The 115,343-nt window shown below is 53.8% G+C and carries 98 protein-coding genes (2 of these 98 running past the window's edge); 59 read left to right on the forward strand and 39 right to left on the reverse strand.

Going from position 1 to position 115,343, the window contains the following annotated elements; translation table 11 throughout:
- Positions 1-786 carry the 3' portion of a serine hydrolase gene (locus ACXIZX_RS05885; protein ID WP_071531640.1) on the forward strand. The gene continues 420 nt to the left of window position 1, outside the view, so 786 of the gene's 1,206 nt are visible here — the last part of the coding sequence; the start codon falls outside the window, past its left edge; its stop codon occupies positions 784-786.
- A 63-nt stretch (positions 787-849) separates the two neighbouring features.
- Here the strand turns inward: ACXIZX_RS05885 and ybjG are convergent, their stop codons facing one another.
- Both ybjG and ACXIZX_RS05895 read right to left on the reverse strand, forming a co-directional pair.
- Positions 850-1,455 carry an undecaprenyl-diphosphate phosphatase gene (ybjG, locus tag ACXIZX_RS05890; RefSeq protein WP_061717185.1) on the reverse strand — a complete coding sequence of 202 codons (606 nt, stop codon included), beginning with the start codon at positions 1,453-1,455 and terminating at the stop codon, positions 850-852.
- Between the two features lie 352 nt (positions 1,456-1,807).
- Positions 1,808-3,496: an aspartate:alanine antiporter gene (locus tag ACXIZX_RS05895; RefSeq protein ID WP_061717183.1), complete on the reverse strand. Its 1,689-nt coding sequence runs from the start codon at positions 3,494-3,496 to the stop codon at positions 1,808-1,810.
- Between the two features lie 254 nt (positions 3,497-3,750).
- Between ACXIZX_RS05895 and ybjM the strand changes: the two genes are divergently transcribed.
- Complete coding sequence (gene ybjM, locus ACXIZX_RS05900) at positions 3,751-4,122, forward strand: inner membrane protein YbjM (RefSeq protein WP_479403769.1); 372 nt, start codon at positions 3,751-3,753, stop codon at positions 4,120-4,122.
- 33 nt (positions 4,123-4,155) lie between these two features.
- On the opposite strand, the gene ACXIZX_RS05905 is transcribed toward ybjM, so the two are convergent.
- Complete coding sequence (locus ACXIZX_RS05905; RefSeq protein ID WP_007887673.1) at positions 4,156-4,419, reverse strand: GrxA family glutaredoxin; 264 nt, start codon at positions 4,417-4,419, stop codon at positions 4,156-4,158.
- Positions 4,420-4,588: 169 nt separating this feature from the next.
- On the opposite strand from ACXIZX_RS05905, the gene ACXIZX_RS05910 reads away from it, so the two are divergent.
- The 11 genes from ACXIZX_RS05910 (at position 4,589) to rlmC (ending at position 14,641) form a co-directional block, all read left to right on the forward strand.
- Positions 4,589-4,840, forward strand: coding sequence for a DUF1418 family protein (locus tag ACXIZX_RS05910; RefSeq protein WP_008102474.1), 252 nt, complete (start codon positions 4,589-4,591; stop codon positions 4,838-4,840).
- 16 nt (positions 4,841-4,856) lie between these two features.
- Entirely contained in the window at positions 4,857-5,579 is a 723-nt protein-coding gene (gene nfsA, locus ACXIZX_RS05915; protein WP_061717179.1) for an oxygen-insensitive NADPH nitroreductase, read from the forward strand.
- 17 nt (positions 5,580-5,596) lie between these two features.
- On the forward strand, positions 5,597-6,499 hold the full coding sequence (gene rimK / locus ACXIZX_RS05920; RefSeq protein WP_479403770.1) for a 30S ribosomal protein S6--L-glutamate ligase: 903 nt from the start codon (positions 5,597-5,599) through the stop codon (positions 6,497-6,499).
- Between the two features lie 87 nt (positions 6,500-6,586).
- Positions 6,587-7,066, forward strand: coding sequence for a type III secretion system chaperone family protein (locus ACXIZX_RS05925; RefSeq protein ID WP_008102469.1), 480 nt, complete (start codon positions 6,587-6,589; stop codon positions 7,064-7,066).
- Between the two features lie 372 nt (positions 7,067-7,438).
- A complete protein-coding gene (gene potF / locus ACXIZX_RS05930) occupies positions 7,439-8,548 on the forward strand; it encodes a spermidine/putrescine ABC transporter substrate-binding protein PotF (protein ID WP_008102467.1) in 1,110 nt (369 codons plus the stop codon).
- A gap of 114 nt (positions 8,549-8,662) precedes the next feature.
- Positions 8,663-9,796, forward strand: a complete 1,134-nt coding sequence (gene potG, locus ACXIZX_RS05935) for a putrescine ABC transporter ATP-binding subunit PotG (RefSeq protein ID WP_008102465.1) — start codon at positions 8,663-8,665, stop codon at positions 9,794-9,796.
- A gap of 9 nt (positions 9,797-9,805) precedes the next feature.
- Positions 9,806-10,762, forward strand: a complete 957-nt coding sequence (gene potH, locus ACXIZX_RS05940; RefSeq protein WP_008102463.1) for a putrescine ABC transporter permease PotH — start codon at positions 9,806-9,808, stop codon at positions 10,760-10,762.
- Positions 10,759-11,604 carry a putrescine ABC transporter permease PotI gene (gene potI, locus ACXIZX_RS05945; RefSeq protein WP_008102460.1) on the forward strand — a complete coding sequence of 282 codons (846 nt, stop codon included), beginning with the start codon at positions 10,759-10,761 and terminating at the stop codon, positions 11,602-11,604. Before potH ends, potI begins: the two co-directional genes overlap by 4 nt.
- A gap of 130 nt (positions 11,605-11,734) precedes the next feature.
- Entirely contained in the window at positions 11,735-12,922 is a 1,188-nt protein-coding gene (locus ACXIZX_RS05950; protein WP_479403451.1) for an IS4 family transposase, read from the forward strand.
- Positions 12,923-12,991: 69 nt separating this feature from the next.
- Positions 12,992-13,459, forward strand: a complete 468-nt coding sequence (locus ACXIZX_RS05955) for a YbjO family protein (RefSeq protein WP_479403771.1) — start codon at positions 12,992-12,994, stop codon at positions 13,457-13,459.
- Positions 13,460-13,507: 48 nt separating this feature from the next.
- Positions 13,508-14,641, forward strand: a complete 1,134-nt coding sequence (gene rlmC, locus ACXIZX_RS05960; protein ID WP_479403772.1) for a 23S rRNA (uracil(747)-C(5))-methyltransferase RlmC — start codon at positions 13,508-13,510, stop codon at positions 14,639-14,641.
- A gap of 62 nt (positions 14,642-14,703) precedes the next feature.
- Here the strand turns inward: rlmC and artJ (ACXIZX_RS05965) are convergent, their stop codons facing one another.
- The 6 genes from artJ (ACXIZX_RS05965) to ACXIZX_RS05990 form a co-directional block, all read right to left on the reverse strand.
- On the reverse strand, positions 14,704-15,435 hold the full coding sequence (gene artJ, locus ACXIZX_RS05965) for an arginine ABC transporter substrate-binding protein (protein ID WP_097094391.1): 732 nt from the start codon (positions 15,433-15,435) through the stop codon (positions 14,704-14,706).
- 132 nt (positions 15,436-15,567) lie between these two features.
- On the reverse strand, positions 15,568-16,236 hold the full coding sequence (gene artM, locus ACXIZX_RS05970; RefSeq protein ID WP_179451414.1) for an arginine ABC transporter permease ArtM: 669 nt from the start codon (positions 16,234-16,236) through the stop codon (positions 15,568-15,570).
- 2 nt (positions 16,237-16,238) lie between these two features.
- Positions 16,239-16,952 (reverse strand): arginine ABC transporter permease ArtQ, encoded by a 714-nt coding sequence (gene artQ, locus ACXIZX_RS05975; protein ID WP_179451412.1) that lies wholly within the window; start codon positions 16,950-16,952, stop codon positions 16,239-16,241.
- Between the two features lie 6 nt (positions 16,953-16,958).
- Positions 16,959-17,690, reverse strand: a complete 732-nt coding sequence (gene artJ, locus ACXIZX_RS05980; RefSeq protein ID WP_008102446.1) for an arginine ABC transporter substrate-binding protein — start codon at positions 17,688-17,690, stop codon at positions 16,959-16,961.
- 15 nt (positions 17,691-17,705) lie between these two features.
- The gene (gene artP, locus ACXIZX_RS05985) at positions 17,706-18,434 is read right to left on the reverse strand and encodes an arginine ABC transporter ATP-binding protein ArtP (protein WP_008102444.1); all 729 of its coding nucleotides are present in this window, start codon (positions 18,432-18,434) and stop codon (positions 17,706-17,708) included.
- A 239-nt stretch (positions 18,435-18,673) separates the two neighbouring features.
- Entirely contained in the window at positions 18,674-19,213 is a 540-nt protein-coding gene (locus tag ACXIZX_RS05990; protein WP_154153077.1) for a lipoprotein, read from the reverse strand.
- A gap of 98 nt (positions 19,214-19,311) precedes the next feature.
- On the opposite strand from ACXIZX_RS05990, the gene ACXIZX_RS05995 reads away from it, so the two are divergent.
- Both ACXIZX_RS05995 and ACXIZX_RS06000 read left to right on the forward strand, forming a co-directional pair.
- Positions 19,312-19,632 (forward strand): heavy metal-binding domain-containing protein, encoded by a 321-nt coding sequence (locus tag ACXIZX_RS05995; protein WP_007887640.1) that lies wholly within the window; start codon positions 19,312-19,314, stop codon positions 19,630-19,632.
- Positions 19,632-20,456 (forward strand): N-acetylmuramoyl-L-alanine amidase, encoded by an 825-nt coding sequence (locus tag ACXIZX_RS06000; protein ID WP_179451410.1) that lies wholly within the window; start codon positions 19,632-19,634, stop codon positions 20,454-20,456. The genes ACXIZX_RS05995 and ACXIZX_RS06000 overlap by 1 nt, the downstream gene beginning before the upstream one ends.
- 37 nt (positions 20,457-20,493) lie before the next feature.
- Here ACXIZX_RS06000 and ltaE read toward each other — a convergent pair whose 3' ends face one another.
- The 3 genes from ltaE to ACXIZX_RS06015 form a co-directional block, all read right to left on the reverse strand.
- Complete coding sequence (gene ltaE / locus ACXIZX_RS06005; RefSeq protein WP_179451408.1) at positions 20,494-21,495, reverse strand: low-specificity L-threonine aldolase; 1,002 nt, start codon at positions 21,493-21,495, stop codon at positions 20,494-20,496.
- 67 nt (positions 21,496-21,562) lie between these two features.
- Positions 21,563-23,284 carry a ubiquinone-dependent pyruvate dehydrogenase gene (gene poxB, locus ACXIZX_RS06010; RefSeq protein ID WP_479403773.1) on the reverse strand — a complete coding sequence of 574 codons (1,722 nt, stop codon included), beginning with the start codon at positions 23,282-23,284 and terminating at the stop codon, positions 21,563-21,565.
- Positions 23,285-23,387: 103 nt separating this feature from the next.
- Positions 23,388-24,284, reverse strand: coding sequence for a LysO family transporter (locus tag ACXIZX_RS06015; RefSeq protein WP_008102433.1), 897 nt, complete (start codon positions 24,282-24,284; stop codon positions 23,388-23,390).
- A 137-nt stretch (positions 24,285-24,421) separates the two neighbouring features.
- Between ACXIZX_RS06015 and ACXIZX_RS06020 the strand changes: the two genes are divergently transcribed.
- Complete coding sequence (locus tag ACXIZX_RS06020; protein WP_479404851.1) at positions 24,422-26,062, forward strand: DUF2813 domain-containing protein; 1,641 nt, start codon at positions 24,422-24,424, stop codon at positions 26,060-26,062.
- A gap of 92 nt (positions 26,063-26,154) precedes the next feature.
- Here the strand turns inward: ACXIZX_RS06020 and cspD are convergent, their stop codons facing one another.
- Positions 26,155-26,382, reverse strand: a complete 228-nt coding sequence (gene cspD, locus ACXIZX_RS06025) for a cold shock-like protein CspD (protein ID WP_007887624.1) — start codon at positions 26,380-26,382, stop codon at positions 26,155-26,157.
- Positions 26,383-26,705: 323 nt separating this feature from the next.
- Here cspD and clpS point away from each other — a divergent pair, with 323 nt between their 5' ends.
- Both clpS and clpA read left to right on the forward strand, forming a co-directional pair.
- Positions 26,706-27,026, forward strand: a complete 321-nt coding sequence (clpS, locus tag ACXIZX_RS06030) for an ATP-dependent Clp protease adapter ClpS (protein WP_007887621.1) — start codon at positions 26,706-26,708, stop codon at positions 27,024-27,026.
- A gap of 55 nt (positions 27,027-27,081) precedes the next feature.
- Entirely contained in the window at positions 27,082-29,361 is a 2,280-nt protein-coding gene (clpA, locus tag ACXIZX_RS06035) for an ATP-dependent Clp protease ATP-binding subunit ClpA (protein ID WP_008102430.1), read from the forward strand.
- A 90-nt stretch (positions 29,362-29,451) separates the two neighbouring features.
- Here the strand turns inward: clpA and infA are convergent, their stop codons facing one another.
- From infA to trxB, 5 genes are all read right to left on the reverse strand, one after another.
- Entirely contained in the window at positions 29,452-29,670 is a 219-nt protein-coding gene (gene infA, locus ACXIZX_RS06040; RefSeq protein ID WP_002211347.1) for a translation initiation factor IF-1, read from the reverse strand.
- Between the two features lie 346 nt (positions 29,671-30,016).
- Positions 30,017-30,709: a leucyl/phenylalanyl-tRNA--protein transferase gene (aat, locus tag ACXIZX_RS06045; protein ID WP_036647907.1), complete on the reverse strand. Its 693-nt coding sequence runs from the start codon at positions 30,707-30,709 to the stop codon at positions 30,017-30,019.
- 33 nt (positions 30,710-30,742) lie between these two features.
- Positions 30,743-32,473 carry a heme ABC transporter ATP-binding protein/permease CydC gene (gene cydC, locus ACXIZX_RS06050; protein WP_479403774.1) on the reverse strand — a complete coding sequence of 577 codons (1,731 nt, stop codon included), beginning with the start codon at positions 32,471-32,473 and terminating at the stop codon, positions 30,743-30,745.
- Entirely contained in the window at positions 32,473-34,242 is a 1,770-nt protein-coding gene (gene cydD, locus ACXIZX_RS06055; protein ID WP_479403775.1) for a heme ABC transporter permease/ATP-binding protein CydD, read from the reverse strand. Before cydD ends, cydC begins: the two co-directional genes overlap by 1 nt.
- A 145-nt stretch (positions 34,243-34,387) precedes the next feature.
- On the reverse strand, positions 34,388-35,353 hold the full coding sequence (gene trxB / locus ACXIZX_RS06060; RefSeq protein ID WP_061717155.1) for a thioredoxin-disulfide reductase: 966 nt from the start codon (positions 35,351-35,353) through the stop codon (positions 34,388-34,390).
- A 519-nt stretch (positions 35,354-35,872) separates the two neighbouring features.
- On the opposite strand from trxB, the gene lrp reads away from it, so the two are divergent.
- From lrp to ACXIZX_RS06095, 7 genes are all read left to right on the forward strand, one after another.
- Positions 35,873-36,367 carry a leucine-responsive transcriptional regulator Lrp gene (gene lrp, locus ACXIZX_RS06065; RefSeq protein WP_006118610.1) on the forward strand — a complete coding sequence of 165 codons (495 nt, stop codon included), beginning with the start codon at positions 35,873-35,875 and terminating at the stop codon, positions 36,365-36,367.
- A 119-nt stretch (positions 36,368-36,486) separates the two neighbouring features.
- Positions 36,487-39,879 (forward strand): DNA translocase FtsK 4TM domain-containing protein, encoded by a 3,393-nt coding sequence (locus ACXIZX_RS06070; RefSeq protein ID WP_479403776.1) that lies wholly within the window; start codon positions 36,487-36,489, stop codon positions 39,877-39,879.
- Between the two features lie 175 nt (positions 39,880-40,054).
- Entirely contained in the window at positions 40,055-40,666 is a 612-nt protein-coding gene (gene lolA / locus ACXIZX_RS06075; RefSeq protein WP_008102417.1) for an outer membrane lipoprotein periplasmic chaperone LolA, read from the forward strand.
- Positions 40,667-40,673: 7 nt separating this feature from the next.
- Positions 40,674-42,020, forward strand: a complete 1,347-nt coding sequence (locus ACXIZX_RS06080; protein ID WP_479403777.1) for a replication-associated recombination protein A — start codon at positions 40,674-40,676, stop codon at positions 42,018-42,020.
- Positions 42,021-42,119: 99 nt separating this feature from the next.
- Positions 42,120-43,412, forward strand: a complete 1,293-nt coding sequence (gene serS / locus ACXIZX_RS06085) for a serine--tRNA ligase (protein WP_061717149.1) — start codon at positions 42,120-42,122, stop codon at positions 43,410-43,412.
- Positions 43,413-43,725: 313 nt separating this feature from the next.
- Positions 43,726-44,877: an MFS transporter gene (locus tag ACXIZX_RS06090; protein ID WP_479403778.1), complete on the forward strand. Its 1,152-nt coding sequence runs from the start codon at positions 43,726-43,728 to the stop codon at positions 44,875-44,877.
- A 121-nt stretch (positions 44,878-44,998) separates the two neighbouring features.
- A complete protein-coding gene (locus ACXIZX_RS06095) occupies positions 44,999-46,327 on the forward strand; it encodes an IS4 family transposase (RefSeq protein WP_479403474.1) in 1,329 nt (442 codons plus the stop codon).
- A 40-nt stretch (positions 46,328-46,367) separates the two neighbouring features.
- On the opposite strand, the gene pflA is transcribed toward ACXIZX_RS06095, so the two are convergent.
- The 4 genes from pflA to ycaO form a co-directional block, all read right to left on the reverse strand.
- On the reverse strand, positions 46,368-47,108 hold the full coding sequence (pflA, locus tag ACXIZX_RS06100) for a pyruvate formate lyase 1-activating protein (RefSeq protein ID WP_008102409.1): 741 nt from the start codon (positions 47,106-47,108) through the stop codon (positions 46,368-46,370).
- 164 nt (positions 47,109-47,272) lie between these two features.
- Positions 47,273-49,555, reverse strand: a complete 2,283-nt coding sequence (gene pflB / locus ACXIZX_RS06105) for a formate C-acetyltransferase (protein WP_479403779.1) — start codon at positions 49,553-49,555, stop codon at positions 47,273-47,275.
- Positions 49,556-49,624: 69 nt separating this feature from the next.
- Positions 49,625-50,485, reverse strand: a complete 861-nt coding sequence (focA, locus tag ACXIZX_RS06110) for a formate transporter FocA (protein ID WP_179451387.1) — start codon at positions 50,483-50,485, stop codon at positions 49,625-49,627.
- A gap of 356 nt (positions 50,486-50,841) precedes the next feature.
- Complete coding sequence (gene ycaO, locus ACXIZX_RS06115; RefSeq protein WP_479403780.1) at positions 50,842-52,605, reverse strand: 30S ribosomal protein S12 methylthiotransferase accessory factor YcaO; 1,764 nt, start codon at positions 52,603-52,605, stop codon at positions 50,842-50,844.
- A gap of 309 nt (positions 52,606-52,914) precedes the next feature.
- On the opposite strand from ycaO, the gene serC reads away from it, so the two are divergent.
- From serC to ACXIZX_RS06175, 12 genes are all read left to right on the forward strand, one after another.
- On the forward strand, positions 52,915-54,000 hold the full coding sequence (gene serC, locus ACXIZX_RS06120; protein WP_479403781.1) for a 3-phosphoserine/phosphohydroxythreonine transaminase: 1,086 nt from the start codon (positions 52,915-52,917) through the stop codon (positions 53,998-54,000).
- An 81-nt stretch (positions 54,001-54,081) separates the two neighbouring features.
- Positions 54,082-55,368, forward strand: coding sequence for a 3-phosphoshikimate 1-carboxyvinyltransferase (gene aroA / locus ACXIZX_RS06125; protein ID WP_479403782.1), 1,287 nt, complete (start codon positions 54,082-54,084; stop codon positions 55,366-55,368).
- Between the two features lie 198 nt (positions 55,369-55,566).
- Positions 55,567-56,247 (forward strand): (d)CMP kinase, encoded by a 681-nt coding sequence (cmk, locus tag ACXIZX_RS06130; RefSeq protein WP_154192108.1) that lies wholly within the window; start codon positions 55,567-55,569, stop codon positions 56,245-56,247.
- A gap of 121 nt (positions 56,248-56,368) precedes the next feature.
- The gene (gene rpsA, locus ACXIZX_RS06135; RefSeq protein WP_052025984.1) at positions 56,369-58,045 is read left to right on the forward strand and encodes a 30S ribosomal protein S1; all 1,677 of its coding nucleotides are present in this window, start codon (positions 56,369-56,371) and stop codon (positions 58,043-58,045) included.
- 86 nt (positions 58,046-58,131) lie between these two features.
- Positions 58,132-58,416 carry an integration host factor subunit beta gene (gene ihfB / locus ACXIZX_RS06140; protein ID WP_003849360.1) on the forward strand — a complete coding sequence of 95 codons (285 nt, stop codon included), beginning with the start codon at positions 58,132-58,134 and terminating at the stop codon, positions 58,414-58,416.
- Between the two features lie 206 nt (positions 58,417-58,622).
- The gene (locus ACXIZX_RS06145; protein ID WP_479403783.1) at positions 58,623-60,881 is read left to right on the forward strand and encodes a DNA internalization-related competence protein ComEC/Rec2; all 2,259 of its coding nucleotides are present in this window, start codon (positions 58,623-58,625) and stop codon (positions 60,879-60,881) included.
- A gap of 34 nt (positions 60,882-60,915) precedes the next feature.
- Positions 60,916-62,664 (forward strand): lipid A ABC transporter ATP-binding protein/permease MsbA, encoded by a 1,749-nt coding sequence (msbA, locus tag ACXIZX_RS06150; RefSeq protein WP_008102390.1) that lies wholly within the window; start codon positions 60,916-60,918, stop codon positions 62,662-62,664.
- Positions 62,661-63,662 (forward strand): tetraacyldisaccharide 4'-kinase, encoded by a 1,002-nt coding sequence (gene lpxK / locus ACXIZX_RS06155; protein ID WP_479403784.1) that lies wholly within the window; start codon positions 62,661-62,663, stop codon positions 63,660-63,662. Before msbA ends, lpxK begins: the two co-directional genes overlap by 4 nt.
- Positions 63,663-63,684: 22 nt before the next feature.
- Positions 63,685-64,902: a winged helix-turn-helix domain-containing protein gene (locus tag ACXIZX_RS06160; protein WP_479403785.1), complete on the forward strand. Its 1,218-nt coding sequence runs from the start codon at positions 63,685-63,687 to the stop codon at positions 64,900-64,902.
- A gap of 90 nt (positions 64,903-64,992) precedes the next feature.
- Positions 64,993-65,175: a Trm112 family protein gene (locus tag ACXIZX_RS06165; RefSeq protein WP_007887424.1), complete on the forward strand. Its 183-nt coding sequence runs from the start codon at positions 64,993-64,995 to the stop codon at positions 65,173-65,175.
- Complete coding sequence (gene kdsB / locus ACXIZX_RS06170) at positions 65,172-65,921, forward strand: 3-deoxy-manno-octulosonate cytidylyltransferase (protein WP_154153026.1); 750 nt, start codon at positions 65,172-65,174, stop codon at positions 65,919-65,921. Before ACXIZX_RS06165 ends, kdsB begins: the two co-directional genes overlap by 4 nt.
- Positions 65,922-66,031: 110 nt before the next feature.
- Entirely contained in the window at positions 66,032-66,925 is an 894-nt protein-coding gene (locus tag ACXIZX_RS06175; protein ID WP_479403786.1) for a YcbJ family phosphotransferase, read from the forward strand.
- Here the strand turns inward: ACXIZX_RS06175 and elyC are convergent.
- Positions 66,905-67,690 (reverse strand): envelope biogenesis factor ElyC, encoded by a 786-nt coding sequence (elyC, locus tag ACXIZX_RS06180; protein WP_479403787.1) that lies wholly within the window; start codon positions 67,688-67,690, stop codon positions 66,905-66,907. The genes ACXIZX_RS06175 and elyC overlap by 21 nt on opposite strands.
- 124 nt (positions 67,691-67,814) lie before the next feature.
- Here elyC and cmoM point away from each other — a divergent pair, with 124 nt between their 5' ends.
- The 7 genes from cmoM (at position 67,815) to ACXIZX_RS06215 (ending at position 78,491) form a co-directional block, all read left to right on the forward strand.
- Complete coding sequence (gene cmoM / locus ACXIZX_RS06185) at positions 67,815-68,585, forward strand: tRNA uridine 5-oxyacetic acid(34) methyltransferase CmoM (protein ID WP_179451366.1); 771 nt, start codon at positions 67,815-67,817, stop codon at positions 68,583-68,585.
- Positions 68,586-68,596: 11 nt separating this feature from the next.
- On the forward strand, positions 68,597-69,919 hold the full coding sequence (gene mukF / locus ACXIZX_RS06190; RefSeq protein WP_007887410.1) for a chromosome partition protein MukF: 1,323 nt from the start codon (positions 68,597-68,599) through the stop codon (positions 69,917-69,919).
- Positions 69,900-70,634, forward strand: a complete 735-nt coding sequence (gene mukE / locus ACXIZX_RS06195) for a chromosome partition protein MukE (protein ID WP_097094359.1) — start codon at positions 69,900-69,902, stop codon at positions 70,632-70,634. The genes mukF and mukE overlap by 20 nt, the downstream gene beginning before the upstream one ends.
- On the forward strand, positions 70,631-75,097 hold the full coding sequence (gene mukB / locus ACXIZX_RS06200; RefSeq protein ID WP_479403788.1) for a chromosome partition protein MukB: 4,467 nt from the start codon (positions 70,631-70,633) through the stop codon (positions 75,095-75,097). Before mukE ends, mukB begins: the two co-directional genes overlap by 4 nt.
- Before the next feature lie 156 nt (positions 75,098-75,253).
- A complete protein-coding gene (gene ldtD / locus ACXIZX_RS06205) occupies positions 75,254-77,083 on the forward strand; it encodes a L,D-transpeptidase (RefSeq protein ID WP_479403789.1) in 1,830 nt (609 codons plus the stop codon).
- Between the two features lie 187 nt (positions 77,084-77,270).
- On the forward strand, positions 77,271-77,822 hold the full coding sequence (gene mepK, locus ACXIZX_RS06210) for a peptidoglycan L,D-endopeptidase MepK (RefSeq protein ID WP_008102370.1): 552 nt from the start codon (positions 77,271-77,273) through the stop codon (positions 77,820-77,822).
- A gap of 36 nt (positions 77,823-77,858) precedes the next feature.
- Positions 77,859-78,491, forward strand: coding sequence for an MBL fold metallo-hydrolase (locus ACXIZX_RS06215; protein WP_179451360.1), 633 nt, complete (start codon positions 77,859-77,861; stop codon positions 78,489-78,491).
- Positions 78,492-78,535: 44 nt separating this feature from the next.
- On the opposite strand, the gene ACXIZX_RS06220 is transcribed toward ACXIZX_RS06215, so the two are convergent.
- The 4 genes from ACXIZX_RS06220 to pncB all read right to left on the reverse strand — a co-directional run bounded on the left by ACXIZX_RS06220 (position 78,536) and on the right by pncB (position 84,093).
- On the reverse strand, positions 78,536-79,726 hold the full coding sequence (locus tag ACXIZX_RS06220) for an amino acid aminotransferase (RefSeq protein ID WP_479403790.1): 1,191 nt from the start codon (positions 79,724-79,726) through the stop codon (positions 78,536-78,538).
- A gap of 199 nt (positions 79,727-79,925) precedes the next feature.
- Positions 79,926-81,035: a porin OmpF gene (ompF, locus tag ACXIZX_RS06225; protein ID WP_008102365.1), complete on the reverse strand. Its 1,110-nt coding sequence runs from the start codon at positions 81,033-81,035 to the stop codon at positions 79,926-79,928.
- A 299-nt stretch (positions 81,036-81,334) separates the two neighbouring features.
- A complete protein-coding gene (asnS, locus tag ACXIZX_RS06230) occupies positions 81,335-82,735 on the reverse strand; it encodes an asparagine--tRNA ligase (protein ID WP_008102363.1) in 1,401 nt (466 codons plus the stop codon).
- Between the two features lie 152 nt (positions 82,736-82,887).
- The gene (gene pncB / locus ACXIZX_RS06235) at positions 82,888-84,093 is read right to left on the reverse strand and encodes a nicotinate phosphoribosyltransferase (protein WP_312180888.1); all 1,206 of its coding nucleotides are present in this window, start codon (positions 84,091-84,093) and stop codon (positions 82,888-82,890) included.
- 253 nt (positions 84,094-84,346) lie between these two features.
- Here pncB and pepN point away from each other — a divergent pair, with 253 nt between their 5' ends.
- Positions 84,347-86,962: an aminopeptidase N gene (pepN, locus tag ACXIZX_RS06240; protein WP_479403791.1), complete on the forward strand. Its 2,616-nt coding sequence runs from the start codon at positions 84,347-84,349 to the stop codon at positions 86,960-86,962.
- Positions 86,963-87,001: 39 nt separating this feature from the next.
- On the opposite strand, the gene ssuB is transcribed toward pepN, so the two are convergent.
- The 5 genes from ssuB to ssuE are packed head-to-tail and all read right to left on the reverse strand — an operon-like array spanning position 87,002 to position 91,268.
- Positions 87,002-87,793, reverse strand: coding sequence for an aliphatic sulfonates ABC transporter ATP-binding protein (ssuB, locus tag ACXIZX_RS06245; RefSeq protein WP_479403792.1), 792 nt, complete (start codon positions 87,791-87,793; stop codon positions 87,002-87,004).
- A complete protein-coding gene (gene ssuC, locus ACXIZX_RS06250; RefSeq protein ID WP_479403793.1) occupies positions 87,790-88,578 on the reverse strand; it encodes an aliphatic sulfonate ABC transporter permease SsuC in 789 nt (262 codons plus the stop codon). The genes ssuB and ssuC overlap by 4 nt, the downstream gene beginning before the upstream one ends.
- Before the next feature lie 11 nt (positions 88,579-88,589).
- Positions 88,590-89,735, reverse strand: a complete 1,146-nt coding sequence (gene ssuD, locus ACXIZX_RS06255) for an FMNH2-dependent alkanesulfonate monooxygenase (protein ID WP_008102354.1) — start codon at positions 89,733-89,735, stop codon at positions 88,590-88,592.
- 2 nt (positions 89,736-89,737) lie between these two features.
- Positions 89,738-90,706 carry an aliphatic sulfonate ABC transporter substrate-binding protein gene (locus ACXIZX_RS06260; RefSeq protein ID WP_479403794.1) on the reverse strand — a complete coding sequence of 323 codons (969 nt, stop codon included), beginning with the start codon at positions 90,704-90,706 and terminating at the stop codon, positions 89,738-89,740.
- 10 nt (positions 90,707-90,716) lie between these two features.
- On the reverse strand, positions 90,717-91,268 hold the full coding sequence (ssuE, locus tag ACXIZX_RS06265; protein WP_008102350.1) for an NADPH-dependent FMN reductase: 552 nt from the start codon (positions 91,266-91,268) through the stop codon (positions 90,717-90,719).
- Between the two features lie 755 nt (positions 91,269-92,023).
- Here ssuE and ACXIZX_RS06270 point away from each other — a divergent pair.
- From ACXIZX_RS06270 to ACXIZX_RS06290, 5 genes are all read left to right on the forward strand, one after another.
- Entirely contained in the window at positions 92,024-92,851 is an 828-nt protein-coding gene (locus tag ACXIZX_RS06270) for a hypothetical protein (RefSeq protein WP_479403795.1), read from the forward strand.
- 97 nt (positions 92,852-92,948) lie between these two features.
- Positions 92,949-94,466, forward strand: a complete 1,518-nt coding sequence (locus ACXIZX_RS06275; RefSeq protein WP_479403796.1) for a lipopolysaccharide biosynthesis protein — start codon at positions 92,949-92,951, stop codon at positions 94,464-94,466.
- A 2-nt stretch (positions 94,467-94,468) separates the two neighbouring features.
- Positions 94,469-95,470, forward strand: a complete 1,002-nt coding sequence (locus tag ACXIZX_RS06280) for a glycosyltransferase family 2 protein (protein WP_479403797.1) — start codon at positions 94,469-94,471, stop codon at positions 95,468-95,470.
- A gap of 119 nt (positions 95,471-95,589) precedes the next feature.
- Positions 95,590-96,600 (forward strand): quinone-dependent dihydroorotate dehydrogenase, encoded by a 1,011-nt coding sequence (pyrD, locus tag ACXIZX_RS06285; RefSeq protein WP_061717105.1) that lies wholly within the window; start codon positions 95,590-95,592, stop codon positions 96,598-96,600.
- Between the two features lie 148 nt (positions 96,601-96,748).
- A complete protein-coding gene (locus tag ACXIZX_RS06290; RefSeq protein ID WP_154192143.1) occupies positions 96,749-97,291 on the forward strand; it encodes a cell division protein ZapC in 543 nt (180 codons plus the stop codon).
- Between the two features lie 5 nt (positions 97,292-97,296).
- Here the strand turns inward: ACXIZX_RS06290 and ACXIZX_RS06295 are convergent, their stop codons facing one another.
- Complete coding sequence (locus tag ACXIZX_RS06295; protein WP_479403798.1) at positions 97,297-98,406, reverse strand: YcbX family protein; 1,110 nt, start codon at positions 98,404-98,406, stop codon at positions 97,297-97,299.
- 108 nt (positions 98,407-98,514) lie between these two features.
- Here ACXIZX_RS06295 and rlmKL point away from each other — a divergent pair, with 108 nt between their 5' ends.
- The 6 genes from rlmKL to rmf all read left to right on the forward strand — a co-directional run bounded on the left by rlmKL (position 98,515) and on the right by rmf (position 106,464).
- Positions 98,515-100,632 (forward strand): bifunctional 23S rRNA (guanine(2069)-N(7))-methyltransferase RlmK/23S rRNA (guanine(2445)-N(2))-methyltransferase RlmL, encoded by a 2,118-nt coding sequence (gene rlmKL / locus ACXIZX_RS06300; RefSeq protein WP_479403799.1) that lies wholly within the window; start codon positions 98,515-98,517, stop codon positions 100,630-100,632.
- A 5-nt stretch (positions 100,633-100,637) separates the two neighbouring features.
- Entirely contained in the window at positions 100,638-102,548 is a 1,911-nt protein-coding gene (locus ACXIZX_RS06305) for an ABC transporter ATP-binding protein (protein ID WP_479403800.1), read from the forward strand.
- Positions 102,549-102,563: 15 nt separating this feature from the next.
- A complete protein-coding gene (pqiA, locus tag ACXIZX_RS06310; RefSeq protein ID WP_008101452.1) occupies positions 102,564-103,847 on the forward strand; it encodes a membrane integrity-associated transporter subunit PqiA in 1,284 nt (427 codons plus the stop codon).
- Entirely contained in the window at positions 103,819-105,462 is a 1,644-nt protein-coding gene (gene pqiB / locus ACXIZX_RS06315) for an intermembrane transport protein PqiB (RefSeq protein WP_008101450.1), read from the forward strand. The genes pqiA and pqiB overlap by 29 nt, the downstream gene beginning before the upstream one ends.
- Positions 105,459-106,025, forward strand: coding sequence for a membrane integrity-associated transporter subunit PqiC (gene pqiC, locus ACXIZX_RS06320; protein ID WP_179451346.1), 567 nt, complete (start codon positions 105,459-105,461; stop codon positions 106,023-106,025). Before pqiB ends, pqiC begins: the two co-directional genes overlap by 4 nt.
- A 271-nt stretch (positions 106,026-106,296) precedes the next feature.
- Positions 106,297-106,464, forward strand: a complete 168-nt coding sequence (gene rmf / locus ACXIZX_RS06325) for a ribosome modulation factor (protein WP_071531634.1) — start codon at positions 106,297-106,299, stop codon at positions 106,462-106,464.
- A 66-nt stretch (positions 106,465-106,530) separates the two neighbouring features.
- On the opposite strand, the gene fabA is transcribed toward rmf, so the two are convergent.
- Together fabA and ACXIZX_RS06335 are read right to left on the reverse strand one after the other, a co-directional pair.
- On the reverse strand, positions 106,531-107,049 hold the full coding sequence (gene fabA / locus ACXIZX_RS06330) for a bifunctional 3-hydroxydecanoyl-ACP dehydratase/trans-2-decenoyl-ACP isomerase (protein WP_007887361.1): 519 nt from the start codon (positions 107,047-107,049) through the stop codon (positions 106,531-106,533).
- Between the two features lie 67 nt (positions 107,050-107,116).
- Positions 107,117-108,979: an AAA family ATPase gene (locus ACXIZX_RS06335; protein ID WP_052025978.1), complete on the reverse strand. Its 1,863-nt coding sequence runs from the start codon at positions 108,977-108,979 to the stop codon at positions 107,117-107,119.
- Positions 108,980-109,032: 53 nt separating this feature from the next.
- On the opposite strand from ACXIZX_RS06335, the gene matP reads away from it, so the two are divergent.
- Positions 109,033-109,500, forward strand: coding sequence for a macrodomain Ter protein MatP (matP, locus tag ACXIZX_RS06340; RefSeq protein WP_008101445.1), 468 nt, complete (start codon positions 109,033-109,035; stop codon positions 109,498-109,500).
- 73 nt (positions 109,501-109,573) lie between these two features.
- On the opposite strand, the gene ompA is transcribed toward matP, so the two are convergent.
- On the reverse strand, positions 109,574-110,641 hold the full coding sequence (ompA, locus tag ACXIZX_RS06345) for a porin OmpA (protein WP_479403801.1): 1,068 nt from the start codon (positions 110,639-110,641) through the stop codon (positions 109,574-109,576).
- A gap of 350 nt (positions 110,642-110,991) precedes the next feature.
- Complete coding sequence (gene sulA, locus ACXIZX_RS06350) at positions 110,992-111,483, reverse strand: SOS-induced cell division inhibitor SulA (protein ID WP_479403802.1); 492 nt, start codon at positions 111,481-111,483, stop codon at positions 110,992-110,994.
- Between the two features lie 222 nt (positions 111,484-111,705).
- Between sulA and ACXIZX_RS06355 the strand changes: the two genes are divergently transcribed.
- The gene (locus tag ACXIZX_RS06355) at positions 111,706-112,332 is read left to right on the forward strand and encodes a TfoX/Sxy family DNA transformation protein (RefSeq protein WP_061717085.1); all 627 of its coding nucleotides are present in this window, start codon (positions 111,706-111,708) and stop codon (positions 112,330-112,332) included.
- On the opposite strand, the gene yccS is transcribed toward ACXIZX_RS06355, so the two are convergent.
- Together yccS and ACXIZX_RS06365 are read right to left on the reverse strand one after the other, a co-directional pair.
- The gene (yccS, locus tag ACXIZX_RS06360; protein WP_479403803.1) at positions 112,329-114,467 is read right to left on the reverse strand and encodes a YccS family putative transporter; all 2,139 of its coding nucleotides are present in this window, start codon (positions 114,465-114,467) and stop codon (positions 112,329-112,331) included. The genes ACXIZX_RS06355 and yccS overlap by 4 nt on opposite strands.
- A gap of 9 nt (positions 114,468-114,476) precedes the next feature.
- The gene (locus ACXIZX_RS06365; protein WP_008101434.1) at positions 114,477-114,920 is read right to left on the reverse strand and encodes a YccF domain-containing protein; all 444 of its coding nucleotides are present in this window, start codon (positions 114,918-114,920) and stop codon (positions 114,477-114,479) included.
- Positions 114,921-115,043: 123 nt separating this feature from the next.
- Between ACXIZX_RS06365 and helD the strand changes: the two genes are divergently transcribed.
- Positions 115,044-115,343 carry the 5' portion of a DNA helicase IV gene (gene helD / locus ACXIZX_RS06370; protein WP_479403804.1) on the forward strand. The gene runs 1,755 nt beyond the window's last position, so 300 of the gene's 2,055 nt are visible here — the first part of the coding sequence; the start codon lies at positions 115,044-115,046; its stop codon lies beyond the right edge, outside the window.

Consider the following 115,343-nt stretch of genomic DNA (forward strand, 5'->3'; position numbering starts at 1 on the left):
TTGGCTGATTATGTCGCGGGCAGCCAGGATTCGTTTATCGGGTTGATGAACAACTACGTCAAAGCCTTTGGCCTGCAAAACACCCACTTTATGACGGTGCACGGCCTGGACGCCGAAGGGCAATACAGCACCGCGCGTGATATGGCGATTATCGGCCAGCGCCTGATCAGCGATGTGCCGGAAGAGTATGCGATCAACAGCGAAAAAGAGTTCACCTTTAATAAGATCAAGCAGATGAACCGTAACCGTCTGCTGTGGAGCACTAATCTGAAGGTGGATGGTATTAAAACCGGTCACACCTCCGGCGCGGGCAACAATCTGGTGGCCTCGGCAACCGAAGGTGATATGCGCCTGATTTCCGTGGTGCTCGGCGCGGCAACCGATGCCACGCGTTTCCGTGAAAGCGAGAAGCTGCTGACGTGGGGCTTCCGTTTCTATGAAACCGTGACGCCGATTAAGGCCGACAAGCCGTTTGCGCAGCAGCGCGTATGGTTTGGCGATCATAGCCAGGTGAATCTCGGTGTAGCAAAAGATGCTGCGATCACTGTGCCGAAAGGGCAGATGAAAAACCTCAAGGCCAGCTTTACCCTGAACTCACCGCAGCTGGAAGCGCCGCTGGAGAAGAATCAGGTGGTGGGAACCATTGATTTCCAACTGGATGGTAAAACCATTGAACAACGCCCGCTGGTGGCGATGGAAGCGGTGCCGGAAGGTGGCTTTATTGGCCGGATTTGGGATTTCATTATGATGAAATTCCACGGCTGGTTCGGTAAGTGGTTTAGTTAATAAAAAACGGTGCGCATCAAGCGCACCGTTTAGTAGGGTCGCCATTCATGGCGACCTCATCCCTCACTCACGTATCCACCCTTTCTTTATCGGCATAGCAAACAGTGCGCGATACACCTGATGGGTAAATGCCAGCATCCGCTCGCCATACAGTTGCCACGCCATGTGCGACGCCAGACACGCCAGCAAACCAACCAAAAAGCCGCCCAGCATATCCATTGGCCAGTGCACGCCAAGGTAGACGCGTGACCACGCAATGGCGCTGCCGATCACCAGCAACAGCACGCCCGACCACAAGCGATGCCAGAAGATAAATGCCAGTGCAAAGGTAAAAATGGTGGTGCCGTGATCGCTCGGATAAGAGTCATCTGCGGCGTGAGATAAGAACTGATGTCCGAAGCCAATGGCAAACGGACGTGGATGCGGCAACAGCTGGCCGACGCACCATGAGATACTCAGCGCGTACAGCAGCGCCATGCCGGTTTTCAACACCAGCGCACGTTGCGATTGCACATGTTCGCGCGGTCCCCACAGCCACAGCGCCACAATCAGCAGCGGCACGATGGCAATCACATCTTTGGCAATAAAGGTCGCCAGACTAATCAGCCACTGCGGCGAATCCTGTGTGGCGTTGATCCATAAAAAAAGCGTGTGGTTCAGAGCTTCCATCACGATTCCTTGTCCTCGTCTTGTTTACCCGAAAAACAGCAGCGCAAATATGGCTGCAAAATAAGTTTGATAGCCTAAAAGCGGACCAGCTATGAGTACATAGTCGCGCTCTTAAACTTATTGCGGGTTGTTGGAGTGTTTAACTTTGATGAAAGTTGCAAGAAGGTTTAATTAAAACAGGGCGAAGCAAGAGGATGACGAAGGGGATTTTGGCAATCTGGCGAAAAAGCCATAAAAAAACCCGCAAGTCAGTGACCGGCGGGCTCCACAATTTGGGGATTTCAAAGAAAAGCAGTGGCACTTATTCAGACTGCGCCCCCCAAAGAAAGTTCTGGACAGCGCGAAAATATTTTTATAATGGCAAAAGCGGCCAGATTATCACGATCAAGGTGCCGGCCAACGTCAGCAAAACGTTAGCAATCGCATAAGTTCCTGCATAGCCCAAGGCTGGAATGCTGCTGCGCGCGGTATCGCTGATGATCTCCATTGCCGGCGCACAGGTGCGCGCGCCCATGATGGCACCAAACAGCAAGGCGCGGTTCATGCGCAGCACATAAGCGCCGAACAGATAGCAAATCACCACCGGCAGCAAACTTACCAGTAAGCCACTCACCAGCATCAACGCACCGGCGCTGCCAAAACCGTGCTGCAAACCGCTGCCCGCGCTTAGGCCAACGCCCGCCATAAATACCATCAAACCAAACTCTTTCACCATCGTCAGCGCACCCTGCGGGATATAGCCAAAGGTCGGATGGTTGGCGCGCATAAAGCCGAGCATGATGCCCGCGAACAACAATCCGGCGGCGTTACCGATGCCAAAGCTGAAGTTGCTGAACTGGAAGGTGATCATGCCGATCATCAGGCCGACGATAAAGAAGGCGCAGAAGGCGAGCAAATCGGTGATTTGGCTGTGAATGGCGATAAAACCAATGCGATCGGCAAGGCTCTTGACGCGGCGTGCTTCGCCGCTTACCTGCAGCACATCGCCTTTGTTGAGCATAATGCTGTCATCGATCGGCATCTCGATCTGGCTGCGAATCACGCGGTTGAGGAAGCAGCCGTGATCGGTCAGCTTGAGATGGCTCAGGCGCTTATTCACCGCGTTGTGGTTTTTCACCACGATCTCTTCGGTGACGATGCGCATATCCAGCAGGTCGCGATCGAACACCTCTTTGCCGTTACGGAAGCTGGGATCAAGGCGCGCGTGCGCATCGGGATAGCCCACCAGCGAGATATCGTCGCCCAGCTGCAGCATCGCGTCACCGTCCGGGCTGGCGAGAATGCCGTTGCGGCGCAGACGCTCGATGTAGCAGCCGGTCTGGCGATGAATGCCCAGCTCGCGCAGGTTTTTGCCGCCGCTCCACTCCACCAGTTCCGGACCGACGCGATAGGCGCGAATCACCGGCAGAAACACTTTGCGCTGGCTGTCGGCGTCGAGGCCGCGCTCACGCGCGATTTGCTGCGCACAGGTCGGTAGATCCTGATGTTGCAGGCGCGGCAGATAGCGTGCGCCAAAAATCAGGCTGACTAAACCTACCAGATAGGTGAGGGCATAACCGAGGCTGAGATTATCCTGCATCAACGTGAGCTGATGGCTGTCGCTGATGCTTTGCCGCAGCGTATCGCCAGCGCCCACCAGCACCGGCGTCGAGGTCATCGAACCGGCTAACATGCCTGCGGTTAAACCAATATCCCAGCCGAATACTTTGCCAAGCGTCAGGGCGATTAACAGCGCGCTGACCACCATGACAATCGCCAGGAAGAAGTAGTTTTTACCGTCGCGGAAAAATATCGAGAAAAAGTTAGGTCCGGCTTCCACGCCGACACAAAAAATAAACAACATAAAGCCAAGACTTAATGCGTCAGTATTAATGGCGAAATGCTGTTGACCTAAAATCAACGAAACAACCAGCACACCAATGGAATTACCGAGTTGGACCGAGCCGAGGCGTAATTTACCTAAGCAGAGTCCGAGTGCTAAAACGACAAATAATAACAGAACGTCATTTCCGCTTAACAATTCTGCGACGTTAATGTTCACGGTTTAACTTCTTCTTAACCTGTAACCAGTTGATGAGATGACCTTTTTTCGCTATCTTGTGCCGAACGTTAAGGTTCCTGCAACAAAAGCGTTCAAGCCGAAATCTAAAGCGGCGTCATTCTAATCATAATTAACACCCTCAGCTATCGGCAGTTTTCATTCCTTTCGCCTCCAGCTGTTTCTTTTTATTTCCAGTCGTGCGCATCAGGGCAGAAAAAGTTTCATAATTGTTAACGTCAAAGTTGAGGATAATTATGTTGCAGCGCAATAATCGCTGGCCAGCATCCATTCTGGGCGTGATGCTTTATACGCTGGTGTTTATTTATGCACATCATTTCTGGGCCGCCGCCAGTGAACAAGCCGTGCGCGGACAACCAGAATTACTGCTGTTTTTACTGCCAGGATGCTTGATGGCGCTACTGCAGCCGGAAAGTCCGCTGATCAGCACCTTGTGGGTTGCGCTGGGCGGTACGCTGCTGGGCATGATGTGGTTGATGCTGGCAGTGCCAATGACGTATAGCGGCTTGTTGATTGTGGCCTGGAGTTTGAGTGCGCTGTTCTGGGCGGGGTGCGGTGCGCTGCTGGTGCGCCTGCTGCGGATTATGCTGGCGATGCGTGCCGAATAGCACCAATAAAAACGGGCCCGCAGGCCCGTTCTCTTATGCTTCGATACCCAGGTTTTCTTTGGTCCAGGCAGCGAATTCGGTGTAACCACCAATGTGCTGATCGTCGAGGAAAATCTGCGGCACGGTTGTTACCGGCTTGCCGGCACGGGCTTCCAGATCGGCTTTAGTAATGCCGGTAGCCTGAATATCAACGTACTGATAGTTAAAATCGTCGCGCTCGCTGGTCAGCTTGGCGGCCAACTCTTTCGCACGTACGCAGTAAGGGCAGCTAGAACGGCCAAAAATCACTGCAATCATTGCTTCTCTCCTTCCGCTGCTGTTTTGTGACTAGAATCACATCACAGCGTGAATAATGCGTAACATCATGCCCGCCCATCCTGCTTAATGAAAGAAGAAGTTACCTGTTATTCTGATACCTGCTGCCTATGCAGACGCTAAAACTGATTGAACGCCAAGGAACCCTCGCATGCGTGATCTCGCCACATTACCGAAACCCGTGTTACTGCTCGAAGTGCTCGGCGTGCTTGCCGTGATTGGCGCATTGTTGCTCACCAACGATTGGGTGAGTGCGCCTGACTTCATCGCGAAAAAGCCGCTGGCGACGCTGCTGTTTTTTCTCGGCATCGCGCTGATGCTGCCTGCCGCGTGGATGATGATGTGGCGCACGGCGAAGGCGATGGCTCCACAATTGTTCAATCATTCCAACAAAAAGAAGTAACCACCGGAGAGGATTTATGACGCCGACTATCGATTTACTGTGCAGCCACCGTTCCATTCGCGCTTTTACCGAACAGGGCATTGATGAGGCGCAACGCAGCGCCATTATTGCAGCGGCACAAGCGGCTTCGACCTCCAGCTTTTTACAGTGCTCATCAATTATTCGTATCACCGATCCCGCAAAACGCGAGCAGTTGGTACAGCTGACTGGCGGCCAACCGTGGGTCAGCGCGGCGGCAGAGTTTTGGGTGTTCTGCGCGGATTTCAATCGTCACCAGCAGATCTGCCCAGACGCGCAACTCGGGCGCGCTGAACAGCTGCTGCTCGGCTGTGTTGATACCGCACTGATGGCGCAAAATGCCATGGTGGCGGCGGAATCGCTGGGCCTTGGCGGCGTATTCATTGGCGGGATTCGTAATAGCATCGCTGAAGTTACCGAGCTGCTGGAGCTGCCGAAGTTTGTGTTGCCGCTGTTCGGCTTCTGCGTCGGTCATCCAGCTGATGCGCCAGACGTCAAGCCACGCATGCCGCAAGCGATGCTGGTGCATGAAAATCGTTATCAGCCCGTCGATAAAAAGGTGCTGGCACAGTACGATGAGCAAATTACTGCCTATTATCAGCAACGTGATAGCAACCAGCGTTCCGAAACCTGGAGCCAGCTGATTCAGCGCCTGATTATTAAAGAAACGCGTCCCTTCATACTGGATTACCTGCATCAGCAGGGTTGGGCGACGCGCTAAGCACAAGGAACTCTGCAATGAAAATGGCCATTCTCACCCGCGATGGATCGATCTATTCGTGTAAGCGTCTAAGCGACGCCGCGGAGGAGCGTGGTCATCAGGTGCAGATCATCGATCCGCTCTCCTGCTACATGAACATCAATTCCGATTCACCGGCGGTGCATTATCGCGGCGAGACGCTGGGGCATTTTGATGCAGTAATCCCGCGCATCGGTACCGCCACCACCTTTTACGGCACCGCCGTGCTGCGCCAGTTTGAGGTGCGTGGCAGCTATCCCCTCAATGAATCAGTCGCCATTACCCGCGCGCGTGACAAACTGCGTTCGCTGCAGTTGTTGGCGCGTGAAGGCATTGATATGCCGATCACCGGTTTTGCCTCCTCGCCGGATGATACCGATGATTTGATTGCGATGGTGGGCGGTGCGCCGCTGGTGGTGAAACTGGTGGAAGGCACGCAAGGCATCGGCGTGGTGCTGGCGGAAACGCGCCAGGCGGCGGAGAGCGTCATTGACGCTTTTCGTGGCCTCAATGCGCATATTCTGGTGCAGGAGTTCATCAAGGAAGCGCAAGGGCGCGATATTCGCTGCCTGGTGATTGGCAATGAAGTGGTGGCGGCGATTGAGCGTGAGGCGAAAGAGGGCGATTTTCGTTCTAATCTGCATCGCGGCGGTAAAGCGCGCGCCGTGCACATCACCGATCAGGAGCGGGATATCGCGGTAAAAGCCGCCAGCACGCTGGGGCTCGAAGTAGCTGGCGTGGATATCCTGCGCGCCCATCGTGGACCGCTGGTTATGGAGGTGAACGCCTCGCCTGGACTGGAAGGAATTGAGGGCATTACCGGTTTAGATATCGCCACCATGATGATCACGTGGATTGAGCAGCACGCTTGCCCCGGCTATCGTCCTAAAACCGGCGGCTAACCCGCGCTTTTCAGCGGTTTTCGTGGCATCCAGATCGGTTTTTCCGTAAGCTAAGGCGCTCATTTCTTCACCCCACAGGATATTACGATGGATTCACTGGTCGTTCCGGACATTGACGTGCTGCGTCGCTGGCTGGATCAACAAAATATCACCTGGTTCGAATGCGATGCCTGTCAGGCACTGCATCTGCCGCATATGCAGAATTTTGACGGGGTGTTTGATGCAAAAATTGACCTGGTGGATAACGTTATCCTCTTCTCCGCGCTGGCAGAAGTAAAACCGACGGCGCTGATTCCGCTGGTGGGCGATTTATCGCAGATCAACGCCAGCTCGCTGACCATTAAAGCCTTTGTTGATATTCAGGACGACAATCTGCCGAAGCTGATTGTCTGCCAGTCGATCAGTACCAGTGCCGGATTAACCTTCGGTCAGTTCTCCCACTTTATGAAGCAAAGTGAAGAGGGCGTTTCCATGGTGATCATGGAAGCCTTTGCTAACCACTTGCTGGTGGTAGAAGAAGAAGAGGAGCGACAACCCAGCTCCAGCAGCCACGCGATGCTGCACTGAGTTCCCCGCCTCGCTAACTGCCGCTTTTTGCGGCAGTTTTCATTTTTGCCCCACCACTTTTTATTCTGCACTTTGCCCTTTATTGCCAGATATTAGTCGTGCTTTATGCCACTAACGCCAAACCCCATAGCAGAAACATGCATAACTTATCGCGAAAAGGCGTTTTTTAAGCTGGGATCTGGTGCAGGTGGTGCGGGGGGGCTATTCTTGCGGGGCTGCTTGAGACGTGCAACCTCAGCGCAGGTATAGGTTTTTGCTATTAAACTCCCGCTGAATATTGATTCATTGTGTGCCTGTGATTTAACAGAAAACGCAACGTCCGGATCGCCGTGTATGCAGCGTTGTGATGACCCGCTCAGGAGGAAGTAAAACATGTTCAACCAACGTAAAAAATGGTTGTCAGGTGTGGTTGCTGGTGCATTGATGGCTGCGGCCGGCGGTGCGCAGGCCGAAGGTAGTACGGTTCATGTGTATAACTGGTCCGATTATATCGCGGCGGATACCGTGCCGAACTTCGAAAAGCAGACCGGCGATAAAGTGGTTTATGACGTCTTTGACTCCAACGAAGTGTTGGAAGGCAAACTGATGGCCGGTAGCACCGGTTATGACGTGGTGGTGCCGTCGTCGAGCTTCCTCGCGCGTCAGCTGCAATCGGGCGTGTTCCAGGAGCTGGATAAGAGCAAGCTGCCGAACTACAAAAATCTTGATCCCGATCTGATGGCGAAAGTGGCCCAGCACGATCCGGGTAACAAATACGCAATTCCTTATCTGTGGGGCACCACTGGCATCGGCTACAACGTCGATAAAGTGAAAGCCGCACTGGGCAAAGATGTACCGCTGGATAGCTGGGATCTGGTGCTGAAACCAGAAAACCTGGAAAAACTGAAAGGCTGTGGCGTCTCCTTCCTTGATGCACCGGAAGAGATCTTCGCCACCGTGCTGAACTACCTCGGCAAAGATCCAAACAGCTCTGATGCGAAAGATTACTCTGGCGCAGCGACCGATTTGCTGCTGAAACTGCGTCCAAACATCCGTTACTTCCACTCGTCGCAGTACATCAACGACCTGGCGAACGGCAACATCTGCGTGGCGATTGGCTGGTCGGGCGATATCCTGCAGGCGAAAGATCGTGCGGATAAAGCCAACAACGGCGTGCATCTGGGCTACATCGTGCCGAAGCAGGGCGCACTGGCGTTCTTCGACATGTTTGCGATTCCTAAAGACGCGAAAAATGTGGAAGGAGCCTACCAGTTCCTTAACTACATGATGGATCCAAAAGTCATTGCTGACGTTTCCAACAACATGAACTACGCCAACGGTAATAAAGCCTCGCTGCCGCTGATCAATGCGGACGTGCGTAACAATCCGGGCATCTTCCCAACGCCGGATGCCATGGCCAAACTGTTTGTGCTCAAGGTCCAGGATCCGAAACTGGATCGTGTGCGTACCCGTGCATGGACTAAAGTAAAAAGTGGTAAGTAATTCGTTCTGAACGATTATTGCCTGAAGACGACAGCAGAGGCGCAGTGATGGCCTCTGTTGTGCCATTTTTAGCGGCTGGCTGTGCCGCGCGATTTTAGCGCCGGAGAAATGTTAGTGAACGACGCGATTCCCCGCCCCCCAAATAAAACGGCTAAGGCGATGACGCCGCTGCTGGAAATTCGCAACCTGACCAAATCTTTTGACGGCCAGCACGCCGTGGATGATGTCAGTCTGACCATTTACAAAGGTGAGATTTTTGCGCTGCTGGGCGCATCCGGCTGTGGCAAATCGACCTTGCTGCGCATGCTGGCGGGATTCGAACCGCCAACCAGCGGCCAGATTGTGCTGGATGGCCAGGATCTCTCCCATGTTCCGCCGTATCAGCGCCCAATCAATATGATGTTTCAGTCCTACGCACTGTTCCCACACATGACGGTGGAGCAGAACATTGCCTTCGGCCTGAAGCAGGACAAACTGCCGAAAGGCGAAATCACTAGCCGCGTCGAAGAGATGCTGTCGCTGGTGCACATGCAGGAGTTCGCCAAGCGTAAGCCGCATCAGCTCTCTGGCGGTCAGCGTCAGCGTGTGGCGCTGGCGCGTAGCCTGGCGAAACGCCCTAAGCTGCTGCTGCTCGACGAACCGATGGGCGCGCTGGATAAAAAACTGCGTGACCGCATGCAGCATGAAGTGGTCGATATTCTCGAGCGTGTCGGCGCTACCTGCGTGATGGTGACGCACGATCAGGAAGAGGCCATGACCATGGCGGGCCGTATCGCCATCATGAACCGTGGCAAATTCGTGCAGATTGGCGAGCCGGAAGAGATCTACGAGCATCCAACCAGCCGCTACAGCGCTGAGTTCATCGGTTCAGTGAATGTGTTTGAAGGCTTGCTGCGCGAACGCGGCGAAGACGCGCTGATTATTGATGCGCCGGGCTTAGTGCATCCGCTGAAAGTGCAGACCGATGTCTCCGTGGTGGATAACGTGCCGGTCCACGTGGCGCTGCGTCCGGAAAAAGTGATGCTGTGCGAAGAAGTCCCAGCCGATGGCTGTAATTTTGCCGTGGGTGAAGTGGTTCACATCGCCTATCTCGGCGACCTGTCGATTTATCACGTGCGTCTGCGCAGCGGCCAGATGATCAGCGCACAGTTGCAAAACGCCCATCGCTACCGCAAAGGCGCGCCAACGTGGGGCGATGAAGTGCGTCTCTGCTGGGACGCCGACAGCTGTGTGGTTCTGACGGTTTAAGGGGGCGATATGAGCCAGATTTCTCAACGCAGCGAGCCCGAAGTGGTGGGCACGCCGCTGCAGCGCTGGGCCACGCGCATTAAGATGCAGCACGGCCGCAAGCTGGTGATTGCCTTGCCATATCTGTGGCTGATCCTGCTGTTCCTGCTACCGTTCCTGATCGTGCTGAAGATCAGTTTCGCCGATATTGCGCGCGCCATTCCGCCGTACACCGATTTGGTCACCTGGGCCGATGGCGAGCTCAATCTGGTGCTTAACCTCGGTAACTACTTCACGCTGACCGACGATCCGCTGTATGCCGACGCATATCTGACGTCGCTGAAAGTGGCGGGCATCTCCACCATTATCTGCCTGATGATTGGTTATCCGCTGGCGTGGGCGGTGGCGCATAGCAAGCCGTCAATGCGCACTATTCTGTTGCTGCTGGTGATCCTGCCGTCGTGGACCTCGTTCCTGGTGCGCGTATACGCGTGGATGGGCCTGCTCAACAACAACGGCATTCTTAACCGCTTCCTGATGTGGCTCGGCGTGATCGATCATCCGCTGGTGATCCTCTACACCAACACGGCGGTGTATATCGGTATCGTTTACTGCTATCTGCCGTTTATGGTGCTGCCAATTTATACCGCGCTGACGCGTATTGATTATTCGCTGGTGGAAGCCTCGCTGGATCTCGGTGCACGTCCGTTGAAAACCTTCTTCAGCGTGATTGTGCCGCTGACCAAAGGCGGAATTATCGCTGGCTCAATGCTGGTGTTTATTCCGGCGGTCGGTGAGTACGTGATCCCGGAACTGCTCGGCGGCCCGGACAGCATCATGATTGGCCGTATTTTGTGGCAGGAATTCTTTAACAACCGCGATTGGCCGGTAGCGTCCGCGCTGGCGGTGATCATCCTGTTGATTCTGATATTGCCGATTATCTGGTTCCACAAGCACCAGAACCGTGAAGTGGGAGAGAAAGAATGAGCCAGTTACCGACCATTCGCTCTCCGTGGCGCACCGTGATTCTGGTGCTGTGCTTTATGTTCCTGTACGCGCCGATGCTGCTGCTGGTGGTTTACTCCTTCAACAGTTCGCCGCTGGTCACGGTGTGGGAGAACTTCTCATTCCACTGGTACAAAGTGCTGTTCCAGGATCAGGCGATGCTGGATGCGGTGGGTCTCAGCCTGACCATCGCCGCGCTCTCAGCCACCATGGCGGTGGTGCTCGGCACTATGGCGGCGGTGGTGATTGTGCGCTTTGGTCGCTTCCGTGGGCATAACGGTTTCGCCTTTATGCTGACGGCGCCGCTGGTAATGCCTGATGTGATCACCGGTTTATCCTTGCTGCTGCTGTTCGTGGCGATGGGCAACACCTTTGGCTGGCCGAGCGATCGCGGCATGCTGACTATCTGGCTGGCGCACGTGACCTTCTGTACCGCTTACGTGGCGGTGGTGATCAACTCGCGTCTGCGCGAGCTGGATCGCTCGATTGAAGAGGCGGCGATGGATCTCGGCGCAACGCCGGTGAAAGTGTTCTTCGTCATCACCGTGCCGATGATCGCGCCCGCTATCGTTACCGGCTGGCTGCTGGCGTTTACCCTATCGCTGGATGATCTGGTGATTGCCAGCTTCGTGACCGGCCCAGGCGCGACCACTTTGCCGATGGCGATTTTCGCTACCGTGCGTCGTGGTGTGAACCCGGAGATCAACGCCTTAGCCTCGCTGATTCTGTTTGTCGTCGGATTAGTCGGTTTTATCGCCTGGCGCTTTATGGCGCACGAAGAAAAGCAGCGTTTACGCGATATTCAGAAAGCAAAACGTGGCTGAACGCCGTAACATTAAGGTCGCCATTAATGGCGACCCTACGTCGTAGGGCTGATGAATCCCCACAAAAACGAAGCAGGCACAGTGGAAAAATGATCTAATTATTGCGCCAACAAAAAATAAGATCGCCACTATGCCTGCTTCCGCATTTTGCCATAAATTTTTACGGGAATCTTTAGCCAGCACCCATCAGTATCGTCGTAACGCCCTCACTGATATGACGATTTCCCTGACCCGCGGTGCTTCCCTCAATCTGACCAGCATTGGTCGCTCTCTTGCGGGCGATGCCCGCGTTAAGCACAAAATCAAACGCGTTGACCGCCTTATGGGGAATGCTGCCCTCCACCGGGAGGTGCCCGCGCTGTCACGCGACATTATCTGCTGGCTTATCCGGGACATGAAGGAGTGCGTCATTGCCGTGGACTGGAGCGCCTGGCCGACTCAGTCCTTCAGCCTTTTGCGTGCCAGCCTGCTGGCGGACGGACGCGCTATCCCGCTGCTGAGCCTCATCGCAGAAGGCGATAAGCTGGGAAATCCCGACCTTCAGAACCGCTTTCTGGACGAACTGGCCGGGTGTATGGGAGACAGGAAAGTGACCATCGTCACCGATGCCGGGTTCCGCCGCGAGTGGTTTAACCGCGTTCAGTCGCACGGATGGCACTTCATCGGCCGGCTCAGGGGCAACGGCGTTCTGAAGCTGGCCGGAACGGATGAGTGGGTAACGCCGGGTCAGCTAAAAGCCGGCACAACGCCGCGCTGTGCTGGTGCGGCCCGGCTGACGCGATATAAAAAATCACCGGCTTACGGCTTCGTGCACGTTCATAAGAGAGCGCCCAAAAATCGTCACGGAAAGAAAAGCCGGGATCGTTTTTTTTACACGCGCGAAGAGGCAAACCAGAGTCGCCTGGCCCGTGAGCCGTGGGTGCTGTTTACCAGCGATGCGGAGCTGAAGCCACGGACGGTAATGAAGCTTTACAGCCGGAGAATGCAGATAGAACAGAACTTCCGGGATGAAAAGAGTGAACGTTACGGTATGGGGCTGAGAAGCAGCTTCAGCCGGAGTGTGGAAAGGATGTCAGTGCTGAACCTGCTGTCGACGCTGTGCAGCATCTTACTGTGGCTGATGGGCTACGCGCTTGAAAGCAAAGGCGAGCACCGGTTTTATCAGGCGAACACGGTGCAACACCGGCGAGTACTGTCATACCTTACGCTGGCAAGAAATGCGATAAGGCACAACCCGGCAGGGATCAGTCAGCTGGATATAGAAACGGTGCGAGCCGAACTATCAGCGAGTTACAGGAATATCGTATATGTGTATTAACGATATTCCTGGGGATCCCTCAGGTCGTAGGGTGCGCATTTATGCGCACCTCAGTTACGGAGCAATACCATGTCGGAAACCCTGAAACACGGTTCAATGATTAACGCTACGCCGGTGCCGGTAATGGTCGCAGGCTGCGCCATCATCATTACGCGCTGCCTCAGCGTGTTGATGCTGGCCAACGAACTGGGTTACGACGAACTTGCCAATTTCGTGCATCGCAGCGCGCAAGCCTGGGATTCCACCCTGATCTTTATCGCCAGCCAGCTGATTTTCCTGTTTGAACTGCGCTGCGCCTTTACCCTGATGCGCGGCAATAATCGTGGGCGCTGGGGCTATGTCGTGACGCAAATCATTGTGTTGATCTACATGTTGATGGCATCGGTGGGCTGGATTTACCCGGAAATTTTCAGCATTCCCGGCGAAAGTAATGCACAGATTATTCATCACACGCTGCTGCAAAAACTGCCGGATGTGCTGGTGTTAGCGCTGTTGTTTGTGCCGGCCAGCAGCCGCGCTTTTTTCCGGCACCGGTGATACAATCGCCCCCCATTTTTTCTCCCGATTCTGAATACAGGCATTTGCATGCATTGCGCGCTTTATGATGCCGGTCGCTGTCGTTCATGCCAGTGGCTGGAAAAACCCTATCCGCAACAGCTCAACGACAAGCAGTCGCTGCTGGAACAACTGCTGGCTGAGAGGCCGGTAGGCGAATGGTTGCCGCCGGTGGAATCCGCGCAGCAAGGGTTTCGTAATAAAGCCAAAATGGTGGTGAGCGGTAGCGTGGAGCGGCCGATTTTCGGCATGGTGGCGCGCGACGGTGAACCGGTCGATCTCTGCGCTTGTCCGCTCTATCCCGACAGCTTCAGCGCGGTGTTCACGCTACTCAAACCCTTTATCGCCCGCGCCGGTTTAACGCCGTATAACGTGGCGCGCAAACGCGGTGAACTGAAATTCCTGTTGCTGACGGAGAGTACGCAGGGCGGCATGATGCTGCGTTTTGTGCTGCGTTCCACCAGCAAGCTGCAGCAGCTGCGCGCTGCCTTGCCGTGGCTGCAACAGCAGCTGCCGCAGCTGAAGGTGATCTCCGCTAATATTCAGCCGGTGCATATGGCGATTCTTGAAGGTGATGAAGAAATTGCGCTGACGCCGGATCAGGCGCTGGCGGAGCGCTTTAATCAGGTGCCACTGTATATTCGTCCGCAAAGCTTCTTCCAGACCAATCCACAGGTTGCCGCCGATCTCTACGCCACCGCGCGTGATTGGGTTGCGCAGTTGCCGGTTAGCAGCATGTGGGATCTGTTTTGTGGCGTCGGGGGATTTGGTCTGCACTGCGCAACGCCGGAGATGCAGCTGACCGGCATCGAAATCAATGCTGAAGCCATCGCCTGTGCGCAGCAGTCGGCGCAGCAGCTGGGATTAGAGAAAGTGAGTTTTGCCGCGCTGGATTCCACTCAGTTCGCCACTTCGCGTGAAGCGGTGCCGCAGCTGGTGCTGGTGAATCCGCCGCGTCGTGGTATCGGCGCAGAGTTGTGTGCTTATCTCAGCGAGATGGCACCCGATTACATTCTCTATTCCAGTTGCAATCCCACCAGCATGGCGCAGGATATCGCGCGTCTGGCGGAGTATGACGTGATCCGCGTGCAGCTGTTCGACATGTTCCCGCATACTGCGCATTTTGAAGTGCTGTGCTTGCTTAAGAAGGGCGGAACAGCGTAGCGTTCACCGGAACGGAGGACGTGCAGAACCTGTCTGGCGCCCGCCACGCTATCCCATAATGCTTATTCCGGGAACCACTTCTGATTGATCTGCTGCCAGGTGCCGTTGGCTTTCAACGCCACTAACGCGCTGTTCAGCTCGTTGAGCAGCGGCTCATTGCCTTTGCGTACTGCAATGCCTAAACCGGTGCCGAAGAAGTCGGTATCGGTGATGTGCTCGCCGACAGCGCTGAGATCATCATTGGCCTTCAGCCACTGATTTACCACCGCCGTATCACCAAACACGCCGTTCAGCCGACCGTTTTTCAGATCGAGAATCGCGTTCTGATAGCTGTCATACGCCACCGCAATCACCTCCGGATGTTTCTCCAGCAGGTATTTTTGATGCGTGGTGCCGTTCTCAACGCCAACGCGTTTGCCTTTCAGCTGGCTGAAATCGGTGAACTGGCCTTTATGCGCAATCACAATCGCCGAGTTAGCGTAGTAAGGCTGGGTGAAATCGACCTGCTTACTGCGATCGGCGGTGATGTCCATGCCGGAAATCACCGCGTCATAGCGACGGAATTTCAGCGATGGAATCAGGCTATCGAAGGCGTTATTGGTGAAGGTGCAATCCGCTTTCATCTGCTGACACAGTGCTTTTGCCAGATCGATATCAAAGCCAACGATTTGGTTGTCGTGATCAAGGGATTCGAACGGGGGATAAGTTGCGGAAGAGGCGAAGCGGATTTTTTCAGCCGCATAAGCATTCATTGCCAGAGTTGCCAGTGCAGCAGCAACGATCCATTTTTTCATTATGTAACTCCTGTAAACCATGCCAGAGACGGAACGGGTTACACGATGCCAGTTAATGAATTTATATGCAATATTTTTGCTTAATAATTTAAATTAAATCAGGCGCCGTTTCGGGCGCCTGTTGTGGTGACATCAGTTACGGTGCTCGAATGCCAGCGCACGCTTCTCAACCAAACGCATCATCAGCGTCAGCAAGCCGTTAACCACCAGATAGATCAGGCCAGCGGCAGCGTACACCGAGATATCGTAAGTGCGGCCATACAGCAGCTGCCCGTGGCCCATCACTTCCATCAGCGTAATGGTGTAAGCCAGCGAGGTACTTTTGAATACCAGCACCACTTCATTGGAGTAGGACGACAGGGCGCGCTTGAAGGCGTACGGCAGCAGAATGCGCAGCGTATCTTTGCGGTTCATGCCGAGCGCCGCGCAGGACTGCCATTGACCGGACGGAATCGCGCGCACCGCACCGTAAAACAGCTGAGTGGTGTAAGCCGCACTGTTGAGTGACAGCGCCAGCAGCGCACACAGCCACGGCTGCGACAGCAGATGCCACAGCCACGGAATGTTCTGGATGCTGGGGAATTGGCCGGGACCGTAATAGATCAGGAAGATCTGCACCAGCAGCGGCGTGCCGGTAAACAGGGTGATATAGCCTTTCACCAGCCAATTCAGCACTGGCACTTTGAGCGCCAGCACGATGGTGCAGAGCACAGAGAGCACCAAAGCCGCAATCAGCGAAGCCACGGTCAGCGTCAGGCTGGTGTGTAACCCTTTCAGCAGCTCGGGTAAGTAATCCAGCATGCTTAAGCCCCTCGCTCAAAACGCGTGGTGCGCAATTCAATGCGGCGCAGCACGAACTGACTGAACAGCGTAATAATCAGATAGATCGCCGCGGCCACCAGATACCAGGTAAAAGGCTCTTGGGTGCGCGTGGCAATGCTTTTGGTTTGCAGCATCAGATCGTTGACGCTGATCAGCGAGACCAGCGCAGTATCCTTCAGCAAAACCAGCCATTGGTTACCCAAACCGGGCAGCGCGTGACGCCACATCTGCGGCATGATCAGGCGCAGAAAAATCGCCGACTTCTTCATACCCAGCGCCTGGCCCGATTCCCATTGACCCACCGGTACCGCTTTCAGCGCGCCGCGCAGGGTTTGTGACGCATAGGCGGAATAGAGCATCGCCAGCGCAATCACACCACACAGGAAAGGACTGACGTCGAAGTTTTCAATCTGCACCTGCACCGGAATGTTGAACAGGCCGAGATTGATGTGGAAGCCATCGGAGAGCGTCAGCAGCAGCTGAGAAGCGCCGAAATAGATAAACAGCACCACCAGAATTTCCGGCAGGCCGCGAATCAGCGTGACCAGCGCGGTACCGAGCCACGCCAACGGTTTCCAGCGTACCGATTCCCAGCCAGCAAAAATCATCGCCAGCACAAGGCCGGCGATCAGTGCACAAACGGCAAGGCCGACGGTCATACCGGCGGCGCTTGCGAGTGGAATCATTTCATTCATCAGAAATTACTGCTGGAACCATTTGCTGTAGATGGTTTTGTAGGTGCCGTCAGCTTTGATCTTCTCCAGCGCAGCGTTGAATTTGCCCTGCAGCTCGCTGTTGCCCTGACGCACGGCAATACCTAAACCGGTACCGAAGTAATCTTTGTCCGTCACTTTCTCACCCAGCGGCGCGAGGTTGGCGTTCTGCTTCAGCCACTCGTTCACCACGGCGGTGTCACCGAATACGGCATCGATGCGACCGTTTTTCAGATCCAGCACCGCGTTCTGGTAGCTGTCGTAAGGCACAACGGTGATGTCGCTGTGCTTGTCAGAGAGATATTTCTGATGCGTGGTGCCGTTCTGCACGCCAACACGCTTGCCTTTCAGCGCGGCCACGTCAGCCATTTTGCCTTTCTGCGCAATGAAGATGGCAGAGTTGTCGTAGTACGGCTTGGAGAACAGCACTTGCTTCTCACGATCTGGCGTGATGTCCATGCCCGCCATCACCGCGTCAAAACGACGGAATTTCAGGCTGGGGATCAGGCTATCGAACGCCTGATTGGTGAAGGTGCAGGTCGCATCCATCTCTTTACACAGCGCGTTAGCCAGATCGACATCAAAGCCCTGAATTTTGTTATCAGAGTCGACGAATTCAAACGGAGGATAAGAAGCCTCGGTAGCAAAACGCAATGTCTGTGCCGCTGAAGCGCTGAGGCTCAGGCCAGCAAGGAGGGCAGCAATTACAACTTTTTTCATTAGAAGCATCCTGACTTAATGCGAAAGATAATTAGCAAACGCGTCGGTTTGCGGCTGTGTAAAGTGGCTGGCATCGCCTTGCTCAACAATGTGACCGTTTTCCATATACACCACGCGGCTGGCGGTTTTACGCGCCACTTCCACTTCGTGCGTGACGATCACTTGTGTGATGTTGGTCTGTGCCAGCTCACGAATAATGCTGACGATCTGGGCGGTGATTTCGGGATCAAGCGCGGCGGTCGGTTCATCAAACAGCAGCACCTGCGGCTCCATCATCAGCGCACGGGCAATCGCGACGCGCTGCTGCTGGCCGCCGGAAAGATGCAGCGGGAAGCGATCGGCGTACGGCGTCAGGCGCAGACGATCCAGCAGCTTTTCCGCACGCGCACGCGCGGCATCTTTGCTGAGACCGAGCACGCGGCACGGCGCTTCAATCAGGTTTTGCACCACGCTAAGGTGCGGCCACAGATTGTATTGCTGGAATACCATGCCCACGTTCTGCCGCAGCTCGCGAATCGCGCTGTCGGAAGGGGCTTTGGTGAAATCAAACTGGTTGCCGGCAATCTGCAGGCTGCCGGAACGCGGTTGCTCCAGCAAGTTGAGAACGCGCAGGAGCGAACTTTTACCCGCGCCACTCGGGCCGAGCAACACCAGCGTTTCACCCTGCGGACAAGCCAGGTTGATATCGAACAGTGCCTGATGGGCACCGTAAAAACAGTTTATGGCGTTTAGTTGAATACTCATGCGCTAAAAATGAATAGTAATTAGTGTCGCGGATTTTAACGTCACCAGAATAGTTATGCAATTGTGGTGGGTTAATATTTATTAAAGAGCAGTGAAACCTCCAAAGCGTAGCACAATATCGCGCAACTCAAGGTGGATGAGGGCTGGCGAGCCCTATTTAGTTCACAAAATATCAACAAAAAGCGCCGCAAGGATGCGGCGCGCTAATCAATGGTGTTAACTGCGGGAAAAGTGAACGGTTACTTTTTCGCTTCCAGCAGCTGCGTCAGCGAACCGCCACCGACGTGTGGCACCTGGCCGACATAACGCACATCATCAACTACCCAGCAAGTGCCTTCGTGGATCATCAGCACTTCATCTTTCCAGGTTTTGTTATCGCGGCTCAGCTCAACGCGCAGCGGGATATTGCGCGCGTCGCGATTAGGAATGGTGGATGCGCTGGCAACCTCTGCCGACGTTGGGCCTTGCGCCAGGCTGGAGAAGAGATCGCCGCTGGTCCAGGCCGCCGGTTTTGGATTCTGGCTGCTGGCACTCAGCAGTTTCTGATACAGGTGATCGCTGAGGTAAGGGCGATATTTCGCCAGCGTGTTGCTGTCTGGCAAACCTTGTGTCGGCTGACTGACGCGTAAATCGTAGAACTGTTGTGCCACGCTGTCCGGACCACCTTCAACACAGGCAGCGGTGCGCGGGCCATTATCCTTAATGACCGGCTCAACGGTGGTACAAGCACTCAGCAGCAACGCTGCAGGAATAAGCAGCGCAAAGGCATTGTTTCTCATCTCGATTTCCTTATTGTTCACTGGCAAAGCGCCATTTTTAGCATAGAGTATAGCCTTGCTTTTAAGCGCTACGAGCTGATTCAGAAAAGGAGAACATCATGAAATTTTCTACAACGCCCACGCTGGAAGGACACAGCATCAGTGAATATTGCGGCGTGGTCGCCGGTGAAGCGATTCTCGGCGCCAATATTTTCCGCGATTTCTTCGCCGGCATTCGCGATATCGTCGGTGGCCGCTCTGGCGCCTACGAAAAAGAGTTACGTAAAGCACGCCAGATCGCCTTCAAAGAGCTGGAGGAGCAGGCCAAAGCGCTTGGCGCCAACGCGGTAGTAGGCATCGATATCGACTACGAAACCGTGGGTAAAGAGGGCAGCATGTTGATGGTGAGCGTCACCGGCACCGCCGTGATTATTCGCTAATGCGCGTGGTGGTTCTGTTGGCGATGGCGTTGTTACTGAGCGCTTGTCAGTCATCAATTGAAGCGCGCCACGGTTATTGGGTCGATACCGCGCATCCGGCGCAGGGCGCGCGACCGCGCATTAAGGTGGTGGTGATTCACTACACCGCCGAGGATTTCTCCAGTTCGCTGGCGACACTGACCGATCGGGACGTTAGCGCGCACTATCTGATTCCGCAGCATCCGCCGCAGAAAAACGGCAAGGGCGTGTTGTGGCAGCTGGTGCCGGAAAGTCAGCTCGCGTGGCATGCGGGCCCGAGTTTTTGGCGCGGCGCAACGCGCATCAATGACACCTCGATTGGCATTGAAATCGTCAACAGCGGCTATCGCCGCACTTTGACGGGTTTGCAGTGGCAGCCTTTTACGCCGCAGCAAATCAGCGCGCTGATGGCGCTGGTAGAGGACATCACACAGCGCTACGGTATCGCGCCGGAAAATGTGGTCGGACACAGCGATATCGCGCCGCAGCGTAAGCAGGATCCCGGACCGCTGTTTCCGTGGCAGCAACTGGCAGAGCAGGGTTTAGGCGCGTGGCCAGAGCAGGCAACGGTGCAGCGCTATCTTAACGGACGCGAGGCGGAGGAGGGCGTGGATCAGGCTGAATTGCTGGATGCGCTGCAGCGCTATGGCTACGATGTCCCGGCGGCAACCACGCCGCAGATGCAGCGCAAGCTGATTGCGGCGTTTCAGATGCATTTCCGACCGCGTGATTATCGCGGCATCGCCGATGCGGAAACCCTGGCGATTGCGCGTGCGTTATTAGCGAAGTACGGTGCGGCGCAGTGATGCGCCGCATCGGTCGTCATAAATGGCGACGGTTTGTTTACTGCTGCAGAAACGCCTGCCAGTGTGCCACCAGCCGTTGCAGATCCTGACGGCTGACATCCAGATGCGTGACAATACGCGTCACGGGCCCGACGCTGATTAACACATCGCCTGACTGCATCCAGCTTTTCAGCGCTTCAACTTTTTCGGTTGGCACCTTCACAAACAGCATGTTGGTGTGCTGATTGAGCACTTCAACGCCGATGGCACTCAGCTGCTCGCCTAACCATGCTGCGTTGTCATGGTCGTCTTTGAGACGCGCGACATTGTGCTTTAACGCATACAGGCCCGCAGCGGCCAGAATGCCCGACTGGCGCATGCCGCCGCCGGTCATTTTGCGCCAGCGACGCGCTTGCTCAATGTAGGCTTCATCGCCACATAACAGCGAACCAATCGGCGTGCCGAGCCCTTTTGACAGACAGATGGTTAAGGTGTCGCAGTAACGTGCAATCGCTTCCAGTTCAACGTTCTGTTCCACCACAGCGTTAAAAATACGCGCGCCATCAATGTGCAGCGCCAGCTTGCGCTCGCGGGTGAATGTCCAGGCTTGCTCCAGATAGCTGAGCGGCAGCACTTTACCGTGATGGGTATTTTCCAGGCTCAACAGACGCGTGCGGGCGAAGTGGAAATCGTCGGGTTTGATGGCGGCAGCTACATCCGCCAGCGGCAGGGAACCATCTTCGGCGTGCAAAATCGGCTGCGGCTGAATGCTGCCGAGCACCGCTGCACCACCGGCTTCATATTTATAGTTGTGCGCCTGCTGACCCACGATATATTCATCGCCGCGCTGGCAGTGACACAGCAGCGCCACCAGATTGGCCTGCGTGCCGGTAGGGAAGAACAGGGCAGCGGCTTTGCCGCTCAAGCGTGCGGCTTCGACTTCCAGTGCGTGTACGGTGGGGTCATCGCGGTAGACATCATCGCCAGTTTCGGCTGCCATCATGGCATCGAGCATGGCAGCACTCGGGCGGGTTACGGTATCACTGCGTAAATCGATCACGTCGCTCTCCTGAAATAAAAAAGCGGGCAGAGCGCCCGCGTTATCATCATGTTTGGCCTGAATTGTTTTACCTCAGCCAGTTGGTTTTCGCCAGCTCCACGATCTCATCACCACGTCCATTCAGAATGGCGCGCATCATATAGAGGCTGAAACCTTTGGCCTGCTCGGCTTTGATCTGCGGCGGCATCGACAACTCTTCCTTGGCGGTAATCACATCAAGCAGCACCGGACCATCATGTGCAAAGGCTTCCTGCAGCGCGCCGTTGAGATCGGAGGCTTTCTCGACGCGAATGCCTTTGATGCCGCAGGCGGCGGCAATGGCGGCGAAATCAGGGTTTTCGAGATCGGTGCCATCGGTTAGATAGCCGCCAGCTTTCATCTCCATCGCCACAAAGCCCAGCACGCTGTTATTGAAGATCACCAGTTTCACCGGCAGTTTCAGCTGCGCCACCGAAATGAAATCGCCCAGTAGCATGCTAAAACCGCCGTCGCCACACAGCGCAACCACCTGACGCTGCTTGTCCAGCGACTGCGCGCCCAACGCCTGCGGCATGGCGTTGGCCATCGAACCGTGATTGAACGAGCCGATTAAACGACGTTTGCCGTTCATCTTCAGATAGCGCGCCGCCCACACGGTTGGCGTGCCAACGTCGCAGGTAAAGATGGCGTCATCATCAGCGTATTCACTGATTTGCTGAGCCAGATATTGCGGGTGAATTGCCAACTTATCGTTGGCGGTGGCCAACTCATCCAGCCCTTTACGCGCATCGACATAATGCTCCAACGCTTTGTCCAGATGCTGACGATCGGTTTTGCTGGTGAGCTGCGGCTGCAGCGCATGCAAGGTGGTTTTGATGTCACCGACCAGCGCCATATCGACGTGGCTGTGCGATCCGAGGCTGCCGGGATTGATATCGATCTGGATGATTTTGGCATCGGCAGGATAGAAGGCGCGATAGGGGAACTGCGTCCCCAGCAGTACTAAGGTATCGGCGTTCATCATGGCGTGGAAACCGGAGGAGAAGCCAATCAATCCGGTCATGCCGACATCGTAAGGGTTATCGTATTCGATATGCTCTTTACCGCGCATCGCATGCACGATCGGCGCTTTCAGCGTTTCTGCCAGCTTCACCACTTCGGCGTGCGCGCCAGCGCAACCGCTGCCGCACAGCAGAGTGATATTTTCCGCTGCGTTCAGCGTTTCGGCTAATGCGGACACTTCGCGGGCGTTAGGCACCACATGTGGCAACTGCGGCGGATACCATTCGCTGCGTGCGCTTTCCGGCGCCGGCTGCAACGCCACGTCGCCGGGGATCACAATTACCGATACGCCACGATTGAGAATCGCTTTACGCATTGCAATGCCCAGCACCTGTGGCAACTGCTCTGGATTGGATACCAGCTCGCAATAATGGCTGCATTCGCGGAACAATTCTTGCGGATGGGTTTCCTGGAAGTAGCCGCTGCCGATTTCGCTGGAAGGGATGTGGGCGGCGATCGCCAATACCGGAACGTGGTTGCGGTGGCAATCAAACAAGCCGTTGATGAGATGCAGGTTGCCCGGTCCACAGGAACCGGCGCATACCGCCAGCTCGCCGCTGATTTGGGCTTCGGCGCCGGCCGCGAACGCCGCCACTTCTTCATGGCGCGTTGGCATCCATTCAATGGTGCCCATGCGATTCAGGCTGTCGCTCAGCCCGTTAAGTGAGTCACCGGTGACGCCCCAAATGCGTTTCACGCCGGCGTTTTCGAGGGTTTTTGCCAGCATTGCTGCCACAGTTTGCTTCATCGTTATGCTCCTTTCTGGTGTTGAGCCATCCATGCCGATGGCGAAAACGTGTCAGTCAGAAAGCGTAGACGATGAAGCTGGCGTGCAGCCGTGAAAAAATGCGTTATGCCGAGAACAGTGCGATCAGGATAGGCGCCAGCAAACTCATAATAAAACCGTGCACAATGGCGGCGGGCACGATTTCCATGCCGCCGGTGCGTTGCAGGATCGGCAGGGTGAAATCCATCGAGGTCGCGCCGCTCAAACCTAGCGTCATGCTGCGTTGACGCGTTATCAGCAGCGGAATCAGCATAATGGTAATCAGCTCACGCAGCAGGTCGTTGAAGAAGGCGGCGCTGCCTATCACCGGGCCGAAAGATTCGCTCATCAGAATGCCGGAGAGTGAATACCAGCCGAAGCCGCTGGCTAACGCCAGACCGGTTTTGATCGGCAGATCTAATAGCAGCGCGGCAATCATGCCGCCCACCAGTGCACTGCACAGCGATACCAGCGCCACCAGCATGCCGCGCCGATTGATGGTTATTTGACGCAGCGTCATGCCGCTGCTGCGCAGTTGAATACCGACCAGTAATAGCATCAGCATCAAGGCGTATTCACTGATGGTCGAGGCATGGCGCAGCGGCGCCCACTGACTCAAACCAAGCAGAAAGCCCGCCAGCACCGAACCGCACAACTTGAGCGACTCCAGCGCCATATGCAGCCTTGACGGCAGCGCTTGAGGTTTGTGCTGATGACGCCACGGCCAGCGTCGCTCCAGCAGCCACAGCGCCAGCAGCGAGCAGGCAAGAATGCTCAGCATGCTCACCAGCGCGATGTGGAAAATGGCCAGCAGATTGCTGCTCAGGTTATCGAGAAACGCCAGGCTGGTGCCCATAAAGAACAGAATGATGTAGACCAGCGCGCTCAACGTGCGGCCAACCGCCTGTAAAAGCGTGGTGTGCCGCAGCGGCAGCAGATAGCCAAGAATTAGCGGCAAAAGGATGATAATCAATCCATACATGTGGGTTTTCTATCCATGATTGGCGGGCTGCCACGCTAGCGAAAAACGGTTGAAGTGTAAACCTTTTCCCCCGTCTCTGACTTGACCAACGCAACGTGGCGGACCATGCTCAGGCAAAGCTTCGGATGGAATGTATGATGATTCTGGAACATATCGATATTCACGGTTTTCGCGGCATTAATCGGCTGTCATTGCCGTTGACCAACACCAATTTGCTGATTGGGGAAAATGCCTGGGGTAAATCGAGCTTGCTTGATGCCTTAACGCTGTTGCTGGCACCCGCCGCCGAACCCTATCAATTCACTGAACACGACTTCCACTTTCCTCCCGGCGATATTGATGCCCGCATGCGTCAGTTGCAGCTGATATTTCGTTTTCGCGCTCAGAGCGATGATGAAAGCGCGTTGTTTCAGCCCTTCTGGCAGCACGATGAGCTCGGTCGCTATATTCGCTTTAGCACTCGCGCTAAGCGTCAGGATCAGGGCGTAAAAACCAGCTGGCGGTTCATCGATCAGCATAACGATGTGTTGCCGCTGGCGGGCACCGACGCGGCGCTGGCACATCTGCGCGCTTATTATCCGGTATTGCGTTTACGCGATGCGCGTTTCGGCCGTCGTAACCGCCATGCGGACAGCGATGTGGAACGCCGCGCGACGACGCTGACGGCACTGGCACAGGAAGTGGAAAATCTGACGCGCGATTTGGTGGTGCGGCCACAAACGCTAAGCGACGAGCTGTTGCGTCAGGGATTGCACACCATGCAGCAACTGCTGGAACACTATTTTCTGGTGCAGCAATCAGGCAGTAGCGCGCCGCGCGTGGCACCGGAAGTTCGCGATGGCAGCGAAGGCTGGCGATCGCTGGATAAACTAAACCACCTGATTGCCGGTACGGAATCGCGCAGTCGTCAGGTGATTTTGCTGCGTATGTTCTCGCTGTTGATTCAGGCGCACGGCAACGAACCGCTGCCGGCGGGCGCGCATCCGCTGCTGCTGGTGGAAGATCCAGAAACGCGGCTGCATCCCATTATGCTGTCGGTGGCGTGGAATTTACTGGAGCTGATGCCGCTGCAAAAAATCGCCACCACCAACTCGGGCGAACTGCTATCGCAGGTGCCGCTGGAGAATATCTGTCGTCTGGTGCGCGAACCCGCGCGCGTGGCGGCATGGCGCATTGGACCCGAAGGTTTAAGTGCTGAAGAGAGCCGCCGTATCGGTTTCCACATCCGTGTGAATCGTCCTTCGGCGCTTTTTGCCCGCTGCTGGCTGCTGGTGGAAGGCGAGACCGAAGTGTGGATCATCAATGAGCTGGCGCGACAGCGTGGCTATCACTTCGCTGCGGAAGGGGTGAAAGTAATTGAGTTTGCGCAATCGGGTTTGAAACCGCTGCTGAAGTTTGCTCAACGCATGGGCATCGCCTGGCATGTGCTGACCGATGGCGACCAGGCGGGCAGCAAATATGCAGCTACCGCCCGCAGTCAGCTGCCATCGGCGGCGCGGGAGAGCGATCATCTCACTCAGTTTCCAGCACCGGATATCGAACATTTTCTCTATAAACAGGGCTTCAGCGATGTTTATCACCAGACGGCGCACCTGCCGTTAAACGCGCCGATGAATACGCGGCGTATTATTAGTAAAGCCATTCAGCACAGCTCGAAACCTGAGCTGGCGATTGCCGTCGCGATGGCTGCGGCTGAACGCGGGCCACAGGCGATTCCGCCGTTGCTGGATCAACTGTTTGCGCACGTGATGTGGTTGGCGCGCGGTCGGGCGGATTAATGAAAGGGTGAGATGCGCCAAATAAAAATGCCAGCGTCTGCGGCTGGCATTTTTTTTCGGGAGTGGTCAGAATATGTGAAACAGCATGCGCGTTAAGCGACCGCAGCTTGCGTAGCTTCACAGGGCACGATCAGGCTGGCATGATTGCCTTTTGGTCCTTCATGGACATCAAACTGAACCTGCTGGCCAGCTTTCAGCGTTCTGTATCCCTCCATCTGAATCGTGGAGTAGTGTGCGAAGATATCGTCGCCGCCGCTAATCGGACAGATAAACCCGAAGCCTTTGGCGTTGTTGAACCATTTTACTGTACCCGTCTCCATGCTTTTACTTCCCTCGCAAGACATTTTGATAAGTAGGTGAGGTCATTGAAGCTGTGAGTCGAGTTTGTTTAAAACTCAATCAGCTTGTGTTAGTAGAATGTAGAGAAACGGACCTTATCGTCAAGCAAACGGCCCTGGCGGACGGGGATAAATTCATCAAAATTTGAGGCAGTTAACGCTATTGCAAATTTTGTGATACAGGTCGCGCATGTGCTTTTAGGGCCAGTTTTTATCATCTTAAAACCGGCTTGACAGGCATGTTAAACTTTAGGAATGGGCGCAGAGATGTGCACAACCGTAACGCAGAATTTCGACGGAACATTATGGCAAACACAAACGACTGGCTTAATTTTGAACATCTAGCCGAAGATAAAGTACGCGAAGGGTTAAAGCCGCCTTCAATGTATAAAGTCATTCTCAACAATGACGATTATACACCTATGGAATTTGTTATTGACGTTCTGCAAAAGTTCTTTTCTTATGATATTGAACGTGCAACGCAGCTGATGTTGAAAGTTCACTACCATGGAAAAGCAATCTGTGGTGTATTCACTGCAGAAGTGGCGGAGACCAAAGTAGCCCAGGTGAACAATTACGCACGAGATAATGAACATCCGTTGCTGTGTACGCTAGAAAAAGCCTGAAGCCATCTCCATATAGGAGATAGGTTGTCAGAGCGATAATTGGGGGAGGTGCCAAATGCTCAATCAAGAACTGGAACTCAGTTTAAATATGGCTTTCGCCAGAGCGCGCGAGCACCGTCATGAGTTTATGACCGTCGAGCATCTGTTGCTGGCATTGCTCAGTAACCCGTCGGCCAGAGAGGCACTGGAAGCTTGCTCGGTGGATATCGTGGCTCTGCGTCAGGAACTCGAAGCCTTCATCGAACAAACCACGCCGGTGCTGCCTGCCAGTGAAGAGGAGCGCGATACCCAACCTACGCTCAGCTTCCAGCGCGTGTTGCAGCGCGCGGTATTCCATGTCCAGTCTTCCGGTCGCAGCGAAGTCGCAGGCGCGAACGTGCTGGTCGCGATTTTCAGCGAGCAGGAGTCGCAAGCGGCTTATCTGTTGCGCAAACACGAAGTGAGCCGCCTCGATGTGGTGAACTTCATCTCCCATGGTACGCGTAAAGACGAACCCGGCCAGCCGCAGAACAACGCGGAGAATCCGGTTAACGAAGAGCAAGCAGGCGGGGAGGATCGTATGGAAAACTTCACCACCAATCTTAATCAGCTTGCTCGTGTCGGCGGTATCGATCCGCTGATCGGCCGCGATAAAGAGCTGGAACGTACTGTTCAGGTGTTATGCCGTCGTCGTAAGAATAACCCGCTGCTGGTGGGTGAATCGGGTGTGGGTAAAACCGCGATTGCTGAAGGACTTGCCTGGCGCATTGTGCAGGGCGACGTACCGGAAGTGATGAAAGAGTGCACCATCTATTCACTCGACATCGGTTCGCTGCTGGCGGGTACCAAATACCGTGGTGATTTTGAAAAACGTTTCAAAGCGCTGCTAAAACAGCTGGAACAGGATAGTAACAGCATCCTGTTTATTGATGAAATTCATACCATTATCGGTGCTGGTGCAGCATCGGGTGGCCAGGTTGATGCGGCAAACCTGATCAAACCATTGCTCTCCAGCGGTAAAATCCGCGTGATGGGTTCAACCACTTATCAGGAATTCAGCAATATCTTTGAGAAGGATCGTGCGCTGGCGCGTCGTTTCCAGAAGATCGATATTACCGAGCCTTCTGTGGAAGAGACCGTGCAGATCCTTAACGGTCTGAAGCCGAAGTACGAAGCGCACCATGATGTGCGTTATACCGCGAAAGCGGTGCGTGCGGCGGTGGAACTGGCGGTGAAATACATCAACGATCGTCATCTGCCGGATAAAGCTATTGACGTGATCGACGAAGCCGGTGCGCGTGCGCGCCTGGTGCCGGTCAGCAAGCGTAAGAAAACCGTCAACGTTTCGGATATCGAAACGGTGGTGGCGCGCATTGCGCGTATTCCTGAGCAGAGCGTGTCAGCGACCGATCGTGATACGCTGAAAAATCTCGGCGATCGTCTGAAGATGCTGGTATTTGGTCAGGATAATGCGATTGAAGCACTGACTGAAGCAATCAAGATGAGCCGTGCAGGTTTGGGTCAGGATCGTAAACCGGTTGGTTCCTTCCTGTTTGCGGGGCCAACCGGTGTCGGTAAAACAGAAGTTACTGTCCAGCTAGCTAAAGCGCTGGGTATCGAGCTGCTGCGTTTTGATATGTCTGAGTATATGGAACGTCATACCGTAAGCCGTTTGATTGGTGCGCCTCCGGGCTATGTTGGCTTCGATCAGGGCGGTTTGCTGACAGATGCGGTAATTAAACATCCGCACGCTGTGGTGCTGCTGGATGAAATCGAGAAAGCGCACCCGGATGTCTTCAACCTGCTGCTGCAGGTGATGGACAACGGTATGCTGACCGATAACAACGGCCGTAAAGCAGACTTCCGCAATGTGGTGCTGGTGATGACCACCAACGCCGGTGTACGCGAGACTGAACGTAAGTCGATTGGTCTGATTCATCAGGACAACAGTACTGACGCGATGGAAGAGATCAAAAAGATCTTTACGCCAGAGTTCCGTAACCGTCTCGACAACATTATCTGGTTCCGTCACCTGTCTCAGGAAGTGATTCATCAGGTAGTGGATAAATTCATCGTCGAGTTGCAGGCTCAGCTGGATGCGAAGGGCGTATCGCTGGAAGTTAGCGATGATGCGCGCGATTGGCTGGCTGATAAAGGTTACGACAAAGCGATGGGTGCGCGTCCGATGGCACGTGCCGTACAGGAAAATCTGAAGAAACCGTTGGCGAATGAACTGCTGTTTGGTTCGCTGGTTGATGGTGGATCGGTATCAGTAGCGCTGGATAAAGATAAAAACCAGCTTACTTACCACTTCCTGAGTGCCGAGAAACGTAAAACCGAAGGTACGGTGCACTAAGCGAAATGCAGATATGAAAAAGGCCGGATGCGAATCCGGCCTTTTTTTCGCGCTATGTAAATATAACCATCGCGAGATGTGAATATTTACTTAGCGACTACGGAAGACAATGCGGCCTTTGCTCAGGTCGTACGGGGTCAACTCGACAGTCACTTTGTCGCCCGTCAGGATGCGGATGTAGTTTTTGCGCATTTTACCGGAGATATGAGCGGTAACCACGTGCCCGTTTTCAAGCTCTACGCGGAACATGGTGTTCGGTAACGTATCCAGTACGGTACCTTGCATTTCAATATTGTCTTCTTTGGCCATCGAATCCTCTGGGTGTACTACCAAACTGTTGAACCGGCAAGATAATGCCGAATTCCATGATTTATGTAAAGAACCGTTGATGATTTTGCCAACGCTTCGCCGTGCGTCGCGCCGTTGCGCGTGCAGTACGGATAAATTAGGGTGTTTTTTGACGTCTGCGGGGGATTAGCGGGCTAAGAATCTGTAGCAATCGGCATCAGTTGCACAATCAAAACAGCTTCGGGAAATGTGTGAGATTCCCAACCTGGCAATTCCGGCTCGCCACAGCGAAGCGCGGACGACATACCAAACTCGCTTATTGTATCACTTTTGTCGGGAATTGTGTGCAAAACATCGGTGACCGATGTCAAAAAAGGGTTTGTGTTTGCCAGCAACTCTCGGAAACCGGTTGCCACGCCAGCGTTTGCACGTACTGTAGATAATCGACGCGGGGAATTTCAACCGCACCAAGGGAAGCGGTATGCGGGTTCAGTACCTGACAATCAATCAGTCGGCCCTGATGCGCGAGAAAATGTTGCGCGAATACCCAGAGTGCGGTTTTCGAAGCATTTTCCTGACGGCTAAACATCGATTCACCGCAAAAAATTTGCCCCAGCGCCAGGCCATACATCCCGCCAACCAGTTGCTGATCGCACCAGACTTCGATCGAATGTGCATGGCCCAGTTCGTACAACCGTAGCCACGCACGTTTCACTTCAAATGTAATCCACGTACCTTCCTGTCGACCGCTGGCGCAGCCTTCCAGCACCTGTGGAAATGCATGATTCATGGTAACCCGATACGGTGAGCGCTTATGGAAGCGCGCCATACTGCGGCTGAGATGGAAAGATTCTGGCAGCATTACCGCGCGGGGATCCGGCGACCACCAAAGAATCGGATCTCCCGGAGAAAACCACGGGAAAATGCCACGCTGATAAGCATTCATCAGGCGAGCAGGGGAGAGATCGCCGCCCATCGCCAGTAATCCATTGGGCTCGCGCAGCGCCATTTCCGGTGGTGGGAAATTTAATGAATCTCGTGAAAGCTGTATCAGTCTCATTGCGTCAATCACACTCAGGGCTGTTGGCTAAGACTATAGCGTAAAGCGCTGATGGAAACGCCAGTAGCGGCCTGCTTTTGAGATTAATTCGGCGTGTGAACCGGATTCGATAATCTGTCCCTGATCCATAACGCAAATACGGTCCATGGCATCTAAACCGCTTAAGCGATGCGTCACCATAATCAGCGTTTTACCGCGGGTGACGTGCTGCAATAGCGTCAGAATCTGCTGCTCGGTGCTGGCATCAAGACCTTCAGTGGGTTCATCCAGCAGCCACAAATCGCCATCGTGCAGCAGAGCGCGCGCAATTGCCAGACGACGCAGTTCACCGCCAGATAACGGTCGACCGCCATCGCCCATCCATGCGTTCAATCCTTCGTTGTGTTCGGCCAAATGAGCCAGATCGACCTTGTTTAATGCATCAACCAGTTGCACATCACTGGCATCAGGTTTTGCCAGCAACAAATTGTCGCGTAGCGTTTGGCTAAACAGATGCACGCGCTGTGTTACCACGCTAATGCGGCTGCGCAGCGAAGCTTCATCCCATAAAGCGATATCGTTGTCGTTCAGGCTAATCGAACCTCGTTGCGCTTCCCAACCTCGGGTAATCAGCGCCAGCAGGCTGGATTTGCCGCAGCCGGTTGGACCGAGCAGCGCCAGATGTTCGCCTGCATTTAGCGATAGAGAGAAATGCTGCAACACCGGTTCAGGACGCTGCGGATAGCTGAAACTGATGTTTTCCATTTTCAGGTTAATACCTGAAGCACTACTGATTTTAGCGTAGGGAAAATGTATCGCAGCGGGCTGTTCAATGATTTCCTGTACCCGCTTAGCGGCGCTGGTCACCTGCGAAAGCGGCAGAAACGCTCCGGCAACTGGGGCCAGCGCTTCGAATGCCGCCAGTCCGCAGAACACAAACAGCGCGATAAATGCGCCCGGTGCACTGTTTCCCCCTACGCCATTGGCGGAGATCCATAACAACAGCGTCACCGTTGCGCCGCTGATGACCAGTAGCAGACTTTGCGCCAGCGCCTGCAGGCGATGCTGTCTGCGTTGCGCCTGTTGCCAGTTGAGTTCTTCGCGATCAAACTGGGCGCGCCACAGATGTGCAGCGCCATAAATTTTCAGCTCGGACAGACCAGTAATCCAGTGCGTCAACTGCATGCGCCAGATGGCCTGATGCTGGGCAATCTGGTGTCCGGCTGAAGTGCCAAGCCGCCAGAATAGCGGCGGCATAAGCAATAGCGTCAAAAGCATGATGCCGCCGAGCAGCAAAGCTAACGGCACGTCCAGTAGCGCCAAACCGCAGGTGACCACCACAATCACCACGGCTGCACCTATTAGCGGCGAGATTACACGCAGATAGAGATGGTCGAGTGTATCGACGTCGCTGACAAAACGGTTGAGTAACTCGCCCTGACGAAAACGAGCCAGCTGTTCTGGCGCGAGGGCGATGAGTTTGCCAAAGGTAAATACGCGCAAATGTTGCAGCACACGGAAGGTGGCATCGTGGCTCACCAGGCGCTCAAAATAACGCGCAGCTGTTCGCGTGATCGCCGCGCCACGTACACCAGCTGCGGGCAACATATAGTTGAACGTGTAAAGTCCCGCTACGCCCGCCAGTGAAGAGGCGGCGAGGAACCAGCCGGATAACGTAAGCAGTCCAATACTGGCAAGCAAGGTGATGATGGCAAGAACAACGCCAAGTCCTAAACGCCATGGATGACGGCTAAACAGACGCAGGAAAGGCAATAAATCGTTCATTATGCGATCTCCTTTTGACGATGCTGCGCCATTTCACGCAGTGGTCCATCTTGTTCAATCAGCTCCTGCCAATGACCTTGTTGCACCAGTTGCCCCGCCTGCATCACCCACACTTCATCCCAACTCGCGAGCTCGTAAAGTTGGTGTGTGATCATCAACGTGGTTTGCTGAGTGGCTGCTTGTTGCAAGGCATTGATGACATGCTGCTCGCTCTGGCTATCCAGTCCGGAACCGGGCTCATCAAGCAGCAGCAATTGCGCTGGTTTAAGCAATGCACGCGCTACGGCAATACGCTGCGCCTGACCGACGGAAAGACCCACGCCGCCATCGCCTAAAACGGTATCTAATCCTTGTGGCAGACGATCTAAAAATTCATTAACACCCGCGCGCCGTAGAACCGTCATGAGCGTAGCGTCATCAATGCGGCTATTGAGCAGCAGATTTTCGCGCAGCGTTTGCGCGGGTAAATGGGGATTTTGGCCAACCCACGCGATATGTTTTTGCCAGCTATCGCGGCTGATATCGCGCAGCTCCTGTCCATTGATCTGCAGCGAACCTTGATAAGGCAGGAAACCCAGCAAGACGTTCATCAGCGCGGTTTTCCCTGCGCCGCTTTGTCCTACTAACGCCACGCGCTTACCGGCGTCGAGAGTAAAATTCAGCGATTGAGACAGCGCTTCACCGCTGGCGGTTATCACCACCAAATTCTGCGCTTGGATATGTAGCGGTGCAGAGAGGGAAAGCTCACGAGAACCATGCTCTATGGCTGGATCGGGACTTTCACGTAGAAATTGGTCCAGCGCATCAGCTCCGCCAATCGCTTGCGCTTTGGCGTGATAAAAGGTGCCTAAGTCCCGCAACGGCTGGAAAAATTCAGGTGCCAGAATTAAGGCCAGGAAACCGGCAAACAGGGTTACGCCGGTGCTGTAATGACCAAAATTCAGTTCGCCAAGGTAAGAGAAACCGAAATAGACCGCGACGACAGCAATCGCCAGTGAGGCAAAAAACTCCAGCACGGCGGAAGAGAGAAACGCCAGGCGCAACACTTCCATGGTGCGTTGACGGAAATCGGTGGTGCTGGCGGCAATCGCTTCTTGCTCTGCCGCGCCGCGATAGAACAAGCGCAGCGTTTCACGTCCACGCAGACGATCGTAAAAATCACCGCTAAGACGGGCGAGAGCAACAAAGTTGCGGCGGTTAGCATCAGCCGCGCCCATACCAACCATCGCCATAAACAGGGGAATAAGTGGCGCGGTCACCAGCAGAATCAATCCTGCCGCCCAGTTAATCGGGAAAATGGCGATCAAAATAGCTAATGGAATAAAGACTGCCAGCGACATTTGTGGCAGATAGCGCGCGTAGTATTCCTGCATCTCTTCGATTTGTTCGAGCAGCAGCGTAGCCCAGCTGCCTGCGGGTTTACCCTGAATCCAGGCGGGACCGAGCACATTGAGGCGATCCAGAACCTGCTGACGCAGCGCACGGCGAATGGCGACGCCAGCGCGATGTCCTGCCATTTCGCGGGCGTAATGCAATCCAGCACGTAAGACAAAGCACAGCAGCAACAATAGAAAATCGATGAGCAGCGAGGCGCGCGGCTGTTGTGCCACAAGCAGATTTTGCAACAGTGAAGCCAGTAACCAGGCTTGGGCGATAATCACCAATGCGCCAGCAAAACCCAACAGCGAAGCCACACGCAAGTTGCGCGCACCGTGATGACGTTGCTGACGGAGCCAGCGGAGAAGTTCTTGTTGCCGTGATTTGTTCATGCGATGCCGTTTGGTAACTCAAAAGAGATGTGAATCCCGGATGAAAACTCAGCAATGTCGGGCGCGTGAACTGTAGCACGCAGGTAACAAAAAAGGCGACCAAAACTGGCCGCCTTCTGGCGATTATGATCAGGTTATTAACAACTTACTTATCGTTTTTAACCAGTCCATCGAGGAAGCGTTCCGCATCCAACGCAGCCATACAGCCGGTACCGGCAGAGGTAATGGCCTGGCGATAAATATGATCCATCACATCGCCGGCAGCGAACACGCCTGGGATGCTGGTTTGAGTGGCGTTACCATGCAAACCAGACTGCACTTTGATGTAGCCATTTTCTAAATCCAGCTGACCATCAAAGATTGCGGTATTTGGACTGTGGCCGATAGCGACAAACAGACCAGCGACATCGAGTGATTCCGCCGCTTCACCTTTGGTAGAAAGCAGTTTCAAGCCTGTCACGCCCATTTGATCGCCGACCACTTCGTCCAACGTGCGATCGGTGTGCAGCACGATGTTGCCATTACGCACTTTTTCCATCAGACGGTCGATGAGGATTTTCTCCGCGCGGAAGCTGTCGCGACGGTGAATCAGATGCACTTCAGCGGCAATGTTAGCCAGGTAAAGTGCTTCCTCAACGGCGGTGTTGCCTCCACCAATCACGGCAACTTTCTGGTTGCGGTAGAAGAAACCGTCACAGGTCGCGCAAGCAGATACGCCTTTGCCCTTGAACGCTTCTTCTGATGGCAGACCGAGGTAGCGCGCTGAGGCGCCAGTTGCGATGATCAAGGCATCAGCAGTGTATTCACCGCTGTCGCCGACCAGACGGAACGGACGGTTCTGCAAATCGACGGTATGAATGTGGTCAAAAATGATCTCGGTGTTGAATTTCTCAGCATGCTCTTGCATGCGTTCCATCAACGCTGGACCGGTCAGATCGTTTGCATCGCCTGGCCAGTTCTCCACCTCGGTGGTGGTGGTGAGCTGACCCCCTTTTTCCAGCCCGGTGATTAATACCGGATTCAGGTTAGCGCGCGCTGCATATACCGCAGCAGTGTAACCGGCAGGGCCGGAGCCCAGAATGAGCAGCTTACTGTGTTTGGCCGTACTCATGCGTTCCTCAATTTTTCTGACAACATAGTTTTTGATTGTAGGGAAATTAACGTCGCAAAAAAAGGCTTCAGCAATTTTGTTAACAATCACTGCGAGCGGCGTAGACGATGAGTGTAAATTTTGCACGCGCGTTGCGCCAAAAGGGGGCAATGCTCGGCAATTAGTGGTGCAGCAGCATAAAAATTCTCATTTAAAAACAGCAACCCAGAACTCTATCTGGCATCTTGTACTGAATTTGGATGTTTTACTTTGACAATCGCCTGCGCTTTTGCGAAAACATTGGGAGAAGCAGAGAATATTTAGCGATTCAAAACAGAATTTCATTTCTGTTTTGGCCTTTTTAGCCGAATAAACTCAGCCTGACATTGGTAGTGACGCATGATGTGGACAGACAACATGCGTCATACGGATGGACGCGTTACTGCACAGGCTTATGGTCTTCACTTCAGTAAGGCCCTGAACAATGAGCGTTTTCAGGGTGTGGCAGGTAAAGGGAAGGAATTAAGAGAGACAATAATAATGGTAGACAATAAGAAACGCCCCGGAAAAGATTTAGATCGTATCGACAGAAATATTCTGAATGAACTGCAGAAAGACGGTCGAATTTCCAATGTCGAGCTTTCCAAACGTGTTGGATTATCGCCAACTCCTTGTCTTGAGCGCGTACGTCGCCTCGAGCGTCAAGGCTTCATTCTGGGCTACACTGCGCAGCTCAATCCCCATTATCTGGATGCTTCACTGCTGGTTTTCGTTGAGATTACTCTGAATCGTGGTGCGCCAGATGTGTTTGAACAATTTAACGCCGCTGTGCAAAAACTTGAGGAAACTCAAGAATGTCACCTCGTTTCCGGTGACTTTGACTACCTGCTGAAAACCCGCGTACCAGATATGTCCGCTTATCGTAAACTGCTGGGTGAAACCTTGCTGCGTCTGCCGGGCGTAAACGACACCCGTACTTACGTGGTGATGGAAGAGGTCAAACAGAGCAATCGTCTGGTGATCAAAACCCGGTAGTGCAGGGCAGGTGCAAAGCTTGCAGGATTTCGGTACACTCCTGTGAATTCATACAGGACCAGCGTCGGGCATGCCCGACGTTGTTGCCTTCTTAATTTACAGGCACCTGGAGAGTTCTCTTGAGCCAGGAATATACAGAAGATAAAGATGTTTCGTTACAACCGCTGAGCAGTGGACGTCGTCTGCTGGAAGCGTTGCTCATTCTTGTGGCCTTGTTCGCCATCTATTTGATGGTGTCACTGGTTAGTTTTAACCCTTCAGATCCAAGCTGGTCACAAACCGCATGGCACGAACCTATCCATAATTTGGGTGGTAGCGTCGGCGCATGGCTGGCCGATACGCTATTGTTCATTTTTGGCGTGATGGCTTACGCCATTCCTCCCGTCATTATTGGTCTGTGTTGGATCACTTTCCGCCAACGCGATCGCCAGGATTACATCGACTACTTTGCCGTGGGTTTACGTCTGATTGGCGTACTGGCCCTGGTGGTAACCACCTGTGGTCTTGCGGCGCTCAACGTTGATGATATCTGGTACTTTGCTTCCGGCGGCGTCATTGGCAGCCTGGTCAGTAATGCGATGGCGCCGTGGTTCAGTTCCGCTGGCGGCACTTTAACGCTGCTTTGCGTCTGGGCTGCCGGGATCACCCTTTATACCGGTTGGTCATGGCTGACGATTGCCGAGAAGATCGGCGGCGTTGTAATGGGTGTTCTGACCTTTGCCAGCAACCGTTCACGGCATGACGAACCCTGGCAGGAAGAAGAATACGACGACGAAGAGCACGCTGATGAGGTGTCACCTTCAATGCCTGCTTTACAGCCTGCAAATGAAGAAGACGATGTCTTGTTAGCCAAACCGCGCAAGATGAGCGAACCCGTTGTTGCAGAGTTGGGCGACGATCCACTGCTGGCGAAGGCCTGTGCGGCAACTGCCGCTGCAATTGCGGTTACCACGCAAGCCGCACAGCAAACCCCTGCAACTACGCAGCCTGCGGCAAGTGCGTCTGCAGAACCTGCCGCAATGCCGCGCGTTGCTGAACCTGGTGCCCAGCCAACTTCGGTTCCACAGCCTGTCGCTGCGGCGCCCGAACCGATCGCGCAACCTTCTATGCCGCTCTATCGTTTCGAGATGCCAAATGAACCGGCACCGACACCTTCGCCGTTTTCGCCGGCTGATGACGATGAGGGCCCGAGCATGGGCAACTGGCAGGATACTGCTCCATCTTCAGCGCCTTTAAACAGTCTCGCCGCCGCTTCACTGGCTGCAGGAGCAGTTAAAGCAGCGTCTTCAACTGCTGCTTATTCGCCTGCCTTCGATATCGTGCCAGAGCGTGATTACAACCCGCAGGTCAAGCAGGGCATTGGCCCAGAGTTGCCGCGTCCGAATAAGGTTAAGTTGCCAACACGACGCGAGTTAGCGTCGTACGGCATTAAGTTGCCTTCGCAGCGCATGGCGGAAGAGCAGGCTAAAGATGCTGAGCAGCAACAGCCGGAAGTCACCGCGTCTTACAGCGTTCCACCACAGGAAGATGATGTTGAGCTGCAAGAGGCGCAGTTGCGGGAAGCCTTCGCATCACAGCAGCAGAATCGTTATGGCGAAAGCTGGCAGGATGCGTCTGAGCCTGAGGATGAAGATGCATTGCAGCAGGCTCAACTGGCACGTCAGTTCGCCGATCAGCAGCAGCAACGCTATAACGAACCTGAAGTGAAAGAAGCGCCGGTCTTTAATCTGGACACATCGTCTGCTTTTGATTTTTCGCCAATGAAAGATCTGGTCGACGACAGTCCAAGCGAGCCGCTGTTTACGATCTCTGCAACGCCAGAGCCAGAAGAACCCGCGCAGTGGCAGCAACCCGCTGCGCCGGAGCCAGCGTCATTACCTTCATTGAGTGCTGAATCGAGCCCGTGGTCGTCACCGGAACAGGAAGCCTATTCTGCGCCGCCTGCGCCAGTGAAACCTGCAGCGCCAGCGCAGGATAGCTTGTTCCATCCGTTCCTGGTACGCCATGAACAGCCGCTGGAAAAACCCTCTACGCCGCTGCCAACGCTGGATCTGCTCACGTCACCACCGGCAGAAGAAGAGCCGGTGGATATGTTTGCACTTGAGCAAACGGCGCGACTGGTTGAGGCTCGACTGGCGGATTATCGTGTGAAGGCGGAAGTAGTAGGTATTTCGCCTGGGCCAGTCATCACCCGTTTTGAGCTCGACTTAGCGCCAGGCGTTAAAGCTTCACGTATCTCTAACTTGTCGCGTGACCTGGCGCGTTCATTGTCAGCGGTTGCCGTGCGCGTGGTGGAAGTGATTCCAGGCAAGCCTTATGTTGGGCTTGAACTGCCAAATAAACATCGTCAAACCGTTTATCTGCGCGAAGTGCTGGATTGCCCTAAATTCCGTGAAAATCCGTCACCGCTTGCAGTGGTGTTGGGCAAGGACATTGCTGGCCAGCCGGTTGTGGCTGATTTAGCGAAGATGCCTCACTTGCTGGTTGCCGGTACCACTGGTTCCGGTAAATCGGTGGGCGTTAACACCATGATCATCAGCATGTTGTATAAAGCCACGCCGGAAGAAGTGCGCTTTATCATGATCGACCCGAAAATGCTTGAGCTGTCAGTCTATGAAGGCATTCCGCACTTGCTGACGGAAGTGGTTACCGATATGAAAGATGCGGCTAATGCGCTGCGCTGGAGTGTTGGTGAAATGGAGCGTCGTTATAAGCTGATGTCTGCATTGGGCGTGCGTAATCTTGCCGGATATAACGAGAAGATTGAGCAGGCTGCAGCGATGGGCCGACCAATTCCCGATCCGTTCTGGAAGCCGGGCGATAGCATGGACACCACGCCGCCGGTGCTGGAAAAACTGCCTTATATCGTGGTACTGGTCGATGAATTTGCCGATCTGATGATGGCGGTCGGTAAGAAAGTTGAAGAGTTGATTGCTCGTCTGGCACAGAAAGCACGTGCGGCGGGTATTCACCTGGTGCTGGCGACACAGCGTCCGTCGGTCGATGTGATTACCGGTCTGATCAAAGCCAACATCCCGACGCGTATCGCCTTTACCGTTTCCAGTAAGATCGACTCACGCACCATCCTCGATCAGGGCGGTGCGGAATCGCTGCTGGGCATGGGTGACATGCTGTACATGCCGCCAAACTCCTCAATGCCAGTGCGTGTGCACGGTGCATTCGTGCGCGATCAGGAAGTCCATGCGGTCGTTCAGGACTGGAAAGCACGCGGTCGCCCGCAATACATCGAAAGCATTACTGCTGGTGAAGAGAGCGATAGCGCGGCTGGCGGTATGATGGGTGATGAAGAGCTGGATCCGCTGTTCGATCAGGCCGTCTCTTTCGTGGTGGAAAAACGCCGGGCGTCCATCTCTGGGGTTCAGCGTCAGTTCCGTATCGGTTATAACCGTGCTGCACGCATCATCGAGCAGATGGAAGCGCAGGGCATCGTTTCTGAACCGGGACACAATGGCAACCGTGAAGTGCTTTCACCGCCGCCACACGAAATGTAAATTATCGCGTGTGATTGTCTGCTTATGGGCCAGTTAACACTGGCCCATTGTTTATCTGTTGGTCGATCCCCATATCTTCGGGAGCTTTCGGCTTTTTCTCCTGTCGAAGAGACAGGACGGCAACTACGTTTAATGCAGTAAGTGTCGGGAAACAATGAATAAGGAATCGAATCAGATGAAATTACGCGTTATTGCCTGTGGCCTGTTGGCCAGTTTTGTTTCCGCATCAGTATTGGCGGATGCGTCCAGCGATCTGCAACAGCGTCTCAATAAAGTGAACAGCTTCCATGCCAGCTTCAGTCAGAAAGTGACCGATGGCAGCGGCGCTAACGTGCAGGATGGTGAAGGTGAGCTGTGGGTTAAGCGCCCAAGTTTGTTTAACTGGCACATGACCGCGCCGGACGAAAGCGTAATTATTTCTGATGGCAAAAACCTGTGGTTCTACAATCCCTTCGTTGAACAAGCCAGCGTTAGCCTGCTGCAAAATGCGGCAAGTAATACGCCGTTTATGCTGATTGCGCGTAATCAGCCAAGCGACTGGAAACAGTACAACATCAAGCAGCAGGGCGATAATTTCGAGCTAACGCCGAAGAGCAGTGATGGCAACCTCAAGCAGTTCACCATCAATGTGACATCGTCTGGCACCATCAATAAGTTCAGCGCGATTGAGCAAGATGGTCAGCACAGCGATTATCAGCTGAAGAGCCAAAACAACGGCGCCATTAGCCCAGACAAATTCACCTTTACGCCGCCAAAAGGGGTAACGGTGGACGATCAACGTCAGTGAGGTCACGGTGAGTAACCTGTCTCTGGATTTCGCACCTTCGAATGAGTTTCAGCCGCTGGCCGCACGTATGCGGCCAGCTACGCTGCAACATTACATTGGGCAGCAGCATTTGCTGGCGCCCGGTAAACCGCTGCCGCGCGCTATTGAGGCCGGGCATCTGCATTCGATGATTTTGTGGGGACCGCCGGGGACAGGGAAAACAACATTAGCCGAAATCATCGCCCATTACGGTAAAGCTGATGTTGAGCGGATTTCTGCGGTGACTTCTGGCGTCAAAGAGATTCGTGAAGCGATAGAGCGCGCCCGGCAAAATCGTCTGGTGGGCCGACGCACCATTCTGTTTGTCGACGAAGTTCATCGCTTTAACAAAAGTCAGCAGGATGCATTCCTGCCACATATTGAAGATGGCACCATCACGTTTATCGGTGCCACCACCGAAAATCCCTCGTTTGAGCTCAACTCGGCGCTGCTATCGCGTGCTCGTGTCTATTTACTCAAATCTCTCACCACTGCTGATATCGAACAGGTTTTGCTGCAGGCGATGCAGGATGACGATCGCGGTTATGGCAAAAGCGATATTGTGCTGCCGGATAATACGCGCCGCATGATTGCAGAGTTGGTGAACGGGGATGCGCGTCGGGCACTGAATACGCTGGAAATGATGGCGGATATGGCCGAAAGTAACGCCGAAGGCCAGCGTGAATTAACGCCACAATTGCTGAACGAAGTTTCCGGTGAAAGAGCGGCGCGTTTTGATAACAAAGGCGATCGTTTCTACGATCTGATCTCCGCTCTGCATAAATCGGTACGCGGTTCAGCACCTGATGCGGCGCTTTACTGGTATGCAAGAATCATCACCGCCGGCGGCGATCCGCTTTATGTCGCCCGCCGTTTGCTGGCTATCGCCTCGGAAGATGTGGGTAACGCCGATCCGCGCGGTATGCAAGTTGCGTTAGCGGCCTGGGATTGTTTTACGCGCGTCGGTCCAGCTGAAGGCGAAAGGGCGATTGCGCAGGCGATTGTCTACCTTGCCAGCGCACCCAAAAGTAATGCCGTTTACACCGCTTTCAAAGCCGCGATGCGCGATGCCCGCGAATTTCCTGACTACGATGTACCGGAACATTTACGCAATGCTCCGACCAAATTGATGAAGGAGATGGGGCTGGGTAAAGAGTATCGCTATGCGCACGACGAGACTAACGCCTATGCCGCTGGCGAAGTCTATTTTCCGCCAGAAATGGCGCAGACACGCTACTATCAACCGACTAATCGCGGGCTTGAAGGGAAAATTGGCGAAAAACTCGCCTGGCTGGCTGAGCAGGATCAAAATAGCCCGATAAAACGCTACCGCTGATAAACACCTTACGGTAAGGTGAGCAAGGATTTCATTGCATTCCATAGGGATGCAAGTCCCGCCATTCGTTCAATCAACCTTTTATTACACAGGATTAGCATGCTCGATCCCAACCTGCTGCGTAACGAGCCAGACGCAGTCGCAGAAAAACTGGCACGCCGAGGATTTAAACTGGATGTGGAAACCTTACGTTCGCTTGAAGAGCGTCGTAAAGTCTTGCAGGTAGAAACTGAGAATCTGCAAGCTGAGCGTAATTCCCGATCCAAATCCATCGGTCAGGCCAAAGCACGTGGGGAAGACATCGAGCCGCTGCGTCAGGAAGTGAACGCACTGGGCGAACGCCTGGATGCGGCTAAAGCAGAACTGGATGCCCTGCAGAACGAAATTCGTGACTTTGCCCTCGCATTGCCAAATCTCCCGGTTGACGAAGTCCCGTTGGGTAAAGATGACAGCGAGAACCAGGAAGTCAGCCGCTGGGGCCAGCCGCGCCAGTTCGATTTCCCGGTAAAAGACCATGTTGAGCTGGGTGAAGCCGCCAAAGGTCTGGATTTTGCCGCAGCGGTTAAACTGACGGGTTCACGTTTCATTGTCATGCAGGGCCAGATTGCGCGTCTGCACCGTGCGCTTAGCCAGTTTATGCTTGACCTGCACACGCAGCAGCATGGTTATCTTGAAACCTATGTTCCGTATCTGGTTAATCAGGAAACACTGTATGGAACCGGACAACTGCCGAAATTTGGTGAAGATCTGTTCCATACCAAGCCGCTGGGCGAAGAAGCAGGTAGCAGCAACTATGCGTTGATCCCAACCGCTGAAGTGCCGCTGACCAATCTGGTGCGCGATGAAATCGTTGAAGAAGAATCTTTGCCGCTCAAACTCACCGCACACACGCCATGCTTCCGTTCTGAAGCCGGTTCGTACGGACGTGATACGCGCGGTTTAATCCGTATGCACCAGTTCGACAAAGTGGAAATGGTGCAGATTGTGGCGCCTGAAACTTCTATGGACGCACTGGAAGAGTTGGTCGGCCATGCAGAGAAAGTGCTGCAGCTGCTCAATCTGCCATACCGTAAAGTGCTGCTTTGCACCGGCGATATGGGCTTCGGTTCTGCCAAAACTTACGATCTGGAAGTTTGGCTGCCAGCACAGGGCACCTATCGTGAGATCTCCTCTTGCTCCAACATGGGTGATTTCCAGGCTCGTCGTATGCAGGCGCGCTGCCGCAGCAAAACCGACAAGAAACCACGTTTGGTGCACACGCTGAACGGCTCTGGTCTGGCGGTGGGTCGTACTCTGGTTGCTGTGCTGGAAAACTACCAGCAAGCAGATGGCCGCATTGAAGTGCCTGACGTGTTGCGTCCTTACATGGGCGGACTGGAATTCGTTGGCTAATCAACGTGCAATTATATAAGCCCGGCAATGCCGGGTTTTTTGTTTCTTAAGCTGAAAAATAATTATTTTTTAGTTGGAATTAATCAGAAATAAACGTTATCGACAATAAATGGCTATTAACCATTAAAAATCATAAATTCAATTAGATAGATGCCTGCCTGTTATCTTTCATCCTGCCTCTAACCCGCTGAAGATAAATAAAATAAATTGTGCTGCAGCAAATCGTGCGGCGACGATTTTTTGCACATTGACTTTAAATTAGCAAATGGCAAACTGCGCGCAATTATCGTCATCTCTTTTGGTTTTATTCCCTATGTCAACCTGGTCGCGCCCCGTCGTTTTGCTGCTTTGCGGCTTAATGCTCATGACGGTGTCTATCGCTGTGCTTAATACGCTGGTACCGCTATGGCTTACCCATGATCAATTGCCAACCTGGCAAGTGGGTATGGCTAGCTCATCGTATTACACCGGTAATTTGCTGGGCACTTTGCTCGCGGGCTGGTTGATCACTCGTTACGGTTTTAATCGCTGTTTCTACCTCGCCAGTGTGCTTTTCGCCGTGGCGACCATGGGCATGGTGATGCTGGATGGTTTCTATAGCTGGACCATGCTGCGTTTCACCGCAGGCGTGGGTTGTGCACTGATTTGGGTGGTGGTTGAGAGCGCCTTATTATGCAGCGGTACCGTACGTAATCGTGGCCAGTTGCTCGCGGCATACATGATTATCTATTACCTCGGCACGGTTGCCGGCCAGTTGTTGGTGAGTCGTGTGTCGACAGCGCTGCTCCACGTGATTCCGTGGGTGACTGCGCTGATTATCTGTGCGGTGTTGCCGGTCGTATTTGTGCATGTTAATGCCAGCGCTGTGACGGAAGAAGCCTCGACGGGTCGCCTTTGGGTGATGTTGCGCCGTCGTAGTTCACGTCTCGGCATCAATGGCTGCATCATTTCCGGTATCGTTCTCGGCTCGCTTTATGGCTTGATGCCTTTGTATCTGTCGCATCAGGGCATGAGTGATGCTACCGTCGGTTACTGGATGGCGTTACTGGTCAGCTCGGGCATTGTCGGCCAGTGGCCAGTAGGACGTTTAGCCGATCGCTTTGGTCGCCTGATGGTACTGCGCGTGCAAGTGTTCGTGGTCATTCTGGGTGCGATTGCCATGTTGGGTGATGCTGCGATGGCGCCAGCACTGTTTGTGCTGGGTCTGGCGGGTTTTACTCTCTACCCAGTGGCGATGTCCTGGGCGTGCGAAACCGTGGCGCATCATGAGTTAGTGGCGATGAATCAGGCATTACTGTTCAGCTATACCGTGGGTAGTTTGGTGGGGCCGGGAATGACGTCAATGCTGATGCAGAACTACTCTGACCGCCTGCTGTTTGTGATGATTGCTGCAGTTGCACTGGTTTATCTGGTGATGTTACTGCGCAAAGCCGATCATCAGGCAACGCCGGTTGCACATGCTTAACGCATTAATATAAAATAGTAAAAAGGGGAGCCAGCGGCTCTAATGCCGATCAGTTAAGGATCAGTTGAACGATCCAGTGGCTGTGTAAGAATCCGGGAACGTTTCGTTTCCGGATTTTTTTATGCAGCTCCGTCAGGCCCTTGATATTGTCTCTTGCTACGATTCTCTGCGTAACCCACTCACTACACTCGCGGATGTCCTTGAGCCCGAACTGATCGCCCGCTGCATTCAGGAGTCAGGCTCCGTTACCCTCCGCAAGCGTCGTCTTACCACCGATATGATGGTCTGGTGCCTTATCGGCATGGCGCTTGAGCGCAAAGAGCCCCTGCACGCCATCGTGAATCGCCTTGATATTCTGTTGCCGGGAAACCGGCCTTTTGTTGCGCCCAGCGCCGTGGTGCAGGCCCGGCAGCGCCTGGGAGACGATGCCGTCAGGCGTGTCTTCGAACAAAGCAGCGACCTCTGGCACGCGCAGACCACGCATCCTGACTGGTGTGGGCTGACGCTTCACGCGGTTGACGGCGTCGTCTGGCGCACGCAGGAAACGCCGGATAATGAAAAGGCTATCGCCCGCACAAAAACGGTTGCCGGTGCATCGCCCTATCCGCAGGTACGCGTGGTCTGCCTGATGGAGCTGACCAGCCATCTTATCGGCGGCGCCGTGATGGGCTGCCAGAATGAGAACGAAATGATACTGGCGGAAGGGCTTATCCCACGCGTCCCCGACAACAGCCTGACGCTGTTCGACAAGGGCTATACCTCGTTCGGCCTGCTCAGCGCCTGGCATCAGGCGGGGGAAAACCGTCACTGGATGATAGCAGCCCGCAAAGACCTGCAGTACGAAGAGGTACGCCGCCTGGGAAAAGGAGATGCGCTCATCCGTGTTAAAACCTCCCCTCAGGCGCGGAAGAAGTGGCCTCATCTGGCGGAATATGCAGAGATGAGGCTTATCAGCCGGGAAATTAAAGGAAAGACGTGGCGGTTCCTGACGTCGATGACGGATGCGATGCGCTATCCGGGGAAAGAGATAGCGGACCTGTACAGCCATCGCTGGGAGATAGAGCTGGGGTATCGGGAAATCAAGCAGGGGCTGCAGGATAACCGGCTGACGCTGCGCAGCAAAAAACCGGAGATGGTGCGTCAGGAGCTGTGGGGCGTGCTGCTTGCGTATAATCTGGTGAGATATCAGATGATAAAAATGGCGTCGACGCTTAAGGGATACTGGCCTAATCAGCTGAGCTTCAGCGAGTCTGCGGCCTGGGTCATGAAGCTGCTCTGGACGCTTGAGGGCGCGTCACCGGGGCGGATCCCGGAACTGGTGAAAAATGTGGACGCGATAGCGCAGATAGTCAAACTGCCGGGGCGACGGGAGAGGTCGTTCCCGAGAGTGGTGAAAGAGAGGCCCTGGAAGTACCCGACAGCCAAAAGAAGAAATGCCAGTCAGGCTTAACTGACTGGCATTAAGCCAGCGGCTCCCCTTTTGTTTGCGGTTAATACATCACTTCATGACCGTAGCTGGCGAGGATATTCTTCACTCGCTCCATGGTTTCTTTGCTCGGCGGCTTAACACCATCCAGCTTGTACTCTTCACCCATGGCAATCCATTTGTGTTTGCCTAACTCGTGATAAGGCAACAGTTCAATCTTCTCAATGTTATCCATATCCTTAGTGAACTCACCTAAGCGATGTACGGAATCATCATCATCAGAGTAACCAGGCACAACAACGTAACGAATCCAGGTACGTTTGCCTCTCTTCTGCAGATAACGAGCAAAATCCAGCGTGCGGTGATTGGAAACGCCAACCAGAACTTCATGCACCTCATCATTAATTTGTTTCAGATCAAGCATGACCAAGTCAGTGGCATCCAGCAATTCATCGATCACCGGGTCGTAGCGACGAACAAAGCCGTTGGTGTCAAGGCAGGTGTGAATACCTTCTGCCTGGCAGGCGCGGAACCAGTCACGCACAAACTCGGCTTGTAAGATCGCTTCGCCACCCGATGCGGTCACGCCGCCGCCAGATGCATTCATAAAGTGACGATATGAGAGCGCATCCTTCATCAACTCTTCGACGGTCACTTCTTTACCGCCATGTGTGTCCCATGTATCGCGGTTATGGCAATACAGGCAGCGCATTAGACAGCCCTGAAAAAAGGTGATGAAACGGATGCCTGGGCCGTCAACGGTGCCGCAGGATTCAAAGGAGTGGATACGACCGATGGTTGACATTGCGATGGGTTCTCCAGGTGAGCCTGAACATCAGGCAGCACAATCTATGTCGTGCTCTAAAAGTGAAAGTCGATTTTGCCAGGTCGCCAGCACCAGCAAGCTGGCAAAACGGACTTGTGGAGAAAAGGCTCCCGCAGGAGCCTTTTAATCTCAGTAAAGTGCTATTACAACGACTGAGTGAACGTACGGGTAATTACATCTTTCTGCTGCTCTTTGGTGAGCGAGTTAAAGCGAACAGCATAACCGGATACGCGAATGGTCAATTGAGGATACTTCTCAGGATGTTCCATCGCATCCAGCAGCATCTCACGATTCATCACGTTAACGTTCAGATGCTGACCGCCCTCAATGTTAGCTTCATGGTGGAAATATCCATCCATCAAGCCAGCAAGGTTAGTTTTACGCACGTTATCATCTTTACCCAGTGCATTTGGCACGATGGAGAAGGTATAAGAGATGCCGTCTTTAGCATAAGCGAAGGGCAGTTTCGCGACCGAGGTCAATGAAGCTACCGCACCTTTCTGATCACGTCCGTGCATTGGGTTAGCACCCGGTCCGAACGGTGCACCCGCACGACGTCCGTCTGGCGTGTTACCGGTTTTCTTACCATAAACCACGTTAGATGTAATGGTCAGCACTGACTGCGTTGGCACCGCATTGCGGTAGGTTTGCAGTTTCTGAATTTTTTTCATGAAACGTTCAACCAGATCGCACGCCATGTCATCAACGCGCGAGTCATTGTTACCAAACTGCGGATATTCACCTTCAATTTCAAAGTCTACCGCTAAACCATCTTCATCACGGATGGTTTTCACTTTGGCGTATTTGATGGCTGAAAGTGAGTCAGCCGCAACAGACAGACCCGCGATACCACATGCCATGGTGCGATAAACGTCACGGTCGTGCAGTGCCATCAGTGAAGCTTCGTAGCTGTACTTATCGTGCATATAGTGAATGATGTTCAGGGAGGTGACGTACTGCTTCGCCAGCCAATCCATGAAGTGATCCAGACGCTCCATCACGATGTCGAAATCAAGAATTTCATCAGTGATTGGCGCTTCTTTCGGGCCTACCTGCATTTTCAGTTTTTCATCAACGCCACCGTTGATTGCATACAGCAGGGTTTTTGCCAGGTTGGCACGCGCACCGAAGAACTGCATCTGCTTACCGACAATCATTGGGCTTACGCAGCAGGCGATAGCATAGTCATCGTTGTCGAAGTCAGGACGCATCAGGTCGTCATTCTCATACTGCAATGAGGACGTATCGATAGAAACTTTTGCGGCGTATTTCTTGAAGTTAACCGGCAGTTTTTCTGACCACAGGATGGTCATATTTGGCTCCGGAGATGGACCCATGGTGTAAAGCGTATTCAGGAAACGGAAGGTGCTTTTGGTCACCAGAGTACGGCCATCGACGCCCATACCCGCTAATGATTCTGTTGCCCAGATTGGGTCACCGGAGAACAGCTCATCGTATTCAGGCGTACGCAGGAAGCGCACCATACGCAGTTTCATCACCAGATGGTCAATCAGTTCCTGTGCGTCTTCTTCAGTCAGTTTCCCGGCCTGAATATCGCGATCAATGTACACATCAAGGAAGGTGGATACGCGACCAAATGACATCGCCGCACCATTCTGAGATTTCACCGCCGCGAGGTAGCCGTAGTAAGTCCACTGAACGGCTTCTTGTGCATTGGTAGCGGGCAACGAGATATCTGAACCATACTTCGCAGCCATCTCTTTGATTTGACCCAGCGCACGATGCTGTTCAGAAATCTCTTCACGCAGGCGAATAGTGGCTTCGAGGTCAACACCATTCTCCATATCGCTTTGCAGAGAATTGAACTGCGCAACTTTGTCTTTCATCAGGTAATCAATGCCGTACAGCGCAACGCGGCGATAGTCACCGATGATACGACCGCGGCCATAGGCATCAGGTAAACCTGTCAGTACGCCTGATTTACGGCAGCGCATGATGTCTGGGGTATAAACATCGAATACGCCTTGGTTATGGGTTTTGCGGTAATCAGTGAAGACTTTTTTCAACGCGGGATCGAGTTCGCGGCCATAAACCTTGCAAGAGCCCTCAACCATTTTGATGCCGCCGAACGGGATGATGGCACGTTTCAGAGGCGCTTCAGTTTGCAGACCAACAATTTTTTCCAGCGATTTGCTGATGTAGCCGGCGTCGTGAGAGGTGATGGTTGAAGCCAAATCGGTGTCAAAATCCACCGGCGCGTGAGTGCGGTTCTCAATTTTGATGCCTTCAAGCACGCTGTCCCACAACTTAGTTGTGGCTGGAGTCGCGCCCGCGAGGAAGGACTCGTCGCCTTCATACGGTTTATAGTTTTTCTGGATAAAGTCACGGACATTGACGCTGTTCTGCCATTCGCCGGCGCTAAATCCTTCCCAGGCTGACGCCATTTTTTCATTCAGTTCGGACATGATATACCTGCCTTATTTAGGGAGACTTTGACGTATGGCGCGCTGCTTCAGCACGCCCGTACCAATTCATTAATGCACCGGCTCATCGCCACGCAGATAGATTACCCAGTAGGTCAAACCGACTAATAATCCGCCGCCAATAATGTTGCCGATGGTTACGGGAATAAGGTTATTAAGAATAAAATCGCTAACGCTGAGTGAGGGAAACTGTGCTGCGCTTGCCCCCGCCATTTGCCAGAATTCCGGGCTGGCAAAATCACGGATAACAATGGCCATCGGAATAAGGAACATGTTGGCGATGCTGTGTTCGAAGCCACAGGCAACAAACATCGCTACCGGTAAGATCATCGCAAACATTTTATCCATCAGGCTGCGGCCGGAGTAACTCATCCATACCGCCAGGCAAACCATCAAATTAGCGAGCGTGCCGAGACTGACTGCTTCGATAAAGGTGTGATGCATCTTGTGGTCGGCGGTTTGCAGAAGGTTCAAGCCCCAGGCACCATTCGCCACCATGTGTTCACCGGCTAACCAGATCAGCGCTACAAAGAACAGCGCGCCAAACAGGTTACCTATATAGACAGTCAACCAATGTCGACCGAGTTGGAGCCAGGTGATTCGGCCGCTGGCTTTTGCCACTACGATCAGAACAGTTGAGGTGAACAGGTCAGCGCCACACACGACTACTAACATTAAACCGAGTGAGAAACAGATACCGCCGATCAGTTTTGCTATGCCGTAGGGCATGGCTCCACTTCCGGTAGTTGCAGTGATATAGAAGACAAATGCAATTGAGATAAATACGCCAGCAGTGATGGCAAGGAAGAATGTGGTTAAAGGATGTTTAGTAGCTTTATATATGCCGGCTTCTTCTGCAACTTTCGCCATTGCCGCCGGTAATAATGAATTAAAAGGGTTGTCAGCTTTCACACTAACGCTCTCCAAAAATTGCCTGTAAAGATACTAACAAAGGAGTATAGGTCAGAAATTGATATGGATCATATTTGACCGGGAGGCTGCTGGTAAGCGAAGCGATAAAGTAAGTGTTTTGAAGTTAATCTATTGAATTAATTGAAATAAATAAATTTTAAATTATGCAAAATAAGTTTAAGGTAGCTGTAGTTAAGGATGGTTTTGTTAAATATCATTAACGAATAAAGCTTAATTGTTATTCAATAATGCGCTTTAATCTCTTTGCATGACCAATATAAAAAAATGGCACTGATTTTTTCAGTGCCATTTACCAATATGCTAATTTTTATAAATAACCATTAAAAGCGCCAAGGCTATTTTTGTGACCAATAACGACGTTTAGCTGTCTGCAGTTTTTCATAGGCAGCGAGTAATGATTGATGCGCTGGGAAGGCTTTCAGGTCCAAATCGACCGCTTGCAATCCATAGAAAGGCACTTCACCACTGATAGCCGCTGAAGCGGCCTCAACTGCCGCCTGGCCATACATACGGATAAAGGCACGATGATATTGAAGCGGATCGCGTTCCTCTTCCATTGCCAGCAGCAGCAAGGTTTGCAGGCAGCGATAGTAGTTAGCGCGCTCTTCGCTGAAGATGGACTGGTTAAATTCCATCGTCCATTCAGTCCAGATCAGAGCCTGATCCAGGTCGCCACCTGCCAGCGCTAGCATCGCTTTCAGCTCGCCGATACGCAGCGTGTACCAAGCATTATCTTTGCCTGATGCCAGACCCAGCAGTTCGCGCACGCGAGTAAAGTCATCATGACCTTCCTCATCCAGTTGCACGATCAGCTCGAGATAGGCCTCAGGTTCCCATTGGCTTTCCGGCAGCGCCAGCAGCGTTTCGCGCAGTGGTGCACCCATGCTGTTATTCGCCAGCAGCAGATCTTCCGCTGGATAAATATCAGACATACCAGGAACGATAATGCGGCAAGCGTAAACGCTCAGATGTTCATAGTCAGCGATATAGACTTCTTTATCTTCCGCACGGAAGATCGCCATCAGCGTATCAAACTCTTCGTGCGTGGTACCCGCAAAGCTCCAGTCGACGAAAGGATAGTCAGCATCGTCTTTGAACATATCCCATGAAATCAGACCGCTTGAATCGATGAAATGCGTTTCCAGGTTAGCGTGTTCCGCAACTTCTTCATCATCAAACGTCGGCGGAGTAAACACGTCGAGATCTTTCAGACCACGGCCCTGCAGCAGTTCAGTAACTGTACGCTCCAGTGCGACGCCAAAGTCCGGATGTGCACCAAACGAAGCGAAACAGGTACCATTTGCTGGATTGAACAGCACTACGCAGATAACCGGATATTTACCGCCCAGTGAAGCATCGTAAGAGAAGATTGGGAAACCTTCTGCTTCCAGACGTTTAATCGCTTCAATTACGCCAGGATAACGTTGCATCACCTCTGCTGGAATTTCTGGCAGGCTGATGGATTCGGCGATGATGCGATTCTTGATATGGCGCTCAAACACTTCTGACAGGCCTTGTACGCGCGCTTCGTTCGCGGTGTTACCGGCTGACATACCATTCGAAACGTACAGATTTCCGATGATGTTCATCGGGATATAAACCGTTTGCTGGTCAGATTGGCGGCTAAATGGCAGGCCACAAATACCGCGCTCATCATTGCCGGATTGCAGATCAATCAGCTCTGAAGCACCCAGGCTCTCTTCAGGATCATAAAATTTGCGCAGGCGCGCATCCAGAATGCCTTCTGGCAGGCTGTCGTCCTCGGTGAGCGGGAACCACTTTTCATTCGGATAGTGAACAAAATCACCATTAGCGATGGATTTACCTAACCAGAAATCGGCGAAGAAGTAGTTAGTAGAGAGGCGCTCAAAATATTCGCCCAGTGCTGAAGCCAGAGCGGCTTTTTTGCTAGCACCTTTGCCATTTGTAAAGCACAGCGGGCAGTCGCGATCGCGAATGTGCACTGACCAGACGTGTGGTACCGGATTCAGCCAGGAAGCTTCTTCAATATTGAAACCAAGGTCTTGCAGTTTCTGTTGAAAGCGTGCAATGGAATCTTCCAGTGCGGCGTCTTTTCCGGGGATAAACGTTTGCGTCATGGTGGCGCTCTCTTAAGTCAATGGGGTGGGCGTAAAGCGCGCAATAATACGGGTTTTATGCATGCTTCGCTATTCAGTCAGCCAAATTTATCTCAGTCTGGCTAAGGTTTTTACGCCATTCGGCTTTCCCCTTTTCTTTCTGGAACTACATCACAAAATTCCATGGCTTAATGCATTTATGACATAAGCTGCGGTGGAGCTGGCTCTGGAAATGTGATCGCTGCCGGATTAATGATTGCAGCCATCTGGAGGCAATGATAAAACCGGTGAAGTATTCATAACCGTTCGATATGACAGTGGTGAGGGGAAATGACTCAGGTTTATAATTTTAGCTCTGGCCCGGCTATGCTGCCGGTAGAAGTGCTCCGTCGCGCAGAACAAGAACTGACAAACTGGCACGGGTTAGGCACCTCGGTGATGGAGATCAGTCACCGCAGTAAAGAGTTTATTGCTGTTGCTGAAGCGGCAGAACAAGATTTTCGCGATCTGCTGAAGATCCCAGCCAATTACAAAGTTTTATTCTGCCACGGCGGTGCGCGTGCACAATTCGCGGCCATCCCCGGCAACTTATTGGGTGAGGCAAAAACCGCAGATTATATTGACGGCGGTTACTGGGCTCACAGCGCAATTAAAGAAGCCGAAAAATTCTGCTCGCCAAATACCATTGATATAAAAACCACGCGTGATGGTAAACGTGCTTTATTACCAATGCGTGAATGGCAGCTAAATTATGATGCGGCTTACGTCCATTTCTGCCCGAACGAAACGATTGATGGCATTGCTATCGATGAAGAGCCGGATTTTGGCGATAAGATCGTGGTTGCCGATCTCTCTTCTACTATTCTGTCTCGTCCAATCGATGTGAGTCGTTATGGCGTGATCTACGCCGGCGCGCAAAAAAATATCGGTCCGGCGGGCTTAACCTTGGTGGTTGTGCGCGAAGATCTGCTGGGTAAAGCACAGCGTTATGTGCCTTCAATCCTTGATTACAAGGTGCTGGCCGAAAACGAATCGATGTTCAACACCCCGCCAACTTTCGCATGGTATCTCTCTGGGCTGGTATTCAAATGGCTGAAAGAGAAGGGCGGCGTGGCCGAGATGGACAAGCTGAATCAGGCAAAAGCCGACTTACTGTATGGCGTGATTGATAACAGCGCGTTTTATCGCAACGATGTCGCAAGCGAAAACCGTTCACGTATGAACGTGCCATTCCAGTTAGCCGATTCATCTTTGGACAAAGTGTTCCTGGAAGAGTCTCTCAAGGCTGGTCTGCATGCGTTGAAAGGCCATCGCGTGGTTGGAGGTATGCGTGCATCGATCTACAATGCGATGCCGCTGGAAGGCGTTAAAACGCTGACTGAGTTTATGGTCGACTTCGAACGTCGCCACGGCTAATTGCTTTTTTCATGCCAGCTTGTCTGGTATCAGACCCCGTCGCAAGATGGGGTCTCGTATTTTCTGGAGATTTGGTTTCACATGCAGGACTCCCTGACTCTACAACCGATTGCTCGCGTTGACGGCACGGTAAATTTACCGGGCTCAAAAAGCGTCTCGAACCGCGCTCTCTTGCTGGCCGCGCTGGCAAAAGGCACCACTCGGCTGACTAATTTGCTCGATAGCGATGACGTTAAGCACATGCTGAACGCCCTCAAGGCGCTGGGTGTCAGCTATACGCTCTCCGATGATCGCACCGTATGCGAAGTAGTGGGTAACGCGGGACCTTTGCGCGCTGAAAAGCCGCTTGAGCTGTTTCTGGGTAACGCAGGCACCGCGATGCGTCCATTGGCTGCTGCGCTGTGTTTGGGCCAGCAGTCAATTGTCCTGACTGGCGAGCCGCGCATGAAAGAGCGTCCGATTGGTCACTTGGTTGATGCACTGCGTCAGGGCGGAGCAAAGATCGACTATCTTGAGCAGACCGATTACCCACCAGTACGCCTCAATGGCGGTTTTGTTGGGGGCGAAGTCAGCGTTGATGGCAGCGTTTCCAGCCAGTTCCTGACGGCGTTGTTGATGACCGCGCCGCTGGCGCAGCAAGACACCATCATCACCATCAAAGGCGATCTGGTTTCTAAGCCTTATATTGACATTACCTTGCACCTGATGCGCTGCTTTGGTGTGGACGTTGATAACCAGAACTATCAGCGTTTTGTGGTCAAAGGGCAGCAACAGTATCAGTCTCCGGGCGATTACCTGGTGGAAGGTGATGCGTCTTCTGCCTCATATTTCCTCGCTGCGGCAGCCATTAAAGGTGGCACCGTGCGTGTAACCGGTATCGGCCGCAACAGCGTGCAGGGCGATATTCGTTTTGCTGATGTGCTAGAAAAGATGGGCGCAGTGATTGAGTGGGGCGATGATTACATCTCCTGTACGCGTGGATCGTTGACGGCAATCGATATGGATATGAACCATATTCCCGATGCGGCAATGACCATTGCAACCACAGCACTGTTCGCACAAGGCACCACGCTGATGCGCAACATCTATAACTGGCGCGTAAAAGAGACCGATCGTCTGGCGGCGATGGCGACTGAGTTGCGTAAAGTCGGTGCTGAAGTGGAAGAAGGACACGACTTTATTCGTGTGACACCGCCGGCTCAGTTGCAACATGCGGATATCGGTACCTATAACGATCACCGGATGGCGATGTGCTTCGCACTGGTGGCTCTGTCTGATACGCCAGTAACCATCCTTGATCCAGGCTGCACCGCGAAAACCTTCCCAAGCTATTTCCAGCAGTTGGCGAGAATCAGCCATACTTCCTGATCGTCTGACCCGGCGCACTACGCCGGGTTTCTTTGCTTTCCTTTGGCCTTATCAGGCGGAAATTCTTCTGAATCTGTCTATATTTCTAGCGATGTCTACGCTAAAGGGTAACTAACCTGATGCAGGCAGCGTATAATGCCGCGCAATCCAGGCGGCCTGGAAGGGCTGACAATAAGCACGCAGCAACAGGAGAGAACAATGACGGCAATCGCCCCGGTTATTACCATCGATGGGCCAAGTGGCGCGGGTAAAGGGACTTTATGTAAAGCGATGGCGGAGTCGTTGCAGTGGCACTTACTGGATTCTGGCGCTATTTATCGCGTTTTAGCATTGGCTGCACTTCACCATCAGGTAGATATTGAGTCTGAAGAAGCATTAGTTCCGATTGCCGCGCATCTTGATGTGCGTTTTCTGTCGGTTGACGGTGAAATGCAGGTGGTGCTTGAAGGTGAAGACGTTACCGGTGAAATCCGCACGCAAGAAGTGAGCAACACCGCATCGCGCGTCGCCGCTTTTCCGCGGGTGCGTGAGGCGCTGCTTCGTCGCCAACGTGGATTCCGTGAAGAGCCCGGTTTAATCGCTGATGGACGCGATATGGGAACCGTGGTTTTCCCAGATGCACCAGTGAAAATTTTCCTCGACGCTAGCTCGGAAGAGCGTGCGCATCGCCGTATGCTACAGTTGCAGGAGAAGGGCTTTAATGTTAACTTTGATCGCCTTTTATCCGAGATAAAGGAACGCGACGACCGCGATCGTAATCGTGCCATCGCACCTTTAGTGCCTGCCACAGATGCTCTGGTACTGGATTCAACCAGTATGTCGATTGAGCAAGTGATTGAAAAGGCGCTTGATTATGCTAAGCAGAAGCTGGGCATTTAATCTTTCGGCAACCGAATTGCTGTAACCCTGTACCAAGGACCCGGTGCAGGGCATGTGAAACAACCCCATCCGACAATGAAGTCAGGTGGACGTTAAATTGAAGAATCCTAAGATTATCAATATGACTGAATCTTTTGCTCAACTCTTTGAAGAGTCCCTGAAAGAAATCGAAACCCGTCCGGGTTCCATCGTTCGTGGCGTTGTTGTCTCTATCGACAAAGACGTAGTTCTGGTTGATGCGGGTCTGAAATCTGAATCTGCAATTCCTGCAGAGCAGTTCAAGAACGCAGCCGGCGAACTGGAAATCCAGGTAGGCGACGAAGTTGACGTTGCGCTGGACGCAGTAGAAGACGGCTTCGGTGAAACCCTGCTGTCCCGTGAGAAAGCTAAACGTCACGAAGCTTGGATCACGCTGGAAAAAGCTTACGAAGACGCTGAAACTGTTACCGGTGTTATCAACGGCAAAGTTAAAGGTGGCTTCACAGTTGAGCTGAACGGTATTCGTGCGTTCCTGCCAGGTTCATTGGTAGACGTTCGTCCGGTTCGCGATACTCTGCACCTGGAAGGCAAAGAGCTTGAATTCAAAGTAATCAAGCTTGATCAGAAACGTAACAACGTCGTGGTTTCACGTCGTGCAGTTATCGAATCTGAGAACAGCGCTGAGCGCGATCAGCTGCTGGAAAACCTGCAGGAAGGCATGGAAGTTAAAGGTATCGTTAAGAACCTCACTGACTACGGTGCATTCGTGGATCTGGGTGGCGTTGACGGCCTGCTGCACATTACCGATATGGCTTGGAAACGCGTTAAGCATCCGAGCGAAATCGTCAACGTGGGCGACGAAATCACTGTTAAAGTGCTGAAGTTCGACCGCGAGCGTACCCGTGTATCTCTGGGCCTGAAACAGCTGGGCGAAGATCCTTGGGTGGCTATCGCTAAGCGCTACCCAGAAGGCACCCGCCTGACTGGTCGTGTAACCAACCTGACTGATTACGGCTGCTTCGTAGAAATCGAAGAAGGCGTTGAAGGTCTGGTACACGTTTCTGAAATGGACTGGACCAACAAAAACATCCATCCGTCTAAAGTTGTAAACGTAGGCGACGTGGTTGAAGTAATGGTTCTGGACATCGATGAAGAGCGTCGTCGTATCTCCCTGGGTCTGAAGCAGTGCAAATCTAACCCATGGCAGCTGTTCGCTGAGACCCACAACAAAGGCGATCGCGTTGAAGGTAAAATCAAGTCAATCACTGACTTCGGTATCTTCATCGGCCTGGACGGTGGCATCGACGGTCTGGTTCACCTGTCTGACATCTCCTGGAACGCGACTGGCGAAGAAGCCGTTCGTGAGTACAAAAAAGGCGACGAAATCGCTGCCGTTGTACTGCAGGTTGATGCAGAGCGCGAGCGCATCTCTCTGGGCGTGAAGCAGTTGGCTGAAGATCCATTCAACAACTACATCACCCTGAACAAGAAAGGCGCTATCGTGACTGGTAAAGTCACTGCAGTTGACGCTAAAGGTGCTACAGTAGAATTAGCTGACGGCGTAGAGGGTTACCTGCGCGCTTCTGAAGCTTCTCTGGACCGCATCGAAGACGCAACTCTGGTTCTGAGTGTTGGCGACGACGTTGAAGCTAAATTCACCGGCGTTGACCGTAAGAACCGCGTTGTGAGCCTGTCTGTTCGTGCTAAAGACCAGGCTGATGAGAAAGAAGCTATCAACACTGTTAACACCAAACAGGATGAAGGCAGCAACTTCTCTAGCGCGATGGCTGAAGCGTTCAAAGCGGCTAAAGGCGAGTAATTGACCTAAGGCACCGGACGATGAAAATCGTCCGGTTTCGGTAAAAGCTGTCATACCTTTCCCAATAAGGATTAACCGGAGGTTACATGACCAAGTCAGAACTGATTGAAAGACTTGCTGGCCAGCATACTCATATTCCGGCGAAAGTCGTTGAGGATGCGGTCAAAGAGATGCTTGAGCACATGGCCACTACGTTGGCCCAGGGCGAGCGCATTGAAATCCGGGGATTCGGCAGCTTTTCTTTGCATTACCGTGCACCACGTACGGGTCGTAACCCGAAAACGGGTGACAAAGTGGATCTGGAAGGTAAATACGTTCCTCACTTTAAGCCGGGCAAAGAATTGCGTGACCGTGCGAATATCTACGGCTAAGCCGTTACCGAACGATAAAAACGACACTTTAGGGTGTCGTTTTTTTTTGCTTGCAGTATGCAGAATTGCGAGCTGCTTTCCAAAATGAAGTCCCACCAATGTAATCTCTGCAAAATTCTCTGAATCCATCGCGACACACACTCTTTTCACTGAAGCAAATCCCCCATCTTCACTGCAAACTCTTCCCCCAATGAGGGAGAGTACTAATGCATATGAACTGGATTGTTCTGGCGAGATTGATGATTGCCTCGGCGTTGCCGTTGGGCATATTGCCGCACATACCCGCCGCCAGCGTAATACTCATCATGGTTGGATTCGCGGTGTTACTCGGGTTGATGCCAATCACGTTGCTGCGGATATTAGGGATTGCTCTGTTAATGTTGGCCTGGACAATGAATGAAGCTCGGCAGATGGTTAATAGCATTGAGGAACTGGCTGCCGCATCTATTGAAGCCACGGTGCGTATCACTGAAGTGCGTGAACAGAAGCAGCAGCTGACAGCGCAAATCCTGCGTGTCGGTCAGCGTTATCAATTTCCACCTCTATTTGTCACGCTCAATAATGCTTCTACAGACCAACCATTTTGTGCCGGTCAGCGCTGGCAGATGAAATTGCGACTGCGTGCCGTGCACGGCAGACTGAACGAAGGGGAGTTCGATCTGCAACGCTTTGCTTTGTCGAATCACACTCCGCTGCAAGGTCGCATCATCAGTCAGCAGGCGGAATCGCTAACCTGCAACTGGCGCACGCGTTTTATTGATTACCATTTACCTAAATTTGATACGCTCCAGCAACCCGCAATCATGCAGGCTTTAGCGTTTGGTATACGTACCAACATGACCGAAGAGCAGCGACAGTTGCTGCGGGAAACAGGCACCGCCCACTTGATGGCCATCTCAGGCATGCACATTGCGTTAGCTGCCAGCGTTGGATGGCTAATAGCACGTGCAATCCAGGTGATTTTACCTGCTCATTTGATTGGCTATTTGTTTCCGCTGCTAATTAGCATCATAACCGCAGCCATCTACACGTGGGTTTCTGGCAGCCATGCACCGGCCCAGCGCGCGATTATCGCGCTCATGCTTTGGACAGGTATTCGTAGCGTTGGTTGGCAACTCAGTGGCTGGCAAGTCTGGACGTTGTGTATTGGCGCATTGCTGGCACTTGATCCATTAACCGTTCTGTCAGAAAGCTTTTGGTTGTCAGCGCTGGCGGTCGCGATGCTGATTGTCTGGTATCAATGGTTTCCATTGCCGCATCGCTTGCGCGCAAAGCGTCGCTGGCTGCTACTGCAATTGCTACATCTGCAGCTTGGCATGATGATCCTCATGGCACCGCTACAAATCTTCCTGTTTCAGGGAATAAGCCTGAGTGCTTTATTGGCAAATCTGATCGCGGTGCCGGTTGTGTCATTTGTCACGGTGCCAGTGATATTGCTGGCAATGCTCTTGTCTGTGCCGCCGATTTCAGCGGGATTATGGTATCTGGCGGATCTTTCTATAAACAAAGTATTGCTAGTGCTGCAGTGGTTACCCGCGGGCTGGTGGGCATGGAGCGATACCACACCCGCGATCGTGCTGCTGTGGGTGGGATTACTTCTTTGGCGTAGCAACCTGATATATCGCAGCCTTATGCCGTGTTTTAGCCTGGTACTCGCGATCATCCTTTGGCGCAGCACTACTCAGCGTGATGATTGGCAAATCGACATGATTGATGTGGGGCACGGCCTGGCTATTGCCATTACGCAAGGCAATGAAGTGGTGCTATATGATGTTGGACCGGGCTGGAAGCAGGATGATGCCGGTTCACGCGTCATCCTGCCATGGTTGCAGTATCACGGCAGAAGCCTTCATTCTCTGATACTAAGCCACAAGCATCTGGATCATCGTGGTGGGCTACACTCATTGCTCAAAGTTAATCCAGCGGTAGCAATTCGAAGTGCATTAGCGGAAAAGGGACATCTGCCATGCTTCCGTGGCCAGCAGTGGCAATGGGGCAAATTGCAATTTACCGCCTTGTGGCCGCCGGAGAGTCAGACCCAGGGACAAAATAACGATTCGTGTGTGGTGCGAATCAATGACGGGCAATTTAGCGTATTGCTCACCGGTGATATTGAGTTAGAAGCCGAAAGAAAAATTGTCGCGCTGGAAAAAGATGCACTCAACGCGACGATTTTGCAGGTGCCGCACCATGGCAGTCGTACTTCGTCAGGCGCGTTACTGTTACGTAATGTTGCTGGTAAGGCCGCATTCGCTTCGGTGGCGCGTTATAACGCCTGGCGTATGCCGGCACCAGCCGTGGTGCAGCGCTATCGTCAGCAAGGCTACGTGTGGTACGACACGGCACAATTGGGGCAGATTCATGTGGGTATCAGACAAGGTCATTGGCAAATTAAGGGCTTAAGAGAGCAAATAATGCCTCGCTGGTACCATCAGTGGTTTGGCGTCAAACGCGATTCCAGGTAGAATGAGCGGCTATTTCAAACAGCGTGAATAAATAATGCATCAAGATAAAGATCTCTCAACGTGGCAGACATTCCGTCGACTCTGGCCGATGATTGCGCCCCATAAGGCTGGCCTGTATGTGTCAGCAGTGGCGCTGATACTCAATGCGGCAGGCGATACCCTGATGCTCTCTCTGTTGAAACCTTTACTGGATGATGGCTTCGGTAAAGCTGACAGATCCGTAATGCTGTGGATGCCGCTGGTGGTAATCGGCCTGATGTTGGTGCGTGGCGTGACCAGCTATATCTCCAGTTACTGCATCTCATGGGTTTCCGGCAACGTGGTCATGAACATGCGTCGCCGTCTGTTCGGCCATATGATGGGCATGCCGGTTACCTTCTTCGATCAACAGTCAACGGGTACGCTGCTATCACGCATCACCTACGATTCTGAGCAGGTTGCCTCTTCTTCTTCAAGCGCACTGGTTACCGTGGTGCGTGAAGGGGCCTCGATCATTGGCCTGTTCATCATGATGTTCTATTACAGCTGGCAGCTGTCTTTGATTCTCATTGTGCTGGCGCCGATCGTCTCCTTTGCTATTCGTACCGTTTCCAAGCGTTTCCGCAGCATCAGCAAGAACATGCAGAACACTATGGGACAGGTGACAACCAGCGCCGAACAGATGCTGAAAGGGCATAAAGAAGTGCTGATTTTTGGTGGTCAGGACGTCGAAGCGAAGCGCTTTTCTCAGGTCAGCAATAAAATGCGTCAGCAAGGCATGAAACTGGTGTCGGCGTCTTCAATTTCTGATCCTGTGATTCAGTTGATTGCCTCGCTGGCACTGGCATTTGTGCTTTATGCCGCCAGCTTCCCAAGCGTGATGGATACGCTCACAGCCGGTACCATCACCGTGGTCTTCTCTTCAATGATCGCCCTGATGCGTCCGCTGAAGTCACTGACCAACGTCAATGCGCAGTTCCAGCGTGGTATGGCGGCATGTCAGACGCTGTTCTCGATTCTCGACAGTGAGCAGGAAGTGGATAACGGCAAGCGTGAGATGGATCGCGCCAAAGGTGATGTTGAATTCCGCAACGTGACCTTTACCTATCCAGGCCGTGAAATCCCTGCGCTGCGCGATATCAACCTGTCGCTGCCTGCCGGTAAAACGGTTGCACTGGTCGGTCGTTCCGGCTCGGGTAAATCCACCATGGCCAGTTTGTTGACGCGCTTCTACGACATCGACAGCGGTGAAATTTTGCTGGATGGTCACGATTTGCGTGAATACACCCTGCGCTCACTGCGTAACCAGGTCGCGCTGGTTTCCCAGAATGTGCACCTTTTCAACGACACCATCGCCAACAACATTGCGTATGCCCGCAATGGCCAATACACGCGTGAACAAATTGAGCAGGCTGCGACCATGGCGCATGCGATGGACTTCATCCAGAAGATGGATAACGGCCTCGATACCGTGATTGGTGAGAATGGCGTGCTGCTTTCTGGTGGTCAGCGTCAACGTATTGCGATTGCGCGTGCGTTATTGCGCGACTGTCCAATCTTGATTCTCGATGAAGCCACATCAGCGCTGGATACCGAATCTGAGCGTGCGATTCAGGCCGCACTAGATGAGCTGCAGAAGAACCGTACCTCACTGGTGATTGCGCACCGTCTGTCGACCATTGAAAAAGCTGATGAGATCGTCGTGGTTGAAGATGGTCGCATTGTCGAGCGTGGTACTCACAGCGTGCTGCTGGAACAGAAGGGCGCCTATGCGCAGCTTCACAAGCTGCAGTTCGGTCAATGATTGAACGCATCTGGAGCGGGCGCTCGCCGTTATGGCTACTACTATGGCCGCTGAGTCTGCTTTATGGGGCGATCACCTGGCTGATTCGCCTCAGCTTCCAGCGCGGGTGGCGAAAAAGCTGGCGCGCTCCTTGCCCGGTGATTGTGGTGGGGAACCTCACCGCAGGCGGGAATGGTAAAACGCCCGTAGTGATTTGGTTGGTGCAGGCGCTGCAACAACGCGGTTTACGTGCTGGCGTGGTGTCGCGGGGTTACGGCGGAAAGGCTGAACGATATCCGCTGTTGGTTACCGCTGAAACGCCCACGGCGCAGGCTGGCGATGAACCTGTTTTAATCGCTCAGCGTACGCAGGTGCCAGTCGCGGTTGCACCGCAGCGGCGTCTGGCGGTAGAAGGTCTGCTCGCTGCGCACGATCTGGATGTGATCATTACCGATGATGGCCTGCAGCATTATGCGCTGCAGCGCGATCGTGAAATCGTGGTGGTGGATGGGATGCGTCGTTTTGGCAATGGCTGGTGGTTACCGGCCGGGCCGATGCGTGAACGTGCTTCGCGACTTCAGACGGTGAATGCGGTGATCGTTAATGGTGGTGATGCGCAGGCAGGCGAAATTGCGATGACATTGCAGCCCGGTCTGGCGGTAAACCTGATCAGCGGCGCAACCGTAGCGTTAGCGCAGTTGCCGGAAATTGTCGCGATGGCCGGTATTGGTCATCCGCCGCGCTTCTTCAACACGCTCAAACAGCAAGGTATTCAGCCGGTGGCAGAAATTGCCTTCGCCGATCACCACGCTTACAGCGAAGACGAATTGCAACGTCTGACTCAGGCAGAACAGTGTTTGCTGATGACGGAAAAAGATGCGGTGAAATGCCGTGGCTTTGCTCGCCCAAACTGGTGGTATCTGCCGGTGGATGCGCATCTGCAGGGCGCGACGGTGGCAACCTTGTTAGACGATATCACTCATCTCTGCACCAACGCGCGCGACGCCCGTTCGCGCTAACCTCCGAAAAGGGAACTGAGTCATGAACCGCGTCGCTTCCCTCTCGTTACAAACTGCGCGTCACCTTCATCTGGCTGCTCAGGGACTGTTACGTCCTCTGGGCCGTCGGGCGCGCTTTACCGATATTCACGCCACTGTGCGTCAAATGTCTTTGCTGCAAATCGATACCATCAATGTGGTGGCACGCAGTCCTTATCTGGTGCTGTTTAGCCGCCTTGGCGCATACCAGGCCAATTGGCTGGAACAGGCGCTGGCATCTGGCGCGTTATTTGAATATTGGGCGCATGAAGCCTGTTTTATACCTGTTGAAGATTACCCATTGCTGCGCCATCGCATGCTGGAACCGCAGCGACTTGGCTGGAAGTACAACCAACAGTGGGTTGAGGAACATCAACAGGAAATCACTGACCTTCTGCAACACATCTCCGCCAATGGTCCGGTACGTGCTGCCGATTTCAGCAATGATAAACAGACCAAACCAGGTTGGTGGGCGTGGAAGCCGCATAAGCGTCATCTCGAGAATTTGTTCAGTGCCGGTCAGTTGATGGTGGTGGAGCGGCGCAACTTCCAGCGGGTTTACGACCTGCACAGCCGCGTAATGCCGGACTGGATTGATGAACAGCATGCACTGAGTGAAGACGAAGCAGTCATAAAGATGTTGAGTCACAGCGCGCGCAGCCTCGGCATTTTCCGTGATAGTTGGCTAGCTGATTACTATCGCCTCAAACGCGCACCACTTAAGTCGTGGCTCATGGATGCCGCCGCACGCGGAGAGATAGCTCGCGTTGAGGTCGAGCAGCTGGGTGAAATGTGGCTACACCACGCGTTATTACCGCTGCTGGAAAAACCACTCTCGGCCACGCATACCGCGCTGTTGTCACCCTTTGATCCGGTGGTATGGGATCGTCGTCGTGCGCTGGAGCTATTTAATTTTGATTACCGCATCGAGTGCTACACGCCAGCAGAGAAGCGCAAATATGGTTATTTTGTCCTTCCAGTGCTACATCGTGGCGTATTGAAAGCGCGCATCGACGCCAAAATGGAGCGTCAGGCACAACAATTGGTAATTCGTGCATTCTGGCTGGAAGAAAGCACACGCGTCAGTAACGCTTTCCTTAATGACGTACAAAAAGCCATTAATCGCTTTGCTGCGTGGCAAGGTGCCAATGAAGTGATTATCGAAAATGCGCCGGCAGAACTGCTGGCTGCCTGGTCAAATCGCTGGTCGATTGGTGAATAAAGCCGCCATTTGTCTGGCTTGAGTGCGCCATTCACGCGCACGCTATTATGATATGCTAACCGCCTGAATCGGTCCTGAATGGAGAAGATTATGGATCACCGTTTACTCGAAATCGTTGCCTGCCCGGTATGCAACGGAAAACTCTATTTCAACAAAGAGCAGCAAGAGCTGATCTGTAAACCGGATGGCCTGGCTTACCCGGTACGTGACGGCATTCCAGTGCTGCTGGAAGTGGAAGCGCGGACGCTGTCTGTTGAAGAGATCCATCCATGAGTTTTGTTGCCATTATTCCCGCGCGTTACGCTTCAACGCGTCTGCCCGGCAAACCGCTGGTGGATATTCAGGGTAAACCGATGGTGCTGCACGTCATGGAACGCGCGCGTGAATCGGGTGCCGATCGCGTGATTGTCGCCACCGATCATCCGGATGTGGCGGCGGCGGTAACCGCAGCGGGCGGCGAAGTGTGCATGACGCGAGTCGATCATCAGTCCGGCACCGAGCGTTTGGCAGAAGTGGTCGAGAAGTATCAGTTTGCCGACGACACGATCATCGTTAACGTGCAGGGCGACGAGCCGATGATCCCGGCGGAGATTGTACGTCAGGTGGCAGGTAATCTGGCGCAATCGGAAGCCGGAATGGCGACGCTGGCGGTACCGATTACCGATGCAGAAGAAGCCTTTAACCCGAACGCGGTGAAAGTGGTGATGGACGCCAAAGGTTATGCGCTCTACTTCTCACGCGCCACCATTCCCTGGGATCGCGAGCGTTATGCTCAATCGCGCGAGCAGATTGGCGATACGCTGCTGCGCCACATTGGTATCTACGCTTATCGCGCCGGTTTTATCCGTCGCTATATCGCGTGGGAACCTTGCCCGCTGGAGCACATTGAGCTGCTCGAACAGCTGCGCGTGCTGTGGTACGGTGAAAAGATTCACGTCGCGGTGGCAAAAGCTATCCCAAGTGTTGGGGTGGATACGCCGGAAGACCTTGAGCGGGTTCGTCTCGCTATGCAGGGTTAATCTCCGACCGGCCAGCGGCTCTCGCTGGCCTTAAAGTTTGATCTGGCGCTAAGCTTTGCGCCGCCATCACCTCCAGCATATTCCAGCCCTTTGACTTCGGAGGATATTGCATGGAACAGCTCCGTTCAGAACTCGCGTTGGTGCTCGGTGAAAGCATCAGCCGTCTCGAAACCATTAGCGAGAATACGCACACGCGGTTGTATGCGCTATACGATAACGCCGGTAAACCGATGCCGCTGGTAGCGAAGTATTTTCGTCATCAGGGACGTGCTGCGCTGGAAGCCAAAAAGCTGACCATGCTCGGCCATGATGGCTTAATTGCCGTGCCCGCAGTGTTTGGCCTGGTGCTAAGCCAGCAAAAGCCGGTACATGAAATGTTGTTAATGGCGCGTTTTAACGGCGTATCGGCGGAAGCTCCGGCGCGTAGCTCAGCCCGCTGGGAACAGCTGTGCGAGCAGATCGTTGAAGGCGTGCTGGCGTGGCATCGTATCGACAGTCATGGCTTAGTTGGCAGCGTGGACAGCGTGCAGGAAAATAGCTGGCCCGCCTGGTATCGCCAGCGGGTGGATGTATTGTGGTCAACGCTGGGTTATCTGTCACCGCCGTTTTTCACGCTGGAAGATCGTCAGATTCTGTTTCGCAGCCGTCAGCTATTACCGCGTCTTTTCAACGGCTTTGATGATCCCTGCGTGTTGATGCATGGCAATTTGCGCTTAGCCAGCATGCTGAAAGATGCGCACAGCGATCAGCTGATTGCGATGATGCAGCCGGGCAACATTCTCTGGGCACCACGCGAATATGATCTGATGCGCCTGGCGGATAGCGGCGCAGAAGCGTCACTGCTGCAACACTATCTGCAGCGTGCGCCCGTGGCCGAAGGTTTCCTCTGGCGACGCTGGTTGTATCAGTTGTGGGATTGCGTCGACACGCTGGTCAGCAGCGGACAGTTTGACCGCCCGCGCTTCGATCATGCTCGTGCGCAATTACTCCCCTGGCTGGGTTGAGGTGAGATCGTCACCGCGCAGCTTCTGCCAGATCTGTCCTAGCGTTTCATAGATCGCTCGCTCACTGTGACCGAGCCACAGCGGTGACGGAATCGCGCGTTCCCACCAGTTGAGCGGCGATGTCACCGCCAGCTGGTTCGCCGGTGCAGCCAGCGGATTCATGCCAGCACTTTGGAAGAATTGCATCGCACGCGGCAGATGGTTGGCGGAGGTCACCAGTAAAAATGGATGTTCCCCAATCGTCTGTTTCACCGCGCGTGCTTCACCAATCGTATCCCGTGGTTGATCCAACTGAATAATCGCTTCTGGCGGCACGCCCAGGCTTTCTGCCACTTCAGCCGCCACGCTGGCGCTGCTGCGTGGGTTTTCGCCGGCTGCTGCGCCTGTAAAGATCATTTTCGCCTGCGGATAGCGCCGCCACTGACGCACGCCTTCAGCCACGCGCTGCAAGCTATTACTGATTAAATTTGAACTCGGCGCCCAATTCGGATTGAAGGTATAGCCGCCGCCAAGCACCACGATATAATCGACCGGCTCGTTACCGTTCCAGGTGGGATAATGATTTTCCAGCTGTGACAGCAGGCGATCGGCAACCGGCTGCAGGCTTAACACCAGCAGTAGCAGCCAACTGCAAGAGATAAGGATTTTGCCGCTTTTTTGCCAGCGGCTGAACCAGAGCAGTAAAAGTCCTGCCGCCATCAGCAATAACAGCAGCGGCAAGGGGAGCAACATCCCGCCAATGACTTTTTTAAATGCGAAAAACATCGAATATGGCCTCTTTTGTCCAAAAAAACAGCTGCCAGACGGTTACTGCGGCATGAAAGGTTCATTCTTGTTGAGCCTGTGACAAAATAGCACAAGTTGAATGCAGCAAAGCGGAGCCATCATCATGCAGGATCGTAACTTTGACGATCTGGCGGACAAATTCTCACAGAACATTTATGGCACGCGCAAAGGGCAAGTGCGCCAGGCGATTGTCTGGGACGAGCTGGAAGCCCTGTTACCGACACTGCCTGCCGGACCTTTAAAGGTGCTGGATGCCGGCGGTGGCGTGGGACAAGTCTCAAGCGGGCTGGCGGCGCGCGGTCATCAGGTGGTGCTGTGCGATCTCTCTGCTGAGATGCTGAAGCTGGCGGAAGCCCATGCGCTCGCCGCAGGTGTGAGCCACAACATGCAATTCAAACAAATTAGCGCCCAGCAGGTGGGCGAACATTTGGATACGCAGGTTGATCTGGTATTGTTTCACGCGGTATTGGAATGGGTCGCGCATCCGGAAGAGGTGCTGCAAGCGCTGTGGCACACGCTCAAGCCCGGCGGCGTGCTGTCGTTGATGTTTTATAACGCGCATGGCTTAACCTTCCGCACCCTGACGCTCGGCAATTTCGGCTATATGCGCGCCAATATGAGCAAACGCAAAAAGCGCACGCTGTCGCCCGATTTCCCGCGCGATCCCGATGATGTGACGCGCTGGCTGACAAACTGCGGATTTGAAATTGAACGGCGTGCGGGCATTCGCGTCTTCTGTGATTACATGAAGCCGCAACCCGGCGCAGGGAAGAGCGTTGAGGAAATCATTGAGATGGAACGGCGTTTCTGTCGCCAGGAGCCCTTTTTAAGTTTAGGGCGCTATATCCACGTGACCGCGCGCAAACCCAGCTAGAAGGATCAACTATGAGCGAATTTTCCCAGACGGTCCCCGAATTGGTGGCATGGGCGCGCAAGAACGATTTTTCGCTTGCGCTGCCGGTAGAACGTCTGGCCTTTTTGCTGGCCATCGCCACCTTAAACGGTGAGCGCATGGACGGCGAGATGAGTGAAGGCGAGCTGATTGACGCGTTTCGACACGTTAGCAAAGCATTCGAACAAACCCACGAAACCGTGCAGGTCCGTGCCAACAACGCCATCAATGACATGGTGCGTCAGCGCTTGCTTAACCGCTTTACCAGCGAGCTAACGGAAGGCCACGCCATCTATCGTCTGACGCCGCTCGCCATCGGCATTACCGACTATTACATCCGTCAGCGCGAGTTCTCCACGCTGCGCCTGTCGATGCAGTTGTCGATTGTGGCACAAGAGTTAAAACGTGCCGCAGATGCCGCTGAAGAAGACGGTGACGAATTCCACTGGCATCGCAACGTGTTTGCGCCGCTGAAATATTCGGTGGCGGAAATCTTCGACAGCATCGATATGACGCAACGTCTGATGGATGAGCAGCAGCAAGCGGTGAAAACCGATATTGCCGATCTGCTCAACAAAGACTGGCGCGCGGCGATCTCCAGCTGTGAAATGCTACTGTCGGAAACCTCCGGTACGCTACGTGAACTGCAGGATACGCTGGAAGCGGCGGGCGATAAGCTGCAGGCCAATTTGCTGCGTATTCAGGATGCAACGCTGAGCAGCCCGGATCTGGGCTTTGTCGATAAGCTGGTGTTTGACCTGCAAAACAAGCTCGATCGCATTATCAGCTGGGGCCAGCAGGCTATCGATCTGTGGATCGGTTACGACCGCCACGTACACAAATTTATTCGTACCGCCATCGACATGGATAAGAACCGCGTGTTTGCGCAGCGTTTACGCCTGTCGGTGCAAAACTATTTCGATCAGCCGTGGGCGCTGACCTACGCCAATGCCGATCGTCTTTACGATATGCGCGATGAAGAGATGACGCTGCGTAATGACGAGGTAATGGGCGAGCTGCCGCCGGAAATGGAATACGAAGAGTTTAATGAGATTCGCGAGCAACTGGCCGCGATGATCGAAGAGGCGCTGCAAATTTATAAGCAGGAGCAGAAGCCGCTCCATCTTGCCACGGTGATGCGCGACTATCTGTCGCAGTATCCGCGCGCGCGCCACTTTGATCTGGCGCGTATCGTCATCGATCAAGCGGTGCGACTCGGCGTGGCCGAAGCTGATTTAGCCGGTCTGCCTGCGCAATGGCAGGCCATTAATGATTACGGAGCCAAGGTGCAGGCACATGTCATCGACAAATATTGAACAAGTGATGCCAGTCAAACTGGCATTGGCTCTGGCAAACCCGATTTTCCCGGCGCTCGATAGCCAGTTACGCGCGGGTCGCCACATTGGCATTGAAGAGCTAGATAATCACGCCTTCCTGATGGATTACCAGGAATATCTCGAAGAGTTTTACGCGCGCTACAACGTTGAGCTGATCCGCGCGCCGGAAGGCTTCTTCTATCTGCGTCCGCGTTCAACCACCTTGATTCCGCGCTCGGTGCTGTCCGAGCTGGACATGATGGTGGGCAAAATTCTTTGCTATCTCTACCTCAGCCCGGAACGTCTGGCAAATGAGGGGATTTTTACCCAGCAAGAGCTGTATGACGAACTGCTGTCGCTGGCCGATGAGAGCAAACTGCTTAAGCTGGTAAACCAGCGATCCACCGGTTCCGATCTTGACCGCGCCAAGCTGCAGGAAAAAATGCGTGCGTCGCTGAGCCGCCTGCGCCGTCTTGGCATGGTGTGGTTTATGGGCAACGACAGCAGCAAATTCCGCATCACCGAATCGGTGTTCCGCTTTGGCGCCGACGTGCGCAGTGGTGACGATGCGCGTGAAGCGCAGCTGCGCCTGATTCGTGACGGTGAAGCGATGACGCTGGAAAGCGCGCCGGCTGCGGCAGAAAACGATGAAGCAGATAACGATATTGACGCTGAAAGCGACGCGAGTGATAACGCGGAGGATGAACAAGCATGATTGAACGCGGTAAATTTCGTTCGCTAACGCTGATCAATTGGAACGGCTTCTTTGCCCGTACTTTTGATCTTGATGAACTGGTCACCACGCTTTCGGGCGGTAACGGTGCGGGTAAATCCACCACCATGGCCGCCTTCGTTACGGCGATGATCCCTGACTTAACCTTGCTGCACTTCCGTAACACCACTGAAGCCGGTGCAACATCGGGTTCACGCGATAAAGGTCTGCACGGCAAGCTGCGCGCTGGCGTCTGCTATTCGGTGCTGGATGTGGTCAACTCACGCCATCAGCGCGTGATTGTTGGCGTACGTCTGCAGCAGGTGGCGGGACGCGATAAAAAGGTAGATATCAAGCCATTCAGTATTCACGGCTTGCCGAGCGATTCACAGGCCACCGATATGCTGACCGAAATCCTCAACAACCGTCAGGCGCGCGTGTTGCCGCTGACGGAAGTAAAGGAGCGCGTGGAAGCACAGGAAGGCGTGCAGTTCAAACAGTACAACTCGGTCACCGATTATCACGCGGTGCTGTTCGAGCTCGGCGTGGTGCCGCGTCGTCTGCGTAACGCCAGCGATCGCAGCAAGTTCTATCGTCTGATCGAAGCCTCGCTGTACGGCGGTATCTCCAGCGCCATCACCCGCTCGCTGCGCGATTACCTGCTGCCAGAAAACGGCGGCGTGCGTAAAGCTTTCCAGGATATGGAAGCCGCGCTGCGGGAAAACCGCATGACGCTGGAAGCGATTCGCGTCACCCAATCGGATCGCGACCTGTTTAAGCATCTGATTTCGGAAGCTACCAGCTATGTTTCCGCCGACTACATGCGCCACGCCAACGAGCGCCGCATTCACCTCGATGGCGCGCTGCAGCTGCGTAACGAGTTGTTTACCAGCCGCAATCAGCTGATTTCCGAGCAGTATCGCCACATTGAAATGGCGCGCGAGTTGTCCGAGCACAACGGCGCCGAGAGCGATCTGGAAAGCGATTATCAGGGCGCCAGCGACCACCTGAATCTGGTGCAAACCGCCATGCGCCAGCAGGAGAAAATCGAGCGTTACGATGCCGATCTGGAAGAGCTGACTTATCGCCTTGAAGAGCAAAATGAAGTTGTAGCCGAAGCGCGTGAAGTGCAGGAAGAGAATGAAGCGCGCGCCGAAGCGGCTGAAGTGGAAGTGGATGAGCTGAAAAGCCAGCTTGCCGACTTCCAGCAGGCGCTCGACGTGCAGCAGACGCGTGCCATTCAGTATCAGCAAGCCTTGCAGGCGCTGGAGAAAGCACGCACGCAGTGTCAACTGCCCGATTTATCTATCGATAACGCCGCTGAATGGCAGGAAACCTTCCAGGCGCGTGAAGAGGAAGCCACCGAGCGCCTGCTGCGTCTCGAACAGAAGCTGAGCGTCGCCGAAGCGGCGCATAGCCAGTTTGAGCAAGCGCTAGCATTAGTCACCAGCATCGCCGGTGACGTTGATCGTCAGGATGCGTGGCAAGTGGGGCGCGAATTACTGCGTGACGCCGGCAATCAGCGCCATCATGCCGAACAACTCTCCTCGCTGCGTCTGCGCCTCAATGAATTAGAAACCCGTCTGCGTGAGCAGCATGATGCCGAGCGTCTGCTGGCGGATTTCTGCAAACGTCAGGGCCAGCAATACGATGCGGATGCGCTGGACGGCTTGCAGCGTGAACTCGAAGCGCAGATTGAGCAGCTGAATAGCAGCGTTGCCGATGCCGGCGAACGCCGCATGTTGATGCGTCAGGAGCTGGAGCAGCTGCGTGAACGCATCACCGCGTTGACTGCGCGTGCGCCACACTGGCTGGCGGCGCAGGAAATTCTGACGCAGCTGAGCGAGCAAACCGGTCAGGAGCTGACCAGCAGCCAGCAGATCACTGAATTTATGCAGCAACTGCTGGAGCGCGAGCGTGAAACCACGGTTGAACGCGACGAGCTGGCCGCGCGTAAGCGTGAAGTTGAACAGCAGATTGAACGGCTGAGCCAGCCGGGCGGCGCGGAAGATGCGCGCCTGACGCAGCTGGCAGAACGTTTTGGCGGCGTACTGCTGTCGGAAATTTATGATGACGTTACGCTGGATGACGCGCCGTACTTCTCGGCGTTATACGGCCCATCGCGCCACGCCATCGTGGTGCCGGATCTGTCGCTGGTGCGCGATCTGCTCGACGGTTTAGACGAGTGCCCGGAAGATCTCTATTTGATTGAAGGCGATCCGCAAGCCTTTGACGACAGCGTATTTAGCGTCGAAGAGCTGGATAAAGCAGTGGTAGTGAAAGTGGCTGAACGTCAGTGGCGCTACTCCCGCTTCCCGAAAGTGCCGCTGTTTGGTCGCGCGGCGCGTGAAAACCAGCTTGAGTTGCTGAACAACGAACGTGAACAGCTGGCTGAGCGTTATGCCACGCTGTCGTTTGATGTGCAGAAAACCCAGCGTCTACATCAATCCTTCAGCCGCTTCATCGGCAGCCATTTAGCAGTGGCGTTTGATGAAGATCCGGAAGCGCAGATTCGTCAGCTTAACAGCCGCCGTGGCGAGCTGGAGCGGGCGCTGGCGCAGCATGAAAATGACAATCAGCAGCAGCGTGCGCAGTTTGAGCAGGCAAAAGAGGGCGTCAGCCAGCTTAACCGCCTGTTGCCGCGCGTTAATCTGCTGCTCGACGACACGCTTGGCGATCGCTGTGAAGAGATCCGCGAGCGCGTCGAAGAAGCGCAGGAAGCCGCGCGCTTCCTGCATCAGCACGGCAACAAACTCAGCAAGCTGGAGCCGCTGATTTCTGTACTGCAAAGCGATCCGCAGCAGCACGATCAGCTGCAACGTGACTATCAGCAGGCACAGCAGCAGCAGCGCGATGCGCGTCAACAGGCCTTTGCCCTGACCGAAGTGGTGCAGCGTCGTGCGCACTTCAGCTATGAAAGTTCGGCGGGCATGTTGGGCGGTAACAGCGATCTCAATGAACAGTTGCGTCAGCGTCTGGAACAGGCGGAAGGTGAGCGCAGCCGCGCACGTGAACGTCTGCGTGGACATCAGGCGCAGTTGACGCAGTATTCACAGGTGCTGGCTTCGCTGAAAAGTTCTTACGATGCCAAACGCGACATGCTGAAAGAGTTGCAGCAAGAGATGCAGGATATCGGTGTGCATGCCGATGCCAGCGCAGAAGAGCGTGCGCGCATTCGTCGTGATGAGCTGTACAGCGCGTTGAGCCACAACCGTGCGCGTCGCAACCAGCTGGAAAAACAGATCACCTTCTGTGAAGCCGAAATGGACAGCCTGCAGAAGAAACTGCGCAAGCTGGAACGCGATTATCATCAGATTCGTGAGCAGGTTGTCAGCGCGAAAGCCGGCTGGTGCACGGTGTTGCGTCTGGTTAAAGAGAACGGCGTTGAGCGTCGTCTGCATCGTCGCGAGCTGGCCTATCTCAGCGGCGATGAGCTGCGTTCGATGTCGGATAAGGCGCTGGGTGCGCTGCGTCTGGCGGTAGCGGATAACGAGCATCTGCGCGATGTGCTGCGCATGTCGGAAGATCCGAAACGTCCGGAACGTAAGATTCAGTTCTTTATCGCGGTCTATCAGCATCTGCGCGAACGTATTCGTCAGGACATCATTCGTACCGACGATCCAGTTGAAGCCATCGAGCAGATGGAAATCGAGCTGAATCGTCTGACCGAAGAGCTGACGGCGCGTGAACAGACGCTGGCAATCAGCTCACGCAGCGCGGCGAACATCATTCGCAAAACCATTCAGCGCGAGCAGAACCGTATCCGCCAGCTGAACCAGGGCTTGCAAGCTGTGAGCTTTGGTCAGGTGCGCAGCGTGCGCCTCAACGTTAACGTGCGTGAAGCGCACTCAACGCTGCTGGATACGCTGTCGGAAGAGCATGAACAGCATCAGGATCTGTTTACCAGCAACCGCTTAACCTTCTCGGAAGCGCTGGCGAAACTCTATCAACGCCTAAATCCGCAGATCGATATGGGCCAGCGTACGCCGCAAACCATTGGTGAAGAGCTGCTCGACTACCGCAACTATCTTGAGATGGAAGTGGAAGTGAATCGTGGCTCTGATGGCTGGTTACGTGCAGAAAGTGGTGCGCTCTCGACCGGTGAAGCGATCGGTACCGGGATGTCGATTCTGGTGATGGTTGTGCAGAGCTGGGAAGAGGAATCACGTCGTCTGCGCGGCAAAGATATCTCGCCGTGTCGTCTGCTGTTCCTCGATGAAGCGGCACGTCTGGATGCCCGTTCAATCGCCACGCTGTTTGAGCTGTGCGAACGTCTGGAGATGCAGCTGATCATCGCGGCACCAGAGAATATAAGCCCAGAAAAAGGCACCACTTACAAACTGGTGCGTAAAATGTTCAATAACACCGAACACGTGCATGTGGTCGGTCTGCGCGGCTTCTCGGCGGATCCTGCACCGAGCAAGGATCAAAGTCCTAAGGTCGGTCTTGAATTTGAGAATTCATAGCGCTTAATCTGGTTAAAAAACAGCACTACGTTTAATCTGTATGCGGCATCTGCACTTAGAGGCAGATGCCGTTTTTTATTCGTATACTCAACATTAAGAGTATGGCTGTACATGGCGATCACAGGGCGCTATGTCATTGGTGAGAAGGGGGCAGGGATGTTGCTAAACAATAAGCGCAAAATGAGCCGTGCTGCAGTAGCACTCGGTTTGTCACTGGTATTATCGCCGCTGGCTGTCAGCCATGCGGCCATCACCTCTACGCTACCCAACTCGACGCATCACAGTTCGATGTCGGTTGCTGCCAGTCAGCAGCAGATTCAGCAGGCGTTTAGCGCCACTGAACAACCCTTCTACTTGCCAGGCTTGGCCGGTATTTATGCGTCGCGTGACATGGCACCGCTGTGGCAGGACCCGCAAGCGGTGCAGGCCTTCCAGCAGCAGCTTGCGGAAGTGGCGCTCTCTGGCGTGCAGCCGCAGTTCACTCGCTGGGTGGAGCGGCTGACCAATCCGAACATTAAAGGCATGGCGCGCGATATCGTGCTCAGTGATGCAATGCTTGGCTATCTGCAATTTGTTGCCAATGTGCCGACGCAGGGTGAAAACTGGCTTTACAGCAACGTGCCGTACAAGCTGACCATGCCATCGCTGGCAGCCATCAATCAGTGGCAGAATGCGGTGAATGGCGGTGGCAGCCGTACTTTCGTGGTGTCACTGCAGCCGCAGCATCCGCAATATCTACCGATGCACAATGCATTGAAAACGCTGCTAAATGATCATCATCCGTGGCCACAGCTGCGTGATACCGCTACGCTGCGCCCAGGACAAATCAGCAATGATGTGCCTGCACTGCGTGAGATTCTGCAACGCACCGGTATGTTGACCGCCAGCCACAGCACTACACCAACGCCGGCGGAAGATGCGGTACCCACGGCGCCGGTTCCGGTGAGTCAGAGCAATCAGCCGGTGGCGGTGAGCCCGTCAGCGGCGAACTTTGATGATATTGATGCGGCTCCGGCACTCGCTGCTGCGCCTGAAGTCGCTAATAATGTGGCTGCCAATCCAGCGGCAACCGGACCCAACGTCTATGACGCTGCGCTGGTGGAAGGTGTGAAACGCTTCCAGCACTGGCAAGGCTTAGCCGATGATGGCGCAATTGGTCCGCGTACCCGTGAATGGCTGAATGTGCCGCCGCAGATGCGCGCCTCGCTGCTGGCGCTCAATATTCAGCGTCTGCGCCTGCTGCCAGATGATATGCATAACGGCATCATGGTAAACATTCCCAACTATTCGCTGACCTACTACAACAATGGTGCCACCATTTTGTCATCACGCGTGATTGTGGGCCGTCCCGATCGCAAAACGCCGCTGATGCACAGCGCGCTGAATAATGTGGTGCTGAATCCACCTTGGAATGTACCAACCACGCTGGTGCGCCAGGATATTGTGCCGAAGGTGAAGCAGGATCCGTCATATCTTTATAAGCACGGTTATACGCTGCTGTCGGGCTGGAGTGCGGATGCAGAAGTGATCGATCCTTCAATGATTGACTGGCATATGGTGTCGGCGGCGAGCTTCCCATATCGCATTCGTCAGGCGCCAGGCGCGACTAATTCGCTGGGTCGCTACAAATTCAATATGCCAAGTTCAGATGCTATCTATCTGCACGATACGCCAAACCATAATCTGTTCCAGCGCGATATTCGTGCGCTCAGTTCCGGTTGTGTGCGCGTCAATAAAGCCTCGGAATTGGCCGATCTGCTACTGCAGGATGTGGGCTGGAATGACGGCCGTATTTCGGACACCTTGAAAGAGGGGAATACCCGTTATGTGCCGATTCGCCATCGTATCCCAGTGAACCTTTACTACCTCACCGCTTGGGTTGCAGATGATGGACTCCCGCAATATCGTACAGATATTTACAATTATGATAACCCTGCGCGTTCCGGCAGTCAGGTGCTGTATAAAGCTGGCCAATTGTTACTCTAGTACTTGATTTGGCTGTCTTCTCTTCACATGAATTTAACCAAGACCAGTCTCGAAAATTTGATTTTGAGCTGGTTTTGGTCTTCTGCAACATATTCTGGGTTGACTGAGTCTTAGGCGGACGTTAATGTTCGGCCTTGTGTATTTTTCGCACATATTTTATCCGCTTTAGACTAGGTAACCTCGCTTCATGGCTAATATTGATTCTCAACGTCGTCGATTACTCTTGATTGGAGGCGCAGCTGCAGGATTATCACTGCTTCCTGGCTCCGCTCTGGCTTCGCTTTCCACCGCCCGCCCTCGAGTATTGACACTTAGTAACCTTCACACCGGCGAAACCCTCAAAACGGAGTTTTTTAACGGTAAGCGTTATGACAAGGATGAGTTAGCCCGCTTAAATCACTTCTTCCGTGATTACCGCGCCAATCAGGTGAAGAACATCGATCCCCATCTTTTTGATCAGCTTTACCGCCTGCAAACGTTGCTCGATACGCGCAAGCCGGTGCAGTTGATCTCGGGTTACCGCACGTTAGCGACTAACACCATGCTGCGTGAATCGGGTCCGGGCGTGGCGAAAAAAAGCTATCACACCAAAGGACAGGCGATGGATTTCCACATTGAGGGAATTTCGTTGAGCAATGTTCGCAAAGCGGCGTTATCTATGCGCGCCGGTGGTGTAGGATATTACCCGCGCAGCAACTTCGTACACATAGATACCGGGCCTGCAAGGCACTGGTCCTGATACCGGCAGCGCTGCGTGTGTCGGTCATGGAGCGCTATGAATTACCAAATTATTCCGGTTACGGCTTTTTCCCAAAACTGTTCAGTTATTTGGGATGACGAAACCCAACAAGCCGCATTGGTCGATCCCGGCGGCGATGCAGAAACCATTAAAGCCGTGCTGGCAGAACGTGGTTTAACGCCGTCGCAAATCCTGCTCACGCATGGACATCTTGATCACGTGGGTGCCGCTGCGGAACTTGCGGCACATTATCAGGTGCCGATTGTCGGTCCGCATCCGCTTGATGCTTTCTGGTTAGACAATCTGCCTACACAGAGCCGCATGTTTGGATTACCCGAATGCGCGCCGCTGACGCCCGATCGCTGGCTGGAAGAGGGCGAAACAGTGCAGGTCGGTAATGTTGTGCTGGAAGTGCTGCTTTGTCCGGGCCATACGCCGGGACACATCGTATTCTTTGATCGTGCAGGACGTCTGCTGATTTCAGGTGATGTGATTTTTAACGGTGGCGTGGGACGCACCGATTTCCCACAGGGTAGCCACAGTGACCTAATCGATGCGATTAAAACCAAGCTGCTGCCGCTGGGCGATGATGTGACTTTCGTGCCGGGTCACGGGCCTATCTCGACGCTAGGTCGTGAGCGCCTCAGCAATCCGTTCCTGCAAGAATAAAAAATGGGCCACTTCGGCCCATTTATCGTTATTTGCCGCCTGTTTTATAAAACCGCGACAATCGCTTCACACAGCGCCGACATGTTGTCAGGCGTCATGCCTGCCACGTTAACGCGACCAGAATTTACAGCATACACACCAAACTCTTCACGCAGACGTACCACCTGATCTTTGGTCAGGCCGCTAAACGAAAACATGCCGTTCTGCTTGATGATGAAGCTAAAGTCCTGATTAGCACCTTTCTCTGCCAACGTGTTCACAAACAGCTGACGCATGCGCTGGATACGCTGACGCATATCGGTCAGCTCCTGAATCCAGATGGTACGCAGCGCATCGTTGCTGAGGATGGTGGCGACTACTGCCGCGCCGTGTGACGGCGGGTTTGAGTAGTTGGCGCGAATCGTATATTTCACCTGGCTAAACGCGGTTTTCGCCACGTCGCTGCTGGCAGCAACCAGCGTCAATGCACCGACACGCTCGTTATACAAACCGAAGTTCTTCGAGTAAGAACTGGCAACGATCAGTTCCTGATGTGAAGCGGCAAAAATACGCAGCCCTTCCGCATCTTCATCCAGACCGCGAGCAAAGCCCTGATAGGCGAAATCAAACAGCGGCAACCAGCCTTTCTCTTGCGACAGCTGCGCTAACTGTTGCCATTGCTCTGCAGAAGGATCAACACCGGTTGGGTTGTGGCAGCAGCCGTGGAACAGCACTACATCGCCCGCTTTGGCTTCCTGCAGTGATGCCACCATCGCGTCGAAATCCAGGCTGTGGCTCGCTGCATCGTAATAATCGTAATCACACACTTCAAGGCCAGCAGCGTTGAACACATTGTTATGATTCGGCCAGCTTGGGTTGCTCACCCAAACGCGCTTCACGCTGGTCTGGTTTGCCAGAAAATCTGCCGCTACGCGCAGGGCGCCGGTGCCGCCTGGCGTTTGTGCGGTGCAGGCGCGACCTGAAGAAATCAGAGCGCTCTCTTTGCCGAACAGTAACTCCTGCGTGCAACGCGCGAAATCCGCCAGACCATCAATGCTCAGGTAGTTCTTGGTGGTTTCATTTTCCAGCAAATACTGCTCAGCTTTTTTAACACTGGTGAGCACCGGCGTTTTACCGGTTTCATCTTTATAAACACCAATGCCAAGATTGATTTTATTCGTGCGGTCATCGGCACGAAAAAGGTCAGCCAGTCCCAGAATAGGATCGGCGGGTGCGGCAGAGATCGATTCAAACATGAGTCAGTTCCGTTTGGGTGAACTTTAGCGAAATGAGCTATCAGGTTAACGTCAGTCGGCACGCTTGCCAACCGCTGATATAAAAAAGAAATATGTCGGCAGGATAAAGTAGAAAAGCTAATTGCGAAGCCGATCACTGAAATGCAAAACGGAGCCCGAAGGCCCCGTTTTTAGGTATTACGCAAATCTAATCGGGTGATTAGAACTGGTAAACCAGACCCAGTGCAACTACGTCGTCGGTAGCAATACCAAGCGGGTTGTCATCGTTCAGCTGGTTGATTTTGTAATCAACGTAGGTAGCCATGTTTTTGTTGAAGTAGTAAGTTGCGCCAACTTCAATGTATTTAACCAGGTCAGCATCGCCAACGCCTTCGATGTCTTTGCCTTTAGACTGAACATAGGCGATGGACGGACGCAGACCGAAGTCGAACTGGTACTGTGCAACAACTTCGAAGTTCTGAGCTTTGTTAGCGAACGCAGACAAGTCACCAGAGCTGATTGGAGTCGAGTTACGAGTTTCGCCGTACATTGCTGCCAGGTATACGTTGTTAGCGTCATACTTCAGAGCAGTTGCCCAGTTTTCAGCACGTTTACCAGCGCCAACACCAGTCGCTACGTTGGTTGAAGTATCAGTATCACGCACAGTACCAGCTGACTGCGCATTAGTACGGTCGCTGCTGCTATAAGCTGCAGCTACACCAACACCGATTGGTGAAGTGTAAGAGGTTGACAGGCCATAGCCGTCACCGTTTGCACGGCGGATATCAGAGCGATCGTTTTTGCCTTGGTACTGTGCTGCGAAGTTCCAACCGTCAACCAGACCGAAGAAGTTGGTGTTACGGTAGGTCAGCAGACCGGTGCTACGACCGTTCATGAAGTTGTCTGAGTAACCTGAGTCGCCACCGAATTCTGGCAGAACGTCAGTCCAGCCAATTGCGTCATATACAACGCCATAGTTACGACCGTAGTCGATTGAACCCGCATCGCCAAATTTCAGACCTGCGAAGCCCAGACGGGTTTTGTTGCCGTCTTGTGCATCAGAACCTTCAGAGTTGTTAGCCTGAATGTTGTATTCCCACTGGCCGTAACCGGTCAGTTGGTCATTAATCTGGGTTTCACCCTTGAAGCCGAAGCGAACATAAGTCTGGTCGCCGTCGCTGCCAGCGTCATCCGAGAAATAGTGCAGACCAACAGCTTTACCGTACAGGTCCAGCTTGTTGCCGTCTTTATTATAGATTTCTGCTGCGTTTGCTGCGCCGGCAGCTAACAGAGCAGGGATAACCACTGCAAGAATGTTGCGCTTCATCATTTTTTATTACCCTCATTGGAGTTATTTGGACATCTGCCACTGCTGCCAAGAAATCTTTACAGAACCTTGAAAGAAGTTTGATGTCTCCTGTGTCTGCACGCATCTTTCCATCACAGGGTTGCTAATTCTAGCCCGAAAATGATTCAAATCTCTCGATTAAGTATCAAAAGGAAAATATGTATTACAAAATGTAAAATATTGGGAACTTTGTGAGAGAACTCTAAATTTACAAAAATAAAAAAAGGCCGGCTAGGCCGACCTCTTTATATATATGAATTACTTATAATTAATCGTTAAATTTAGAAATTCGCGTTGCGTGGTGTACGTGGGAAGGGGATAACATCCCTTACATTTTGTACGCCGGTGACATAGGCGATTAATCGTTCGAAACCTAATCCAAAGCCTGCATGTGGCACGGTGCCGTAACGACGCAGGTCACGATACCACCAATAATCTTCCTTATTCAGGCCCATTTCCGCCAGACGCGCATCCAGCACATCCAGACGTTCTTCACGCTGTGAACCACCGATGATTTCGCCGATGCCCGGCGCAAGAACATCCATCGCTGCCACGGTTTTACCATCTTCGTTCATACGCATATAGAAAGCTTTGATGTCTTTCGGATAGTTTTTCACTACCACTGGCGCTTTGAAATGCTGCTCTGCGAGGTAACGCTCGTGTTCGGATGACAGATCCACGCCCCATGAAACCGGGTTTTCGAAGGTCTGACCGCTTTTCAGCAGAATTTCAACCGCATCGGTGTAATCCACCTGAGCAAAGTCGGTAGTCACGAAACGCTCGAGACGCGCAATGGCATCTTTATCCACGCGCTCAGCAAAGAAGGCCATGTCATCAGCCCGCTCGTTGAGAACGGCCTGGAACACGTATTTCAGCATAGATTCAGCCAGAGCTGCGGCATCATCCAGCGTTGCGAAAGCAATTTCCGGCTCGAGCATCCAGAATTCCGCCAGATGGCGGCTGGTGTTGGAGTTTTCGGCACGGAACGTTGGACCAAAGGTATACACCTTCGACAGCGCACAGGCGTAAGTTTCGGCGTTGAGCTGGCCGGATACGGTCAGGAACGCTTCTTTACCGAAGAAGTCTTTATCGAAATCGATTTTGCCCTGCGGATCGCGCGGCAGGTTTTCCAGGTCCAGCGTTGAAACGCGGAACATCTCGCCGGCACCTTCGGTATCCGAAGCGGTGATCAGCGGAGTCGAAACCCAGAAATAGCCGTTTTCGTGGAAGAAGCGATGCAACGCCTGCGCCAGCGTATGACGCACGCGCGCCACGGCGCCGACCAGGTTGGTACGCGGACGCAGATGCGCCACTTCACGCAGGTATTCGATGCTGTGACGTTTCGCCGCCATCGGATAGGTGTCCGGATCGTCAACCCAACCGGTAACTTCAACCTTGGTTGCCTGCATCTCGAAGGCCTGGCCTTCGCCTGGCGATTCGACCACTTTGCCGGTAATGATCACCGAGCAACCGGTAGTCAGACGCAACACTTCATCCTGATAATTATTCAGAGAATTATTGACGACGGCCTGAACGGGATTAAAGCAGGAACCGTCGTAAACGGCGATAAAGGAAAGACCAGCTTTGGAATCTCTTCGGGTACGCACCCAACCACGTACGGTGACTTCACTGTCAACCGCGACACGGCCGTGCAGTACATCCGCTACAGGCACAACGCTCATAAAGTTCTCTCTATATATAAAAGAAGGTGGATAAAAGCCCTTTTTCAGGGTTTTGCTATGTTACTTGCGAGCCGACAGGAAACAAGCAAAATTGCCGGGTTAATCGGAGATTTGTTGCGTGAAAGCAGGGTGCAAGCACCCTGCAATAAGAATCAGCTGGCTCTTTTGACCAGCGGCAAATCGAAGGCTTTGCGCAAGGCGCGCACGAAGGCTTTATCCTGGCAAATGGTTTTGCCGGGACTGTCGGAGAGTTTTGCCACCGGTTTGCCATTGCAGCTCACCAGTTTGATCACGATATTCAGCGGCGTAACGCCCGGAATATCGCAGGACAAGCGCGTTCCGATACCGAACACCACGTTGGCACGTTGGCCAAAGTGACGATAGAGCGCCAGCGCTTTATCCAGATTGAGATTATCTGAGAACACCAGCGTTTTGCTTTTCGGATCGATATCCAGACGCTGATAGTGCGCAATGGCTTTTTCACCCCATTCCACCGGGTCGCCAGAGTCATGGCGCAGGCCTTGATAACGATGAGCAAAACCAGGACCAAAGTCGCGCAGGAAGGCATCCATGGTGATGCAGTCGGTCAGGGCGATGCCTAGCTGGTCGTCATACTCATCTAGCCAGGATTGCAGCGCCGCACGTTGGCTGTTCGCCAATACCGGGCTGATTTGCTGGTGCGCCTGGAACCATTCGTGTGCTTGCGTGCCCACCGGATTAAGCTGCAGGCGGCGCGCCAAATCGTAGTTGCTGGTGCCAACCAGCCACGGAAACTCCGCTTTGAGCGTAGCGACAATCGCTTCCTGCACCGCTTTGGAGTAACGGCGACGCGTACCGAAATCCATCAGCTGGAAGCGTGACATATCCAAATCGCCGACTTGCTGACGGAAATCCACCAGCTTGTGCTGCAAGTGCGCAACCGCCTGATCCACACCCATCTGCGGCGTGCGATGGCGATGCACCACCTCACTGATCAACGCCAGCAGCGGCACTTCCCACAAAATCACTTCACGCCACGGCCCGCTGATCTGAATCGTCAGATGGCCGTTGTTATTACGCACGTTGACTTGTGAAGGATCGAGGCGGAACTGGCGCAGCCAGTTAAGGTAATCGCTTTGGAAGAAAGGCAGCCCGCTGAGGTAGTGATACTCATCGTCGCTCAGGGCGAGCGTTTGCAGGGTTTCGATTTGTGCGCGGATCTCGTCCGCATAAATACCGAGCAGTTCGTCGCCACGGCAGCGAAATTCCGCCGTAACCGGGACATCATAATAGCGATGATAGACGGCCTGCTGCATATGAAGCTTGTACGCATCGGTATCAAGCAGCGTGGTCAAAATCGGGGAAGCATGTCCAGTCATGGTGCGTTTCAGCATCCTCTTCCGCGGAGCAGAGCCCGGTGTTCAACAAAGTCATAAAGACGCAGGAGTATAAAACAGTAATGACCGCGATCACACCATAATTGCGGGTGGCAGGTCGAGGGTCATTTGTGCCATTGTTAATGAATTGTAGCCTTTTCAACGAACGCACGCATTGACCGTGGCAACCAAGGCACAACCCGCTTAGACTTTGACGGGTCAACATATTAACGATTTAACGATGCGAGAAGGACTCATGACGCAACAGCCGCAAATTAAATATCGCCACGATTACCGTGCGCCGGATTATACCATTACCGATATCGACCTGACTTTTGATCTGGATGCAGCTTCGACGCGCGTCACGGCGGTCAGTCAGGTGAAGCGTATTGGCGCTGCCGATGCGGAACTGCGTCTGGATGGCGAAGATCTCACGCTGGTATCGCTGGCGGTGGATGGCAATCCGTGGTCGCATTACCGCGAAGAAGAGGGCGCGTTGTTCATCAGCCAGCTACCGGACAACTTCACTCTGACCATCATTAATGACATTCATCCGGATAAAAACACCGCGCTGGAAGGGTTATACCAATCTGGCGAGGCGCTCTGTACCCAATGTGAAGCCGAAGGTTTCCGCCACATTACGTGGTATCTCGATCGCCCAGACGTGCTGGCGCGCTTCACCACCACCATCATTGCCGATGCCGCGCGTTATCCTTATTTACTCTCCAACGGCAACAAGCTGGAGAGTGGTCACCATGAAGATGGCCGCCATTGGGTGAAGTGGCAAGATCCGTTCCCGAAACCGTGCTACCTGTTTGCGCTGGTGGCCGGTGATTTCGATGTATTACGCGATAGCTTTACTACCCGTTCTGGTCGTGATGTGGCGCTGGAGATCTTTGTCGATCGCGGCAACCTCGATCGTGCCGATTGGGCGATGACCTCGCTGAAAGCCAGCATGAAGTGGGATGAAGAGCGCTTTAACCTCGAGTACGACCTCGACATCTTTATGATCGTCGCGGTGGATTTCTTCAATATGGGCGCGATGGAGAACAAAGGCCTCAACGTCTTCAACTCCAAATATGTGCTGGCGAAAGCTGAAACCGCCACCGACAAAGATTACCTCGGTATTGAAGCCGTTATCGGTCACGAATATTTCCACAACTGGACCGGCAACCGCGTGACCTGCCGCGACTGGTTCCAGCTCAGCCTGAAAGAGGGTTTGACGGTGTTCCGTGATCAGGAGTTCAGCTCCGATCTCGGTTCGCGCGCGGTGAACCGTATCGATAACGTACGCGTGATGCGCGGTGCGCAGTTCGCGGAAGACGCCAGCCCAATGGCGCATCCGATCCGTCCGGATCAGGTTATCGAGATGAACAACTTCTACACCTTAACGGTGTATGAGAAAGGTTCAGAAGTGATCCGCATGATGCACACCTTGCTTGGCGAAGAGAACTTCCAGAAAGGCATGCAACTCTATTTCGAACGTCATGATGGCAGCGCGGCGACCTGTGATGATTTCGTGCAGGCGATGGAAGATGCGTCGAATGTCGATCTGTCGCAGTTCCGCCGCTGGTACAGCCAGGCGGGCACGCCGATCCTGACGGTGCGCGATGATTACAATCCAGAGCTGGAACAGTACACGCTGCACGTCACCCAGCGCACGCCGGCCACCGCCGAGCAGAAAGAGAAGCTGCCACTGCACATTCCGCTGGATATCGAACTGTACGATAACGAAGGCAAGGTGATTCCGCTGCAGCATAATGGTCATCCGGTGCATCACGTGCTGAACGTTACCGAAGAGTTCCAGACCTTTATTTTCGATAACGTTTATTTCCAGCCGGTGCCGTCGCTGCTGCGTGAATTCTCTGCGCCAGTGAAGCTCGACTATAAATGGAGCGATGCGCAACTTACCTTCCTGATGCGCCACGCGCGCAACGACTTCGCGCGCTGGGATGCGGCGCAAAGCCTGCTGGCCACCTACATTCGCCTCAACGTGGCGCGCCATCAGCAGGGTCAGCCGCTGTCGCTGCCGCTGCATGTGGCTGATGCATTCCGCGCGGTATTGCTGGATGAGCAGGGCGACCCTGCGTTGAAAGCGCTGATTCTGTCGCTGCCGTCTGAGAATGAAATCGCCGAACTGTTTGATGTTATCGATCCGCTGGCGATCTCGGCAGTGCGCGATGCGCTGGTGCGTACGCTAGCAAAAGAGTTGAGTGATGAATTCTTCGCGCTCTATCTGGCCAACCAAAGCGGCGAATACAAAATTGAGCATGCGGAGATTGGCAAGCGCACGCTGAAAAACGTCTGCCTCGGCTATCTGGCGTTTGCCGATGCGGCACAGGCCGACAAGCTGGTGCAGGCGCAATATCAGCAGGCGAACAACATGACCGACGCATTAGCGGCGCTGGCGGCAGCGGTAGCGGCGAACCTGCCATGCCGCGATTCGCTGCTGGCGGCCTATGATGAGCGCTGGCATCAGGATGGTTTGGTGATGGATAAATGGTTTGTGCTGCAAGCCACCAGCCCAGCGGCGGATGTGCTGAGCAACGTGCGTAAGCTGCTGAATCACCGTTCGTTCACCATGGGCAACCCGAACCGTATCCGTTCACTGATTGGTGCGTTTGCCTCAGGCAATCCAGCGGCATTCCACGCCAAAGATGGCAGCGGTTATCAGTTCCTGGTGGAGATGTTGACCGATCTGAACACGCGCAACCCGCAAGTGGCTGCACGCATGATCGAGCCGCTGATTCGCCTGAAACGTTACGATGCCGATCGTCAGGCACTAATGCGTAAGGCGCTGGAAACGTTGAAAGGGCTGGATAAGCTGTCAGGCGATCTCTACGAGAAGATTACCAAGGCGTTGAACGCGTAAAAGTAACCGTAGGGTCGCCATTTATGGCGACCTCTATCACTAACTCTGCTGCGCAAACTTCAACGGCTGTTCTGACGAGCCACGCTTCATCACCCGATCCAGTACTTCCGCTTCCAGCTCTGCTAGCCGCGCTGATCCACGACGGCGTGGGCGTGGCAAATCGACGATCAAATCCAGGCCAATCTGTCCTTCCTCGATTAGCAGCACACGATCGGCTATCGCCACCGCTTCGCTGACATCGTGCGTCACCAGCAGCACGGTGAAGTTATGCTGCTGCCACAGCGACTCAATCAATCCCTGCATTTCGATGCGCGTCAACGCATCCAGCGCACCGAGTGGCTCATCGAGCAGCAGCAAACCTGGACGGTGAATCAGCGCACGTGCCAGCGCCACACGCTGTTTCTGTCCGCCGGACAATGCAGCAGGCCACTCGTTGGCGCGGTCCGCCAATCCCACTGCTTCCAGCGCGTCCAGCGCGGCGGCACGCCATTCGCGGCCTTTCAGTCCCAGCCCAACGTTATCAATCACCTTTTTCCACGGCAGCAAGCGTGAATCCTGGAACATCAAACGCGTATCTTCGCGTGCCTCGGATAACGGCGCATTGCCAGCCAGTAACTCACCGCGCGTGGTCGATTCCAGGCCCGCCAGCAGACGCAGCAAGGTACTTTTCCCGCAGCCGCTGCGGCCGACGACGGCGACAAACTGCCCGGACGGAATATGCAGATCGATATTATTCAGGATGGTGCGATCGCCATATTGCTTGCTGACGCCATTCACACCAACCGGCGTACCGCGATTTAAACGCGCCGGATTTAGGGTTGCGTTGCTCATGCGTTCTCCTTCAATTGGTAGGCCGGATGCCAGCGCAGCCAGACGCGCTCCAGCAGTTGTGCCGCAACGTCAGCCAGTTTGCCGAGCAGGGCATAGAGAATGATGGCCACCACCACCACGTCGGTTTGCAGGAATTCACGCGCGTTCATCGCCAGATAACCAATACCGGAGTTAGCGGAAATGGTTTCGGCGACAATCAGCGTCAGCCACATCAGGCCAAGAGCAAAACGCACGCCAACCATAATCGAAGGCAGCGCACCCGGCAGAATCACCTGAATGAACAGGCTCCAGCCAGACAAGCCGTAGCTGCGCGCCATCTCGACTAAACCCCGATCAATGTTACGAATGCCGTGATAAGTGTTGAGGTAAATCGGGAACAAGGTGCCCAGCGCCACGAGGAAAATTTTGGCGGATTCATCGATGCCGAACCACAGAATCACCAGCGGAATCAGCGCCAGATGCGGCACGTTACGCAGCATCTGCACCGAGGTATCCAGCAAGCGTTCACCGACGCGCGAGGTGCCGGTAATCAATCCCAGAATCAAACCAATCGAGCCGCCGATAGAGAAACCGATGGCGGCACGCCAGCTGCTGATCGCCAGGTTTTGCCACAGTTCACCGCTCACCGTCAGCTTCCAGAAGGTGATGAGGATGTTTTCTGGCGACGGCAAAATGCGCGTCGACAGCCAACCCACTTGCGATGCCAGTTGCCACACCGCAATCAGCACTACCGGCAACACCCAGGGCAGCACCGCATTACTCAGCTGTTTTTTAACGTTCGCCATGATCGAATCCTTTAGCTCTGTGACACTTTTTGCGGCGTGAAGTCGTTGGCCACCGCTTCGCCGTGCGCTTGCACCACGCGCGGCTTCGGTACTTCCGGAATCGCCAAATCGAGGTGCGGGAACAGCAACTCGCCAACGCGATAAGCCTCTTCCAGATGCGGATAGCCGGAGAGAATAAAGGTCTCGATGCCGAGATCCTGATACTCCTGCATGCGCGCCGCCACGGTTGGGCCATCACCCACTAACGCGGTTCCCGCGCCGCCGCGCACCAGACCGACACCGGCCCACAGGTTCGGGCTGATCTCCAGCTTGTCGCGACGTCCACCGTGCAGTGCCGCCATACGCTGCTGGCCCACTGAATCGGTGCGCGCAAACGCGGCCTGCGCTTTGGCGATGGTGGCATCGTCGAGGTGAGCAATTAGACGATCTGCCGCTTGCCACGCTTCTTCATTAGTTTCACGCACAATCACGTGCAGACGAATCCCGAAGCGCACGGTGCGGCCTTGTGCCGCCGCTTTGGCGCGCACTTGCTCAATCTTCTCTTTAACTAACGCGGGCGGTTCGCCCCAGGTGAGATAAACATCAACCTGCTCGGCGGCCAGATCCTGCGCGGCATCCGACGATCCGCCAAACCACAGCGGCGGACGCGGTTCCTGCACCGCTTTAAACATCAGACGCGCACCGCGCACTTTCACATGCTTGCCTTCGTAATCGACCGTTTCGCCTTCGCTTACGCGACGCCAGACGCGGGTAAACTCGGCGGATTCTTCATAGCGTTCGCGGTGATCGAGGAATACGCCATCGCCTGCCAACTCTTCCGGATCGCCGCCGGTAACCAGATTAAACAGCGCGCGACCATTCGACAGACGATCCAGCGTGGCGGCCTGACGCGCCGCTTGCGTCGGTGAAATCACGCCCGGACGCAGTGCAACGAGGAAACGCAGACGCTGCGTCACCGGAATCAGTGATGCTGCCACCAGCCAGGCATCTTCACAGGAGCGGCCGGTGGGGATCAGCACGCCGCCAAAGCCAAGGCGATCCGCTGCCTGCGCAATCTGTTGCAGGTAACCATGATCAACCGGGCGCGAACCTTCCGCTGTGCCAAGATAGTGACCATCGCCGTGCGTCGGGAGAAACCAAAATACGGATACGCTCATGATTAATTTCCTTTAGGCTGGGCGGATTGTGGATGCCAGATGCGGTCAGCGATATTCACTTTTACCGGCATCAGATGATTGGCATAAAATAGATCGGCCGTTTGCTGTTGGGCCTGCGCGGTATGGGCGCTGACCGGCGTAATGGTGGTGGGTGGACGATGGTCGAGATAGCTGGCGATCACCGGTTTCGGTAAGCCCATGGCGTTTGCAAGCAGATCGATACTCTGGTCGCGCTGACTGCGCGTTAATGCATCGGCGTCGCTGAAGGTATTCAGAACCTGCTGCACGAAGGCGCCGTTAGCCTCGATGTATTTGCGCGTGGCTAAATAGAAGGAGCCGGTTTGATTGAGTTTGCTGCCATCGGCCAGCACGCGCACGTTGCCTTGCAGCAGGGCGGCTGAGTAGTAAGGATCCCAAATCGCCCAGGCATCGACGTCACCTTGCTGGAACGCGGCGCGCGCATCGGCGGGTGTCAGATAGGTTGGCTGAATATCTTTAAAGCTCAGTCCGGCTTGTTCCAGCGCACGCAACAGCAAGTTGTGCGAGCTGGAGCCTTTCTGGAACGCCACTTTATGGCCTTTCAGTTCGGCCACGCTGTGAATCGGGCTATCTTTCGGCACCAGAATTACTTCGGCCTGCGGCTTAGGTGGCTCCGAGCCGACGTACAGCAGATCGGCACCCGCAGCTTGCGCAAACAGCGGTGGAATGTCGCCGGTGCTGCCCAAATCGATGCTATCGACGTTAAGCGCCTCGAGCATCTGCGGGCCCGCCGGGAATTCCACCCACTTGATGTTGGTATGCGGGAAGCGCTGCTCCAGCAGCTTATGGGTTTTCGCCAAAACCATGCTCACCGAACCTTTCTGATATCCGATACGCAACTGTTCGGGTGCGTCGGCGGCCTGGGCGCTCACGCTCAAGGTGAGCAGTGCCGCTACGGCTGGCATGAGTAAACCCGTCAATATCCTTTTCATCTCTCTTCCTTTATACCGCTTGTGCGTAAGGTTGGTGGCGACGATGCAGCGCGTGCCAGAAGGTATCCAGCGCTTCGTCAATGCGTTGCGATAGCAGCGGATCGAGCAGCGGCTGGCGATCGTAATCAGTAATCTGGCCGTCAGTGGCAAACACGCCGTGCAACACTTCCTGCGCCTTCAGCGCATTCAGCACCGGCTTCAGCGCGTAATCCACCGCCAGCAGATGTGACGCGCTGCCGCCGCTTGCCAGTGGCAGCACCACTTTGTGCTCCAGCGCGCGCTCTGGCAGCAGATCGAGCAGAGTTTTCAGTGCGCCAGAAAACGAAGCTTTATAAATAGGCGTGGCGACAATCACGCCATCTGCCAGCGCCAAATCAGCTTTCAACGCGGCTAAAGCAGGTGAATCGAAGCGTGCATACAGCAAATCTTCAGGCTGGAAGTTGTGAATATTCCACGGAATCACTTCGACGCCGCGTGCTTCCAGCGCGTGCTGGCAAAGGCTCAGCAGCGCAGTAGAGCGTGAAGGGTAGCGAGGGCTGCCCGCCAGCGTAATAACCCGCATGGTCACTCCTTATAACTGAAAGTTATTGATTATCTGATATTCAGAACTGATGTGTTCAATACTGTCAGAGCAGGCAGCGAGGCTTAAATGATTTATCTGGTAATCCTAAGTCGCAAAATGGGATAGCCAGCGACATATAAAGGAAGGGTAAAAAAGCTGCTGATGGGTACTTAGGCATAATCTGAAAAGCGGTACAGGAAGTGGGCGGTTATATAAATCCTGAGGCCCATTGGACTGAGTTTAATGATTAAGGGTCGTAATGCATGGGTAAAACAGAGGAGTAACCGGAGAAATATATTTACACAGACCACGTGGATGCCGGATAAATGCGGCTGTTACTATTGAAAGATATGGGGAAAAATCAGCAATTCACCACTATTCGTTTTTTCATGAATCGGATTAACCTTAGCAAGCTTTGATTATTTCCTAATATAGCGTGGTTTTTATTTCGCGAAATTTATGTCGAAACACGAATAAAGGTTAATAAAATACGTGCCATTCATCTTGCCGGTTACAACTAATGCAACTTTGCGCAGATCAACTTCACACTTCATGCAGTCGCGCTAAACAATGAATCTCTTAAGTTACGTGTTAATGCTAATAGTGGTTGGAATTACAATCCCCGGCCTGTTTATAATTGGTTGAGCTAATTTCCGCTAGAACACGATAACGATATTTCACTTATTTATTTACGCCCGCGTTTTGTGGCGTGAACTGCCGTTGCGGCAAGCTAATTTATTCTTAGGGAGATAAATATGGGTAGTTCTTCATTTGCTCAGGATTTAACTGAGCAGCAGGTCGTGCCTGCCACCTTCAATCGCATCTCACCCTCACTTAAACCAGAAGAAGAGCTGGTGTGTTATTGGCTGCAACCCGATGCCGCGGGCGCGCATCTTACTTCTTCATTGCTGCCAACCTTCCCGCACAGCACGCCGGCAGAAGATGACTTTCTGCTGTTCAGCGCGGAGCGCAGCGCCTTGCCGGCCAGCCTGCTGCAGGACGTGGCGAAGCTCAGTGACCAGCGTCCAGAGCTGAACTGCTTTATTATCTCGCTGGCGAAGCGCGAGCTGGCGAACGGCTTACACTCGTCTCTGCAGCTGTTTCAGCAACTGCATGAGCAACGCTGGTGGCAGCAGGGCGGCTTTGCGGTGATCTTGCGTGCTGGCCTGGCCCGCGTGGGTGCGCCGCTGACGCGTATTCAGGATGTGATGCTGGCCGGATTACTGCATACGCAAACGGCGTGGGTACTCGATTACGCCAGCGAAGCGTCGCTGACCACCAAAGCCGATGCCTCGCCGCGCTTAACTTATCAACAATTCATTACTGATTATGAAAAACTCACGCGTTTGTCACACTATATTCCGGAGCGAAACCGCTATCGCGAAAGTTATTTACGCAGCGGCTTATTACAATTAGTCCAGTACGAGTTAAGTGGTGCGGCGAAATTCTCAGATAATACCCGCCACGCATTAACCTACTTTGCGGAAAACTTCCCGGCCAAGGGAGCAATGGAAAAACTTATGCTGAAACAACCTGACATCTATTTCTCCATGATGAAAATGAGAAAAAGGCTGGGCGCTTAGCACCAAGGTTAATTTTAAGAATAACTCCGGTGTGCGCGTGAATACTTTTATGTCACGCTTAAGGCCACTGAGATAATCCCCAGATGCCAAAACACCTATGTCTATAAAACGTAACGCGATTGCCAACTATGTTGGTCAAATCTATCTGACGCTGTCAGGTATTTTGGTTGTACCACTTTATATTCAACACTTAGGAATGGAAGCCTACGGTTTAGTGGGCTTCTTTTCGATCTTATTAACCTGGCTGCAATTACTTGATGCCGGTGTTTCTACTACCTTAATGCGGGAAGCGGCGCGCTATCGTGCAAATCAGGCGGAGTTCGTCTGGTTCCCGGCGCTGTTTGCCACGCTGACCAAATTCTTCCTGTTCTCTACCATTGTGCTGGTGGTGTTGGGTTGGCTGGCAACGCCGTGGATTGCCACGCATTGGCTGGATGCGCGTCATCTTCCGGCGGGCGATGTGGTGATTGCCGTGGCGATTATGGTGATCACCGCCGCGATTCGCTGGCGCACCAGTCCGTATCGCAGCGTGATTGTCGGCTTCGAACATCAAGTCTGGCTGAACGGCGTCAACCTGGTCATCACCACCTTACGCACCTTCGGCGCAGTGCTGGTGATTCAGTTCTTCTCTAATCCGGTATTGGCGTTCTTTGTCTGGCAACTGCTGGTATCGATTGCCGAAGCAGCCTGCTGTATCTATAAATCTTGTCAGCTGATTCCCAAAGCGGCGCGCAAAGAGAAGCGCGGCGATCTTAAAGAGGTGCTGAAACCCTTTATTCGTTTTGCCCTCAGCGCGGCATTCTCCAGTGCGGTGTGGACCTTTATTTCGCAAATCGACCGATTGGTACTTTCCAAGACGCTGCCACTAAGCGAATACGGTTCGTTTACCGTGGTGGCGACGGCTGCGACCGGCATTCTGCTGCTCAGCAGCCCGATTATGCAGGCGATTGTGCCACGTATGACCGGCATGAAAACCCGTAAAGAGGGCGATGCGGAGTCGCTGAAACTCTATCGCTACACCACGCAGGCGGTGGCGATCTTTATGGCGCCGCTCAGCATTACTATTGCCTGTTACGCCGGCCCGCTGCTGTGGGCATGGACGCAGAAGAGTCAGATTGTTGATGAGATGTCGTTTGTTCTCAGCCTGTACGCGTTGGGCAGCGGCATTCAGGCCATCTGTGGCTTGCTTTATCACCTGCAATACATCAACGGCAATCTCAAGCTGCACATGAAAGGCTTCACCTGCTTTGCCGTGCTGCTGGTGCCGCTCAATATCTGGTGCGCTATTCACTTCGGCGCGTTGGGCACCGGTTGGTTGTGGCTGGGGCAAAACATCTTCTATCTGGTGGGTTGGGCGTGGCTGGTGCATCGCCGTTTCGCGCCGGGCATTCATTTCACCTGGTTAACCCGCGACGTAATGCTGATTTGGGCGGTTTCCGCCGCCATCGCCTGGTTGAGCACTTTCTTGCCGATCGAGTGGAATCAAAATCGCTGGATCAACCTGCTGTGGCTCGGCTTGATTGGCGCGTTCAATCTTGGTGTCTGCTGCCTGCTGCACAGCGTGGTGTTGAAGCGTCTCAGAATTCCGTTGTTTAACGTTGAGGAAAGAGGATGAGCATGATGTCATCTCACCGTATCCCTACGGTTTCGGTCATCATTCCGAACTGGAATTGCGCGCCCTGGCTGCCAGAAGCGATGAGTTCTTTGTTGCGGCAGTCATCGCCGCCGGAACAGATCATTGTTATCGACGATGGCTCCAGCGATAGCAGCGTGGCCTGGCTAACGGCGTTTGCGGCACAGCATCCGCAGGTGATGCTGCTGAGCGGTGAGCGCGGCGGCGTCAGTGCCGCGCGTATGAAAGGGTTGTCAGTGGCAACCGGCGATTTTGTTTACTTCATGGATGCGGATGATTTTGTCTCCACCGACTTGTTCGCCGACTTCCGTCGCGTGCAGGCGCGCCATGAGGATATTGACCTGTTCTGCTTTGGCGCAAAAATGTTCTTCGATCTGCCCGCCGCGCAGCGTCACTATCAAACCATTCATCAGCGTCACGTCAGTGGATTATTGCCCGGCGGCAGCACCAGCTTGCGTACGCTGATGCAGCATCAGTCGGCGCACCGCGTGGTGTGGAGCAGCATCATTTCGCGTCGCTTGATTGATCAACTGGCGCTGCAGTTTCTGCCGATCCAGAACCATGAAGATGCACCGTACATGTTCGCGCTCTATCTGCAGGCGCGTAACATCTATTGCACCAGCCAAAGCTACTACTACAAACGCTTCATGCTGACTTCGTTGTCGCAGAGCACGCGCGATTTTTCCTACGTGAAAAACTACTTTATTGCGCGTGAAAGCAGCGAACAGTTCCTGCGTGAACAGCAACTGCCGGTGGATGCGGCCTTGCTGGATAGCTATTACCAAACGGTGATGCACAGCTGTTTGTCGCAGATCCGCAAAAATCACATGGTGATCCCGACAGATTGGCAGCCGCAGGTGAATCAGCTGGTGCGCAATGTGTTGCAGCACAGCGCGCGTTTGAAGCTGATGTGGTACTGCCCGACGATTTACAGTGGCCTGCAGGCGTGTCGTGAACAGCTTGGCCGCTATTCTGCACGACGCTGATAACGATCAAATTGTGATGCAGTAGAACAATTTACTTTTGCGCCAGAGCACCTTACCATTCTGGCGCACATTTTCCCGTGCACCCCGACTTCCCTGGTTTCCGTCATTGAGGAGAGTGCATGTTATATCCTATCGTCCGGCCGGCGCTGTTTAAGCTTGATCCTGAGCGTGCGCACGAACTCACCTTTCAACAACTGCGTTTTATCAGCGGCACCCCGCTGGAAGGGCTGATTCGCCAGTCGCTGCCATCACGTCCGGTCACCTGCATGGGATTAACCTTCCCGAACGCGCTCGGCTTAGCCGCCGGCCTCGACAAAAATGCCGAGTGCATTGATGCCTTTGGCGCGATGGGCTTTGGTTTTGTCGAAGTGGGAACGGTAACGCCGCTGGCGCAACCGGGAAATGATAAACCGCGTATGTTCCGCTTAGTGCCCGCCGAAGGAATTATTAACCGCATGGGGTTTAATAATCACGGCGTTGATCATCTGATCGCCAACGTCAAAAAGTCGCGCTTTAAAGGCATTCTCGGCATCAATATTGGCAAAAATAAAGATACGCCGGTTGAGAATGGTAAAGACGATTATCTGATCTGCATGGAAAAGGTATATGCCCACGCGGGTTATATTGCCATCAATATTTCGTCTCCGAACACGCCAGGATTACGCACGCTGCAATATGGTGAAGCGCTGGACGATCTTCTCTCTGCCATCAAATTAAAACAGCAAGAGCTGCAAGAACGGCACCTTAAATATGTGCCGGTGGCGGTAAAGATCGCGCCGGATCTTACCGAAGAAGAATTGATCCAGGTTGCTGACAGTTTGCTGCGCCACCATATTGATGGTGTGATTGCCACCAATACCACGCTCGATCGTTCGCTGGTGACCGGCCTTAAATATGCCGAAGAAGCGGGTGGATTAAGTGGTCGTCCGGTGCAGTCACGCAGCACCGAAGTGATTCGCCGCCTGGCGCAAGAGCTGCAGGGCCGCTTACCTATTATTGGCGTCGGTGGTATTGATTCGCTGGTTTCTGCGCGCGAGAAAATTGCCGCAGGTGCAACATTAGTGCAGATATACTCCGGATTTATTTATAAAGGCCCAGGCTTAATTAAAGATATCGTGACCCACCTCTAAGACATTTCCCACTTTACTGCGCCGAGGGGTTTATTTATCCCTTCGGCTCGTTTATATTTTTTCCTGCTGGTGCATTTTTCAGCTTTTTCTCAGATTTATTTTTTTAATTAAGCGCCATTTAGCGCAGCGATAAACCACAGGGCAGATCATGAAAATCAAACCTGATGACAACTGGCGTTGGTATTTCGACGCAGAGCATGACCGCATGATGCTGGATTTAGCCGACGGTATGTTATTTCGCTCGCGCTTCTCGCGCAAAATGCTGACGCCTGATGCATTTAATGTCAGCGGCTTTTGCGTTGATGACGCCGCGCTCTATTTTACCTTTGAAGAACGTTGCCGTCAGAGTGGATTAAAAGGCGATCAGCGTGCCGAATTAGTTTTAAACGCGCTGGTGGCCAGCCGTTTTCTCAAACCGTTAATGCCTAAAAGCTGGCACTTTGCTCATCACGCGCACAGCTGGCAGCCGGCTGCGGGCGATATGGTGGCGGTGACGCTAGCCGATAGCGGCGAGCAGGCACAACTGTTCGTGGTTGAAAGCGGTGAAAATGCGGCGCTGTGCTTATTAGCGCAAAATGCGTTAACCGTGGCGGGTAAAGGTATGCAGTTGGGTGATGCGATTAAGATCATGAACGATCGTTTACGTCCACAGCAGCAGGAACAAACCGCCCACTTTGCGCGGGCGGTGTAATCGGCTTACGCCAGTTCGATATCGCCTGCCGGAATACAGCTGCAGCTTAAGATCGTGCCATCTGCGCGCACCGCGCTTTTCTTCAGTGCTTTCACTTCACCCGCGACCAACGTCACTTTGCAGCTGCCACAGAGTCCGGCGCGGCACGAGTAGGGAATGCGGAAACCCTGCATCTCCAGCTGTTCCAGCAACACTTGCTGATTGTCGCCGCTAAAGCTCGCACCCTGATAATCAATGGTTACTGTACTGTGACTGCTGGCGACCGGCGCCAGCGTTTCGACCACGGCGCCGGCACCGTAAGCGCGCGGCGTTTGCTTCTCTAAAATGGTCACTGCATCGCCGACGCGAATAATGCCGCTGTTGAGCGCAATCAAATTCAAGCCGAAATCGATATCGCCGCTGCCATCCTGCGCGCTGCGGAAACCCTGCAAGGTGGTAAGCGGTTCGCCATTAGGATGTTTACGGCCGGTTTCGGTGCCGACGGTGGTAAACACGCAGCGGCTGCACGGCTTCGGCATTTCAAAAGTGATCTCGCCAATTTGCAGACGCTTCCAGCTATCTTCTTCCCACGCGGCCGCGCCGCTCACCACCAGATTGGGGCGGAACTGCTCAACGCGCACGCTGGCCGGACAGCGCTGCTGCAGATCCTGCAACGAGGCCATGTTCACCAGCAGGTAGGGAAAACCGTCGGCAAAGCTCAGCGGCACATGATCAAAACGCTTCACGCGGCGCGTCGGTTCCGCGCCGGTCCAGCGCAGTTGCACCGGACGCGGGAAGAAGGTGCTCAACCAGCTATTAATTGTTTCCGGTGCAATACGCGCGGTGAAATGGTTGCCCCAGACTTCGGTAGGTGACTGTTCAGCGGTGAAATCATTAAAGCGGATCAGCGCCTGCGATCCATCCGGTGCTTGTAAAAACAGGCCATCCGGCAGCAGCGCAGGTGTGAAACGCACCATTTCCGGAAACTGGCGCGCGGTGACAAACGTGCCGTCCAGTTCGGTCACCATAAAGATGCGATCAAAGCCCAGACCGCTTTCCAGCACCTGCGCATGTGACAGTTGCAGACCGCGCATAGATTTAACGGGATGGATGTAAAGGCGTGAAAGCGTAATCATCACCACTCCAGAAATAGGGTCATAAGTTTAAAAGAAGCTAACTTTATGACATAGCACGCTGATTCGCTATAATGCGCAGCAATTTAAGCAAGAGTAAAAAGTGACGATATGAATTCTCTGTTTGCCAGTACGGCGCGTGGGCTCGAAGAGCTGTTGAAAAGTGAGCTAGACGCGCTGGGTGCGCAGGATTTGCAGGTGGTGCAGGGCGGCGTCCACTTTCAGGCCGACGACCATGTAATGTACCAAAGCCTGCTGTGGAGTCGTCTGGCTTCGCGCATTTTGCTGCCGCTGGGAGAATTTGGCGTCTGGAGCGATCTCGATCTTTACGTGGGTGCGCAAAGTATTCCATGGACCGAGATGTTCGACAGCAACACCAGTTTTGCCATCCATTTTAGCGGCACCAACGAGGTGATCCGCAACAGCCAGTTCGGTGCGCTGCGTATCAAAGATGCCATCGTTGACAGCTTTACCCGTCAGAACCTGGAACGCCCGAACGTCGATCGTGAACAACCGGGCATCCGCATCAATGCGTGGCTGAACAAAGATCGCGTGAGCATCGCGCTGGATCTGAGCGGTGATTCACTGCATCAGCGCGGCTATCGCCAGCAAACCGGCGCCGCGCCGTTAAAAGAAACCTTAGCGGCGGCGATTGTGATGCGTTCGGGTTGGCAGAGCAGCACGCCGATGGTCGATCCGATGTGTGGTTCCGGTACGCTGCTGCTGGAAGCGGCGCTGATCGCCTGCGATCGCGCGCCTGGCTTACTGCGTACCCATTGGGGCTTCAATCGCTGGAAGAAACACAATCAGGCGGTGTGGCAGGAAGTTCATGCTGCCGCGAAAGAGCGCGCACGCGTCGGCACCGCCGCTACGACAGCCCGTTTCTTTGGCTACGATAATGACAGCCGTGTGCTGGAATCGGCGCGCGCCAATGCTCGTCGTGCCGGCGTGTTCGAGCTTTTCACCTTCGCGCAGCAGGATGTGATCAAGCTGAAGAATCCGCTGGCGGGCAAAGAGATTACCGGCACGGTCTTGAGCAACCCGCCGTACGGTGAACGTCTGGAAAGCGAACCGGCGCTGATTGCGCTGCACAGCCAGCTGGGCCGCATCATGAAGCAGAATTTCGGCGGCTGGAATCTGTCGCTGTTCAGCGCCTCGCCAGAGTTGCTGAGCTGCTTGCAACTGCGTGCCGATCGCCAGTTCAAAGCCAAAAACGGCCCGCTTGAGTGCGTGCAGAAAAACTATCAGCTGGCTGCGACCAGCGCAGAAGGCGGCGCGCAGATCGCGGAAGATTTTGCTAACCGCCTGCGTAAGAATCTGAAGAAGCTGGATAAATGGGCGCGTCAGTCGAATATCGACTGCTATCGTCTGTATGACGCCGATCTGCCTGAGTACAACGTGGCGGTCGATCGTTATGCCGATTGGGTGGTGATCCAGGAGTATGCGCCACCGAAAACCGTGGACGCGAATAAAGCGCGTCAGCGTCTGTTTGATGTGATCAGCGCCACGCTGAGCGTGCTGGAGATTCCGGCGAATCGTCTGGTGATGAAAACCCGCGAGCGTCAGAAAGGTAAAAGCCAGTATCAAAAGCTGGGCGAGAAGGGCGATTTCTTTGAAGTGCAGGAATTTGATGCGCGCCTGCTGGTGAATCTCACCGATTATCTGGATACTGGTTTGTTCCTCGATCACCGTATCGCGCGCCAGATGCTGGGCAAAATGAGCGCAGGCAAAGATTTCCTCAACTTGTTTGCCTATACCGGCACCGCCAGCGTGCACGCCGGTTTGGGTGGCGCGAAAACCACCACCACCGTAGATATGTCGCGTACCTATCTCGAGTGGGCCGAGCGCAACCTTCGTCTCAACGGTTTAACCGGTCGTCAGCACCGCCTGATGCATGCGGATTGCCTGAGCTGGCTGCGCGAGAGTGATGAGCAGTTCGATTTGATCTTTATCGATCCACCGACGTTCTCTAACTCAAAGCGCATGGAAGACGATTTCGACGTGCAGCGCGATCACATGATGCTGATGCAGAACCTGAAACGTCTGCTGCGTCGCGGTGGCACCATTATGTTCTCCAACAACAAGCGCGGCTTCAAAATGGATCTCGACGGCTTAGAACGTCTGGGTCTGCAGGCGCAGGAAATTACCCAAAAAACGCTGTCGCAGGATTTCGCGCGCAACCGTCAAATTCACAACTGCTGGCTGGTTAGCCACGCCGGTAAGGAATAAGTTTTATGTCACTGATCAGTATCCATGGCGCTTACCTCTCGTTCAGCGATGCGCCGCTGTTGGATAACACCGAACTGCATATCGAAGAGGGCGAACGCGTCTGTCTGGTTGGCCGTAACGGCGCCGGTAAATCGACGCTGATGAAAATCATCAACGGCGAACAGCCGCTGGATGATGGCCGCATCATTTATGAGCAGGATTTGGTGGTGGCGCGTCTGCAACAGGATCCGCCACGCAACATTACCGGTTCCGTTTACGACTTCGTTGCCGAAGGCGTGGCCGAGCAGGCTGAGCATCTCAAGGCTTATCACGCGATTTCCCATCTGGTGATGGAAGATCCGAGCGAGAAGAACCTCAACGAGATGGGCCGTCTGCAAACCATTCTTGATCACCAAAACCTGTGGCAGCTTGATAGCCGTATCAACGACGTGCTGCTGCAGATTGGTCTGGATGCGGACACCGAGTTGTCCTCGCTTTCCGGCGGCTGGCTGCGTAAAGCGGCATTGGGCCGCGCGCTGGTGAGCAACCCGCGTGTGCTGATGCTCGACGAACCGACGAACCATCTCGATATCGAAACCATCGACTGGCTGGAAACGTTCCTCAAGACCTTTAGCGGCAGCATCGTGTTCATCTCGCATGACCGTTCATTTATCCGCAACATGGCAACGCGTATTGTCGATCTCGATCGCGGCAAGCTGGTTTCCTGGCCGGGCAACTACGATCTGTTCCTGACCGGTAAAGAAGAAGCGTTGCGTGTTGAAGAGATGCAGAACGCTGAGTTCGATCGCAAGCTGGCGCAGGAAGAAGTGTGGATCCGTCAGGGCATCAAAGCGCGCCGCACGCGTAACGAAGGCCGCGTACGTGCCTTGAAAGCGCTGCGTAACGAGCGCTCTGCACGCCGTGAAGTGATGGGCAAAGCCAATATGCAGGTCGGCGAAGCGGCACGTTCCGGCAAAATCGTGTTTGAGATGGAAGATGTCAATTACAGTGTGGGTGGCAAAACCCTGGTGAAAGACTTCTCTACTCAGGTGCAGCGCGGCGACAAAATCGCCCTGATCGGCCCGAACGGTTGCGGTAAAACCACCTTGCTGCGTTTGATGCTGGATCAGCTGAAAGCCGACAGCGGCCGCGTGCACTGCGGTACCAAGCTGGAAATCGCGTACTTCGATCAGCACCGCGCCGAGCTGGATCCGGATCGTACCGTGATGGATAACCTCGCCGAAGGTAAGCAGGAAGTGATGGTTAACGGCAAACCGCGCCATGTGCTCGGTTACCTGCAGGACTTCCTGTTCCATCCGAAACGCGCCATGACGCCGGTGCGCGCCTTGTCCGGCGGTGAGCGTAACCGCCTGCTGCTGGCGCGTCTGTTCCTCAAGCCAAGCAACCTGCTGATTCTCGATGAACCGACCAACGACCTCGACGTCGAAACGCTGGAGCTGCTGGAAGAGCTGGTGGATGGTTATCAGGGCACCGTGATGCTGGTGAGCCACGATCGTCAATTCGTCGACAACACCGTGACTGAATGCTGGATCTTTGAAGGCAACGGCGAAATCGGTACCTTTGTTGGTGGCTATCACGATGCACAGCAACAGCGCGCCGCGTATAAGCAGGGTAAAGCCACTCAGGCCAAATCGGCTGCACCGGCGAAAACTGCAGACAAAAGTGACGCCGCCAAACGTCCGGCCAACAAGCTAAGCTATAACCTGGCACGTGAGCTGGAACAGCTGCCGCAAAAACTGGAACAGCTGGAAATCCGCATTGGTGAGTTGCAGGCTAAAATGAGTCATCCGGACTTCTTCAGCCAGCCACACGATAAAACCCAGCCGGTTCTGGATGCGTTAGCGCAAACCGAGCAGGAACTGGAAGTGGCGTTTGAACGTTGGGAAGAGCTGGAAGCGCTGAAAAACGGCGCGTAATCGGAAGGAGTCAGCATGTGTGCAGCGGATCAAGCGCATCAGTGGAGTCTTTGTCCACAGTGTGATTTAACAGTAAAGCTGCCCGCTGTACCGGTCGGCAGCCGTGCGCGTTGCCCGCGTTGTCACACCACGCTGCAAGCCAACTGGCAAGAGCCGCGTCGACGTCCGACCGGCTACGCCCTTTCGGCGCTGTTTATGCTGGTGCTAGCCAATCTGTTTCCTTTCATCAATATGCACGTCGCGGGATTGAGCAGCCAGATATCGCTGCTCGAAATCCCGCAGGTGATGGATCGTGAAGATTACCGCAGCCTGGCAACGCTGTTTCTGCTGTTCGTGCAGGGCATTCCAGCCTTCTGCATGATCACCATTATCCTGCTGGTCAATAACGTTCGCATGCCGCATAACCTGCGGCTTGGGTTGGCGCGCGTGCTGTTTCAGCTGCGTAGCTGGGGCATGGCGGAAATCTTTATGGCCGGCGTGCTGGTCAGTTTCGTTAAGCTGATGGCGTACGGTGAAATTGGCCTCGGCAGCAGCTTCTGGCCGTGGTGTCTGTTCTGCGTGCTGCATCTGCGGGCGTTTCAATGTGTTGATCGCCGCTGGGTGTGGCAACGTATCGATCCGTTACCGCCGCTGCCGAAAGTGCCGCTGGCCGGTGTTAGCGGCTTAAAGCAGGGTTTGCGTAGCTGTCCTTGTTGCACCGCTATTCTGCCCGCCGACCAACTGGCGTGTCCGCGTTGTGGTGTGAAGGCGCATGCGCGCCGCAAGAACAGTCTGCAATGGACGCTGGCGCTGCTGATCACCTCGGTGATGCTCTACATTCCCTCCAATATCATGCCGATCATGGTGACCGAAACGCTCGGTTCGCAATATCCTTCGAACATTATGGCCGGGGTGATTTTGCTGTGGAGCGACGGTTCGTGGCCGGTAGCGCTGGTGATATTCATCGCCAGTATCATGGTGCCTTCGCTGAAAATGCTGGCGATTGCCTGGCTGTGCTGGCACGGCAGCGGACGCGGGGGGCGCGATGATGAAAAGATGCACGTGATTTATGAGGTGGTTGAATTCGTTGGCCGCTGGTCAATGATTGATGTGTTTGTCATCGCCGTTCTCTCTGCGCTGGTGCGGATGGGAAGGCTGATGAGTGTGTATCCTGCGCCGGGTGCGCTGCTGTTTGCCATGGTGGTGATTCTCACGATGTTCGCCGCCATGACCTTTGATCCGCGCCTGCTGTGGGATCGACAACGAGAAACTGAACGTAAGGAGCCGCGTCTTGACGGACAACCATCACGGGACTGCTAAGGTCGACCAGATTAAACGCTGGTCACCGGTCTGGATTGTACCCATCGTCACGCTGTTAATCGGCGGATGGATTCTTTTTTATCACTTCAGCCATCAGGGCCCGGAAGTCACGCTGATTACCGAGAATGCGGAAGGCATTGAAGCCGGTAAAACCACCATTAAAAGCCGCAGCGTCAACGTCGGCGTGGTGGAAAGCGCGGTTCTGACCGACGATCTACATCACGTAGAGATTAAAGCGCGTCTTAATTCCGGCATGGAAAAGTTGCTGCAAGGCGATAGCGCATTCTGGGTGGTCAAACCGCAAATTGGCCGCGAAGGTATTTCCGGTTTAGGTACCTTGTTGTCGGGTGCTTACATCGAACTGCAGCCGGGCGCGAAGGGCGATAAGCCAGAGAGATACCAACTGCTGGATGCGCCGCCGTTAGCGCCGCCGGATGCCAAAGGCATTCGTGTCACGCTTGACAGTAAGAAAGCGGGACAGCTGAATCCGGGCGATCCGGTGCTGTTCCGTGGTTATCGTGTCGGCTCGGTAGAAACCAGCACCTTTGATACCGATAAACGCATGATGGCTTACCAGCTGTTTATCTCGGCGCCTTATGATCGCCTGATCACCACCAACGTGCGCTTCTGGAAAGACAGCGGCATTGCGGTGGATATGTCGGCATCTGGCATGCGCGTAGAGATGGGATCGCTCACTACGCTGTTCAGCGGTGGCGTCAGTTTTGACGTGCCGGATGGCGCTGAATTGGGCCGTGCTGCGGAGAACAAAGCGGAATACCATCTGTACGACGATCAGCGCAGCATCCAGGATTCGCTCTACAGCGCTCACACCGATTTCCTGCTGTTCTTCACCGATTCGATTCGTGGCTTGCAGGTTGGCGCACCGGTTGAGTTCCGTGGCATTCGTCTGGGTACGGTTTCACAAGTGCCTTACATGATTCCAGGCGTGAACCAGGCGCTGAATACTGACTATCGTGTGCCAGTGCTGATCCGCATTGAGCCGGATCGTTTTGTTAATCGTCTGGGCGGGGATTTCAATCTTGAGCAGCATCTACAGGAAGGCAAAAAACGCGGTCTGCGTGCGACGCTGAAGACCGGCAATCTGCTGTCTGGCGCGCTGTTTATCGACCTTGATTTCTATGACAACGCACCGGCATATAAAGGCCCGAATGAAGTGGCTGGCCTGGAAGTGATTCCAACCGTCAGCGGCGGCCTGGCGCAGATTCAGCAGAAATTGATGGCGGCGCTGGATAAGATCAACGGCTTGCCACTCAATCCTGTGCTGAACGAAGCCACCGGTACCTTGAAAGAGAGTCAGCGCACGCTGCAGCAACTACAGAAGACGCTGGATAACCTCAATCAGGTCACGGCGAATCCGGCGATGAAAACGCTGCCTTCAGATATGCAGCAAACCCTGCGCGAACTGAATCGTAGTATGAAAGGGCTGCAGCCAGGTTCGCCGGCTTACAGCAAGCTGGTGGGCGATATGCAGCGGCTTGATCAGGTTTTACGTGAACTGCAGCCGGTGCTGAAAACGCTGAATAGCAAAAGTAACGCGCTGGTGTTTGAAGCCAAGCCGGGCCAGGATCCACAGCCAAAGAGGGCGAAACAGTGAAAAAAGGGCTAATTATCGGGGCGCTGTTGCTGCTGTCAGGCTGCAGCAGCACCATTGAAAATACCTATTATCAGCTGCCGGCAGGCAATAATGTGGCGCGCGTTGAAAGTGCCGCGGGCACTGGACAGCCGATGATTTGGGTCGAGCAGGTGACGGTGCCGGATTATATGGCGGGCAATGGCCTGGTGTATCAGACCAGCGATGTGAAGTACGTGATTGCGGCCAATAACCTGTGGGCCAGTCCGCTTGATCAACAGCTGCAGCAAACGCTGATCAGTAATCTCAGCAAAGCGCTGCCTGGTCGTTTGGTTGCTGGTGCTCCGCTGGGCGATAGCCACGACACGCTCTCCGTCAATGTCACCGGTTTCCAGGGACGTTACGATGGGCAAGTGGTGGTGAGTGGCGAATGGTTACTGCAGCATCAAGGGCGCCTAATCAAACATGGCTTTAATCTGACGCTGCCGCAAACTGAAGATGGCTATGATGCGTTGGTGCGTACTCTGGCTCTCGGCTGGCAGCAAACGGCGCAACAAATCGCAAATAGTGTCGTTTCGCTAAATTAAGATTTGTTCGATGCTTATGCTAAGTCCTTGATTTGCTGTAGTGTGATCGCAGTCAAATCAGGGGCTTTTTTTATTGCCTAATCAGCCAGATAGACATTCCACTGACAATTCTACATGGCACTTTAACGTCAAAAACATGACATTGGCGTGAATTTTGCGCATTGACCTTTCTTCTGCATCGGGTTAGAACATTACTGTGGTTGAACATTATATCGCCACTCTTTCTTTCCACCCAGATTCCACCAGACCTGAAAAATGAGGGAAACGAGGCATGAAGAGACAGAAGAGAGACCGCCTGGAACGAGCACATTCACGAGGCTACCAAGCCGGGATTACAGGGCGTTCAAAAGAGATATGCCCTTATCAATTGATCGATGCACGGTCTCACTGGTTGGGAGGTTGGCGTCAAGCCATGGAGGACAGGTCAGCGGTGGCCTAGCACTGCTGGATGTCTATCATTATGGAAGAAACCTCCGCTGCGTGCGGAGGTTTTCGTTTGGAAGGATTAGAAAGCGGAAGTGTCTTTGAACAGACCCACTTTCAAATCAGTCGCAGAGTAAATCAGGTTCCCGTCAACGAAGACTTCGCCATCTGCCACGCCCATCACCAGTTTACGGTTGATCACACGCTTGAAGTGAATTTTGTAGGTCACTTTCTTCGCGGTAGGCAGGACTTGTCCAGTGAACTTCACTTCACCCACGCCCAATGCGCGGCCTTTACCTTCTGCGCCCAGCCAGCCGAGGTAGAAACCAACCAGCTGCCACATCGCATCAAGGCCAAGACAACCCGGCATCACCGGATCGCCAATGAAGTGGCAGTCAAAGAACCACAGGTCAGGGCGGATATCCAGTTCGGCTTCTACGAAACCTTTATCGAATTTACCGCCGTCTTCGGTCATTTTGACCACGCGGTCCATCATCAACATGTTGTTGGATGGAAGCGGCGGTCCATTTTCGCCAAACAGTTCGCCGCGACCCGAGGCAACCAGGTCTTCTTTACTATAGGATTCGCGTTTATCTACCATGTTCTCAATATGCCTTCTTTTAGTGAAGCCCGAATATTAGCGAACAGTTGTACGCTGAGCAATCTTATCAGCTGTGGTTGAACCAGTTGAGCCAACGTAATGGCCATGGACGCAGGCGAGCTTCCTGCTGATTCAACTGGGTAATGCGTTCCTGAATGGTGCTAAGCAATGATTCGCCGCTTTCACTCTGCCAGGCAATGCCGGTCAGCAGCGGCAGCGCTTCATCGACGCTCTCAATGGCCCAAAGATGGAATTGTCCGGCTTTAACCGCTTCCACTACGTCCTGATTCAAACTGAGATGGCGCGCGTTACTGGCAGGGAAAATCACACCTTGCTTACCGGTCAGTTCACGTGAGTTGCAGATGTGGAAAAAGCCTTCAATTTTTTCGTTCAGGCCACCGACGGGCTGCACGTTACCAAACTGATCCACTGAACCGGTCACCGCAATCTGCTGGTTAACTGGCTGGTTAGCCAGTGCACTGATTAACGCACACAGCTCGGCCAGCGAGGCGCTGTCGCCATCTACTTCGGAATAGGATTGTTCAAACACCAGCGAAGCCGAGAAGGGCAGTTGTTGCTCCAGTTCCAGCTCGGCAATCAGGTAGGCTTGCATAATCATCATGCCTTTCGCATGAATGTTGCCACCCAATTCGGCTTTACGCTCCACATCGGTGAACTCGCCATCGCCCGGATGAACCACACAGGTAATGCGCGAAGGTTCGCCCCACGGACGCGGATGACCAGGGAACTCAACCACTGAAAGGCCATTGATTTGGCCAACCACTTCGCCTTCGGTCTCAATCATGATCTGATTAAGCAGGATTTCATCGCGCATACGGTCGGCGAGGAAGCCTTCACGCCACTGGCGTGCTTCCAGTGCTTCTTTCAGCGCTTCGGCATTGATGCTGTCGCCATGCAGCGCCGTTTCCTGCAGTTGACGACGAAGCCAGCGTGGGCAAAGCGGTAAGGTGTCTTGATCACCGGTCATGCGTGCCGCTTCGGTGATCAACAATGGCCAGAAATCCGCTTCAGGCTGCGCTAATCCGGCTTGTTCAGCTTGGGTTAGAGTCCATTGGCACCATGATGTCATGTCGTCTTCGTCGAGAATCTGTAAGCTCTCTTCAAATTCGCTATACAGCGCCATCTCATGAACTTCTACGTCCATTTCCTGGAAGGCGGCCAGTGCATCACGATCGCCACACAGAACCAGACGCAGTTGCAGCGGTAGCGAGGGAATGGCGACGGGCAGCGGTTGACGCTCATCCTGTGAATACCAATCGAAGCGACCTTGCTCAATGCACTTGCGTAGACGTAGCCACAACAGCGGCTGTGCCAGCAAAGTATTGACCGCAAGTATTAACGTGCCGCCATTGGCACGATGCAGTAAGCCTGGTTCAGGCTGCACACGGTCTTTATATTGACGTACACATCCGAACAGTTGCTCAGCTTCAATCCAGTCGGCGAAATGCACGCCGCCCTGGCTGGTGAACGGACGATTGATATCGGTGGGCGCGAGTAGGCTAACGTTGTCGCCCATCACATGATAGTCACCACCGTAGAGAGCAATCTCATCCGGCTGGAAACGCTGCGCTGCATCGGCGATGCAGGCCAGGTAATCGCTATTTTCCTGACTGCGCAATAACAGCAGTGGAAAACCCAGGGTTTGATGATGTAAATGCGCCAGCGCATTCAGCAGACGCGGCTGAACCGCGGCAAGACTATCGCAATCTTCCAGTGAGACGTTCGAGAAAATGGATTGGTAGCGGTCGCTATCCGGCTGCAGGGCTTGCCACGTAATTTGAGTGCTGGTCAAAATATTCGCATTAGTCTGATTTAGGAAAAGCGCGATTATACAGGAATCAACCCGGTTAATCACGGCGGAGTTCCGGCCCGGATTGTGACGGCTGCAACATGTTTTTCCTTGCTGCATCCAGGAAAAAAGCTGTTATTCTTAGTTTGTTACGTGATCACGATGAGATTCCGATGAAATACCAGCAACTCGAAAATCTTGAAAGTGGATGGAAGTGGAAATACCTGGTGAAAAAGCATCGGGAGGGTGAACTGATCACCCGTCATCTTGAGCTTAGCGCGGCGCAAGCTGCGGTTGATACGTTGCTATCGATGGAAAATAGCCCGGTTGAGGTTAACGAGTGGATCGCTCAGCACATTCATCCTGATTTGGAGAATCGTCTCAAGCAGACGATACGTGCGCGCCGTAAGCGTCACTTTAATGCCGAGCATCAACATACGCGTAAGAAATCGATCGATCTGGAATATCTGGTGTGGCAGCGACTAGCGGGATTGGCACAGCGTCGCAGTAATACGCTATCAGAAACCATCGTCCAGTTGATTGAAGATGCCGAACGCAAAGAGAAGTATGCCAGCCAGATGTCTACGCTGAAGCAAGATCTGCAGGCGATCCTTGGGAATGGTGGCTCGGAAAAAGAGTAGAATTCTTTTCGTTCTCATTACATTCAGCCATAAAAAAACCCCGCCTTAGCGGGGTTTTTTACTGCGTGATAACTTAAGCCTGTGGCTGAGTTACAACGTCTTTGATACCTTTCACGTCGATTTCAACGCGACGGTCTGGCGCCAGGCAGTCGATCAGGGCATTACGGCCTTTCACGCTGTCACAGGTGTTGCCAGTAACTGGGTTAGATTTGCCCATACCGCGTGCAGAGATCTTGTTAGAAGGGATACCTTTAGATACCAGGTAATCAACTACAGACTGAGCGCGTTTCTCAGACAGTTTCTGGTTGTACTGCTCTGAACCGATGCGATCGGTGAAGCCCAGTACTACAACAGAACCGTCTTTCGGATCCATTGAGCTCAGCTGGCTGTACAGCTGATCCAGAGCCTGCTGACCTTCTGGCTTCAGAGTTGCCTTGTTGAAGGTGAACAGAACGTCAGACTTCAGAGTGAAACGCTTGGTTTCAACAACTGGCGCTGGAGCTGGAGCCGGAGCTACAACTGGCGCTGCATCTTCTTCCTGACCGAAACGGTAAGAAACGCCGACGCTCAGCATGCTGTTGTCTGGACGCGCACCAACGGTACCTGCGTCACCGATGTTGTTAACCCACTGATAGTCCAGGCGAGTCGCCCAGTTTTTGGTCAGTGCGTATTCAACACCAACAGCAGCCAGCGGAGAAACGCCGGTGTCGTGGTCGCTGTGACGAACGCCATCGGTGTTCTGAGTAGAGTCTGCACGCCATACCATGCCACCCAGACGGGTGTAGACATCGAAGTCTTCGGTGATTGGGTAGCTCAGTTTAGCAGCCAGCTGAACGCCTTGTGCTTTGAACGCGCCATTGGTCACGTTGCCTTTGTTAGGCATACGGCCCAACCAGTCGTAGCCCAGCTCGAAGCCCAGGTACGGGTTAGCTTGGTAACCTGCGAATGCACCAGCTCCCAGCTGAGATTCGTGAGTTGGACCGTCGTTGTTCGCGTAACCGTTACCGTAGTAACCAGTATCGTGATACTGAGACCAGCCCAGTTTAGCACCGGTGTACCAGGTGTTATCTTTAGGTGCGGCCTGCGCTACGGTAGCGAAGCCAGCCAGTGCCACTGCAATTGCGATAGCTGTCTTTTTCATTTTTGCGCCTCGTTATCATCCAAATAGGCAATGAGCAAAAAGGTTGCTCTTTGTGTTAATCCTTCGCCGGGTCTAAACGCTCGCTTTTGACTCTACCGAAAAAACGGAGGTTATTGAGCACCCTGGCGAGCTAAAGTCTACAACGAGATTGGAAACTTACAAGTATGATGTGACGCCGGGCAGCAAAAAAACAGCGATTTATACACACATTTTAACAAATCACCTGGCTAAATCTTCGGTATTAGAAAACAAAAAAGCGTCTAAGCCATTGTCATAGCTGGCGGGAAAAGAATCAGTAGCTTAGATGCAACTTATGCAAAAAAAATGCTGAGAAAATTCCTGGAATTTACTTAATGAAACAATTCAGACGGAATTTTTGCTGAGTTAGGTTGTCTGGAAGGGGCATATTGACGTCCGTGCGGACGCAAAATCAGACCGAGTGCTTCACCTTCCGCCGCTGCTTGTTCCAATTCTAAACGCTCTTCATCACTCAATTCGTACGGAATCCAGGCAAGAACGACGCTGTAATTACCCGTACGTAATGCCTTCACCATACTTTCCACGGTGTTAAAACGTTCAGATTCGGTGATATGCATACTCTTTTCTAACGGCAATCCCGACTGCTGCATCCAGTTACGATTCAGCTTATGTGCTGGAGTGAGCCACAGCTGCCAGCGTGATTGCTCACTCAGCTGTTTTAGTACCGGCAACAGCATAAGTTGCATCATTCCAGGTTGTTCGCTGGAACGCAGTTCAGTGATTCCACCCAGCGAAGGTTGCGCTAAGCTGGATGAAGCGAAACGATTTGAACGGTCAGCAGAGCCAGAGAAATGAGTACGCATAATTTAATCACTCAGTAATGAACTGTATGGATGTACAGTAATGGCTTCCTGGATAAAGATCAACCTCAATTTCTGAAAACGCCTCGCAATTTCTGCACAAGATCCCGCCCGCCTGCTTTTATTCATTGAACAGCTAAATCGTTTTTTTTATCTTCTAACCAGATGAATCTGCGAGCTTTTATAGGAAATTTCCCGCGCATGGAATCCATTGAAGGGGGCGTTATGAAGAGATATAACCCGGTAGTTGAGCAATCGAAAGCGCAGTTGGCAGCATTAGGTAAAATTGAATCGCGCACGCAATTTGGTGGTTATGCACTGACTGTTGAGAAGGTAATTTTTGCGTATATCAATGAGGATGCACTCTATCTTCGAGCCAGCGAGGCGCTTCACGTCTATAACGCACAGCGTTCACTGGAACCGCTGGTGTACCGTAAGCGTGGCGTGCCGGTGACACTGAGCTACTTCAAAGTGGATACGCAATTGTGGCAAAACCCTGAACAGTTATTGCAGCTGTCAGCATGTTCTCTGCGTGCCGCACAGGACGAAGCGGCTACCAGACTTGTCTCGCTGCGTCTGAAAGACCTGCCGAATTTAAGCCTGCGATTGGAGCTGATGCTGCATAAGGTAGGGATCAGTTCGGTGCAATTGCTGTGTGAAACAGGGTCGCGACAAAGCTGGCTGAAACTGCGGGCGGTGAATAAGCACATTGGGTTAAAAACGCTGTTGGCGCTGGAAGGTGCAATATCAGGACATCATGAAGCAGCGTTACCCAGCGCAATCAGGCAAGAGCTTTATACCTGGTATCTAAAAATGCTCCGCCAGCACGCGGCGGAGCATCAACCGCTTTAATCGTTGACGAGGGTACGGCGTAGACGGGCGATTTCAGGCAGCAGCGCGACTAACAAGCCCAATTGCTGAATCACTAGTGGTGCGCGTGTATCCGGGCTGTTTTTCATCTCGCTCATGCGTTGCATTAGCGCCTGCTGCATCTCAGTAGCTTGAGCATCCGTAACCCGGTCGATCTGCAGCACATCCTCAATAAAGCAGACGGCGTCATCCAGTAAGGTAAGTAAGGTGCTATCCGCGAGATGTTCGCGGTGCGCTCCCAATGCGGAGATATAGCTGAGGAAGGAGTGGTTCAGGCACAGCAGTCGAAACGCATTCTCACGTAGCGGTTGTTGTAGCTTGAGTTCACCACTGATGTTTGACACGACTGACGCTAGCTCGGCATCGGCGTTATGCGCATCGCGACGTGCCACGCGATAAGCAAGACGATTGTCTTTGCCTTGATGGTATTGCTCCATAATCGCATCCAGATAGCGGCAGTTGGCATTCAGTGTGCGATCGGCAACGGCAGTGATTTTGCGAAAACGCCAGTCTGGCCAGACAAAGGCCACGGCCAGCCACGCCAGACCGCAGCCCAGTAAGGTATCCACCACGCGCGGCAGCGCCACTTCAAAACCTTCGCCGAGCAAATTGAAGCACAGTAGAACCAGCAAAGTGATAAACAAGGTGGCTTGCGCATACTGAATCTGGCGGAAGGCGAAGAACAGCACGCCGCTCAGTACAATCAGCACCAGTTGGCCTTCAATCGAGGGCACCAGCCACAAGACCGGCAGGCCGATGGCAATGCCGGCTAAGGTGCCGCCAATACGCAATGCAAGGCGTCGTCGAGTGGCGTTGTAGTTGGGTTGGCAGACAAACAGGCTGGTCAGCAAGATCCAGTAACCGCGATCGACGCCGGTGATTTTAATGAAGGCGTAGCCAACGCACAGCACCAGCGACATACGCACCGCATGACGGAACAGGGCAGATTGCGGGCTAAGATGGCGACTGAGGCGCAAGCGGATATCCGCCCAGCCGCTGAGTCCTTCCCGTGACAGATGGTGATCGCTCTGCGGGGATGGTTCGGCCAGCATCTGTTCTGATTCAATCGACGCCAGTTGCGCATCAATAGCACGCAGATTACGCAGCAGCCAAAACAGCGCGTGAATGTGTGGATCCTGCGGCTCATTCTGTTGAAGACGTTGCAGTGCGGTTTCCAGACGTTCGAAGGTGCGTTCAAAATGGCTGTCGTGATGCCACGACTGACGCAGCAAAATGGTCTCCGCCAGTTGCCTACAGGCACGCGCTTGCATATTCATCAGGCGCTGGAAACGGAACAGCACTTCGTTGTAACGCCAGTTATCACGCAGCAAATGGTATTGCAGATGCGAGGAGCTGGCGCGCTCATGAATATCCTGCGCGACAAAATAGTAGTGCAAGCTGCGGCGTGTGCTGCGTGAACCGCGATCACCACGCAAACGGCTTTGAATAGTACTTTTGGTGAGATTCAGCTGTGCCACCAACTGGCTGTTAACCATCGCCGTGGCAACCAGCGTAGCGTCATCCTGATCGCCGCCGTCGGGATCAAACAGGTTCGCTTTGGCTTCCAGATAGCGCGCCAGCTGGGAAAAACTGCCTGCCAGCTGCTCCTGAACCGGGCGCACCGGGAACATCAAATGACCGATAAAGGTCAGCAAGTTGTACCAAAGGGCACCGATCAACAGCAGCGCTGGCTGCATCCACCATTGTGGGAATAAACCGATGCCCAGCATGGTGTAAACCGCAATCAGCAGCGCACCAAAGGCGATGGTGGCATAACGCTGTCCCAACGCACCGAGCAAAATAAAGCCCCAGCTGGAAAGCGCCAGACCCAAACCGAATGCCCACGGATGGGGAAACAACAGTTCCACCGACACCGAAGCAATACAGAAACACACCAGCGTGATCAACAGATTGCGCACACGCCCAATCCAGCGATCGTCGAGATCCGCCAGCGCCGCAGCGACTACACCCAGCGTCAGCGGAATGGTCCACTCGATTTGGTGCAGCCACCACGGCACCGCCGCGCATCCGGTTAAGGCAAAGAAGATGCGCAGCAAATAGCGCAGGCTGCTGTTAAACAGATAACGTCGCCAGCCTGGCAAGGCGTCATGAATCATTTAACGGCCTCAGTAACGGCGACGCGCATTGGCTTCACGCGCGGCCTGCGCTTCTTCAACGGAGACCACGCGACGGCCCACCGGCCACAGCGCAATCGCGGCGATTTTGAAGTTGGCGATGCCAACTGGAATGCCGATGATAGTCAGACACTGCACGATACCGGCCGAGATATGCGCCAGACACAGCCACCAGCCAAACAGAATCAGCCAGAAGATGTTGAGGAAGGTGCCGCCAGTATTCATCACATGGCTTTTGCTGTCGGGGCGCAGCACATCGACATGCACCGCTTCGTTGCCAAAAGGCAGCAGAGACAGCTTGGTGATTTCCCAGCAGGAACGCGTCAACGGCAGCGTGAAAATCAGTACGATGCTCACCAGCGTGGCGAAAAGCCAGCTGAGGGTGGTGAAGAAGCCGCCGAGAATGAAATTAAGAATATTAAGTACGGTACGCATAAACGTGTTTTTCCTTTTGCAATCCGCAATATGTGGCGCCAAGTTTAGCTCTTTTTAAGGCTGGAGCGCCAAGAGTCTGACAGGTAAACTGCGCGATATCGAATTCCACATGACGGTGCGGACATGGAACTGAAAGCAACATCAATGGGTAAACGTCTGGCACAGCATCCCTATAATCGGGTGCGCTTGCTGGCCGCCGGCGTGGAAGTCAGTGGCGATCGCCATGAATATCTGATTCCGTTTAACCAGCTGCTCAACATTGCCTGCAAGCGCGGCATGGTGTGGGGCGAACTGGAGTTTCTGCTGCCAGATGAGAAAGTGGTGCGCCTGCATGGCACCGAATGGCAGGAAACGCAGCGCTTTTTCCACTACTTGCAGCACGCCTGGCAGCAGTGGAGCCAGGAGATGAGCGAGGTGAGCGCC

The organism is Candidatus Pantoea symbiotica (assembly GCF_056491525.1).

Coding starts and splice junctions, on each gene's coding strand:
- ssuE (WP_008102350.1), bottom strand. CDS start 91,268: ATGCGGGTTATTACGCTGGCGGGCAGCCCTCGCTACCCTTCACGCTCT.
- matP (WP_008101445.1), top strand. CDS start 109,033: ATGAAATACCAGCAACTCGAAAATCTTGAAAGTGGATGGAAGTGGAAA.
- lrp (WP_006118610.1), top strand. CDS start 35,873: ATGGTAGACAATAAGAAACGCCCCGGAAAAGATTTAGATCGTATCGAC.
- cmoM (WP_179451366.1), top strand. CDS start 67,815: ATGCAGGATCGTAACTTTGACGATCTGGCGGACAAATTCTCACAGAAC.
- ACXIZX_RS05925 (WP_008102469.1), top strand. CDS start 6,587: ATGGATTCACTGGTCGTTCCGGACATTGACGTGCTGCGTCGCTGGCTG.
- trxB (WP_061717155.1), bottom strand. CDS start 35,353: ATGAGTACGGCCAAACACAGTAAGCTGCTCATTCTGGGCTCCGGCCCT.
- elyC (WP_479403787.1), bottom strand. CDS start 67,690: ATGTTTTTCGCATTTAAAAAAGTCATTGGCGGGATGTTGCTCCCCTTG.
- ompF (WP_008102365.1), bottom strand. CDS start 81,035: ATGATGAAGCGCAACATTCTTGCAGTGGTTATCCCTGCTCTGTTAGCT.
- pflA (WP_008102409.1), bottom strand. CDS start 47,108: ATGTCAACCATCGGTCGTATCCACTCCTTTGAATCCTGCGGCACCGTT.
- infA (WP_002211347.1), bottom strand. CDS start 29,670: ATGGCCAAAGAAGACAATATTGAAATGCAAGGTACCGTACTGGATACG.
- ACXIZX_RS05990 (WP_154153077.1), bottom strand. CDS start 19,213: ATGAGAAACAATGCCTTTGCGCTGCTTATTCCTGCAGCGTTGCTGCTG.
- clpS (WP_007887621.1), top strand. CDS start 26,706: ATGGCAAACACAAACGACTGGCTTAATTTTGAACATCTAGCCGAAGAT.
- nfsA (WP_061717179.1), top strand. CDS start 4,857: ATGACGCCGACTATCGATTTACTGTGCAGCCACCGTTCCATTCGCGCT.
- pflB (WP_479403779.1), bottom strand. CDS start 49,555: ATGTCCGAACTGAATGAAAAAATGGCGTCAGCCTGGGAAGGATTTAGC.
- mepK (WP_008102370.1), top strand. CDS start 77,271: ATGGCTAATATTGATTCTCAACGTCGTCGATTACTCTTGATTGGAGGC.
- ACXIZX_RS06305 (WP_479403800.1), top strand. CDS start 100,638: ATGTCACTGATCAGTATCCATGGCGCTTACCTCTCGTTCAGCGATGCG.
- ycaO (WP_479403780.1), bottom strand. CDS start 52,605: ATGACGCAAACGTTTATCCCCGGAAAAGACGCCGCACTGGAAGATTCC.
- serS (WP_061717149.1), top strand. CDS start 42,120: ATGCTCGATCCCAACCTGCTGCGTAACGAGCCAGACGCAGTCGCAGAA.
- ACXIZX_RS06015 (WP_008102433.1), bottom strand. CDS start 24,284: ATGTATGGATTGATTATCATCCTTTTGCCGCTAATTCTTGGCTATCTG.
- ACXIZX_RS06090 (WP_479403778.1), top strand. CDS start 43,726: ATGTCAACCTGGTCGCGCCCCGTCGTTTTGCTGCTTTGCGGCTTAATG.
- ACXIZX_RS05955 (WP_479403771.1), top strand. CDS start 12,992: ATGTCGGAAACCCTGAAACACGGTTCAATGATTAACGCTACGCCGGTG.
- lpxK (WP_479403784.1), top strand. CDS start 62,661: ATGATTGAACGCATCTGGAGCGGGCGCTCGCCGTTATGGCTACTACTA.
- ihfB (WP_003849360.1), top strand. CDS start 58,132: ATGACCAAGTCAGAACTGATTGAAAGACTTGCTGGCCAGCATACTCAT.
- artJ (WP_008102446.1), bottom strand. CDS start 17,690: ATGAAAAAAGTTGTAATTGCTGCCCTCCTTGCTGGCCTGAGCCTCAGC.
- ACXIZX_RS05910 (WP_008102474.1), top strand. CDS start 4,589: ATGCGTGATCTCGCCACATTACCGAAACCCGTGTTACTGCTCGAAGTG.
- ACXIZX_RS06335 (WP_052025978.1), bottom strand. CDS start 108,979: ATGCAGCAAGGAAAAACATGTTGCAGCCGTCACAATCCGGGCCGGAAC.
- ACXIZX_RS06145 (WP_479403783.1), top strand. CDS start 58,623: ATGCATATGAACTGGATTGTTCTGGCGAGATTGATGATTGCCTCGGCG.
- pqiA (WP_008101452.1), top strand. CDS start 102,564: ATGTGTGCAGCGGATCAAGCGCATCAGTGGAGTCTTTGTCCACAGTGT.
- potI (WP_008102460.1), top strand. CDS start 10,759: ATGAGCCAGTTACCGACCATTCGCTCTCCGTGGCGCACCGTGATTCTG.
- pyrD (WP_061717105.1), top strand. CDS start 95,590: ATGTTATATCCTATCGTCCGGCCGGCGCTGTTTAAGCTTGATCCTGAG.
- ldtD (WP_479403789.1), top strand. CDS start 75,254: ATGTTGCTAAACAATAAGCGCAAAATGAGCCGTGCTGCAGTAGCACTC.
- cydC (WP_479403774.1), bottom strand. CDS start 32,473: ATGAACGATTTATTGCCTTTCCTGCGTCTGTTTAGCCGTCATCCATGG.
- ACXIZX_RS06020 (WP_479404851.1), top strand. CDS start 24,422: ATGATTCTGGAACATATCGATATTCACGGTTTTCGCGGCATTAATCGG.
- mukB (WP_479403788.1), top strand. CDS start 70,631: ATGATTGAACGCGGTAAATTTCGTTCGCTAACGCTGATCAATTGGAAC.
- rmf (WP_071531634.1), top strand. CDS start 106,297: ATGAAGAGACAGAAGAGAGACCGCCTGGAACGAGCACATTCACGAGGC.
- cydD (WP_479403775.1), bottom strand. CDS start 34,242: ATGAACAAATCACGGCAACAAGAACTTCTCCGCTGGCTCCGTCAGCAA.
- cspD (WP_007887624.1), bottom strand. CDS start 26,382: ATGGAGACGGGTACAGTAAAATGGTTCAACAACGCCAAAGGCTTCGGG.
- kdsB (WP_154153026.1), top strand. CDS start 65,172: ATGAGTTTTGTTGCCATTATTCCCGCGCGTTACGCTTCAACGCGTCTG.
- yccS (WP_479403803.1), bottom strand. CDS start 114,467: ATGATTCATGACGCCTTGCCAGGCTGGCGACGTTATCTGTTTAACAGC.
- lolA (WP_008102417.1), top strand. CDS start 40,055: ATGAAATTACGCGTTATTGCCTGTGGCCTGTTGGCCAGTTTTGTTTCC.
- rlmKL (WP_479403799.1), top strand. CDS start 98,515: ATGAATTCTCTGTTTGCCAGTACGGCGCGTGGGCTCGAAGAGCTGTTG.
- ssuB (WP_479403792.1), bottom strand. CDS start 87,793: ATGAGCAACGCAACCCTAAATCCGGCGCGTTTAAATCGCGGTACGCCG.
- ACXIZX_RS06000 (WP_179451410.1), top strand. CDS start 19,632: ATGCGCGTGGTGGTTCTGTTGGCGATGGCGTTGTTACTGAGCGCTTGT.
- potF (WP_008102467.1), top strand. CDS start 7,439: ATGTTCAACCAACGTAAAAAATGGTTGTCAGGTGTGGTTGCTGGTGCA.
- ybjG (WP_061717185.1), bottom strand. CDS start 1,455: ATGGAAGCTCTGAACCACACGCTTTTTTTATGGATCAACGCCACACAG.
- ACXIZX_RS06365 (WP_008101434.1), bottom strand. CDS start 114,920: ATGCGTACCGTACTTAATATTCTTAATTTCATTCTCGGCGGCTTCTTC.
- ACXIZX_RS06095 (WP_479403474.1), top strand. CDS start 44,999: ATGCAGCTCCGTCAGGCCCTTGATATTGTCTCTTGCTACGATTCTCTG.
- ACXIZX_RS05950 (WP_479403451.1), top strand. CDS start 11,735: ATGCCTGCTTCCGCATTTTGCCATAAATTTTTACGGGAATCTTTAGCC.
- mukE (WP_097094359.1), top strand. CDS start 69,900: ATGTCATCGACAAATATTGAACAAGTGATGCCAGTCAAACTGGCATTG.
- rimK (WP_479403770.1), top strand. CDS start 5,597: ATGAAAATGGCCATTCTCACCCGCGATGGATCGATCTATTCGTGTAAG.
- pncB (WP_312180888.1), bottom strand. CDS start 84,093: ATGACTGGACATGCTTCCCCGATTTTGACCACGCTGCTTGATACCGAT.
- artM (WP_179451414.1), bottom strand. CDS start 16,236: ATGCTGGATTACTTACCCGAGCTGCTGAAAGGGTTACACACCAGCCTG.
- ACXIZX_RS06165 (WP_007887424.1), top strand. CDS start 64,993: ATGGATCACCGTTTACTCGAAATCGTTGCCTGCCCGGTATGCAACGGA.
- ACXIZX_RS06160 (WP_479403785.1), top strand. CDS start 63,685: ATGAACCGCGTCGCTTCCCTCTCGTTACAAACTGCGCGTCACCTTCAT.
- ACXIZX_RS05995 (WP_007887640.1), top strand. CDS start 19,312: ATGAAATTTTCTACAACGCCCACGCTGGAAGGACACAGCATCAGTGAA.
- serC (WP_479403781.1), top strand. CDS start 52,915: ATGACTCAGGTTTATAATTTTAGCTCTGGCCCGGCTATGCTGCCGGTA.
- potH (WP_008102463.1), top strand. CDS start 9,806: ATGAGCCAGATTTCTCAACGCAGCGAGCCCGAAGTGGTGGGCACGCCG.
- aat (WP_036647907.1), bottom strand. CDS start 30,709: ATGAGACTGATACAGCTTTCACGAGATTCATTAAATTTCCCACCACCG.
- poxB (WP_479403773.1), bottom strand. CDS start 23,284: ATGAAGCAAACTGTGGCAGCAATGCTGGCAAAAACCCTCGAAAACGCC.
- artQ (WP_179451412.1), bottom strand. CDS start 16,952: ATGAATGAAATGATTCCACTCGCAAGCGCCGCCGGTATGACCGTCGGC.
- ACXIZX_RS06290 (WP_154192143.1), top strand. CDS start 96,749: ATGAAAATCAAACCTGATGACAACTGGCGTTGGTATTTCGACGCAGAG.
- ACXIZX_RS06275 (WP_479403796.1), top strand. CDS start 92,949: ATGTCTATAAAACGTAACGCGATTGCCAACTATGTTGGTCAAATCTAT.
- ssuC (WP_479403793.1), bottom strand. CDS start 88,578: ATGGCGAACGTTAAAAAACAGCTGAGTAATGCGGTGCTGCCCTGGGTG.
- ACXIZX_RS05905 (WP_007887673.1), bottom strand. CDS start 4,419: ATGATTGCAGTGATTTTTGGCCGTTCTAGCTGCCCTTACTGCGTACGT.
- mukF (WP_007887410.1), top strand. CDS start 68,597: ATGAGCGAATTTTCCCAGACGGTCCCCGAATTGGTGGCATGGGCGCGC.
- cmk (WP_154192108.1), top strand. CDS start 55,567: ATGACGGCAATCGCCCCGGTTATTACCATCGATGGGCCAAGTGGCGCG.
- ssuD (WP_008102354.1), bottom strand. CDS start 89,735: ATGAGCGTATCCGTATTTTGGTTTCTCCCGACGCACGGCGATGGTCAC.
- ACXIZX_RS06215 (WP_179451360.1), top strand. CDS start 77,859: ATGAATTACCAAATTATTCCGGTTACGGCTTTTTCCCAAAACTGTTCA.
- rpsA (WP_052025984.1), top strand. CDS start 56,369: ATGACTGAATCTTTTGCTCAACTCTTTGAAGAGTCCCTGAAAGAAATC.
- rlmC (WP_479403772.1), top strand. CDS start 13,508: ATGCATTGCGCGCTTTATGATGCCGGTCGCTGTCGTTCATGCCAGTGG.
- aroA (WP_479403782.1), top strand. CDS start 54,082: ATGCAGGACTCCCTGACTCTACAACCGATTGCTCGCGTTGACGGCACG.
- ACXIZX_RS06270 (WP_479403795.1), top strand. CDS start 92,024: ATGGGTAGTTCTTCATTTGCTCAGGATTTAACTGAGCAGCAGGTCGTG.
- fabA (WP_007887361.1), bottom strand. CDS start 107,049: ATGGTAGATAAACGCGAATCCTATAGTAAAGAAGACCTGGTTGCCTCG.
- ACXIZX_RS06355 (WP_061717085.1), top strand. CDS start 111,706: ATGAAGAGATATAACCCGGTAGTTGAGCAATCGAAAGCGCAGTTGGCA.
- artJ (WP_097094391.1), bottom strand. CDS start 15,435: ATGAAAAAATGGATCGTTGCTGCTGCACTGGCAACTCTGGCAATGAAT.
- sulA (WP_479403802.1), bottom strand. CDS start 111,483: ATGCGTACTCATTTCTCTGGCTCTGCTGACCGTTCAAATCGTTTCGCT.
- ACXIZX_RS06295 (WP_479403798.1), bottom strand. CDS start 98,406: ATGATTACGCTTTCACGCCTTTACATCCATCCCGTTAAATCTATGCGC.
- ACXIZX_RS06260 (WP_479403794.1), bottom strand. CDS start 90,706: ATGAAAAGGATATTGACGGGTTTACTCATGCCAGCCGTAGCGGCACTG.
- ACXIZX_RS06280 (WP_479403797.1), top strand. CDS start 94,469: ATGATGTCATCTCACCGTATCCCTACGGTTTCGGTCATCATTCCGAAC.
- ompA (WP_479403801.1), bottom strand. CDS start 110,641: ATGAAAAAGACAGCTATCGCAATTGCAGTGGCACTGGCTGGCTTCGCT.
- msbA (WP_008102390.1), top strand. CDS start 60,916: ATGCATCAAGATAAAGATCTCTCAACGTGGCAGACATTCCGTCGACTC.
- ACXIZX_RS06220 (WP_479403790.1), bottom strand. CDS start 79,726: ATGTTTGAATCGATCTCTGCCGCACCCGCCGATCCTATTCTGGGACTG.
- ybjM (WP_479403769.1), top strand. CDS start 3,751: ATGTTGCAGCGCAATAATCGCTGGCCAGCATCCATTCTGGGCGTGATG.
- clpA (WP_008102430.1), top strand. CDS start 27,082: ATGCTCAATCAAGAACTGGAACTCAGTTTAAATATGGCTTTCGCCAGA.
- ACXIZX_RS06175 (WP_479403786.1), top strand. CDS start 66,032: ATGGAACAGCTCCGTTCAGAACTCGCGTTGGTGCTCGGTGAAAGCATC.
- pepN (WP_479403791.1), top strand. CDS start 84,347: ATGACGCAACAGCCGCAAATTAAATATCGCCACGATTACCGTGCGCCG.
- asnS (WP_008102363.1), bottom strand. CDS start 82,735: ATGAGCGTTGTGCCTGTAGCGGATGTACTGCACGGCCGTGTCGCGGTT.
- artP (WP_008102444.1), bottom strand. CDS start 18,434: ATGAGTATTCAACTAAACGCCATAAACTGTTTTTACGGTGCCCATCAG.